The organism is Candidatus Poriferisodalis sp., from assembly GCF_965208895.1.
GTDB lineage: Bacteria > Actinomycetota > Acidimicrobiia > Acidimicrobiales > Poriferisodalaceae > Poriferisodalis.
In genome coordinates this window covers 2862025-2977367 of the sequence record NZ_OZ242363.1, presented here as the reverse complement: position 1 = coordinate 2977367, position 115343 = coordinate 2862025, and the positions used below count along the sequence as shown (strand labels likewise).

106 protein-coding genes and 4 pseudogenes (2 of these 110 only partly in view) are annotated in these 115343 nt (G+C 66.2%); 25 read left to right on the top strand and 85 right to left on the bottom strand.

Features of this window, described 5'->3' with window-relative positions; translation table 11 throughout:
- The 3 genes from ACOGJB_RS13420 to ACOGJB_RS13410 all read right to left on the bottom strand — a co-directional run.
- Window positions 1-36, bottom strand: partial view of an RDD family protein gene (locus ACOGJB_RS13420; RefSeq protein ID WP_419837606.1) — the 5' portion only. It extends 375 nt beyond the left edge of the window; the window shows 36 of its 411 coding nt (coding positions 1-36); it begins with the start codon at window positions 34-36; its stop codon lies off the left edge, out of view.
- A 70-nt stretch (window positions 37-106) separates the two neighbouring features.
- Entirely contained in the window at window positions 107-493 is a 387-nt protein-coding gene (locus ACOGJB_RS13415) for a hypothetical protein (RefSeq protein WP_419837605.1), read from the bottom strand.
- Window positions 472-603, bottom strand: coding sequence for a hypothetical protein (locus ACOGJB_RS13410; RefSeq protein WP_419837604.1), 132 nt, complete (start codon window positions 601-603; stop codon window positions 472-474). The genes ACOGJB_RS13415 and ACOGJB_RS13410 overlap by 22 nt, the downstream gene beginning before the upstream one ends.
- 456 nt (window positions 604-1059) lie before the next feature.
- On the opposite strand from ACOGJB_RS13410, the gene ACOGJB_RS13405 reads away from it, so the two are divergent.
- Window positions 1060-2352 carry an ATP-binding protein gene (locus ACOGJB_RS13405; RefSeq protein WP_419837603.1) on the top strand — a complete coding sequence of 431 codons (1293 nt, stop codon included), beginning with the start codon at window positions 1060-1062 and terminating at the stop codon, window positions 2350-2352.
- A 172-nt stretch (window positions 2353-2524) separates the two neighbouring features.
- On the opposite strand, the gene ACOGJB_RS13400 is transcribed toward ACOGJB_RS13405, so the two are convergent.
- Window positions 2525-3877 (bottom strand): hypothetical protein, encoded by a 1353-nt coding sequence (locus ACOGJB_RS13400; protein WP_419837602.1) that lies wholly within the window; start codon window positions 3875-3877, stop codon window positions 2525-2527.
- A gap of 88 nt (window positions 3878-3965) precedes the next feature.
- Between ACOGJB_RS13400 and ACOGJB_RS13395 the strand changes: the two genes are divergently transcribed.
- The 4 genes from ACOGJB_RS13395 (at window position 3966) to ACOGJB_RS13380 (ending at window position 7435) form a co-directional block, all read left to right on the top strand.
- On the top strand, window positions 3966-4217 hold the full coding sequence (locus ACOGJB_RS13395) for a type II toxin-antitoxin system Phd/YefM family antitoxin (protein WP_419837601.1): 252 nt from the start codon (window positions 3966-3968) through the stop codon (window positions 4215-4217).
- The gene (locus ACOGJB_RS13390) at window positions 4214-4480 is read left to right on the top strand and encodes a type II toxin-antitoxin system RelE family toxin (RefSeq protein WP_419837600.1); all 267 of its coding nucleotides are present in this window, start codon (window positions 4214-4216) and stop codon (window positions 4478-4480) included. Before ACOGJB_RS13395 ends, ACOGJB_RS13390 begins: the two co-directional genes overlap by 4 nt.
- Before the next feature lie 101 nt (window positions 4481-4581).
- Complete coding sequence (locus ACOGJB_RS13385) at window positions 4582-5952, top strand: ATP-binding protein (RefSeq protein WP_419837599.1); 1371 nt, start codon at window positions 4582-4584, stop codon at window positions 5950-5952.
- 199 nt (window positions 5953-6151) lie between these two features.
- Window positions 6152-7435 (top strand): ATP-binding protein, encoded by a 1284-nt coding sequence (locus ACOGJB_RS13380; protein WP_419837598.1) that lies wholly within the window; start codon window positions 6152-6154, stop codon window positions 7433-7435.
- Window positions 7436-7459: 24 nt separating this feature from the next.
- Here ACOGJB_RS13380 and guaA read toward each other — a convergent pair whose 3' ends face one another.
- From guaA to ACOGJB_RS13325, 11 genes are all read right to left on the bottom strand, one after another.
- Window positions 7460-9166 (bottom strand): glutamine-hydrolyzing GMP synthase, encoded by a 1707-nt coding sequence (guaA, locus tag ACOGJB_RS13375; protein ID WP_419837597.1) that lies wholly within the window; start codon window positions 9164-9166, stop codon window positions 7460-7462.
- Window positions 9167-9469: 303 nt separating this feature from the next.
- Window positions 9470-11119, bottom strand: a complete 1650-nt coding sequence (gene groL / locus ACOGJB_RS13370; protein ID WP_419837596.1) for a chaperonin GroEL — start codon at window positions 11117-11119, stop codon at window positions 9470-9472.
- A 46-nt stretch (window positions 11120-11165) separates the two neighbouring features.
- Window positions 11166-11456, bottom strand: coding sequence for a co-chaperone GroES (groES, locus tag ACOGJB_RS13365; protein WP_419837595.1), 291 nt, complete (start codon window positions 11454-11456; stop codon window positions 11166-11168).
- A 364-nt stretch (window positions 11457-11820) separates the two neighbouring features.
- Complete coding sequence (gene tsaD, locus ACOGJB_RS13360; protein ID WP_419837594.1) at window positions 11821-12828, bottom strand: tRNA (adenosine(37)-N6)-threonylcarbamoyltransferase complex transferase subunit TsaD; 1008 nt, start codon at window positions 12826-12828, stop codon at window positions 11821-11823.
- Window positions 12825-13472 carry a ribosomal protein S18-alanine N-acetyltransferase gene (rimI, locus tag ACOGJB_RS13355; protein ID WP_419837593.1) on the bottom strand — a complete coding sequence of 216 codons (648 nt, stop codon included), beginning with the start codon at window positions 13470-13472 and terminating at the stop codon, window positions 12825-12827. The genes tsaD and rimI overlap by 4 nt, the downstream gene beginning before the upstream one ends.
- Window positions 13469-14167 (bottom strand): tRNA (adenosine(37)-N6)-threonylcarbamoyltransferase complex dimerization subunit type 1 TsaB, encoded by a 699-nt coding sequence (gene tsaB, locus ACOGJB_RS13350; RefSeq protein WP_419837592.1) that lies wholly within the window; start codon window positions 14165-14167, stop codon window positions 13469-13471. The genes rimI and tsaB overlap by 4 nt, the downstream gene beginning before the upstream one ends.
- A 121-nt stretch (window positions 14168-14288) precedes the next feature.
- Window positions 14289-14792, bottom strand: coding sequence for a tRNA (adenosine(37)-N6)-threonylcarbamoyltransferase complex ATPase subunit type 1 TsaE (gene tsaE, locus ACOGJB_RS13345; RefSeq protein WP_419837591.1), 504 nt, complete (start codon window positions 14790-14792; stop codon window positions 14289-14291).
- A 12-nt stretch (window positions 14793-14804) separates the two neighbouring features.
- Entirely contained in the window at window positions 14805-16058 is a 1254-nt protein-coding gene (gene alr, locus ACOGJB_RS13340; RefSeq protein WP_419837590.1) for an alanine racemase, read from the bottom strand.
- Window positions 16055-17515 carry an NAD(P)H-hydrate dehydratase gene (locus tag ACOGJB_RS13335; protein WP_419837589.1) on the bottom strand — a complete coding sequence of 487 codons (1461 nt, stop codon included), beginning with the start codon at window positions 17513-17515 and terminating at the stop codon, window positions 16055-16057. Before ACOGJB_RS13335 ends, alr begins: the two co-directional genes overlap by 4 nt.
- A gap of 163 nt (window positions 17516-17678) precedes the next feature.
- Window positions 17679-18047: a holo-ACP synthase gene (locus ACOGJB_RS13330; RefSeq protein ID WP_419837588.1), complete on the bottom strand. Its 369-nt coding sequence runs from the start codon at window positions 18045-18047 to the stop codon at window positions 17679-17681.
- 12 nt (window positions 18048-18059) lie between these two features.
- Entirely contained in the window at window positions 18060-21902 is a 3843-nt protein-coding gene (locus ACOGJB_RS13325; protein WP_419837587.1) for an SIS domain-containing protein, read from the bottom strand.
- A gap of 161 nt (window positions 21903-22063) precedes the next feature.
- On the opposite strand from ACOGJB_RS13325, the gene ACOGJB_RS13320 reads away from it, so the two are divergent.
- The 5 genes from ACOGJB_RS13320 to ACOGJB_RS13300 all read left to right on the top strand — a co-directional run bounded on the left by ACOGJB_RS13320 (window position 22064) and on the right by ACOGJB_RS13300 (window position 24659).
- A complete protein-coding gene (locus ACOGJB_RS13320; protein ID WP_419837586.1) occupies window positions 22064-22420 on the top strand; it encodes a hypothetical protein in 357 nt (118 codons plus the stop codon).
- 282 nt (window positions 22421-22702) lie between these two features.
- Window positions 22703-22963, top strand: coding sequence for a hypothetical protein (locus tag ACOGJB_RS13315; protein WP_419837585.1), 261 nt, complete (start codon window positions 22703-22705; stop codon window positions 22961-22963).
- 130 nt (window positions 22964-23093) lie between these two features.
- Window positions 23094-24017 carry a catechol 2,3-dioxygenase gene (locus ACOGJB_RS13310; protein ID WP_419837584.1) on the top strand — a complete coding sequence of 308 codons (924 nt, stop codon included), beginning with the start codon at window positions 23094-23096 and terminating at the stop codon, window positions 24015-24017.
- A 79-nt stretch (window positions 24018-24096) separates the two neighbouring features.
- Complete coding sequence (locus ACOGJB_RS13305) at window positions 24097-24354, top strand: CopG family ribbon-helix-helix protein (RefSeq protein ID WP_419837583.1); 258 nt, start codon at window positions 24097-24099, stop codon at window positions 24352-24354.
- Window positions 24351-24659: a type II toxin-antitoxin system PemK/MazF family toxin gene (locus ACOGJB_RS13300; RefSeq protein ID WP_419837582.1), complete on the top strand. Its 309-nt coding sequence runs from the start codon at window positions 24351-24353 to the stop codon at window positions 24657-24659. Before ACOGJB_RS13305 ends, ACOGJB_RS13300 begins: the two co-directional genes overlap by 4 nt.
- 29 nt (window positions 24660-24688) lie before the next feature.
- On the opposite strand, the gene ACOGJB_RS13295 is transcribed toward ACOGJB_RS13300, so the two are convergent.
- From ACOGJB_RS13295 to ACOGJB_RS13280, 4 genes are all read right to left on the bottom strand, one after another.
- Window positions 24689-26242, bottom strand: coding sequence for a phosphoglucosamine mutase (locus ACOGJB_RS13295; protein ID WP_419837581.1), 1554 nt, complete (start codon window positions 26240-26242; stop codon window positions 24689-24691).
- 70 nt (window positions 26243-26312) lie between these two features.
- Window positions 26313-26705 (bottom strand): 30S ribosomal protein S9, encoded by a 393-nt coding sequence (rpsI, locus tag ACOGJB_RS13290; RefSeq protein ID WP_419837580.1) that lies wholly within the window; start codon window positions 26703-26705, stop codon window positions 26313-26315.
- Between the two features lie 60 nt (window positions 26706-26765).
- Window positions 26766-27212 carry a 50S ribosomal protein L13 gene (gene rplM / locus ACOGJB_RS13285; RefSeq protein ID WP_419837579.1) on the bottom strand — a complete coding sequence of 149 codons (447 nt, stop codon included), beginning with the start codon at window positions 27210-27212 and terminating at the stop codon, window positions 26766-26768.
- A gap of 177 nt (window positions 27213-27389) precedes the next feature.
- On the bottom strand, window positions 27390-29114 hold the full coding sequence (locus ACOGJB_RS13280) for an N-acyl-D-amino-acid deacylase family protein (RefSeq protein ID WP_419837578.1): 1725 nt from the start codon (window positions 29112-29114) through the stop codon (window positions 27390-27392).
- Window positions 29115-29204: 90 nt separating this feature from the next.
- Here ACOGJB_RS13280 and truA point away from each other — a divergent pair, with 90 nt between their 5' ends.
- From truA to ACOGJB_RS13265, 3 genes are all read left to right on the top strand, one after another.
- Window positions 29205-30050 carry a tRNA pseudouridine(38-40) synthase TruA gene (truA, locus tag ACOGJB_RS13275; RefSeq protein ID WP_419837577.1) on the top strand — a complete coding sequence of 282 codons (846 nt, stop codon included), beginning with the start codon at window positions 29205-29207 and terminating at the stop codon, window positions 30048-30050.
- A gap of 131 nt (window positions 30051-30181) precedes the next feature.
- Window positions 30182-30475, top strand: coding sequence for a type II toxin-antitoxin system Phd/YefM family antitoxin (locus tag ACOGJB_RS13270; RefSeq protein WP_419837576.1), 294 nt, complete (start codon window positions 30182-30184; stop codon window positions 30473-30475).
- 13 nt (window positions 30476-30488) lie between these two features.
- Window positions 30489-30890, top strand: coding sequence for a PIN domain-containing protein (locus tag ACOGJB_RS13265; RefSeq protein ID WP_419837575.1), 402 nt, complete (start codon window positions 30489-30491; stop codon window positions 30888-30890).
- 63 nt (window positions 30891-30953) lie between these two features.
- Here ACOGJB_RS13265 and ACOGJB_RS13260 read toward each other — a convergent pair whose 3' ends face one another.
- The gene (locus ACOGJB_RS13260) at window positions 30954-33794 is read right to left on the bottom strand and encodes a choice-of-anchor R domain-containing protein (RefSeq protein ID WP_419837574.1); all 2841 of its coding nucleotides are present in this window, start codon (window positions 33792-33794) and stop codon (window positions 30954-30956) included.
- A gap of 259 nt (window positions 33795-34053) precedes the next feature.
- Between ACOGJB_RS13260 and ACOGJB_RS13255 the strand changes: the two genes are divergently transcribed.
- Window positions 34054-34995 carry a nucleotidyltransferase domain-containing protein gene (locus tag ACOGJB_RS13255; RefSeq protein WP_419837573.1) on the top strand — a complete coding sequence of 314 codons (942 nt, stop codon included), beginning with the start codon at window positions 34054-34056 and terminating at the stop codon, window positions 34993-34995.
- 73 nt (window positions 34996-35068) lie between these two features.
- Here the strand turns inward: ACOGJB_RS13255 and ACOGJB_RS13250 are convergent, their stop codons facing one another.
- The gene (locus ACOGJB_RS13250) at window positions 35069-38122 is read right to left on the bottom strand and encodes a M16 family metallopeptidase (RefSeq protein ID WP_419837572.1); all 3054 of its coding nucleotides are present in this window, start codon (window positions 38120-38122) and stop codon (window positions 35069-35071) included.
- A gap of 182 nt (window positions 38123-38304) precedes the next feature.
- Entirely contained in the window at window positions 38305-38649 is a 345-nt protein-coding gene (locus ACOGJB_RS13245; RefSeq protein WP_419837571.1) for a hypothetical protein, read from the bottom strand.
- A gap of 175 nt (window positions 38650-38824) precedes the next feature.
- Here ACOGJB_RS13245 and ACOGJB_RS13240 point away from each other — a divergent pair, with 175 nt between their 5' ends.
- Window positions 38825-39484, top strand: coding sequence for a superoxide dismutase (locus ACOGJB_RS13240; protein ID WP_419837570.1), 660 nt, complete (start codon window positions 38825-38827; stop codon window positions 39482-39484).
- A gap of 38 nt (window positions 39485-39522) precedes the next feature.
- On the opposite strand, the gene ACOGJB_RS13235 is transcribed toward ACOGJB_RS13240, so the two are convergent.
- Window positions 39523-40827, bottom strand: coding sequence for an ATP-binding protein (locus ACOGJB_RS13235; RefSeq protein ID WP_419837569.1), 1305 nt, complete (start codon window positions 40825-40827; stop codon window positions 39523-39525).
- Window positions 40828-41232: 405 nt separating this feature from the next.
- Here ACOGJB_RS13235 and ACOGJB_RS13230 point away from each other — a divergent pair, with 405 nt between their 5' ends.
- Window positions 41233-42171, top strand: coding sequence for an acyl-ACP desaturase (locus ACOGJB_RS13230; RefSeq protein WP_419837568.1), 939 nt, complete (start codon window positions 41233-41235; stop codon window positions 42169-42171).
- 182 nt (window positions 42172-42353) lie between these two features.
- Here the strand turns inward: ACOGJB_RS13230 and ACOGJB_RS13225 are convergent, their stop codons facing one another.
- The 30 genes and pseudogenes from ACOGJB_RS13225 to ACOGJB_RS13080 all read right to left on the bottom strand — a co-directional run bounded on the left by ACOGJB_RS13225 (window position 42354) and on the right by ACOGJB_RS13080 (window position 60898).
- Window positions 42354-45509, bottom strand: coding sequence for a hypothetical protein (locus tag ACOGJB_RS13225; RefSeq protein ID WP_419837567.1), 3156 nt, complete (start codon window positions 45507-45509; stop codon window positions 42354-42356).
- Window positions 45510-45745: 236 nt separating this feature from the next.
- Window positions 45746-46096 (bottom strand): annotated as a pseudogene (gene rplQ, locus ACOGJB_RS13220) (50S ribosomal protein L17); the annotation flags it as partial.
- Between the two features lie 2 nt (window positions 46097-46098).
- Complete coding sequence (locus ACOGJB_RS13215; RefSeq protein ID WP_419837566.1) at window positions 46099-47100, bottom strand: DNA-directed RNA polymerase subunit alpha; 1002 nt, start codon at window positions 47098-47100, stop codon at window positions 46099-46101.
- A gap of 34 nt (window positions 47101-47134) precedes the next feature.
- The gene (gene rpsD, locus ACOGJB_RS13210; RefSeq protein WP_419837565.1) at window positions 47135-47752 is read right to left on the bottom strand and encodes a 30S ribosomal protein S4; all 618 of its coding nucleotides are present in this window, start codon (window positions 47750-47752) and stop codon (window positions 47135-47137) included.
- A 1-nt stretch (window position 47753) separates the two neighbouring features.
- Window positions 47754-48146 carry a 30S ribosomal protein S11 gene (gene rpsK / locus ACOGJB_RS13205; RefSeq protein ID WP_419837564.1) on the bottom strand — a complete coding sequence of 131 codons (393 nt, stop codon included), beginning with the start codon at window positions 48144-48146 and terminating at the stop codon, window positions 47754-47756.
- A 61-nt stretch (window positions 48147-48207) separates the two neighbouring features.
- A complete protein-coding gene (gene rpsM / locus ACOGJB_RS13200; protein WP_419837563.1) occupies window positions 48208-48585 on the bottom strand; it encodes a 30S ribosomal protein S13 in 378 nt (125 codons plus the stop codon).
- Between the two features lie 18 nt (window positions 48586-48603).
- Window positions 48604-48717: a 50S ribosomal protein L36 gene (rpmJ, locus tag ACOGJB_RS13195; RefSeq protein WP_419837562.1), complete on the bottom strand. Its 114-nt coding sequence runs from the start codon at window positions 48715-48717 to the stop codon at window positions 48604-48606.
- 61 nt (window positions 48718-48778) lie between these two features.
- Window positions 48779-49339 (bottom strand): adenylate kinase, encoded by a 561-nt coding sequence (locus tag ACOGJB_RS13190; protein ID WP_419837561.1) that lies wholly within the window; start codon window positions 49337-49339, stop codon window positions 48779-48781.
- Complete coding sequence (gene secY / locus ACOGJB_RS13185) at window positions 49339-50667, bottom strand: preprotein translocase subunit SecY (RefSeq protein ID WP_419837560.1); 1329 nt, start codon at window positions 50665-50667, stop codon at window positions 49339-49341. The genes ACOGJB_RS13190 and secY overlap by 1 nt, the downstream gene beginning before the upstream one ends.
- Window positions 50668-50676: 9 nt before the next feature.
- Complete coding sequence (gene rplO / locus ACOGJB_RS13180) at window positions 50677-51168, bottom strand: 50S ribosomal protein L15 (RefSeq protein ID WP_419837559.1); 492 nt, start codon at window positions 51166-51168, stop codon at window positions 50677-50679.
- Window positions 51152-51379, bottom strand: a complete 228-nt coding sequence (rpmD, locus tag ACOGJB_RS13175) for a 50S ribosomal protein L30 (RefSeq protein WP_419837558.1) — start codon at window positions 51377-51379, stop codon at window positions 51152-51154. Before rpmD ends, rplO begins: the two co-directional genes overlap by 17 nt.
- Complete coding sequence (gene rpsE, locus ACOGJB_RS13170) at window positions 51376-52074, bottom strand: 30S ribosomal protein S5 (RefSeq protein WP_419837557.1); 699 nt, start codon at window positions 52072-52074, stop codon at window positions 51376-51378. The genes rpmD and rpsE overlap by 4 nt, the downstream gene beginning before the upstream one ends.
- 10 nt (window positions 52075-52084) lie before the next feature.
- The gene (rplR, locus tag ACOGJB_RS13165) at window positions 52085-52438 is read right to left on the bottom strand and encodes a 50S ribosomal protein L18 (RefSeq protein WP_419837556.1); all 354 of its coding nucleotides are present in this window, start codon (window positions 52436-52438) and stop codon (window positions 52085-52087) included.
- Complete coding sequence (rplF, locus tag ACOGJB_RS13160; protein ID WP_419837555.1) at window positions 52435-53004, bottom strand: 50S ribosomal protein L6; 570 nt, start codon at window positions 53002-53004, stop codon at window positions 52435-52437. Before rplF ends, rplR begins: the two co-directional genes overlap by 4 nt.
- A 9-nt stretch (window positions 53005-53013) precedes the next feature.
- Window positions 53014-53415, bottom strand: a complete 402-nt coding sequence (gene rpsH / locus ACOGJB_RS13155; protein ID WP_419837554.1) for a 30S ribosomal protein S8 — start codon at window positions 53413-53415, stop codon at window positions 53014-53016.
- A 13-nt stretch (window positions 53416-53428) separates the two neighbouring features.
- A complete protein-coding gene (locus tag ACOGJB_RS13150) occupies window positions 53429-53614 on the bottom strand; it encodes a type Z 30S ribosomal protein S14 (RefSeq protein WP_419554737.1) in 186 nt (61 codons plus the stop codon).
- A gap of 28 nt (window positions 53615-53642) precedes the next feature.
- Window positions 53643-54242, bottom strand: coding sequence for a 50S ribosomal protein L5 (gene rplE, locus ACOGJB_RS13145; RefSeq protein WP_419837553.1), 600 nt, complete (start codon window positions 54240-54242; stop codon window positions 53643-53645).
- Window positions 54239-54577 carry a 50S ribosomal protein L24 gene (gene rplX / locus ACOGJB_RS13140; RefSeq protein WP_419837552.1) on the bottom strand — a complete coding sequence of 113 codons (339 nt, stop codon included), beginning with the start codon at window positions 54575-54577 and terminating at the stop codon, window positions 54239-54241. Before rplX ends, rplE begins: the two co-directional genes overlap by 4 nt.
- Before the next feature lie 13 nt (window positions 54578-54590).
- A complete protein-coding gene (gene rplN, locus ACOGJB_RS13135; RefSeq protein WP_419837551.1) occupies window positions 54591-54959 on the bottom strand; it encodes a 50S ribosomal protein L14 in 369 nt (122 codons plus the stop codon).
- 4 nt (window positions 54960-54963) lie between these two features.
- Entirely contained in the window at window positions 54964-55251 is a 288-nt protein-coding gene (gene rpsQ / locus ACOGJB_RS13130) for a 30S ribosomal protein S17 (RefSeq protein ID WP_419837550.1), read from the bottom strand.
- A 110-nt stretch (window positions 55252-55361) separates the two neighbouring features.
- Window positions 55362-55604 (bottom strand): annotated as a pseudogene (rpmC, locus tag ACOGJB_RS13125) (50S ribosomal protein L29); the annotation flags it as partial.
- Complete coding sequence (gene rplP / locus ACOGJB_RS13120; RefSeq protein ID WP_419837549.1) at window positions 55604-56020, bottom strand: 50S ribosomal protein L16; 417 nt, start codon at window positions 56018-56020, stop codon at window positions 55604-55606. The gene rplP and the pseudogene rpmC, both read right to left, overlap by 1 nt.
- Window positions 56020-56907, bottom strand: coding sequence for a 30S ribosomal protein S3 (rpsC, locus tag ACOGJB_RS13115; RefSeq protein WP_419837548.1), 888 nt, complete (start codon window positions 56905-56907; stop codon window positions 56020-56022). Before rpsC ends, rplP begins: the two co-directional genes overlap by 1 nt.
- Before the next feature lie 2 nt (window positions 56908-56909).
- The gene (rplV, locus tag ACOGJB_RS13110) at window positions 56910-57578 is read right to left on the bottom strand and encodes a 50S ribosomal protein L22 (protein WP_419837547.1); all 669 of its coding nucleotides are present in this window, start codon (window positions 57576-57578) and stop codon (window positions 56910-56912) included.
- On the bottom strand, window positions 57575-57856 hold the full coding sequence (gene rpsS, locus ACOGJB_RS13105) for a 30S ribosomal protein S19 (protein ID WP_419554743.1): 282 nt from the start codon (window positions 57854-57856) through the stop codon (window positions 57575-57577). Before rpsS ends, rplV begins: the two co-directional genes overlap by 4 nt.
- Window positions 57857-57860: 4 nt before the next feature.
- A complete protein-coding gene (gene rplB / locus ACOGJB_RS13100) occupies window positions 57861-58697 on the bottom strand; it encodes a 50S ribosomal protein L2 (RefSeq protein ID WP_419837546.1) in 837 nt (278 codons plus the stop codon).
- A 27-nt stretch (window positions 58698-58724) separates the two neighbouring features.
- On the bottom strand, window positions 58725-59015 hold the full coding sequence (gene rplW / locus ACOGJB_RS13095; protein WP_419837545.1) for a 50S ribosomal protein L23: 291 nt from the start codon (window positions 59013-59015) through the stop codon (window positions 58725-58727).
- Window positions 59012-59737, bottom strand: a complete 726-nt coding sequence (rplD, locus tag ACOGJB_RS13090; RefSeq protein WP_419837544.1) for a 50S ribosomal protein L4 — start codon at window positions 59735-59737, stop codon at window positions 59012-59014. The genes rplW and rplD overlap by 4 nt, the downstream gene beginning before the upstream one ends.
- Window positions 59738-59747: 10 nt before the next feature.
- The gene (gene rplC, locus ACOGJB_RS13085) at window positions 59748-60422 is read right to left on the bottom strand and encodes a 50S ribosomal protein L3 (RefSeq protein ID WP_419837543.1); all 675 of its coding nucleotides are present in this window, start codon (window positions 60420-60422) and stop codon (window positions 59748-59750) included.
- Window positions 60423-60649: 227 nt separating this feature from the next.
- Complete coding sequence (locus ACOGJB_RS13080; RefSeq protein ID WP_419840742.1) at window positions 60650-60898, bottom strand: DUF4143 domain-containing protein; 249 nt, start codon at window positions 60896-60898, stop codon at window positions 60650-60652.
- 267 nt (window positions 60899-61165) lie between these two features.
- Here ACOGJB_RS13080 and ACOGJB_RS13075 point away from each other — a divergent pair, with 267 nt between their 5' ends.
- Window positions 61166-62425, top strand: a complete 1260-nt coding sequence (locus tag ACOGJB_RS13075) for an ATP-binding protein (RefSeq protein ID WP_419837542.1) — start codon at window positions 61166-61168, stop codon at window positions 62423-62425.
- Window positions 62426-62858: 433 nt separating this feature from the next.
- On the opposite strand, the gene ACOGJB_RS13070 is transcribed toward ACOGJB_RS13075, so the two are convergent.
- From ACOGJB_RS13070 to ACOGJB_RS13050, 5 genes are read right to left on the bottom strand one after another with little or no spacing between them, the layout of a single operon-like run.
- Window positions 62859-63317, bottom strand: coding sequence for a hypothetical protein (locus ACOGJB_RS13070; protein ID WP_419837541.1), 459 nt, complete (start codon window positions 63315-63317; stop codon window positions 62859-62861).
- The gene (locus tag ACOGJB_RS13065) at window positions 63314-64444 is read right to left on the bottom strand and encodes a mandelate racemase/muconate lactonizing enzyme family protein (protein WP_419837540.1); all 1131 of its coding nucleotides are present in this window, start codon (window positions 64442-64444) and stop codon (window positions 63314-63316) included. Before ACOGJB_RS13065 ends, ACOGJB_RS13070 begins: the two co-directional genes overlap by 4 nt.
- A 4-nt stretch (window positions 64445-64448) precedes the next feature.
- Entirely contained in the window at window positions 64449-66143 is a 1695-nt protein-coding gene (locus ACOGJB_RS13060) for a GH3 auxin-responsive promoter family protein (protein ID WP_419837539.1), read from the bottom strand.
- Entirely contained in the window at window positions 66140-67102 is a 963-nt protein-coding gene (locus ACOGJB_RS13055) for a sterol desaturase family protein (RefSeq protein ID WP_419837538.1), read from the bottom strand. The genes ACOGJB_RS13060 and ACOGJB_RS13055 overlap by 4 nt, the downstream gene beginning before the upstream one ends.
- A 55-nt stretch (window positions 67103-67157) precedes the next feature.
- Complete coding sequence (locus ACOGJB_RS13050) at window positions 67158-67394, bottom strand: hypothetical protein (RefSeq protein WP_419837537.1); 237 nt, start codon at window positions 67392-67394, stop codon at window positions 67158-67160.
- 110 nt (window positions 67395-67504) lie between these two features.
- Between ACOGJB_RS13050 and ACOGJB_RS13045 the strand changes: the two genes are divergently transcribed.
- The 4 genes from ACOGJB_RS13045 (at window position 67505) to ACOGJB_RS13030 (ending at window position 71547) form a co-directional block, all read left to right on the top strand.
- Entirely contained in the window at window positions 67505-68383 is an 879-nt protein-coding gene (locus tag ACOGJB_RS13045) for an FAD binding domain-containing protein (RefSeq protein ID WP_419837536.1), read from the top strand.
- Window positions 68383-68862, top strand: a complete 480-nt coding sequence (locus ACOGJB_RS13040; RefSeq protein ID WP_419837535.1) for a (2Fe-2S)-binding protein — start codon at window positions 68383-68385, stop codon at window positions 68860-68862. Before ACOGJB_RS13045 ends, ACOGJB_RS13040 begins: the two co-directional genes overlap by 1 nt.
- A 51-nt stretch (window positions 68863-68913) precedes the next feature.
- Window positions 68914-71190, top strand: a complete 2277-nt coding sequence (locus ACOGJB_RS13035; RefSeq protein WP_419837534.1) for a xanthine dehydrogenase family protein molybdopterin-binding subunit — start codon at window positions 68914-68916, stop codon at window positions 71188-71190.
- Between the two features lie 108 nt (window positions 71191-71298).
- Window positions 71299-71547, top strand: a complete 249-nt coding sequence (locus ACOGJB_RS13030) for a MoaD/ThiS family protein (protein WP_419837533.1) — start codon at window positions 71299-71301, stop codon at window positions 71545-71547.
- Window positions 71548-71654: 107 nt separating this feature from the next.
- On the opposite strand, the gene ACOGJB_RS13025 is transcribed toward ACOGJB_RS13030, so the two are convergent.
- Genes ACOGJB_RS13025 through ACOGJB_RS13015 form a run of 3 tightly spaced genes read right to left on the bottom strand, consistent with a single transcriptional unit; the run spans window position 71655 to window position 76849 of the window.
- Window positions 71655-73526, bottom strand: a complete 1872-nt coding sequence (locus ACOGJB_RS13025; protein ID WP_419837532.1) for a UvrD-helicase domain-containing protein — start codon at window positions 73524-73526, stop codon at window positions 71655-71657.
- Complete coding sequence (locus ACOGJB_RS13020) at window positions 73523-75379, bottom strand: ATP-dependent nuclease (protein WP_419837531.1); 1857 nt, start codon at window positions 75377-75379, stop codon at window positions 73523-73525. Before ACOGJB_RS13020 ends, ACOGJB_RS13025 begins: the two co-directional genes overlap by 4 nt.
- A 54-nt stretch (window positions 75380-75433) precedes the next feature.
- On the bottom strand, window positions 75434-76849 hold the full coding sequence (locus ACOGJB_RS13015) for an N-6 DNA methylase (RefSeq protein WP_419840741.1): 1416 nt from the start codon (window positions 76847-76849) through the stop codon (window positions 75434-75436).
- Between the two features lie 12 nt (window positions 76850-76861).
- Between ACOGJB_RS13015 and ACOGJB_RS13010 the strand changes: the two genes are divergently transcribed.
- The 3 genes from ACOGJB_RS13010 (at window position 76862) to ACOGJB_RS13000 (ending at window position 80705) form a co-directional block, all read left to right on the top strand.
- The gene (locus ACOGJB_RS13010) at window positions 76862-77440 is read left to right on the top strand and encodes a DUF6338 family protein (RefSeq protein WP_419837530.1); all 579 of its coding nucleotides are present in this window, start codon (window positions 76862-76864) and stop codon (window positions 77438-77440) included.
- A 777-nt stretch (window positions 77441-78217) separates the two neighbouring features.
- Complete coding sequence (locus tag ACOGJB_RS13005; RefSeq protein WP_419837529.1) at window positions 78218-80269, top strand: GNAT family N-acetyltransferase; 2052 nt, start codon at window positions 78218-78220, stop codon at window positions 80267-80269.
- Window positions 80262-80705, top strand: a complete 444-nt coding sequence (locus ACOGJB_RS13000; RefSeq protein WP_419837528.1) for an ASCH domain-containing protein — start codon at window positions 80262-80264, stop codon at window positions 80703-80705. The genes ACOGJB_RS13005 and ACOGJB_RS13000 overlap by 8 nt, the downstream gene beginning before the upstream one ends.
- 482 nt (window positions 80706-81187) lie before the next feature.
- On the opposite strand, the pseudogene ACOGJB_RS12995 reads toward ACOGJB_RS13000, so the two are convergent.
- The 5 genes and pseudogenes from ACOGJB_RS12995 to ACOGJB_RS12975 form a co-directional block, all read right to left on the bottom strand.
- Window positions 81188-81658: pseudogene (locus tag ACOGJB_RS12995) on the bottom strand (transposase); the annotation flags it as partial.
- A 97-nt stretch (window positions 81659-81755) separates the two neighbouring features.
- Window positions 81756-82946: an IS110 family transposase gene (locus ACOGJB_RS12990; RefSeq protein ID WP_419837527.1), complete on the bottom strand. Its 1191-nt coding sequence runs from the start codon at window positions 82944-82946 to the stop codon at window positions 81756-81758.
- A 199-nt stretch (window positions 82947-83145) separates the two neighbouring features.
- Window positions 83146-83238 carry a transposase gene (locus ACOGJB_RS12985; RefSeq protein ID WP_419840734.1) on the bottom strand — a complete coding sequence of 31 codons (93 nt, stop codon included), beginning with the start codon at window positions 83236-83238 and terminating at the stop codon, window positions 83146-83148.
- Window positions 83239-83305: 67 nt separating this feature from the next.
- Window positions 83306-83485, bottom strand: a pseudogene (locus tag ACOGJB_RS12980) (transposase); the annotation flags it as partial.
- The gene (locus ACOGJB_RS12975; protein ID WP_419837526.1) at window positions 83406-83993 is read right to left on the bottom strand and encodes a transposase; all 588 of its coding nucleotides are present in this window, start codon (window positions 83991-83993) and stop codon (window positions 83406-83408) included. The pseudogene ACOGJB_RS12980 and the gene ACOGJB_RS12975, both read right to left, overlap by 80 nt.
- Window positions 83994-84578: 585 nt before the next feature.
- Here ACOGJB_RS12975 and ACOGJB_RS12970 point away from each other — a divergent pair.
- The gene (locus tag ACOGJB_RS12970; RefSeq protein WP_419837525.1) at window positions 84579-85547 is read left to right on the top strand and encodes a hypothetical protein; all 969 of its coding nucleotides are present in this window, start codon (window positions 84579-84581) and stop codon (window positions 85545-85547) included.
- An 803-nt stretch (window positions 85548-86350) separates the two neighbouring features.
- Here ACOGJB_RS12970 and ACOGJB_RS12965 read toward each other — a convergent pair.
- The 19 genes from ACOGJB_RS12965 to secE form a co-directional block, all read right to left on the bottom strand.
- The gene (locus ACOGJB_RS12965) at window positions 86351-86809 is read right to left on the bottom strand and encodes a hypothetical protein (RefSeq protein ID WP_419837524.1); all 459 of its coding nucleotides are present in this window, start codon (window positions 86807-86809) and stop codon (window positions 86351-86353) included.
- 222 nt (window positions 86810-87031) lie between these two features.
- Window positions 87032-87739, bottom strand: a complete 708-nt coding sequence (locus tag ACOGJB_RS12960; RefSeq protein ID WP_419837523.1) for a hypothetical protein — start codon at window positions 87737-87739, stop codon at window positions 87032-87034.
- A gap of 104 nt (window positions 87740-87843) precedes the next feature.
- Window positions 87844-88158, bottom strand: coding sequence for a 30S ribosomal protein S10 (gene rpsJ, locus ACOGJB_RS12955; protein WP_323671069.1), 315 nt, complete (start codon window positions 88156-88158; stop codon window positions 87844-87846).
- A gap of 32 nt (window positions 88159-88190) precedes the next feature.
- On the bottom strand, window positions 88191-89375 hold the full coding sequence (tuf, locus tag ACOGJB_RS12950; RefSeq protein ID WP_419837522.1) for an elongation factor Tu: 1185 nt from the start codon (window positions 89373-89375) through the stop codon (window positions 88191-88193).
- Window positions 89376-89548: 173 nt separating this feature from the next.
- On the bottom strand, window positions 89549-91633 hold the full coding sequence (fusA, locus tag ACOGJB_RS12945; protein ID WP_419837521.1) for an elongation factor G: 2085 nt from the start codon (window positions 91631-91633) through the stop codon (window positions 89549-89551).
- Window positions 91634-91684: 51 nt separating this feature from the next.
- The gene (rpsG, locus tag ACOGJB_RS12940; RefSeq protein ID WP_419837520.1) at window positions 91685-92155 is read right to left on the bottom strand and encodes a 30S ribosomal protein S7; all 471 of its coding nucleotides are present in this window, start codon (window positions 92153-92155) and stop codon (window positions 91685-91687) included.
- 1 nt (window position 92156) lies between these two features.
- Complete coding sequence (rpsL, locus tag ACOGJB_RS12935; RefSeq protein WP_419837519.1) at window positions 92157-92528, bottom strand: 30S ribosomal protein S12; 372 nt, start codon at window positions 92526-92528, stop codon at window positions 92157-92159.
- 186 nt (window positions 92529-92714) lie between these two features.
- Window positions 92715-96653, bottom strand: a complete 3939-nt coding sequence (locus ACOGJB_RS12930) for a DNA-directed RNA polymerase subunit beta' (RefSeq protein ID WP_419837518.1) — start codon at window positions 96651-96653, stop codon at window positions 92715-92717.
- A 76-nt stretch (window positions 96654-96729) separates the two neighbouring features.
- The gene (locus ACOGJB_RS12925) at window positions 96730-100389 is read right to left on the bottom strand and encodes a DNA-directed RNA polymerase subunit beta (RefSeq protein WP_419837517.1); all 3660 of its coding nucleotides are present in this window, start codon (window positions 100387-100389) and stop codon (window positions 96730-96732) included.
- A 322-nt stretch (window positions 100390-100711) separates the two neighbouring features.
- Window positions 100712-101104: a 50S ribosomal protein L7/L12 gene (gene rplL / locus ACOGJB_RS12920; RefSeq protein ID WP_419837516.1), complete on the bottom strand. Its 393-nt coding sequence runs from the start codon at window positions 101102-101104 to the stop codon at window positions 100712-100714.
- Entirely contained in the window at window positions 101101-101784 is a 684-nt protein-coding gene (gene rplJ, locus ACOGJB_RS12915) for a 50S ribosomal protein L10 (protein WP_419837515.1), read from the bottom strand. Before rplJ ends, rplL begins: the two co-directional genes overlap by 4 nt.
- A 299-nt stretch (window positions 101785-102083) precedes the next feature.
- Window positions 102084-102710, bottom strand: a complete 627-nt coding sequence (locus tag ACOGJB_RS12910; protein WP_419837514.1) for an RDD family protein — start codon at window positions 102708-102710, stop codon at window positions 102084-102086.
- Window positions 102707-103462, bottom strand: a complete 756-nt coding sequence (locus ACOGJB_RS12905; protein ID WP_419837513.1) for a hypothetical protein — start codon at window positions 103460-103462, stop codon at window positions 102707-102709. Before ACOGJB_RS12905 ends, ACOGJB_RS12910 begins: the two co-directional genes overlap by 4 nt.
- Window positions 103459-108198 carry an Ig-like domain-containing protein gene (locus ACOGJB_RS12900; RefSeq protein WP_419840740.1) on the bottom strand — a complete coding sequence of 1580 codons (4740 nt, stop codon included), beginning with the start codon at window positions 108196-108198 and terminating at the stop codon, window positions 103459-103461. Before ACOGJB_RS12900 ends, ACOGJB_RS12905 begins: the two co-directional genes overlap by 4 nt.
- A gap of 1477 nt (window positions 108199-109675) precedes the next feature.
- Complete coding sequence (locus ACOGJB_RS12895; RefSeq protein WP_419837512.1) at window positions 109676-112915, bottom strand: hypothetical protein; 3240 nt, start codon at window positions 112913-112915, stop codon at window positions 109676-109678.
- A 301-nt stretch (window positions 112916-113216) separates the two neighbouring features.
- Window positions 113217-113903: a 50S ribosomal protein L1 gene (gene rplA, locus ACOGJB_RS12890; RefSeq protein ID WP_419837511.1), complete on the bottom strand. Its 687-nt coding sequence runs from the start codon at window positions 113901-113903 to the stop codon at window positions 113217-113219.
- A gap of 123 nt (window positions 113904-114026) precedes the next feature.
- Window positions 114027-114479 (bottom strand): 50S ribosomal protein L11, encoded by a 453-nt coding sequence (gene rplK, locus ACOGJB_RS12885; protein WP_419837510.1) that lies wholly within the window; start codon window positions 114477-114479, stop codon window positions 114027-114029.
- A gap of 61 nt (window positions 114480-114540) precedes the next feature.
- Window positions 114541-115311, bottom strand: a complete 771-nt coding sequence (nusG, locus tag ACOGJB_RS12880; protein WP_419837509.1) for a transcription termination/antitermination protein NusG — start codon at window positions 115309-115311, stop codon at window positions 114541-114543.
- 21 nt (window positions 115312-115332) lie between these two features.
- A protein-coding gene (gene secE, locus ACOGJB_RS12875) for a preprotein translocase subunit SecE (protein WP_419837508.1) crosses the window boundary here: on the bottom strand, window positions 115333-115343 show its 3' end. Its footprint extends 298 nt past the window's final position; 11 of the gene's 309 nt are visible here — the last part of the coding sequence; its start codon lies off the right edge, out of view; its stop codon occupies window positions 115333-115335.

Sequence of the window (115343 nt, the reverse complement as noted above, 5' to 3'; positions counted from 1 at the left end):
ACGGCCAAGCGGCGGCCACGGCGCCGACGACGTCATGAGGATCGTCGTTCCCCGTCGTCAATCGCCGCGCGCCGGTTCACGCAGACTCGTCGGGCTGGATGCGGTCTCACCGATCGAAAAGACTCCGCTGCGCGGCCTCTTTCGCCAGTCGTCGATGGCTGCGCTTCTCCGCCATCCACCGAGACAGTGAACGCGCGTCATCCAAAGCCATCAGGCTGCTCAACACCAGCCTCAACAGGAACGCAAGCAGCGCCAACGACGTGGCGGCAAGACCCCAAGCGGTGAATCGAGGAGCGTCAGGAGACAGGAACAGCAAGACCGCGGATGCACCTGCCAAGCCTGCCAAGATGATGATCCCCCAACGGAAGGCTCGCAAGCGGCGCGCCGGGTTCTCCAGCAGGTCACGTACCTCGCGCCAGCTTGGCCCGAGCGAATTTCTTCTGCGTTCCGGCTTGGTCCACATGCTCAACCTCAACCGTTCCGGCACCACCACTTATGGCTCACCTCGACGATGCGCTCCACCACCGGTTCCGTCACGTATCCGGTCACCACCTGCGTCGGGGTGGCCGTCGGATCGGGGATGTTCGTACCAGGAATCATCACCTGCACGAGGGTATAGACAGGTCTCTTGATCAGCCTGCGGACGAATCTGACAAGTTCGAACAGTTTCCACCGAGGACTGCTGCAAAATGACGCTTCATCTGCTCGACAATACCAACGCAGTGATTCACCGCACGACCTCTATCCCCTTAGCCGCTCAGCCAGCAGCGCGCGATCACAGCGGTTGCTGACTGAATCAAAAATCAGTTTTAGTTAGCACGCCTTGCAACGGGCGGGCGCCAACGATTGGAACCAGTCCATCGGCCCGGTCGTGTGCAGATATCCAAGGAGTGCACGCGCAAATCTCCAAGTAGAGGACGTGCAAAATTCAATTTGAAGTTCGCAGTCGGCGCTGCATCGCAGCCACCTGTGGTCGCAGCCACCTGTGATGGCAAGTCTATGACATCAGAATGACTGAATATATGACATTATGGAAACTGAAATTAGTACTATAACGGTGTGGCGACAACGCTCACCCCGCATGGATACCTCGAGCGCATCGCCGACCGCGAGATCGCTGAAGCGCTGCTCAGCACCCCGATCGTGGTCATCGAGGGGCCAAAGGCGTGCGGTAAGACATGGACTGGCAGGCACCATGCACGAAGCGAAGCCTCGTTCGAGCAGGACGAGCAAGCGCGCGCTCAGGCCCGACTGCTGCCCCGGTTGTTCCTCGAAGGCACTGAACCCCGGCTGATCGACGAATGGCAAATCGTCCCTGAGATCTGGAACACCATCCGACACCTCGCCGACGAAGAGCGTCGCAACGGAAGGTTCGTACTGACCGGGACTGCCCGCCCCGGGGCCGACGGAATCCGTCATTCCGGGGCCGGACGAATCCTGCGCATTCGACTCCGCCCGATGTCGCTGACGGAATCTGGCGCTTCGACCAAGCAAGTCTCGCTGGGCGCTCTCGTGAATGGCGAACCGTGTGCTGCCGACCGTCCAGCGATCACTGTTCCGGAACTCACCGATGAGCTGTGCCGAGGCGGATGGCCAGAACATCTCGGGCTGGCGACGGGGCCGGCTCAGCGCCGCCTGCGCGCCTATCTCGATGAAATGGCTCGCGCCGACATATCCGAGCACCAAGGGCGTGGCGGCCGAAGCAGGGACTCCGAGAAGATCGGCCGCCTGCTCGTCTCCGTCGCTCGGAACACAGCGACGACGGCTTCTGTCGCCCGACTCGCAGCGGACACTGCAGGCTCGGCGGGAGGCAACGCTGCGCAAGACCAGCGGACTGCGGCGAGCTACCTCGAGACCCTTGCTTCAATGTTTGTCGTCGAGGATGTACCAGCTTGGTCGGCTGGCCTCCGCTCGCGAGCCCGGCTGCAGGGAATGCCAAAGCGGCATTTTGTGGACCCGTCACTGGCCGCCGCTGCGTTGCGTGCCGGGCCCGAACGCCTGCTGGGAGACCTGAAGACGCTGGGCTTCCTGTTTGAATCGCTGGTCGTGCGCGACCTGCGCATCTACGCACAAGCCCACGAAGCCACGGTCTGCCACTACAGGGACTCCAACGGGAACGAGATCGACGCCATCGTCGACTGGGGAGACGGCCGATGGATCGCAGTGGAGGTCAAGCTGGGTTCGATGGATGCGGTCGATGAAGCCGCAAACACGCTGCATCGGGTCTGCGCCAAGGTGGATCCTGCAACAACCGGTCCCCCAGCTCGCAAGGTTGTGATCACGGCCAGCGGCTACGCCTACGACCGTCCCGATGGCGTAGCGGTCCTGCCACTGACGGCCCTCACGACCTAGCCCGGCTCGATTCCTGACCCGAATTGGCCATATGGGCGATCAGATTCGTCGCATCCCCTCACCCTTTGGGGGTTCAGAAGAGCAAATCCCCGGCCGCATCCCACAAGGGCATTAGCGGACCCGGGGATGCATCGCTCACTCTACGATCGGCAGCAGCAGCGCGCCTAGCCGATCAGTTCGGAGGCGGCGCGGCCAATTCGGCAGGTGTCCCGCCGGGGTCGGAGTCGGCAGTCTCGTTGCTCGCAGGCGCCGCGGCCATCTTCGCCGGCGCCCGCGCAGGGCTGCGCATGTGCTGCACGACATTGCCGTAGAAATCGTCGATTGCATCGACCACCGAGTCAGCGAATCCGAGCTTGCGGACGGTTCGCCGGCCTTGGCCAGTCTCAGTGCGATGCGATACGCGAAACTTGACAGGCGGCCTGTCCCGAGACCGCAGAATCAGCGATGTGTCCTCGCGCAGATCAGCGAGCGAAGCAATCTCGGCTGCGGGGCTGTTGCGGGTGAACGCTTCGACCGTGATGCCTTCGGGAGCGTTTCGCAGCTGCCGCACGAGCCAGCCGATGCGCCCCTTGCCACCCTTGTCGACGGGTACCGGGCACTCGACAGCGACGACCGTGCGGGCAGCACGCATGTCGGCAGTCACCGTGATATCGCCGACCGCCCCCGGCACGCGCAAGCGACCTTGGAGGACTCCGCATTCGCAAAGCTGCGCAGCGAGCGATTTGCTTCGCAGGCCCGGATCGTCACGCTGCGCTTTCGGAATGACCTCACGCACATCGATCCCGAGTTCAGCGCCGAGGCGCATCGCAGTGGTGTGCATGAGTTGATCCCACCGGCGGCACACGTCGAGCACTTCAGGCCCGGGTTTGCCGAGCAGCCCGTCGCGTGCCTTGTCCCGCACGCCGACCCAGTTCTCGCCCATGTCGCTGGCCTGAGCGACGCCGCTGTTGGGATGCTCCAAGTAGCGGATGAGCTCGGCGGCGATCCATGCCTGCTCCTCGTCGTCGACTCCGTGATGGGTGACCTGCTGCACCGCTTCCGCGAGGATCCGTGTCCACGACATGTGGTGCAGCTTGACCGAGCCGGTCCGCAGCGAATCCGCTCCGGGCGTCGGATGGGCGCCGTCGAATGGGGCAACCTCGCCTGAGATGGTAATGAGGCAGTCGTAACCCTCAGCACGAGCGAGCTTCAAGTACTTCTCTATCTGGCTGAGCTCCTGCGGGCTGTCGCCAGTCTTCACTTCGATCAGCGCTGTGAAGACCTGCTTGCCGGAAGTCACCCGCACCACGCCGTCCGGTCGCAGTGTCTCGCCTCCGGTCATCTCGTACGGCACTTCAGTCCACGCCTCGACCGCGGCCCTGTCCGCCTTGCTAGCTCCGAGCGGCCCCAAGAGTCGCCGGGAGAGCGGTCGGACCATCGTGAGTACCGAGAGCAGTGCTGCTGTGGCTCGAAGCTCTGCTTCCTGCCGGCCCTTCACGCCCGCCACTGAGAACAGCCGGACTTGATAGTTGTCGTCAAGCATCATTCGTTCCTTGGCGCGCGCCGACGAGCCGGCATAGTAAGTCCTCGGGCACAGCGTCGGCTTCTGATTTTTTGAGTTGTACAATTTGTACATGACTGAATTGGCCGTGAGCGAGGCACGCAGCCGACTGGCCGAGGTGATCGACGAGGCTCGCCGATCCGGGGCGCCGGTCACGATGACGAAGTACGGCCGCCGAGTGGCCGTGATCCTGAGCATCGAGGCGTTCGACCGTCTTGTCGACATCGCCGATGACACCGACGATCGCCGCGAACTCGCGGCGGCGCGGGACGAGGACGACTACGTGCCGTGGGACGAGGTCAAAGCTGAGCTGGGAATGCAGTGAGCCGGTATCGAGTCGAGGTCGCTCGGCGAGCGGTCAAAACGATCCGGCAACTGCCGCGCAGCGACCAGCAGCGCATCCGAGCCGCCATTGATCTGCTGGCCGATGAACCGCGACCGAGCGGTTGCTTTGCACTCAGCGGCGAAGACGCCGTCTACCGGGTCCGCGTCGGCGCGTACCGGATTCTGTATGAGGTGCTCGATGATCGACTGGTTGTGCACATCATCCGCGTCGGGCATCGGCGCGAGGTGTACCGACCCCAGTAACCGTCGGCGCGGCAGCGGTCGCGTGCAAACACCCAAGTAGTGCGCGTGCAAGAGTCTCAATAGAAGGCGCGCAAGACTCCATTTGACAGCGGCCTTGATGCATGAAGACGATTGGGCTACTGCAATTCATGCGGTTTGTGCTCTGTAATTCATGTAGTTTGAAGTCTGCGAATCATGCATTCAGAGCAACCGGACATGAGGAGTGTGTTCTGGTGGCCGATGGCGGGCGCCGCTATCGCAGGATCGTCGAGCGACTCGTGCGCGACGAACTCCTGCCGACCTTCCCGGCGATTCACCTGGTAGGCGCGCGCGGCAGCGGCAAGACAACGTCTGCGACCTCGCTCGCAGACGCGGTGCTGGACCTCTCCGAGCCGGGAACACGGCGCGCCGCCGTGGAGAGTCCTGACGGACTGCTGGCTGCCTCGCGCGGCACCGTGCTCATCGACGAGTGGCAAGAAGCCCCGGAGATTCTCGGAGCGGTCAAGCGTGCTGTCGATCGTGACCTCGAAGCCAGCCCGGGCCGTTTTGTCATCGCCGGATCGGTGCGCGCCGCGCATCAGGCAGCAACGTGGCCGGGGACCGGACGGCTGATCCGCGTGCGGATGTACGGACTCACCCATGCTGAGATCGACGGAAATGATGCCTGCGACCCCGTCGCTCGGTTTTTCGCGGGAGGCACCGATGACTACGTGCGTTCGGAATGGGACCGCGCCCGCTACTGCGGCACCATCGTGCGCGGCCGATTCCCGGGTGCGATGCGGTTCGACGGCGGCGCTCGCGACCGTTGGTTCGACAGCTATGCCGAACAGCTGGCCGAACGCGATGCCGCTCAGCTGACCTCGCGTTCGCCGCATGCGCCAAAACTGCGGGCCGTACTCGAGTCGTGCGCAGCGCGAACGGGTCAGCTGCTCAACAAGCAAGCAGTGGCTCAGGACGCCGCCGTAGATGTCCGCACCGCTGACGCGCACGTTTCGCTGCTTGAGGATCTCTCCATCGTCGTGCGCATCCCGGCGTGGCACATCCAGCGTGTCAAGCGGCTGACACGCTCGCCCAAGGTGCACGTGATGGACCCGGGCCTCGCGGCCCACCTGCTCGGCGCGGATGCCCGTGCGCTGAGCCTCTCCGACCGACTCGTCGGACAACTCTTCGAGACGATGGTCGTGACTGAGATATTGCCGTACTTGCAGGCTTCATCGACGCAGACTCGGCTGTTCCACGCCCGCAGCACCGATGACAAGGAAGTCGACCTGGTGCTCGAACGGCACGGTCGCATCGTCGGCCTCGAGGTCAAGTCGTCCGAGAGCGTCGGCCGCCGCGATGCCCGGGGATTGAGGTGGCTCCGCGACATCACCGGGGATGCATTCCGAATGGGTGCCGTGCTCTACGCAGGCCAATGGCCCTTCCAACTCGACGACCGCATCTGGGCGCTGCCCATCAGCAGCCTCTGGCAACCGCCGCTCGCAAGGTCCTGAGGGGAGTCGGGCATGGCTCGGCCAGTCCGACCGCACCATCTTGCGACGGATCGCCGCTGCGCTCGATGCATAGGAGACGCAAGCCGGCGACCCAAGCTCCATGTTTCCGGCAGCGACCGTGTGCATATGTCTACGTAGTTTGCGTGCAAATCTCACAATAGATGGCGTACAAACATCTATGTATCACTAGCCTCACGGCATGGAGACTGGATCGGTCGGCCACATTGCGCGTCATCTCAGGGTTCACCTTGAGGATGCGCTCACAGGATTCCGGGTCGTCGTCCTCCACGGAGCGCGTCAATCGGGCAAGACGACGCTGGCGCGGCTCGCAGCACAACGCGCAGGCGGCACCTACCTCACGCTCGAAGACCCGCAGATCCTGCAATCGGCGCTCGACGATCCGATCGCGCTGCTGGAGGGCTGGCCGATGCCGCTGGCAGTCGATGAGATCCAAATCGCCGGCGACCGGCTGGTCAGGGCGGTCAAGCGCCTCGTCGATGCCGATCAGACACCGGGCCGCTTCTTGCTGACCGGCTCCTCTCACTTTCTCACCGTTCCGACCATCAGCGAATCACTCGCGGGACGGGCTCGCCTGCTGCGGCTCGCGCCGTTGTCGCAAGCCGAGTGCTCCGGAACCGAGACGCCGCCGCTCGATGCTTGGATGGCTCAGGCCGGCACACCTCGCATGCACATCCAACGCGACGCATCACCTCCGATGACCCGCCGTGACTTTGCCCGCTTGATCTGCACCGGTGGCTATCCCGAAGTCCTCCGACTGCCGGACCGGCTTCGATCCGGTTGGTTCGAGAGCTACATCGAGACGGTCGTCGAACGCGACATCACAACGCTCGCTGACATCCGGCGGGCCACAGCGCTGCTTCCTCTGCTTCGATGGACGGCGGCCCAGACATCGCAGGAATTGATCATCGCTGAGGCATCGAGGCGGCTCGGCATCAGCCAGCCCACCGTGGTCGCCTACCTCGAGTGGCTCCGCACGGTGTTCTTCATCCACGAACTGCCGGCGTGGTCAAGGAACCTGTCAGCACGGGCCGTCCGGCGACCCAAGCTCCATGTCTCCGACACGGGCCTTGCTGCTCACCTGCTTGGCGTCGATCCCGATGCGTTGCTCCTGCCGACTTCGCGGGCACTCGGCCCGCTGACCGAGTCATTCGTGGTCGCCGAGATCGCCCGCCAAGCCTCAAGTTCGGCGAGCCGCATCGGCCTGTGGCACTTCCGAGATGCCCGCCATGAGGTTGACCTGATTCTCGAACGACCCGACGGCTCGATCGTCGCCGTGGAAGTGAAGGCCAGCAGCTCACCCTCGCCGCGGGCCGCAGACCACCTCCGATGGCTTCGAGACCGGCTCGACGACACTGCACCGGGCACCTTCACCGGAGGCGTGCTGCTGCACATGGGCGAACACCATCTCAGTCTCGGAGACCGACTCAGCATGTGGCCGATCTCATCGCTTTGGACCACCTGAGTCGCTGTCCTTGTCGCGGTGCGGCTATTCCCATTCGATGGTGCCGGGGGGCTTGGAGGTGATGTCGTAGACGACCCGGTTCACGCCGGGGACTTCGTTGACGATCCGAGACGAGATCTGCTCGAGCAGATCGTGGGGCAGGCGGGCCCAGTCAGCGGTCATTGCGTCTTCGCTGGTGACGGCGCGCACAATGATCGGGCGGGCGTAGGTGCGCTCGTCGCCCATCACGCCCACGCTGCGGATGTCGGCCAGCACGGCGAAGCCCTGCCAGACCTCGCCGTCCAATCCCGCGTTCGCGATCTCTTCACGCACGATGACATCGGCAGCGCGCACCGTCTCGACGGCTTCGGGCGTGACTTCGCCCACTATCCGCACGCCGAGGCCAGGCCCCGGGAACGGCTGGCGCCCGATGATCTCGGGCGGCAAACCCAACTCGGCCCCCACGGCCCGCACCTCGTCCTTGAACAAGTTCCGCAGTGGCTCCACCAGCTCGAAGGTCATGTCGTCGGGCAGCCCGCCGACGTTGTGGTGGCTCTTGATCTTCGCCGCAGTCGGCGAGCCCGACTCGATCACGTCGGGATACAGGGTGCCCTGCACCAGGAAGCGGGCATCGGTGATGCCGCCGGCGGCCCGCTCGAAGATGCGCACGAACTTCTCGCCGATGATCTTGCGCTTGTCCTCGGGATCGGTCACACCGGCCAGCGCCTCGAAGAACTCGTCGGCGGCCCGCTCGTGGATCAGCTCGATGCCCTGCGTGCGCCGGAAGGTGTCGGTGACCTGCTCGCCCTCGCCGGCACGCATGAGCCCGGTGTCCACGAATACGCACGTGAGCTGGCTGCCGATCGCTCTCTGTGTCAGTGCTGCAGCTACGGCACTGTCCACCCCGCCCGAAAGCCCGCAGATGGCGCGGGCGCTGCCCACTTGAGCGCGGATGGCCTCGACGCTTTCGGTGATGACGTTGGTCATCGTCCACTCGGAGTTGATCTGGCAGATGTCGTGCAGGAACCGCTCCAGCTGGGCTTGGCCGCTGGGGGTGTGCGCTACTTCGGGGTGATACTGCACGCCGAAGAAGCGCCGCCGCGGGTCTTCGATAACGGCGGCAGGGCTGTCAGGCGTAGCAGCGGTGATCTCGAATCCCGGCGGCGGCTCGACCACGGCATCGAAGTGCGACATCCACACGGGCTCGGTCGATGAGCCAGCGTGGTCAGCCGCAACGCCCGGAGACGTTCGCATTCCCGTCGGGGCGAGGTTGATGTCGTTCGCTTGCCCCGCCTTCGCGGCCGAGACGACCCCATAGGCCGGTTGGTCTTCGGCGTCGTCCCCGGACTCAGCCGCCCTCTCCGCGAGCAGATGCGACGGCGACCCGGTACGACGCAGACTCGTGCGCCCGTATTCGCCACGGCCGCTGCGATCCACCGTGCCGCCCAGGTCGCGGGCCAGCAGCTGCGACCCGTAGCAGATGCCCAGGATCGGCACGCCGAGTTCGTAGACGCCGAGGTCGATGCCGGGTGCGCCGTCAACGTGCACCGAAGCGGGACCGCCGCTGAAGATGATGGCCGCCGGCGAGCGCTCAGCCAGCTCGGCGGCGGTCACCGAATGGGGAACGATCTCGGAGTACACCTGCGCTTCACGCACCCGCCGGGCGATCAGCTGCGCGTACTGCGCGCCGAAGTCCACCACCAAGACCGTTGGGTGAGCGACCGGGCCGGCCGCGGGCGAGTGTGGGGGCATAAGTCCGGCGCCGCAGCCGCGCCACGTTCGGGAAAACAACGAGGGTACCGCTGGACCCTCAGCACCCTGTGGGATGCGGCTCAGTTCGCCAGCTGCGTTGCCAGATACAACTAGATACAACTTCATATACATACAACTTCATAGAACGGTTCGGCGGTTCTATGTGGCGCAAAGCCTCGGATGACCGTTGCGGCTGCAGTCAAGACCACTGGAGCCAACGACGCAGGGCCGGCGATATTGCCGGCCCTGCGTGTGAGTTGTTGATAGCCGATGGGCGGCCCTGGGGGCCACCCGAAGCGGGAGCTACATCATCCCCGGCATGCCGCCCATGCCGCCGCCCATGGCAGCAGCAGCTGCGGCCGCAGCGGCGGGGTCGGCCTCTTCGGGCTTGTCGGTCACCAGCGTCTCGGTGGTGAGCAGCAGGGCCGCGATGGACGCCGCATTCTGCAGCGCCGCCCGGGTCACCTTCGCCGGATCGATGACGCCGGCCGAGACCAGGTCTTCGAACTTGCCGTTGTCGGCGTTGAAGCCCGTGTTGCCATCGGACGACTCGATCTGCTGAACGATGACGGCGCCTTCGTAGCCCGCGTTCTGGGCAATCTGGCGGCTGGGGCCTTCCAGCGCACGGTGCACCATGCGAGCCCCAGTGGCCTCGTCGCCGTTGAGGTCCAGCGCTGCCACTGCGGCACGAACCCGCAGCAGCGCGGTGCCGCCGCCGGGAACGATGCCCTCTTCGATCGCGGCGCGGGTCGCCGACACGGCGTCCTCGATGCGGTGCTTCTTTTCCTTCAGCTCGACCTCGGTGGCCGCGCCTACCTGGATAACCGCCACGCCGCCGGCCAGCTTCGCCAGCCGTTCCTGCAGCTTCTCGCGGTCCCAGTCGGAGTCGGTGTCGTCGATCTCACGCTTGATCTGGACCACTCGACCCTCGACGTCGCCGGAGTCGCCGCCGCCGTCCACGATCGTGGTCTCGTCCTTGGTGATGATCACCTTGCGGGCGGTGCCCAGCAGGTCGACCGTGGTGTTCTCCAGCTTCAGGCCCACCTCTTCAGAGATGACCTGGCCGCCGGTGAGAATCGCCATGTCGGCCAGCATTGCCTTGCGGCGCTCGCCGAAGCCGGGAGCCTTCACCGCCGCCGATGCAAACGTGCCGCGGATCTTGTTGACCACAAGCGTGGCCAGAGCCTCGCCCTCGACGTCCTCGGCGATGATCACGAGCGCCTTGCCGCCCTGCATCACCTTCTCGAGCACGGGGACCAGCTCGGTCACCGAGCCGATCTTGCCGTTCACGAACAGCAGGTAGGGATCGTCGAAGACAGCTTCCTGGCGGTCGGGATCAGTGACGAAGTAGGGCGACAGGAAGCCCTTGTCGAACTGCATGCCCTCGGTGAACTCAAGGTCTACGCCGAACGTGTTGGACTCCTCCACGGAGATGACGCCGTCTTTGCCGACCTTGTCGAAAGCCTCCGCGAGCGTCTCGCCGATGGTGGTGTCGGCCGAGGAGATGCCGGCCACGCTGGCGATCTTGCCCTTGTCGTCGGAGACATCGGTGGACATGTCGCCCATCGAATCGACGGCTGCGCTCACCGCAGCCTCGATGCCCCGCTTGAGCTCCATGGGGTTGGCACCCGCAGCAACGTTGCGCAGGCCCTCACGGACCATGGCCTGAGCCAGCACCGTCGCGGTGGTGGTGCCGTCGCCGGCGACGTCGTTGGTCTTGGTGGCAACTTCCTTGACGAGCTGAGCGCCCATGTTCTCGAACGGGTCGTCCAGCTCGATCTCGCGGGCGATGCTCACGCCGTCGTTGGTGATCGTCGGCGCCCCGAACGACTTCTCGAGCACGACGTTGCGGCCCTTGGGCCCCAAGGTCACCTTGACCGCATCGGCCAGCTTGTTCACGCCAGCCTCGAGGCCGCGGCGGGCCTCTTCGCTGAACTTCAAGATCTTCGGCATGTGGTTGGTTCTCTTTCTTGTCGATGTGTTGTCGTCGCGACGGCGGCTAGGCGACGATGGCCAGGACGTCGCGGGCGCTCAGAATGAGCAGGTCTTCGCCGGCCACGGTGATCTCGGTGCCGCCGTACTTGCTGTAGACGACGGTGTCGCCGACGCCGACGTCCATCGGGATGATCTCGCCTGACTGGTCGGAACGCTTGCCCGGGCCAACCGCGAGCACCTCGCCCTGCTGGGGCTTTTCCTTGGCGGTGTCGGGGATGACGAGCCCGCTGGCGGTGGTCTCCTCCGCGTCGCTCGTACGCACGACGATGCGGTCCTCAAGTGGCTTCAGGTTCATGGTCGGATGTGCCTCCTGTGGCGCTATGCCCTGTCAGTTGGGCCATATCTCATGGGACTGCCCGGCGGCACTTAGCACTCTCACCGGGCGAGTGCTAACGATACGAGCAGGCGAGGGCGGCGACAACCTCGCTGCGATCACACTCACAGCAGACACAATGGGAAATTATGTTGCTTATGGAAGATCGGCGGCGTAAGTCCACTTCAATGACAAATAGTTCATATTCAATGACAAATAGTTCATAACTTGGTGGTGCACGGACAGCTCGAACTTCGAGGCTCCAAGCGTGGCTCGCACTATGGTGCTGCCCGGCAGCGGATAGCAATGGCGACGCTTTGTCGCCTGGATGACAGGGACCCTGTTCTCAGTCGACGAAGGCGATGCGCAGGTTGGGATCGGCGCCGCCGTCGAGGGCGGAGGGGCCATCGCTGGCCAGCCGGTACCAGGCGGTTGCGGCGATCATGGCCGCGTTGTCGGTGCACATCGACCGGCTGGGCAGGTAGGCGTTGATGCCGTCCTCCACGCAGATGTCCAACGTTCGCTCGCGCAGTGCACTGTTGGCCGCCACGCCCCCGGCCAGGCAGATGCCCGCTGCGGAGACCTCGTGGGCCGCCTTGCGAGCCTTGTGCGTCAGCACATCGGTCACGCAGGCCTGAAACGACGCCGCAACGTCGGCAGTGGCGACCTCGGGGTGAGCTCGAACCCAGTTGATGACCGCGGTCTTGATGCCCGAGAACGAGAAGTCGTAGCCGTCGTCGCGCATGGCTCTGGTGAGCGGGACCGCGGTGGGGTCGCCCTGCGACGCCAGTCGGTCGATGGCGGGGCCGCCCGGATAGCCGAGCCCCAAGTAACGGGCCACTTTGTCGAAGGCCTCGCCGGCCGCATCGTCACGCGTCGTGCCCAGCAGGCGGTATCGGCCATGCCCCTCGAACAAGATCAGCATCGTGTGCCCGCCCGAGACCAGCAGGGTGACAAGGGGAAACTGCACCTCGGCGTCGTGCTCGTCGAGCAGGGCCGCGTACAGGTGTGCTTCGTGGTGATTGATGCCGATGTAGGGGACGTCCCACACCAGCGCCAGCGCCTTGGCTGCGGCCACCCCCACCAGCAGGCTGCCCACCAGGCCCGGGCCGCAGGTGGCCGCCACGACATCGATGTCGTCGTCGGCTGCGCCGGCTTCGACCAGCGCCTCGGCCACCACCGGGGTGATCAGCGCTTCGTGGGCCCGTCCCGCGATCTCGGGCACCACGCCGCCGTAGCGGGCATGGAGATCCACCTGGCTGCTGACGATGCTGGAGCGCACCTCGCGTCCGTCGTCCACGACCGCTGCGGCCGTCTCATCGCAGGAGGTCTCGATGCCCAGGATCGTGGTCATGGCGCTCCCAAGGCTGTGTTCGATGCGCCCTCGGTAACGCCGAGGGCCGTGTCGCATGCGCCCTCGGTAACGCCGAGGGCCGTGGCTATTCCGTCGAGCCGTTCGCCTTGCTCGTCGCCGTCGATGTCGTGGCACCACATCACCAGCGCGTCCTCCCGGCCGCGGGGTCCGTCGCGGTAGTAGTTCTTGCGCGTGCCGACCGGTGCGTAACCGAACCAGCGATACAGCCGCTGCGCCGCGTCGTTTGAGGCGCGCACCTCCAGCGTCAGCGCCTCGAGCCCATCGATGCGGCGGGCCTCGCGGTGCAGTTCCAGCATCAGCCGTGCGCCCACGCGCTGGCCTTGGCATTCAGGATGGACGGCCACCGAGGTGATGTGTCCCTCGCCGGCAACGATCATGAACCCGCCGTACCCCACGACGCCGGCCGGGCGGCCGTGCGGTCTCCGCCGGCACGCCACGCGGTACACCCGCTCGCCGCCGCGGCGCAGCTCGTCGAGATACAGCGACATCGACCAGGGCCTCGGGTACACCAGCCGGTCGATGCGCCGAATGTCGCGCAGGTGCGTGCGGGTCATCGGGCAGATGATCAACTGCCCCGCAGCGGTGCGGCCCTCAGCGGTCGAGGTGGCGTTCGGCGCGTTCACGACCGCTCCCGCTGCTGCCAGTTGATGCGGGCATCGGGAGCGCGCAGGTACATCGGCGTGATCTCTGAAGGGCTGACGAACTCCTCGCGCAGCGCCCGGGCGTGCGCCAGCTCCACCAGGGCACCGGCATTTGGGTGGCGCAGCCCTTCCCGGCCGATCTCCGCACCCCGCACGGCGCCGAGTACGTCTGCGTATCGCTGGGCACCGTCGCCGACGATCAGCGTTTCCGCACCCGTCGCCATGAGCTGCCCCGCCACGTCAGCGGGCTGATCAACGGCCGGGGCGCTCATGAGCTGGATGCCCCCGGGCGCACGCCGGTAGGTGGCATGGAAGATCTCGCCCCGGCGAGCATCCACTGTCGAGACGATGAGCCGATCACTGAAGCGCGCCGGGAAGGCGGTGAGGTCGAGGCTGGACACGCCGATCATCGGGATCCGGCAGGCGTGCGCGATGGACTTCGCTGTCGCCAAGCCCACGCGCAAACCGGTGAACAGGCCCGGGCCGACGTCGACAGCGACCAGACCGATCTGCGACAGCTTCATCTGGGCCTGGGCGCACAGGAACTGGATTGCCGGCACGAGCGTCTCGGCATGGCGCCGGTCGCGAGTGGTGTGGAACGAGGCGATGATGCCCTCGTGCCCGCCGATGGCCACGCCGACCTGCGGAGTCGCTGTCTCGATGCCGAGAATCAGCACAGCGCTGCCTCCACGCTGTCGAGAACTAACACAGCGCTGCCTCCACGCTGTCGGGCGCTAGCACGGCGTTGCCTCCGCGCTTTCGAGAACTAACACAGCGCTGCCTCCGCGCTGTCGAGCACTAGCACGGCGGCACCGGGGAGCTGTCGGCGAAGTGCCATGCATCGGCGACTGCGTCGGCGCGAGCGTGCCAGCTCGGACCGACCAAGTCAGCTTCGAAGATGCGGATGTCGGGCGACTCGTCGGGGTCGGCGAGCTTGATGCGCACTCGCAGAAAATCGCGTGGCAGCTCGCCGATGACCACCTCGCCCCACTCCACGCACACCACCGCGTCGTCGTCGAGCAGCTCGGGCAAGTCCAAGTCGAGCACCTCGCCCAGGTTCTCCAAGCGGTAGACGTCGAGGTGGTGCAATCGCATGCGGCCCTGGTAGCTCTGCGCCAGGGTGAAGGTGGGGCTGGTCACCGGCTCGGTGACGCCGAGCGCCGCCGCCAGGCCTTGGGTGAACACCGTCTTGCCTGCGCCGAGGTCGCCTGAAAGCAACAACACGTCACCGGGTTGCAGCAGCGGCGCAAGCGTCGCCGCGACTGCTCGCGTCCCCTCGGCGCTCGTGGTCCGGAACCGCATGACGGAGCTTGTCTAGCGTGCTTCGCCATCGGCGAGGCCGCATGGGGTGGATTCTCCCCGGCGGTAGACGCGCGGGACGCGCAGCGAGATCCCGGTGAGGACCTCGTACGGGCTGCGATCCGACCGGCGGGCCAGGTCGGCGATGGTGACGCACTCATCGCCCTGGGTACCCACAAGCGTGACGCGGTCGCCGTTGTAGGCGCTGGCGTCGCCGATGTTCACCATCGTTTGATCCATGCAGACATTGCCGACCACCGAGTGCAGCGCGCCGCCGATGAGCACGTTCGCCGGCTCGTGGGCCGGGTTGTGCGAAGGCCCGGTGCCAAGCGAGCGGGCGTAACCGTCGGCGTAGCCCACCGGCAAGGTGATCACCCGCGTCTGGCGGTCTGCGGTCCAGGTGCTGCCGTAGCCGACGGGCATCCCTTCGGGCACGACCTTGAAGTACACGACCTCGCTGTGCCAGCTCAGCACCGGCTCGGTCGGCAGGGCCGCAGCGATCTCGGGCTTGGGAGCGACGCCGTACAGCAAGATGCCGGGGCGGACGCGGTCGAGATGGGCTTCGGGCAATCGGGCGATGGCCGCTGATGCCGCCATGTGCCGCACGGGTGTCGGCAGCGAATGGCGTTCGTAGAAGCTCAATGCCTCGTTGAATCGGTCGAGCTGCGTGCGCGCATCGGACAGATCGGCATGGTCGGCGTTCGCGAAGTGGCTGAACACGCCCTCGATGCGGACCGAACGGCAGCGGAGCGACTCGGCGAAGAGCTGGTCGGCGTTGTAGTGGTGAACGCCGATGCGTTCCATGCCGGTGTCGATCTTGAGGTGCGCCCGGGCGGTGGTGCCCGCCGCGGTCGCTGCTTCGTCGATCTGGTGGAGCTTGTCGATCGACGGCGCGGTGAGAATCAGGTTGTGGGCGAGGAACAACGGGATCTGGCGTTCGACCGCGCCGCCGAGGACGTGGATGTCGATGGTCACCCCGGCGCTGCGCAGTGCCAGCGCTTCCTCGACATAGGCGACGGCCACGCACGACACGCCGGCCGACTGCAGTGCGAGCCCCACGTGCGCGATGCCGTGACCGTAGGCATTGGCCTTGACAACGGGCACCACTTCGGCACTGCCAACATGGCGGCGGATCGTGGCCAAGTTTCGGTCGAGTGCGTCGAGATCGATGTCGCACCAGGTAGGACGCATCTCTGATGCGTCGATTGTGGGCAGCCGCATCTCCGAGGAGTCGATTGTGGGCAGCCGCATCTCCGGTGCGTCGGTCATGCGCTGCTCGATTCTGGGCCGCAGGCGGCGAGACCTGCTCGCGCTGCCGGCAGCAGATCGACCTGGCCCATGGCCGTCAGCGGCGTCGCAACTGCCGCTGGATCGTGCCCGTCGACGGTGGCGGTTCGCCCGTGCCAGTGCGCCGCCGCAGCAACCTGCGACGCCACGCCAGCGGGGTCTGCTGGGCCCCCAGACAGCACCGCTGCGATCACACCGCAGAGCACGTCGCCCGACCCGGCGGTCGCGAGGCGCGCATTCCCGGAGGTGACGGCCAGCACGGTGAGCTGGTGTGACTCGGCATGCGGCTCGGCCCCGGCGGCCACGAGCGTCGTCGGTCCCTTCAGCAGGACAACGGCACCCAGCATGCTTGCGGCCTGTCGCACGGCATCGAACCGGTCGGCTGCAGGCGCTGCGCCGGTGAGCCGGGCGAATTCCCCGTCATGGGGTGTGAGGATCGTTGGCGCGGTCCGCTCGCGCAGGCACTCGGGATGGTCCGCCACTGCCCCCAGAGCGTCTGCATCGGCGACCAGCGGTATCGGGCATTGCGAGATGAAGCGTGCCATCTGTGCCGATGCCGCGGGGTCGGTGCCGATGCCCGGACCGATGACTGCTGCATCAAAGCGGTCAATCCCTTCGAGTGAGGGCTCTGCCCAATTGCCGGGTCGAAGATCGCGCGCAACTGTCTCGGCGGGACGTGCGACGTCGGCCGCCCGCTGTCCCGGCGAGCTGACGACCACCATGCCGGCGCCCGCTCGCTGAGCCGCCGCGCACACGAGATGTCCTGCGCCGCGCATCTGCGGCGAGCCAGCGATGACGCGCACAGCGCGACGCCACTTGTGCGCCGTCGGCTCGGCGACCGGCAACGCGGCGTTGGCGTCAGCGTCGGTGACGAGCCACGACGCTGCCGCACTGGTGTTGAGTCCGATCCGGGCGAGCTGCACCTCGCCCGCGGCTGCGGCGCCGGGATGCAGCAGCAGACCCGGCTTGAGCGCTCCGAATGTGACGGTCGCGGTCGCCGGCCAGCAGCCATGGTCGACGCCGGTCAGCGCGTCGATGCCTGAGGGGATGTCGACCGCCAGCACCGGCACAGCCGGTGCTTGGCCAGCCCCCCACGATCCGCGCAACCCGGTGCCATATGCCGCGTCGATGACCAGGTCCCACGCCGAAGAGGCGGGGGCGCCCGCATTCGGCGCGGCAACCAGTTCGAGAGCTTGAGGTGGCGTCTCGGTCCGGCAGCGAACGCCCCAGCGCTCCAGCGCTGCGGCTGCGACGCGCCCGTCTGCCCCGTTGTTCCCCTTGCCGGCGGCCACGAGCACTCGACGCCCGTAGGTGCCCCCCATCATCTGGCGGGCCGCGAGAGCAACGGCTGCACCGGCACGCGCAACCAGCACGTCGGTGCCTTCGGGCGCGGCCGCGTCGATTGCCGCCATCTGATCGGGCGTCACGATCGGGATCACGACCTCAGCCCCCAGGGGCTGAGCTGCGAGGCGAAGCCGTGGCCCGAGCGGCCCGTGAACCGGCATCGGAGAAGAACTGGGAACAGGAGCGGGAAACAGCAGGTATCGCGATCGGAAGGTTCACCCCTGCGCGCACCCTCCCATTGAGTCGAGAGGTGCTCGCTCATTGCGCCAGCACCATGGCCGCTGCCACCGAGTCGGTATGGGTGAGGGTCACCTGCCACTCAGACAAGCCTGCGGCCGTTGCCCGCTCTGCTGCGAGGCCCCGAAGCAACAGTTCGGGACGACCGCTGGAATGGCGCGCCACTTCGATGTCGCGAAAGCGGCACGCGCCCAGGCCGATTCCCAGCACCTTCATCACCGCTTCCTTCGCGGCGAACCTCGCGGCGAGGCGGGTATCGGGATTCACCGTTCCCATGGCGTAGGAGAGCTCGGCGGGGGTGAACAAGCGGGTGCGCATACCGCTGCGCCTCTCGAGCACCGCGGCGAATCGCCCGACATCCACCATGTCGAGCCCAATCGAGGTGCTCACTTGCTGACGGTCCTATTTGCCCGGCTCGCCGGAGGCGTCGGCGGCGCCCAGCCAGTGCTCGGCGAGCACGTGGACCGGTCGGGTCAGCAGATCGAAGACATCGAGCGTGCCCAGCAGGTCGTCGCGGAGCCATGGCAGCGTCTCGGTGACCGCGTCGGCGAGCGCCCCGTAGCGGCCGCGGTAGCCCATCAGCACTGACCGCATCGACGGTGCACGCAGTCGCTCGACGAAGCGGCAATGCAACAGCGTCAGCCCGGTGGTCAAGCCGTCCTTGGTCTCGGGAATGTGGAGCACCGTGCGGCCGTCGCTGCCGCGGGCCACGGTGACTTCGCGTTCGTACCCAGCACGGTGCTTGCTGCCGCGCAGCTGCGGGTTGGTCACCGTGCGCGACTCGATGCCGAGTGCCGTGCCGCCGCGGTCGGTCAGCCAGATGGTGACCTCAGGGCTGCTGGCAGACGCCACGGTGCCCTCGATGCGGTAGCGCGACCAGCCCGTGACCTCGGCCACAGCCGGGTCGAGCGCGGCCAGCGTGCGCAAGGCCGTGTACGAGAGCCGATCCCTCGGTGCGCCGGCTTCGAGCGCTGCTGCCACCAGCATGGAGTCGAGAAGCGTCTCGTCGGCGCGCGAGATGCCGACCGTAACGGTCTTGGCCTGATGCTTGATGGTGTCGACCGGCCGGGTGAGTTCGTCGATGGCGAGGTTCAGCGCATCGGTGAGGTCGTCGATGACGACCGAGGGCAGCCCCACCTTGCCTATATCGGCCTGGTACATCTCCAGTGGCGCGATGCCGACGGCGTACCGCAGCACCGCTCCGAGGCGCGCCGCAGTTCCCGCCCGCAAGTGACCGTCATAGCTGCCGGCACGCACACCGTCCCGGAAACGATTGGCCGGGGCGCGCACGCGCTCCGCCAGCACGGCGAGCAAGTCCCCGTCGCGGCCTGCGGCCGCGAGCGATGCGTCAGCGCGGCCCGCGGCCGCGAGCGATGATTCCGTGCTGTTTGCAGCCGCAAGCAGCGATTCCGTGGTGGCTCGCATCTCGCGCAGCGGATCGGCAAGTGCGTCGATCGTCAGCGCCGCCTCGTACCCGTACAGGTGACCAGCAGCGGTGGCCAGCAGGAAGTCCACCGCTGGATGCACGGCAGGAACCTCCAGCAGCTCAGCGGCAGCGTCGAAGCGCCCCGTGCCAGCAGAAGCCACCACGATCGGCGTCGCCCGGTGCGCCCGGTAGATCGCCACCTCCTTCGCAGCGTCGTCGGCGACAGAGCCCACCAGGCCCGTCGCGCACACCCAGATGAGCGGCTCGCACGAGAGGTCGATGTGCTTCTTGTCTTCGGTGCCGTCCTCGGCGACGGCGTGATAGCAGACCTCAGACAGCTTGATCCTGATCTCACGTGAAGCGATCCGGTTCGCACCATTTCCCACCACGGCCCAATGGCGGTGAGCTCCCACATGGCGCCGGGCGATCCGGGCGATCTCGTCGCGCGAGGCGAACACCGATTCGAGTGCGGCGGGCAGCTTGCCCAGCGCACCGAGCAAGTCGCTGATGGCACTGGCCGTCGCAACGTCGTCGGGACGGATGTCGGCAGCGATGGCGGCGGCGAGCAGCGCGCACGCCGCAACCTGCGCATAGAACGCCTTGGTGGACGCCACCGACATCTCCACGTCGCGGCCGTCGGAGGTGTAGAGCACGCCGTCAGCCCGGTCGGTCAGGTCGCTGCCGCGCCGGTTGACGATGGCGACCACCGCAGCGCCCCGAGCGCGAGCGAGATCGACCGTGCGATTGGTGTCGGTCGTCGTGCCGGACTGGCTGACTGCCACAACCAGCGTGTCGGACAGGTCGGCGTGCAACCCGAAACCGCTGAACTCCGTTGCCAGGGGCGCCGTCACCTCCACGCTGCGGAGTGCGCGCGATGGTGCCAGAAGGGTCTCGAAGAAGTGCGGCAGCGACGACGCTGCGGCAGCCGCGGTGCCTTGACCGATGGCAACGATGCGACGAATGGCGCCGTCCTGCAGCCGGGACCGAACATCGGCAGGCAGCGCGTCGGGCCCGAGCCGGGCGTGCCGCAACGGCCTGGCTGTGTCATTGCGGCCATCGGCGGTGGCAGTCTCGACGCGGCCACGCAAGGTGGCGGTCTCGACGCGGCCACGCAATGTGGCTTGGAGCGAGCGGGACGCCTCGCCGATCTCCTTGAGCAGGAAGTGCGGATAGTCGCCCCGATCGATGTCACGGGTGGTGACCTCGGCGGTGACGACGTCACCCGCTTCGACGGGCAATTCTGTGCCGTCGTAGGAGAAGCGTCGCAGGGCAGTGAATTCGGCCAGGGGAATGTGCAAACTGGCGAGACTTCGCATTTCGACGCCCGTTGCTTCCCGCTCTGGCTCGCTCCGCTCGTGGGCCGTTCGGGCAGCGGCTTCGCCATCCGGCTCAGCCTCCGAGGTCGACTCGCCGTCGGCTGGGGCAGTCGGCGTGCCGACCAACATGATCTGACCTCGGCTGCCCACGGGGTTCGCCGGATCGGACGGGGTCTCGCCATCGAGGCGGACGTAGTGGCGGCATTCCTCAACTAGGCCGTACGGCTCACTGGCCACGACATATGCCCCCTGCGTTGCGCCCACGTACAGCGCCTGCCCGCTCCCTCGCAGCGCCAACGCCACCACGTCGGGCATCTCCGAGACGTGCGCTGCGATTGCTACCGAGCCCTCGAAGCTGCCGACGGCATCAGCGAAGGCTTGCCGCAGCCGCTCCGACTCCTGCCTGCTTGGTGATCTAGCTGCACGGCCTCGCGTCGCGGCGAGAGCCTGGCCCACCATCGTGGGGATGACCTTTGCATCGGTGGTGATCTCCGGTGCAATCGACAGGCACCGCTGCGCGATCAGGTCAGCGTAGTTGTCCACGTCCCCGTTCAGCACAGCAGCGATGTGTGAGACATCGCCGCCACCTGACTCAGCGACATGGTTCGGGACATCAGAACCAGCCCACGCATCGAGGGGGTGCGCGTTGGGCAGCGAGACGATGCCGATGCTGGCCCAGCGAGTGTGCCCCAGCACGACCGTCTCAGCGTGCTCGGCACACAAGGCCCAGCGCAGCAGGCTGTCCTCGCGAATCTGCGACCTCAGAGCCGCCGTGTTGTCGCCGAGTTCCCCGATCTCCGAGGCGGTCTTGTAGACGAACGCCAGTCCGTTGGGAGTGTCGCGTGCCGCGCCGGCTCCGAAGAGCGGATCTGCGAACCGTCCACCCTGTGCACTGAAGGCATCGTCCCCGTCAGTGTCGAGACGCGCCCGGCGAACGAAGACCTGCAGCCCGACTGAATCCCGGCCTCGTACCTCCAGCCGGTCCAGTGCGGACAGCGCCACCTGGATCGACCAGAGTCCTCCGATCGCGGCCGGCGGCGGTGTGCCGCCCCAGAGCCCGACTACCTCGCGAGCCATCCGCAGGCGGTCCCGGCGCAATGCGAAGGCGTGGTCCTTCAGTTCGCTCAGCCATGCATTGATGCGCTCGACGCGAGCGCCCTCACCATCGGACACCACGTCGCCTGCGTCGACGGCGCCGTCGATGTCGCCGATGAGCGCATCCACCGTCGCCAAGGCAGTCTCGATGTCGAGCACGCACTTGGCATCGGACACCAGCAAGCGCACTCCCGGCATCGATCGCAGTGCCTCGTCGGCGTCTCGCAGCGCTGCGGCGGCGGCTTCGAGCCGCCCGGCCAGATAGCGACCATCGGAGGGGGTGTGCGAGCTGACCTCCGCCGCCGCAGCGAGCAGGTCCGAGGCGTCATGCAGCCGCGGAACGACTGCGGAGACATCCAGCTCAACCCGGTCGTCTCGGCGGCCGATGACGGCCACAATTCCGCACACAACAGCGAGGGTACCGAGCACCCGAGAGCCGCCTTGCAAGGGAGTCGACGTCAAGCCGCTGAACCGGCTCTTGGACTTCCGCTGGCCGGCACGCACAAGCGGGATGGCATCGACCCGGAATTCCGCCGAGACTCGGCGAGGTCAAGTGGCAGACTGGTTCCATGGAGTTGAGCGTCGAGATTCGGCAGCGCCTCGAAAGGCTCAATATTGAGCTTCAGGACGAAGCTAACTCACCAACCGTGAAGTACTTCGCGCTGCAAGCCGACTACGACTTCGACGGCGAGTGGATCGCGCTCATCACGCTGCAATTGGACGAGCCAGAGGACGGGGAGTGGCGTCCCGCTCGATTGGAGGACTACCGCGAGCGCATCTGGGACGCCGTTGGCGACATCGTGACCCCTGATTGCCTCTTCCGAACACCTGAGGAGATGCGCGAGATCGAACATCAACGGGGCGAGAATCTCTCTACCGCCCCCCCGCCGAGACCCCCGCGGCGCGCGTCGGGACTCGCCAGGTAGCTACCTCTTCATACTCAGGTCATGGCCAAGTCCGAACTCGACGGGGCTTCGCTGCTCCAAGTAGCGAGAGACCATATGCCGACGGGTCGTGGTAGACCGCGACCAGCGCAGCTTCGGCGCGTCATCTCAACCGCGTACTACGCAGGGTTCCATGCGCTCACGAACGAAGTCACGAGGCACTTCGGAACCGAGGAGGCGCAACTCGCGGCCCGGCGGTTGATTGGGCATGCCAACGTGCGCGGAGTGTGTCATGGCCTCGCACGGTCGCGCACTCTTCCATGGATGACCGGTGAACCCGCGTGCCATCACGATCTCCTGCGGTTTGCAACGAGCTTCGAGACGCTCTACTTGGCCCGCATCCGAGCCGACTATGACCATCGGTACCACTGCACCAAGCGCGACGCCGATGATGCAATTGCTGGCGCTCAGAATGTGATCAGCGCGTTGGCCGATGCAGCGACCAGTTGTCGGGAGCAGCTCGATCTGGTGGCCATCGCCATGATGGCCGATGACCGCAATCGGAAATACCTCCGCGTTTCCTAGCCGGCATAGTCGCCTTGTCTCGCAAGATGGAGACATCTGGGAACGCTGGTGCAAATCGAGCGCCGCCGGCGGCGGGGGTGGGGGATGCGTGATTAGATAGGTGAGCCTGCTCACAAAAGGGGGAATCACCATGGCCATCACTGGAGTCATGCGAGCCGGGTACGTCCAGATCCGCTGCACCGACATGGAAGCCTCCATCGTCCACTACCGCGATCGCGTCGGTCTGTCGGTTGTCGCAACCGGCGATGACGGGCGTGTCTACCTCAAGGCGTACGACGAGTTCGATCACCACAGCATCGTCCTGCGGCCCGCCGATGAGCCCGGCATGGACTTCATGGGCTTCAAGGTGCGCAACGACGACGACCTGACCGAGCTCACCGACAAGCTCTACAACCATGGCGTGCAGGTCGACCACCTCGAGCCGGGTTCACAGCCCACGCTCGGGCGAATCGTCAGCTTCACCATCCCGGCAGGTCACACCATCCATCTCTATTCCGAGATGGGGATGGCCGAGCGGACACCGCCGCTGCACAACCCTGACGTCTGGGATGAAGAGCCCCGTGGGATGCGGGCCACCCGCATGGACCACTGCCTGCTGTACGGGCCGAACATCGCGGAGACGGTCGAATTGTTCACCGAGGTGCTGGGCTTCGAGCTGGCCGAGGTGGTGATCGCGCCGGACGGCTCGTACATCGCGCCGTTCCTGTCGTGCGCCAGCAAGGCCCACGACGTGGCGTTCGTCCACAACGACGAGCCGGGCATCTTCCACCACGTCTCGTTCTATTTGGAGAGCTGGAACGACGTCGCACACGCAGGCGACGTGATGAGCCGCTACGACATCCCCGTCGACATCGGGCCAACCCGGCACGGCATCACACGCGGCCAGACGATCTATTTCTGGGATCCGTCGGGCAACCGCAACGAAGTGTTCTCGGGCGGGTACATCTACTTCCCCGACAATCCGCTGCGGACTTGGGACGCCGAGCAGCTCGGCAAGGGCGTGTTCTACGTAGACCGCCGGCTGAACGAGGCGTTCCTGAACGTCTACACCTGATCGGGCACGAGAGGAGGCAGCGCGCGGAAAGCGGGACGCAGGCGGGACCGTGCGCAATGCTTGTTGCTATGCTACTTGCATGACGCAGCTGGTGACGCGGATAGATGACGAACTGCTGTCTCGCTTGGATGCAATGGTCGAAAGCGGAGAAGTCGATTCCCGGTCTGAAGCAGTACGCACTGCCCTTGAGCAGATGCTCGAAGAACGCCAACGGCGACTGGTAGCGGAGGCCACCGTAGACGCCTACCGGCGTATGCCCCAGACCGAAGAAGAGCTGCGCTGGGCCGATGCGGGCGCGAGAGAGATGATCGCAGAAGAGCCGTGGGAGCGTTGGTGACTCCGTCACAATGCGAAATCTGGTGGGCGGAGAGCGAGGACAAGGCTCGACCAGTATTGGTGGTGACCCGCGACGAGGCAATCGGGGTGCTTGACGCAATCATGGTCGCTCCGATCACCAGAACGGTGCGCGACATCTCCACCGAAGTGTCACTGAATGCCAACGACGGGTTGGCGCAACCCTGTGCGGCAAACTTCGACAACTTGCAACTGATCCGCAAATCGCATCTCATCAACCGCGTCAGCGCCATACCTCACCGCCGTCACGAAATCTGCCTGGCCCTCGAGGCGGTGGCCGGCTGCTGAGCAAGCCGACGGCCACATGTCGGCAGCGCTCAGGTACCAGGCGGCGACGCGCTGACCATGTCGACGAGGCGGTCCGCGAGGGCTGCTGCTTCGCGCTCGGTCGGGGCCTCGACCATGACGCGGATGACTGGCTCGGTGCCGCTCGCACGCACCAGCACCCGCACGTCAGGGCCCGCCGTCGCAGCGACCTCGTCGATCTCGTGCTGTGTCCCCGTATCAAGCGACTCGGTCGCGGCCAGCACGTTGACGAGCACCTGCGGGGCGGACTGCATCGCCTGAGCCGCAAGCGCGGCACTCGTACGCCTGGCGCCGTCAGATACAGCACCGCCATCAGCGTCGTCGCACTCCACGCCATCTGATGTCGCAGGCGCCTCGGACGCGGCCCATCGAGAGACGAGATCAGCCAAGTGGACCGCGCTGCGCAGTCCGTCGCCGGTGGTGGCCTCATGCCGGAAGACCACATGACCTGACTGCTCGCCCCCCAGGCTGAGACCGCCCGCATCCAGCGCTTCGAGCACCGCACGGTCGCCCACCGTGGTCGCGACCACCTCGATGCCTGCGGCGGCCATCGCCCGGTGCAGCCCGAGGTTGGACATCACCGTCACGACGATCGCGTTGCCCGCGAGCAGTCCGCGCTCTGCCAGATCGACGGCGAACAGCGCCATCTGGCGGTCGCCGTCGATGACCTGCCCGTCACTGTCCACAGCGATCAACCGGTCGCCGTCCCCATCGAAGGCCAAGCCCATGTCCGCGTCGAGGTCGAGAACTGCAGCCCCGAGCGCTCCGGGGCTCAACGAACCACAGCCGTCGTTGATGTTGCGTCCGTCGGGCTCACAGAACAGCGCTGTGACGTGCGCGCCCAGCCGTCGGAGCACTCCTGGCGCGAGCTTGGCACTAGCGCCGTTCGCGCCATCGACCGCCACATGCAGGCCAGCGAGCGTGCGGCCCTCGATGGCGTCGCCCAGTGACTTCTCATAGGCATCCAATACTCGGGCCAGTTCGCCTCTCGGGGCTGGCGAGCCTGCAGCGACGCCGGTTGTCGCAGCGGTTGCGGGATCGACTGCGGAGTCGGTTGTCGGTCCGGCAGCCGAGGCGTTGACCGACCCGAGGGAGGCATCCACATCGCGCCGACGCGCGACCTCAGCCCGAGACGGTCGGTCGCCATGGGTCAGCCCCACATCGGCGAGGCATTGCGCAACCGCAGACTGCTCGGCATCGCTGAGCTTGGCACCGCCGACAGCGAACAGCTTGACGCCGTTGTCATGCCACGGATTGTGCGATGCCGAGACCATCGCGCCAGCGCGCCCTCCCAGCTCGGCTGCGAAGGCGACCACCGGCGTCGGAACGACGCCGAGGTCGACAACATCGGCACCAGTGGCACGCAGGCCAGCCGTCAGTGCCGCAGCGAGGGCTGGCCCAGACTCACGCGTGTCGCGGCCCACGACCCAGCGAGCGCCGTCGGCGCGTTCGATGCCGCCCGACAATGCCCGGTTCGCAGCGCGCCCCAGCGCGTGCGCGACAACCTCGTCGAACTCGTCGAATGCCCGCCCCCGAATGCCGTCTGTGCCGAAACTGAGTTCCATCACGCTTCGCTGCCGAGTCTGCACCACAGCGCTGGATTGCTGAGGCCGGCCACCAGGACCGGAGGGGTCGCTAGCGCTTGGAGTACTGGGGCGCCTTGCGGGCCTTCTTGAGGCCGTATTTCTTGGATTCCTTCTTGCGGTCGTCGCGGTGCAGCATGCCTGCCGACTTCAGCGTCGGACGCATTTCGGGATCGACGACCAACAGCGAGCGGGCGATGCCCAAGCGCAGCGCGCCGGCCTGCCCTGCCACGCCGCCGCCGTCCACGGTGGCGCTGACGTCGTAGGTCGCGGCGGCTTCGGTGAGGCGCAGCGGCTCGGTGATCTCCATGCGGTGTACCGACGAGGTGAAATATTCCTCGAACGGGCGGCCATTCACCGAGATGTTGCCGCTGCCGGGCAGAAACCTCACCCGGGCGACGGCACGCTTGCGGCGGCCAGTGGTCTGCGTCAGCGGAACGGGCACGAGATCGGGATCTTTCTGGTCGGGTGTCGCGTCGCGAATACGGCGTGGAGGCCCTCGGCCTCAGCGCGCCTGGGCGTCGGGCAGCGGCAGCGCTTGGGGCTGCTGGGCGGCATGGGGATGGTCTGGTCCGGCGTACACCTTCAGCTTGCGCAGCTGGGCCCGGCCGAGCCGGTTGCGGGGCAGCATGCCCCGGATCGTGCGCCGCACGGCGTCTGCGGGGCGGCGGGCCAGCAGGTCGCCGTAGGACTCGCTGCGCAAGCCGCCTGGGTAACCCGAATGGCGGTGCACCAGCTTCTGCGTCGCCTTGTTGCCGGTGAGCACCACCTTGTCCGCGTTCACCACGACGACGTGGTCGCCGACGTCGATATAGGGGGCGAACGTCGGTTTGTGCTTGCCGCGCAGGATCTTGGCGACCTCGGTCGCCATGCGACCCAGCACCATGCCTTCGGCATCGACAACGAACCAGTCGCGCTCGATCTCAGATGCTTTGGGGGCGTAGGTACGCACGCTGGAACTCCGCATGGTGTGGTGTCGGAATCGCCCTTGGACCGTGCATCGGCAACAAGGATCGGACCCGGCAAGGCTACCGGGCGACGGGCACCACGCTGCGGGGCATCAACGCAGCCGCGGTTGCGCGGGCGCCGCTTCGGCTGTCAGCTGGTTGCCGTCACGGCAGAGTCGCCGCTAGGCACCGGTCGCAGTGACAGGCAAGGTGTCACGGCCGGCCCGCAGCAGGGTGCCGGGGCGAGCATCGGTGAACTCGCCGCCGCTCACCGCGACGTCGCCGTTGATCAGCACCGTGTCGATGCCATCGGCCTCGCCGTAGAGCCTCCAGGCACCGCCCGGCAGGTCCTCGCGCACCTCAATCGAGCGCGGCGCGACCTCGTCGGGATCGAACACGACGACATCCGCGTGCCAGCCGGGGGCCAAGCGGCCCCGATCCCTGAGGCCGTACAGCCGGGCGGGCACATCGGTCAACTTGTGGATCGCGTTCTCCAGCTCGAGCATCTGGCGATCACGGGCTGCGGCGAGCAAGTAGGTCGAGTAGTTGAACGTCGCCAGGAAGTCAAGGTGCGCGCCGGCGTCCGACGCACCGATCACACAGCGGTCGTCATTCCACAGCTCTTGGCGCAGCGCCCAGCTGTCGTCATCGTCGCCGGCGGCACGCGGGTACAGGCCGGTCTTGAGGTCGTCGGCCACCACGAGGTCGCACAGTGCATCCCAGGGCGAGATGCCTTGGGTGTCGGCGATCTCGCCGATCGTGCGACCTTCGAACTGCGTCAGCTCGGGCTTGGTCACCTCCCCGACCGTGAGACGCTCCCAGCGGGCGACGCCGCGGAACGCACTGGGCTGCTGCGCGAGATCGTTCAGCTCGGCTCGGCGCTGCGGGTCAGCCATCAGTCGCATCTTCTCCTCAGGCGGCAGCGCCATCGGCTCGGCCCAGCCGTGCAGGGTGTCGAGCAGGAAACCGCTCTCGAAGCACAGGCGGCTGACGGCGGGCATCGGGGCCGTGAGGGCCACGACGCGCCCGCCCTGGCGAGCGGCGAAGTCGCTGGCTTCGAGCTTCTGGGCAATGACTTCGCGGTGCCGGCCGTTGGCGAAGATCACGTTCCAGTTGAGCGGGCGGTCCGCCGCCACCGACATGTCAGCGAGCAGTTGGTACACGTCGGTGTCGAATCGCTCGATGCTCGGGATGAACTCGAGCGCCACTGCCGGGCTGGTGCGCAGCACCGAGCACAGCTCGACGAGCTCGTCGGTCGAGGCGTAACGCGACGGCACCATCTCGCCGTCTGCGTCGTTGTGGGTCTTGGCCCATGACGAGCTGAAGCCCAGCCCGCCTGCCGCGATGCTGTCGGCCAGCATGCGCTTCATGGCGTCGAGTTCGTCGGGCGTGGCTTCGTGGCCCACCGATCGCTCGCCCATCACCACACGTCGCAATGCGCTGTGACCCACGAGGAATCCGGCGTTCGGCATGAGCGTGCCGTCGATGGAATCGAGGTACTCGCCGAAGCTGCGCCAGTCCCAGGGGACGCCTTGCTGCAGCGACGCGAGCGGCATGCCTTCCACCCGGGCCAGCATCCGCATCAGGTAGTCGCCGTGGTCAGGCTCCAGCGGGGCGATCGTGAATCCGCAGTTGCCGCCGATGACGGTGGTCACTCCGTGCAGTGGCGACGGCGACAGCGTGGTGTCCCAGAAGACCTGCGCATCGAAGTGCGTGTGGATGTCGACGAAGCCGGGGGAAACCACCATGCCGGAGGCATCGATGGTTCGCTTGGCAGCACCTGCCGCGCGCACCGCATCGTCGCCCACGGCCACGATGCGACCGTCGGCGATGCCGACGTCTCCGTGGGCGCGTGGCGCTCCGGTGCCGTCGATGATCGTGCCGCCCGCAATCCTCGTATCGAGCATGTGCCCCGTCCCCCCTGTGGCCTAGCCGATGCGGCCGCGCCGGCGTCTACCCGTGCCCGCACCGCTCCCAGCGAAGTTACCGTGCCAGCGGTGAGCGAGCATGAAACACACCGGAGGAATGGGCACCGAACAGTCCGGCTGGACCTTGCCTACCGGGGCACGGGCTTCCGCGGTTTCGCGGCCAACAATGGCGTTCGCACCGTCGCCGGAGAGCTGAGCGGTGCGCTGGAGCGCATCCTCGGCGAAGCACCGATGCTGACCGTGGCCGGCCGCACCGATGCGGGTGTTCACGCAACAGGTCAGGTGGTGTCATTTCGGCTCGGCCCCGCCGGGCTGCAACGCGTCACCCGAGACCGGAACAGGCACGGACTGGGCAGGCGAGAGAGCCTGGACAGGCTGGCGGCCTCGCTGAATCGCCTGTTGCAGCCCGAGATCGCGGTGACGGCGGCGTCACTCGCGCAGGACAGCTTCGACGCTCGCCGCACCGCCACCGCCCGCGCCTATGAGTACAGGGTCCGCAACGCTGTCCATCCTGATCCCCGCTGTGGCGACCTCGAATGGCATGTGGGTGCGCCTCTCGACATCGGCCAGATGAACGACGCCGCAGGTCGCTTCGTCGGCGAGCACGACTTCACCTCGTTCTGCCGCCGGCCGAAAGATCGCCCCGATGCGTCGCTGGTGCGCACCGTGTCGGTGGCGCGCTGGTCCGGCGAGGCCACCGAGATGCTGTTCGAGATCGAGGCGAACGCCTTCTGTCACCAGATGGTGCGCGCCATAGTCGGGCAGTGCGTAGCTGTCGGGCGGGGCGACCGGCGGGCCGGCGACGTGCCGAGCGTGCTCGCTGCGGGCCGCCGCGACGCAGCTGCACCGATCGCTCCGCCCCACGGGCTGACGCTCGTCGCAGTGCGCTACCCCGACGACCCGCCCAGAGGCTGAGCCGATAGGCGAAGCCGTGGCCCGAGCGGCCCGTGACCGAGGCGAACAAGAGCGAGGAACAATTGGCGGTTCGACGAGACGGCCGGACTTTAGTTGCTACTAGTCGCTACCTATTGCGTAGGCTGGTCCGCATGAGATCGGTTGGCATCAAGGTGCTGAACAGCAAACTGAGCGAATACGTGCGCCTCGCCGCCGCCGGCGAGACAGTCCTCGTCACAGATCGCGACCGCGTCGTCGCCGAGATCGGGCCGCCCGCGCCCGCACGCAGCGCAACCGTCGCCGATGCGCATCTGGCAGAACTCATGCGCACGGGCATCCTGACGCCGCCGTCGCATGTTGGCTCCGGTGCTCCGCCCAAGCCTGAGCCGACCGCGCCATTGGGCGAGATTCTCCAGCAGCTGGACCGCGATCGATGCGACCGCTGACGGTGCCGGGCTGATGATCTACCTCGACACCTCGATAGTGCTCGCGCACTTGCTGAGCGAGGATCGCCAGCCGCCCGCGGCGGTCTGGGACAACGTGCTGGTCTCCAGTCGCCTGATCGAGTACGAGACATGGACCCGGCTCAACCGCGCCGGACTCGGCGAGGCGCACATCGAAGCTGCACGGCTGTTGATGAGCCGGCTGGCGCTGGTCGAACTTTCCCCTGTCGTCCTCGCTCGAACACTCGAACCGTTTCCCGGCACTGCATCGGTACGCACGCTCGACGCGATGCACCTGGCAACCTGCGACTACCTGCACCGCCACAGCCGCAGCATCGAACTGGCCTCATATGACCATCGCATGAACGATGCCGCCGACGCGATGGGCATCCCGCTGTTCGATCTCAGCGACGCCTGAACCCCAGACGCGTACCCGTGCACCGTCCGGCGCGACGAGGCTGGCCCCTGTGGAAGCAGCCGTTTAGCCGGTGCTGGTGTCGTGGGCGGCTTTGGCCTCGATCTCGGTGACGACCTGTCCCCATACGGGGCTGCTGTATCTGTGGGTGTTCTGCTTCGCTTCGGCGAGGGTGAGCGCGCCGCCGTCCACCGCGGCGGGGTCCAGTGCGCCGATCGCGGCGAGTGCGCGCTGCCAGCGGTTCACGTGAGCGAAGCCGTGATGGGTCTGCGACGCCAGGTGCTGCACCGCCGCGACGACCTGCGGGTCCGCTGCGTACGGCACCGGCTGGGGCGGGTCGGTGTCGGGCACGACTTCGGGCACCGGCGGCGGCGGGTCCTGGGGCTGCTGCGGCTGCTGCTGCTGTTGGGCTTGGGCGGCTGCCTGGGCGGTGAGGGCTGCTTGCACTTTGGGCAGCGTGCCGATGCCGTCGGCCCAGCCGTGACGTTGTGACCGGGCGAGCCATGCCGCTATGTCTTCGTCGCTCATGGCGTCGCTGCGGCCTTCGAGCCGGTCGAGCACCGCTGTCCAGTCGCGCACCCCTGCTTGGTGACCGCGCGCCTTGAACGACGCGATGTGCGCTTCGACCTCCGCGATCAGCGCCGGGTCCACCACATAGGGCGCCGGCTGCTGGGGCTGCTGCTGCGAGTCGGCAGTCTGCTGGGGGTCAGCGGGCTGCGGTTGGTCGAGTTGGCCGGGCTGAACCTGCGGCTGTCGGTCGGGCTGCTGGTGGCCGTCGGCCACATGCTGTTGTTCTGTGTCGTCGGAATCCGCGGCGGGAACCTCGAGGTTTTCCGATGTCAGGCCGGGCCCGTAGTTGACCCGTATCGTGCGCTTCGCTGAGGGGTCGCCATAGCGGGTCAGGCTCATCGACACGTCGAAGTGGCCCGAGCCGCCGTAGCCCGACACCATCGCCAAGCCGACGGTGATCGGCTGGTTCCAGTTGTCGCTCGTGATGCGGCGGGCGAAGTAGTAGCCCTGTTCGCCGTCCACCTCGCCGATGAAAGGCGGCCGGTCGTAGGTCACCATATTGACGCAGTCCAGGTGAGCGACGTCCGCGTTCGGGTCCGCCGCGAGCAGCTTCTGGCGCTCTTTGAGACGGGGAAGCGCCCCCCACTGGCAAGACTTCTTCGTGACCTCCCTCGACGTCGCCGTCCCCACCCCCGGGCTGGTGTAGTCGATCGTCCACACCGTGCGGGTGACGTCTGTCTCCGGCTGGCCGTCAGCGCGCTGCGCTGTCGAGCCGGTCGCCCTCTGAAGCCTGATGTAGAGAGTCTCGCGGCACAGGTACGGACGATCACGGCTCGCGCAATCAAGCGGCGGCGAGTCGGGCACTATCTGAAAAGAAGCAGCGCCGCCGGAGTTGCTGTTCAGATCCAACTCGGCGACCTCCGCGCCCGGGGCGCCGGGATCCGCAGGAAAGCTGATATCGGGCTTGTCGTCGTCACCGACCCAGCCCGCCATATTGAAACGGCTCTCCTGCTCAGCCTTGGTATACACCAGCTCCCGCGCCGGGTTCCGCAACTCCTTGCTCAACCAGCCGTTGGTATCCCAGTTCTCGCTGAACACATGACGGACCACGAAATCCTCATCGTCCATGTCGGCGTCCTCAACAGCCGTGACCGTGATCGTGCGCTCCTCCAAGTAGTCGTCGACAGAAGACCACGACACCACCGGCGGATCGAACACCACCCCCGACCCCGACGCCAGCGTCGGAGTGATCGTCACCGGCGAACCAGGCGCCGGGACGTTGAAGTTCCGCACCGTGTAAGACGTCGAACCGCCCTCGCCCAACACCAAGCACTGCACATACCGGCAATCGCCGTCACTGCTGGGATCAGGATCGAACCGCGGATCCAGAGCACCCTGCCCGCGCTGCACCACCACCTTCACCGACGGCAACACCACAGACGAATCGGTTGACGACAACACCAAATCGAACACCGCATCAGGCGACGTGCCCGGCTGACCCCCCGCACCGCTGCGCAACGCCGTCACCTCCACCACCCGATAACCCTTCACAGAATCCGGCCCGTAACCCGCCCAATCCTGAGCATCGAAACTGAAATCGATCGACCCCGACGGCGCCGACTGCGTCTGCACCCGACGGCCCCCCGGCATATGCAAAGACCGCGGATGACTCACCTTGAACCGCGACACATCCGACGACGCCGCCGACACCGGCACGCTGGCCGTCACCTCCTGCGCCAAATCCAAACGCACAGACACCGTCTCGCCCTCACGCACAAACACCACCGACGGCGCCGACACCAAACCGGACGGCGCTGCTCCCACCGCCACGCCGTTCACCGCGATGCGCCACGCCCCAGAGTTGGCGACCCACGCGACGGCGCCAATGAAAGTGCGCAAAAAGCTGCCATCAGCGATGCTGAATCCGGGCGCCCCACCCGCGTCCTCGCCGCCCGAGACCTCGACCAGAATTAGGTGCCTGCCCGACAGGACGCCAGTAATATCGGTGTCGAACACCACGAAATATGTGGAGTCCGCCGCGAGGCTGATGCCCCCCGCAGGCGCCGCGAAGCGCAGCGTCTGGCTGCTGGTGAACGGCGTGAATGAGGGCCACGTCAATGCGCCGACCACCGCGCCCGGGCGGCCCGACGCCTCAGCATGCACCGACACCGTCACCTTCGAAGCCGCAGCAGCATCGGCCAACTCAGAAAACCGCACATCGACACTGCTCAGCGTGTAACCCGCCGCGTTGCCGCCCGTCGAGAACGCCTGCGCAACATCAAACAGGCCAAAGGCGAGATCGCTGCTCGCGCCGGTCTGGCCGAGATTGCTCACCAGCACCGGCTCAGTCGGCGTCTGCGCCTCAGCCGACGACAACGGCACCAGCAACGCGCCCACCACAGCAACCGCTACAAGGCTCCTAAGAAGCCCCCCCCCCCCCCGGAACGTACGTACCACAGACATCATGGGCCTCCACGGACAACGCTGAGCGATTGAAGATATCGCATCCTCAGCCTACGTCCCCCCGATTCCAAGGAAGACACTGCCGCCAGCCCCAAAGCCCACCGGACCCACGCCAGCACCGATCGCTGCGATACAGAGTCCGTCCACGTGGCGCACACTTACCAGCCTCTCGGGACGCAGGTATTCTCGGCTCATGGCCGCTCCGGATCTTCCTGCCGCCCGTCGTGCCGCTGAGGAGCTAGTGCGCGCCGGCGCAGGCCGGGTGCTGCTGTTCGGGTCGCTGGCGCGCGGCGAAGCCGGCCGACGCAGCGACATCGACCTGGTGGCGATCTACGACGACCTCGGCGACTACAGCGACCGCTCCAAGCGTCGATGCGCTCTGGAGGCGAAGGCCCGCGCGGCCACGGGATGCTCAGTCGACGTGATAGTCACCGACGCGCCCGAATGGGCGGTGCGCACGACAAAGGTGCCGTGCTCGGTGGAGGCCCGCATCGCCGGCGACGCAGTCGAGCTGGCCGATTCGGGCAGCCACGCCGGGATCGACTGGGACAAGGAGATCGGATTGCCTGCTGACCCCACCGCTGAGCTTGCCAGCCGATTCGAGGAAATGTACGACGCCGCAGGGCGGCTCGAGATTCACCTGCGTCCGACAGTCGCCGAAGCCGATGCAGTCGACGCCGACCATCGTCGCCACCAAGAGGGCCGCCGCTTCGCCTCGGCGATGGCCGAGGTCCTCCTCATCGTCGAGTCCGCGGCGAAGGCCACCTACGTGATCTCCTTGGGAGCCGCGCCGCCCAAGAAGCACAACATCGTCGGGCTGCTCGCCGACCAGCCAGACACGGTTCGCCACGCCTTCCACACACTGGCCGGCAACGCCCTCGACTTGGCCGCGCTGCACGAATGGCGCAAATCGAACTACGTCGCTGACCGGCCAGAGTTGCCCGACGAGAACCAGCTGCGCGACCAGTGCGCCGCCGCTGTAAGCATCGGCGCCATCGTTGCCGACGAGTGCCGCCGCCAAGGCATCTCCGAGCGCGACCTTGACCTGTGGGACCACCATTGCGAGCGCGTGTCTGCGGTCCTCGACGGACCCATCCGCCTCCCCGACCGGCCAGGCCGAGACATCGGCCGGTAGCCCCCGACTCGACCGGTCTTCGTTCCCGTGACCGACAACCCTCAGCCCGGTGCTCCGTGTATCGCGCGGCCGTCTATTCGGCGGTGCGGAAGACCTCGATGCGGTTGTCGAGGTCGAAGAGCAGCGCGATGAACTGCTGCACGTCGGCGGCGGTGACCTCGCCGAGCGTTGCGCGTCGGCGTGCAAGCGTGGCCACGTCGGCGTCGTCGACGTGATGACGGCTCAGCAGCGGATTGATGAGCAGCGAGTTGGACTCCAGCACGTAGTCGTCTCCGACCACGGCAATCGCCTGCGCGAAGTCTCGCTCGGCGGGGCCGTCCGCGATCAGCTCGGTCAAGATCTCGATGACCTCTGCGTGACCGGCGTCGAGACCCTCCGACGCACCTGTTGAGAAGATGCGGCCCTCCCAGGTGCCGACCGCGGCATTCGGCGCCACCGACACGCCGACGGAGTATGCGTCGCCGAGTTCCTCGCGCACCCGCACGGTGAGCAGGTCGTTGACGACCGCAGCAGCCACATCTGCAATGACCAGCGACGACGTGTCCGCCGGCGCCGTGGCGCCGAACATCACATCGAACCCCGCCGCGCCCGCATCGGCGCTGACCGGGATCGTGATGCGCTCCACTCCGGCGGGGAAGCCACGTCGGCGATTCACGAAGGTGTCCGGCGCTCCGGCTGGCAGGGTGCCGATGTAGCGGGCCGCCAGGTCGGCCACCGTGGCCTGGTCGATGTCGCCGACGACCACCACCATCAGGTCGTCGACATCGCTCAGCCGCGCTCGGTACAGGCTGAGCAGCGAATCGGGCGTGGTGGCATCGATCTGGGATCGGGTGGCGAAGAACTGATGCCACTGGCTGCCCTGGTGCAGCGCATCGAGCAATGCCAGCTCCGAGATCCACTGAGGGAAGGTCTGAGCGTTGGCCAGCCGGGTCTCCATGGCTTGAAGTTGCTCACCGGCGGCAACCTCGGTGATGCGGGGCTCGGTGATGTACAGGTGCATCAGCGTGAACAGCGCTTCGAGATCATCGGCGCCCGATGCTGCGGAGAAGCCCTCGGAGAACTCTGCGATGAACGGGCTGACTCGGGCTGTCGTGGTCGCCAGGTACTCATCGAGCTGTGTTGCCGAAGCATCTCCGACACCGCTGGCCGCGACGGCGCTCACCGCGTGGCGCACGAGCGCAGAGTCGCCGACGTCCAGCGTCGACCATCCGCCAAGGCCCTCGGCTACGACGTCCACCCGGCCGGCCGCAATGGCGGAGGGAGCGAAGACGACGCGGGCACCGTTGGGGAACTCCCACTCGTAGCCATCGGGGACCAGATTCACCGCGGTCTCGCGAGACGCAGCGACCGGGGCCGGCCGCTCCATGAGCGCCTCGATCGCCTCCTCGGCGGCTGGCGGGGCGAGCGGACGCACCGCTTCGACCGCCGCGAGCAGTTCATCGGCCGTGGGCACGACCGACGGGTCGGGTCCGATGGAAACGACGAGCGGCGGCGCCAACTCGAGCACCCAGCGCAAGTGCGCCGTGGCTTCGGCTGCGGAGTACGTGTCGAGGAGCGCGCTCAGGCGCGCCACGCGATCGTCAGTCGCCGAGATGTCGGCGCCGCTGAGGAAGTGCCCGACGTAGCCGAACGCGAACGCGTCGTCCTGGCGTGTGGCAGAGCTCTCGAGCTGGAATTGCAGCGAGGTCTTGAACGCCTCGACAGCCTGCTCGAACTCGCCGGGGGTGAAACCGAAATGGGCCGCGCCCTCCACCACCGACAGGTAGTCGGTGGTGGCCTGAACCAAGTCTTGGCCTTGGTAGTTGGTGCCGTACAGCCGCAGCCCGCGAGCGGCAGGGAAGGAGCTGATGTGCGGCTCGGTGGCCTGGGCCATGAGGCCTGCCCGGTGCGCGGCATCGAGCCGGATGTCGAGCATCTGGGCGATCAGATCCTCCATCAGCCGTAGCCGCTCGCCGCCGACGGTGCCCTGGGGCCACGCGGGCAGCTGCCAGTCGAGCGAGATGTAGATGGGGCCGTGGTCAGGATGGGTGACGACGCCGGTGACCGGCTCAGTGACGAACCTCACCGTGAACGCGCCCCGGTCCGGCTGGGCCGGCGCCGAGGGCGAGCGCGCTGCGAACTCGGCGAAGTGCTCGACCACCAGCGCTTCCATCTGCGTCACCAGCAGGTCGCCGACCACGACGACGGCCATGTTGTCGGGCCGGTACCAAGTGTCGTAGAACTCCCGCAGGTCTTCGGCGGTGACCGTCGAGTTCGATTCTTGGCTGCCGCCGATCAGCATGCCCTCATAGACGGTGCCCCGGTAGTAGATCGCATCGAGGAAGTTCGAGATCCGGCCCGACGCGGATTCGTCTCGCAACCGGTATTCGTCGAGGATGATGCCGCGTTCCTCCTCGACATCTTCGACAAGCAGCGTGGCGGCCGATGCCCATTGCGAGAGCACCGTGAACGCGGTGTCGAGCGCTTCGGGATCGTCCAGCTGGAAATCGAGGATGTAGACGGTCTCGTCGGGGCTGGTGTAGGCGTTCAGGTCGGGACCGAAGTCGGTGCCGAAGTCGCGCAGCACCTGGTCCAGCTCGTTCTTCGAGAAGCGCTCGGTGCCGTTGAACAGCATGTGCTCCAGGAAATGCGCCGTGCCTTCCTCGCCGTCGGGGTCGAGCAGCCCGCCGGCGTTCACGACCAAGTGCATGACCGCTGCTTCGCCCGGCGAGTCGTTCGAGCGCAGGTAATAGGTGAGGCCGTTCGCGAGCTGGCCGATCAGCACGTCGGGGTCGATCGGCAGCAGGGTCGTGTCGGGGTTCGTCGGGTCGTAGTCGTTGAAGGCGCCCAAATCGGCCGGGTCGCCGACCGGCGCGGGCTCACCGGCGCTCTCGCGCTCGTCGTCAGGCGCCGGTCTCTCGTCGTCGGGAGTCGCGGGCTCGTCGTCAGACGTCTGGGGCTCGTCGGCTTGATCGGCATCGCCGCGTGCTGCCGTCGTTTCAGGTGCCTCAGCGTGAGCGTCATCGATCGCTGCTGCGGCCTCGTCAGCGTCGAGGCCTGCATCCGGGCCGTCGGGCGAGCATGCCGCCGCCAGTACGGCAGACACGAGGAGTGCCGCGAAGAGCTTGCGCCAAGTAGCCGGTTTCATCGACGTCATCGCCTTTCGACTGAGCGGCTGCACAGCAGCCGGTACCGGTGAGTTCGGGCGACCCGAGAGCCCAGCAGAATCGCAGGGCTGCTGCACCAAGAGGCCGCCGTTATGCGGCTGACGACGGTACTAGCACCAGGCCCGACTGGGACATCGCGACATGACTCCATTCCGGTGACAGATCACAACGCGGCGAGGCGATCCAGCAAGCCTTCTGGGGCACCCTTGAAGGTCGCTATCTCAGCAGCCGTCAGGGCCTCTTTCCAGCCGTCGCCGTCGTGGGCGACGATGCTCGGCAGCGCCGACGCGGCCGCGATCTGCGCAGCGGTGGCTTCGTCACGGTGAACGAGCACCAATTCGACCGGCGAGGCCGCACAGGCCTGCTTCCACTGGCGCGAACCCATCGGATTCCAGCCATGGGTGATGTCGCACAGAGCGCACTTGGCACGCCCGGTCAGCTTGCCGAGGGCGTAGCGCAGCTCACCGGCCAGCGTGCCGTCTGCGTCGTAGATGCCCACCAGCTGCACGCTGCGCACCATACCGGCGGGTGGCCGGGCCGGCTTGGCTGAGGCGAGGCCCACGGTGAGGGCACCAACACAGTGCCCTTGGGGTCGCTTCGCAGAGTGCGGCCCGCCGACCGCTCGGGGAAATCACTGTGGCCGCTGGCATACTCGCCCGGGCCCGAGATCACGTGAGACTCGCATGACGATTCCACTTCCAGACCTTCCCTACGCACCCGATGCGCTGGCGCCCCATATCAGCGAGCGCACGATCAGCTTCCACTACGGCAAGCACCACGCCGCCTACGTCAAGACGGTGAACGAACTGACGGCCGACACTGCGCACGCCGATGTCTCGCTGGAAGCGCTCGTGCGCTCATTGGGCCCCGGCGGCCACAGCAGCAAGCTGTTCAACGCCGCAGCGCAGGCGTGGAATCACGACTTCTACTGGCGTTCGATGTCGCCGGGCGGCGGCAGCGAGCCAGATGGCGACCTCGCAGCCGCACTGGTGGCGAGCTTCGGCAGCGTGGACGCCTTCCGCGACGAGTTCGCGGCCGGAGCGGTGGGCAATTTCGCCTCGGGATGGGGCTGGCTGGTATTCGACACGGCTGCAGCCGGCACCGCGCCCGGCCCGCTTCGCATCGTCCAGACCGATGACGCCAGCACACCGATCGCCGGCACCAGCGCCATCCCGTCTGAACCGCAGCAGGTGCCGCTGCTGGTGATCGACGTGTGGGAGCACGCCTACTACCTCGACTACCAGAACGCCCGCGCCGGCTACGTCGACGCCTTCGTCGAGCACCTGGTCAACTGGGAGTTTGCCTCAGCCAACTACGCAGACGCCCTGCGCGCCAAGACCTAGTCGGCGAGCCAGTACCCGACGGCGCCGAGCGCAGTCCCTCATAGCGACCCCGGGGCAGTCCACAGCGCACTGAGGGGCAGTGCCCACAATCGATCGTCAATCTGGAACGGGATGCGGCCGCTGCTGAGCACGGCACCGCCGGCGAACGCATCTCCCAACCGCTCGCGCAGCCACATGAGTCCCTTGGCGTCATCTCGACCGACAACGCTGGACGACTTCACCTCGATCCCCACGATCTTGCCTCGGCTCTCGAGCACGATGTCCACCTCTTTGCCGTCGCGATCGCGCGCATGGAACATTTGCGTCTCCTCGGCCGCTGTTTCGAGGTGAGCCAGCAGTTCCGTCGCGGCGAAGGTCTCGAACATCTGCCCGATCAGCACGGGATCTCTGCCAAGCGAAACAGCGTCGGTGTTGACGAGGTGGGCGGCCATACCGGGATCGGTCATGACGATCTTGGGCGACCGTGTGAGCCGTTGCAGCCGCTTCGTGTGCCATGCAGGCAGCCGGTTGATGATGCAGAGGTCCTCGAGCAAGCCGAGGTATCCATCGGCGGTCCTGAAATCGACACCGGCATCACGGGCGGTGGCCTGCTTGTTGAGCTCTCGGCTGGTCCGCGCCGCGCACGATTCCAGCACTGATCGCAGCTTTCTTGGAGGTGGCGACCGGAGGGAGATCTGCTGCGCATCCCTGTCGATGAGCTGCTCGACGTAGGCGCGGAACCATCTGCGGCGATTCCGTGCGGTCAGATCGACCGCTACCGGAAACCGTCCTGCCACGATCGCTTCGAGATAGTCGTTGCGGTTCCACTCGGATCGCGCAAACTGCACTTGTTCGAGCCTGAAGAGGGCATCGACTGGGTTGTATCGCTCGACGCGCTCCATCTCGGCCCGAGTCAGGCCGTGCATGCGGACCCGAATGAAGCGGCCTGTGCCCGGCCAAGTGGCTGCTTGATGGGCAGCCCGGACTGAGCCGGTCACAATGAACCTGCCGCGGCGAGATGAGCGATCCACATCCACCGCTCGCTTGATCGCTCCGAGAATCTCAGGCGCCTCTTGCCATTCGTCCACAAGCAACGTGCCGCCGGCGTGGGAGAGCGCGCCATCGGGGTCTTCCCTTGCTGCCAGCCGGTTGCCCGGCTCGGAGAGGTCCAAGACAGAATCGGCGAAGCGGCTCATCGATGTGGATTTGCCACAACCGCGAGGCCCGACCACCCACAGAGCAGGAAAGGCTGGGAGCAACTCGTCTCGCACCAGCCATTCCACGGCTCTGGGGTAGAGAGCCGCACGCTCATCGGCTTGGGACTGCACACCGGCCTCGAACTGTGGCCCTGGTGATGTCGCCATACCGAAATCCTACATCTGCCGAGGATAAAATACAGTAATTGCTGGAATCAATATCCAACATCTGCCGATACTCAGATCCTGAGTTTGCCGAAACCGGCCCATTCCAGGCCGCTGCGAGTGCTGGCATACGTGAATCGGACCACGGTCAAGTTCCCGCCTGAGCTCTACGCCATCCTCCGCCACGAAGCCGTGCTGTGACGGTTCACCGACTCGACGACCCCGATCAGCTCGCTGTGCTGCTCTTGGGCATCTCGCAGCCACACCGCATGGCCACTCAGTCGGGCGGTTCGGCCGACTGAGTGCAGGCACGATCGACCGCACCGCGGACAGCAAGTTGGGGCGTCCGGCATTCACCCGGCGGCACGGTCGTTAGGATGCACCGCGAATGGTGACTGACGACACCCGATGAATGCAGAGGCTGATGCCCGGACGCTCGCCGGTCTTGAGCCGACGGTCGAGCGGCTCTTGGCGCGCCATCTGGGGCAGACCAAGGAATGGCATCCCCACACGCTCGTGCCGTGGAGCCGGGGCGAGGATTTCGGGCCCGACTACGAGTGGTCGCCCGAAGAGGCGAACCTGACCGCCGAAGCTCGCAGCGCCCTGTTCGTGAACGTGCTGACCGAGGAGAACCTGCCGTACTACTTCCGTGACAGCGACCGTCTGTTCGGCCCCGAAGGCGCATGGGGCGAGTGGGTTCGCCGCTGGACAGCCGAAGAGGGGCGCCACGGACGGGTCATCTACGACTACCTCACCGTCACGCGCGCGCTCGACCCGGTGGCGCTCGAACGCGCCCGGATGGCGCAGGTGCAGTGCGGCAAGGTGCCCAACCCGCCCAACGTGCTCGAAGGCCTCGCATATGTGACTTTGCAGGAGCTGGCCACGCGCATCGCTCACTTCAACACCGGGCGCCACATCGACGATCCCGCCGGTAAGGCGATCATGCGGCGCGTCGCCTTCGATGAGAACCTGCATTTCCTCTTCTACCGCGACGTGATGAGCGCGGCCGTCGAGATGGACCCCTCCAGCGCAGTCGTCGCCATCGCCAACCAGGTCAAAAACTTCGCCATGCCTGGGCTGGGCATCACCGACTTCGACACCCACTCGCGCATCATCGCCGAAGCCGGCATCTATGACTTGGCCATTCACCATGACCAGATCCTGCAGCCGGTGGTGCTGCGCGACTGGAACCTGCCGGGACTGACAGAACTGTCAGCGATCGCCGAGGCGGCCCGCGATCGGCTCATGAAGATGATCGATCGGATCGGCCGTGTCGGGCAGCGCCTTGCCGAGCGCTACGCCGAAGCGCGCACTTCGCTGCGCCGCGACACCGCGCTCGTGCCATAGCCCTGCCGAAGCTGCCCTCGGGCATTCACTACGGCCTGCTCGAACGCCGCCTGTTTGGACTCCTTCGGCCCTGAACCCGCCGACGGCGGTGCTCGCTTGAGGCCAGTCGGCTGAACCGAGTTGGCGGCGCTGCCCGCACCGCAGTGCCAGCAGCGCCGCCTACTGGGCAGGACCCAGAAGCGCTAGCCGATGACGGTGCCGTATGCCCAGATTCCCCACGGGTTGGTGACGCCGGTGACGTAGGCGAGGTAGATGCCTACCTCGGCGACGCTGCCGGTGGTGGGCATGGTGACGGTGGTGGTGGTGTCGCCGCTGGCGATGGTCGCTATGCCTGCGCCTTCTACGTAGAGGCTGCCGTCGTGTGTGACCGAGTAGTACACCTCCACGTCGCTGCTGTAGGCACAGTCGATGCTGATCACGAACTCGAGATCGTCGCCTCGCTGAGCGGTCACGTCAGCCACGGACACCGTCGGCTTGCCCACACACGCCGGCGCCTGATCGGTATCGGGCACCTGATCGGTGTCCGCGATGCCGTCGGTGTCGGGCACGTCCTGCACCGGCGGCGGATCGTCATCGTCCGCAACGCTGACCGTCGCCGTGGCAGTGCCCACGTCGTAATCGGCGCCGTCGGCCACCGTCACCGACACCGAGCCGTCAGCCTCGTCCACCGAATCATCGGAGGTCGCGACGTCGAACGACACTGAACCGCCGGTGGGGATGCTGATCGTCCGCGGACCCGTCACCGCGCCGTAATCGCCGGACGCGGCGACCGACACGCTCACCGAGATCGGATTCGCCGGCGGCGGGCTCGCCGTCAACGTGAACGAAGCAGCACCGCCCTCCGTGACACCGGCCCCGGCGCTGACGCTCACCACCGGCGTCGGCGGCTCGTCATCGTCAGCGACAGCGACCGTCGCCGTGGCAGTGCCCACGTCGTAATCGGCGCCGTCGGCCACTGTCACCGACACCGAGCCGTCAGCCTCGTCCACCGAATCATCAGATGTGGCCACCGACAGGACCTTGCTGGTCGTGCCCGCCGCGATCGTCACCGTCCGCGAACCGGCTGTGACGCCGTAATCACCAGACGCCGAGACCGTCACACTCACCGGCAAGTCCGCGGCCGGCGCAGCATCGGCGCTCACCGTGAACAACGCAGCACCACCCTCCGTGACACCGGCCCCGGCACTCACGCTCACCACCGGCGCGGCCACCAGCTGCGGATCGTCATCGTCGAGCACCTGCACCGACTGCGACGACAACGAACCCACCGTGTAACCGCCGACGCTGTCGCTGTTCAGCGTCAACGTCACCGAACCGTCAGGCTCGTCAACCGAGTCGTCAGAGGTCGACAACGTCAGCGTCGCAGAAGACTGCCCCGCCAGGATCGTCACCGTACGCGCACCGGTCGAAACGCCGAAGTCGCCCGAAGCTGACACTGCCACGCTCACCGCCAGATCAGCCACCGGCGGCGGAACCGCGCTCACCGTGAACGACACATCAGAACCCTCCGTGCCGCCGACAGACCCAGTGACATTCACCTCCGGCACGCTCACCGGCTGCGGCGCCGCCAAGAACGCCTTCACCTTCGGCAGCGTCGTGACGCCGTCCTGCCAGCCATGCCTGACCGACCTCTCATGCCACACCGCGATGTCCGCGTCGCTCATCCCCCCCCGGCCCTCAAGCCGATCCAAGATCAGATTCCAGTCGCGAACACCGTTCGCATGATTCCGGCTCGTGAAATCCGCGATATGCGCATTCACCTCCGCGATCAGGGCAGCTTCGTCAATCGGCGCATCGTTCGAGTCGCTGATCGGTGCATCGTCGGAGTCACTGATCGGCCCATCGTCGGAGGCGGGCCCGATGCGCGCCACGGTTGACCGCTGGTAGTGACGGTTCCACTGAGTGCTCGGCTCGGCTGCTCGGCTCCAGAACCCGGGCGGGGTGTACTCGTCGAACACCACATTGCCCGCCGCAGCGTCGGCCGCGACATGCACCCGAACCGTGTACACCCGATTGCGTTTGGAGCTGGTCTTGAAGTCCAAACGCTGGAACCACTGGGCGTCCTCAGCCCCGTTGTTCCAGACCAGCGACATCTTCACACTTTGGTGATGCGACTCCGAACGCAGCGTGAGGATGTGCGTTTGATCGGCCGGAAGGTTTCGGTTCTTCAGCCGCACGCGAAACGAATACGTCTGGCCCGGAACGAGCTCGTCAGGCAGCGCTGTATCCACTCCTCCGCCGTCGTTCATGTTTATCCAGGTTGAGCCGTTGGCGCCCGCGGAGAACTGCACGTCTTGGTCCGGGGCGTCGTCATCGGTAATGGTGATCGTCACCGGCCACTGCTCGCCGGAGGGGTCCTGGAAGAAGTGGCCCTGATGGGGATGGCCGGTAATCCTGGCCAGTATCTGGTGCCTCACCGTCCTGCGGTGGTCCGAGGTGTCAGAATCGTGGCCGGCTTGGAAGGTCACCGTCTGCCACGTTTCGAGTTCATCCCAGCTCAAAACGTTTCTCAGATGGGGACAGTAGCTCGGAGAGTCACCGCCGAACACTGCGAACGTCAAGGACCCCGAGGGGAATCGCGCGTGGTCGGCGCTGGTCACACAAGTGAGCCGGTCACGGTCAGCGTTCCCCTCGAAGAACCGCCCACCGCTGCGAGCGAGCACTTCCAACTCGTGGTATCGAGTGTCCGGCCGAGTGAACTTGTACTGATACGACTGCGCACTGCCGCCCTCGGTCAGGGTCAACGCCGGGGTCGTTGTCTCGACCCAGCCGGCGTCGCCGTCCACCGGGCACGCGTTGTTCGCGGCCGTGCACACTCGGAACATCATGCGGCCGAGATCGGAATGGTCGCTGGGCCGGATCCAGAAGTACAAAGACCGACTGCCGAGGTTCTGGCTGGGCAGGACCTTATAGACGTCACGCGGCAATTGGCCCATTTCGATGATGCCCCGTTCGAACTCCTCCCGCGCGGCGTCGTCGACGATCGTGACAGTGGCTGCGCCGGTTTGCTCGCCGTTCGCAATAGGAATGGACGACGGCATTAACAGATCGTTGGCCGACACCGTCCAGCCTGCCGACACGCCGTCTGCTGGGACATGACGGATCGGGATGTTCAGCGTGGCCCCCGTGTTGTTCGGCTTCTTCAGTCGGGCGGCGACCGTGATCTGTGTTCCCTCGGCCACCAGACCGTTGCGTTCAACGTTCATGGCCAACCCCACCCGCTGGATGTCACGCTCCGATATCTGGGCCGCGGCTGGCTGAACAGCGACCGTCGTCGCCGCCGCCGCTGTCAGCAACGCGACGAGAACGCCGCACACAGCGCGCCTTGTGGTCTTCATGCCCGCACCGATGGGGGGGGGGGGGAATCACTTCGATTCTGCATTGCCGACCACTCCTTGCCTGACGGCCAAATCGGCCTGGGTACACCTGCGCGTCACAATACAACACTGTTCGGAACCAGCCAAGACCTGAGTGCGCGGCACCCTCAGGACATGCGCGTGGACGGTCGCAGATGTCGCTTGGCCGCTGGAGACGGGGTGCGTCGGCTGCCCGACGTCGGGCAGTCAGGCACTCAGACCAATTCGATGAGCGCCATCGGGGCGTTGTCGCCACGGCGCGGGCCGAGTTTCAAGATGCGCGTGTAGCCGCCAGGGCGTCCCTCGTAGCGCGGGCCGATCTCGTCGATGAGCTTCTGGGCCATCTCCTGATCGCCGTTGAGGCTGGCGACGATCTGGCGGTGCCGTGCCAAGCCGCCCTTGCGGGCCTTGGTGATGAGCTTCTCGGCGTAGGGCCGCAGTGCCTTGGCCTTGGCTTCGGTGGTCTCGATGGCCTCAGCCGCGAACAGCGACGCCGCCAAGTTGGCCAGCATGGAGCGCTGATGACTGGCGCTTCCGCCGAGGCGACGACCCTTCGTGGGCGTGGGCATGGTCAGCTGACCGCCGCTGGGGTGGCCGGCTCAGGCTCAGCATCGGGCGAGGGGCTCATGCCACGCAATGCCAGACCTCGCTCGTCGAGCTTCTCGATGACCTCGTCCAGCGATTTCTGGCCGAAGTTCGGGACGGTCATCAGTTCGTCGACCGATTGATCGAGCAGCTCGCCGATGGTGTTGAACTGCGCACGCTTGAGGCAGTTGCGAGCACGCTCGGACAGACCCAAGTCTTCGATCGGACGTTCCAGATCGCTGGTCTGGCCTCCGACAGCCGCTACCTCAGCGATGTCGAGACCCAAGCGGTCCTGCGAGAGTTCGGCGATCATGAGCATGAGTCGGCACAGGGTGTCGCCTGCCGACGCGAGCGCCTCGCGTGGAGTCATCGCTCCATCGGTCTCGATGTCGAGCACGAGCCGGTCGAAGTCGGTGGACTGCTCGACACGGACCGGTTCGACCTCCACCGCCACACGACGCACGGGGCTGAACAGAGCGTCCATGAGGATCACGCCGATTGTGCTGCCGGTGCGCTCGCTCTCTGGCGCGGTGTAGCCCCAGCCGCGCTCGACGGTGAGGTCCATCGCCAATCGGGCGCCCTCACCGAGCGTCGCGATGTGCAGGTCTGGCGTCAGGCAGTCGACATCGATGCCCCAATCGACGTGGCCCGCCAGCACCGGACCCACGCCTCGCTCATCGAGACGCACCGCTACGGGCTCGTCGCTGTGGCTGCGAAGCACCACATCCTTGAGATTCAGGATGATGTCGGTGACGTCCTCGACGACGCCCTCGATCGTCGTGAACTCATGCAGCGCATCATCGAACCGGACCTGAGTGACTGCGGCACCGGGAATCGACGACAACAGTGTGCGGCGCAGCGAGTTGCCCAGCGTGTGCCCGAACCCGGGCTCCAGCGGGCCAATCGCGAAGCGCTGGCGATTGCCCTCGGGCTCGCCAAGGATGTCGATCGTGGGTCGGTGCATGACCAAGGTGTCGGAAACGGACACATTCACCTCTTCGTGGGCGGCGGATGTTGCAGGGTTACTTGCTGTAGAGCTCGACGATGAGCTGCTCGCGCACCGGGATCTCGATCTGGGATCGGATCGGCAGCTCGCGCACGGTGACACGCTGGCCTCCGTCGCTCGCCTCCAGCCACGCCGGCGGGGTGCGATCGAGCACGTCGAGATTCCAGCGGACGGTGACGATCTCGCGGGCTTTGGTCCGCAGTTCGACCACGTCGTCAGCACGGGCCCGGTAGCTGGGAATGTTCACCCGCCGGCCGTTGACATCGATGTGACCGTGGCCCACGAATTGGCGAGCCTGCGGGCGGGTTGCCGCCCAGCCGGCCCGGTACACGATGTTGTCGAGCCGCAGCTCGAGCAATCGCAGCAGGTTCTCACCGGTGACCCCGCGCTGGCGGGCGGCTTCTTCGTAGACGTTGCGGAATTGCCGCTCCGTCATCCCGTAGGTGAAGCGGCACTTCTGCTTCTCTTGCAGCTGCATCAAGAACTCGGAGTTCTGGCTGCGGCGCCTTCCCCGGCCGTGCTCACCAGGCGGGTACGGACGCCGGTCAAGCGCCTTCGTCTCGCCCTCGGTGCCCCAGATGTTGGTGTTGAGCCGTCGAGAGACGCGCGCTTTGGGACCCGTATAACGAGACATCTCAGACCCTCCGGCGCTTGGGAGGGCGGCAGCCGTTGTGGGGCACCGGCGTCATGTCGCGGATGCCCTTGATCTCGATGCCGGAGTTCTGGATGGAGCGGATCGCAGTCTCGCGGCCGGAACCGGGACCCTTCACCTGCACGTGCACCCGGCGCACCCCGTGCTCCATGGCACGCTCAGCGGCCTGCTCAGCGGCCTGCTGCGCGGCGAACGGCGTCGACTTGCGCGAGCCCTTGAAGCCGGCATTGCCCGCCGAGGCCCACGACACCACGTTGCCGCCCAAGTCGGTGAACGTGATGATCGTGTTGTTGAACGAACTCTTGATGTGCGCAACGCCGTCGCCGACGTTCTTGCGCTCCTTGCGCCGCCCGCGCCGGGGCTGGGGCTGATTCACTTCCGCACGCTCCCCGTGTGTCCACTCTCTCGTTGCCGACGGGCTCGCGCCGCGTACCTCGTCACTTCCGCACCTTCTTCTTGCCCGCCACTGTCTTGCGCGGACCCTTGCGGGTACGTGCGTTCGTATGTGTCCGTTGGCCTCGTACCGGAAGTCCGCGGCGGTGACGAACGCCTTGGTAGCAGCCGATCTCGATCTTCCGCTTGACGTCTTGGGCGATGTCACGCCGCAGGTCGCCCTCGACGGCTAGGTGCGCGTCGATGTGGTTGCGGATGCGGGCCACCTCGGCATCGGTCAGGTCACGCACGCGGGTTCGCTCGGCGATGTTCAGGTCTTCGCAGATCTGCTGGCTGGCCGAGCGGCCGATGCCGTAGATGTAGGTGAGCGCGATCTCCACACGCTTCTCACGCGGTATGTCGACACCGGCGATTCGGGCCATCGATTCGGGACTCCTGTCTCAGCCTTGCCGCTGCTTGTGCCGCGGATTCGGGCAAATGACCCGGATCCGCCCATGACGGCGGATGACGCGGCACTTGTCGCAGATCTTCTTGACGCTCGGACGAACTTTCATCGGGTGACCTGCGCTTTAGGCGAGCGAGCAAGTATAGGGGCCGCGATGGCGGCCACGATGCTCACGGTGCCGCCTCAATGGCAGCCACGATGCGGCCATGGACCTGTTCGGGTGTGCCGAGGCCGTTCACGGTGACCAGCACGCCCCGATCGGCGAACAGCTTGCGAAGCGGCGCCGTCTCGGCTTCGTACAACTCCAGCCGGCGGGCAATGGCTTCAGGCGTGTCATCGGCCCGGCCCCGTTCCAGCATCCTGCGGGTCACCACCTCGTCAGGCACATCGAGATCGATGGCTCGCTCAACCGTGTGCGGTGCGAGGAACCCAAACAGGCCCTCAGCCTGGGCCTCGGTGCGCGGAAACCCGTCGCACAAGAAGCCCGGCTCGGTGTCGGGCTCGGAAAGCCGCTGGGCCACGATGCCCAGGATCAACTCGTCGCTGACCAGCTCGCCCGCGTCCATCACTTCTTTCACCTGGCGCCCAAGCTCGGTACCGGCGGCCACCGCAGCTCGAAGCACGTCGCCCGTCGAGATGTGCGCCACGCCGTAGCGCTCGACGAGGAGCTCGCACTGGGTGCCCTTGCCGGCGCCCTGCTTGCCCAGAATGACCAGTCGCCGCGTTGTCATCAGGCGAGGAATCCTTCGTAGTTGCGCATCAGCAGCTGGCTGTCGACCTGCTTCATGGTCTCCAGCGCCACGCCCGAGGCGATCAGGATCGACACGCCGCCGAAGCCGATTGCGGCGCCGGCACCACCGCTGCCGAGCGCATCAAGATCGCTCGTCAGCGACAGCAGCACGCTGGGCAGCAGCGCCACGGCTGCGATGAACATTGCGCCGGGCAGCGTGATGCGATTGAGCACTCTGGCCAAGTACCGCTCGGTCTGGGGACCCGGCCGGATGCCGGGAATGAAGCCGCCCTGCTTGCGGATGTTGTCGGCTTGGCGCACCGGATCGAACGAGATGGCTGTGTAGAAGTATGCGAAACCGACAATCAGCCCGCCGAAGAACAGGATGTAGGCGATGTTGTCGGGCTGGGTGAGGTACTCATCGACTGCGGTTTGCAGCCAGCCCCAGTTCGCCACGTTCGACAGCAGCACCGGCAGGAACAGGATCGAACTGGCGAAGATGACCGGGATCACGCCAGACTGGTTGACCTTCAGCGGGATGTAGGTGTTCTGCCCGCCGTAGAGCCGACGCCCTACCTGCCGGCGGGAGAACTGCACCGGGATGCGCCGCTGGCCCTGCTCGATAAAGATGATCGCCACCATCATGCCGGTCGCCACGATGATCGCGGCCGCCAGGTACACCGTGCCCTGCACCGCCAGCAGGCGGGCCCCGTCGAAGGGGATCGTGGACACGACCGAGGCAAAGATCAGCAGCGACATGCCATTGCCGACGCCGCGCTGGCTGATCAGCTCGCCCATCCACATGAGCAGCGCCGTGCCTGCGGTCAGCGACAGGATCACCAGTGCCACCCGGTTGAAGGTGAAGTCGGGGATGACGATGACACCGGCGGTGTTTCCCAGTGCAGTGCCCTGACCCCGGCCGAAGATGAACGTGATGCCCGTGGCCTGCACGAAGGCGATGCCCAACGTGAGGTAGCGGGTGTACTGAGTCAGCTTCCGCTGCCCTACCGCGCCCTGCTGCTGGAGCTGCTCGAAGCGCGGGATCGCCACGGTGAGGATCTGGATGATGATCGAGGCCGTGATGTACGGCATGATCCCCAGCGCGAAGATCGCAAACCGGGTGAGCGCTCCACCGGAGAACAGGTTCAGCAGCGCCAGCACGCCGCCGCTCGAGCTGGCCTGCTCGCGCAGCGACACCACGGCGTCGAAATCGATGCCCGGCACCGGCACCTGGGAGCCCAGCCGGTACGCCGCAATGATGAACAGCGTGAACAAGATCTTCCGGCGCAGGTCTGCGATCAGGAAAATGTTGCGCATGTGGCCAAGCACGACGAGCCCCTAGCGATTGGTGTGCTGGTTGCCCTGGGCGGGTGGCCGCGGGCCGCCGAAGGTGGGCGACAGGATCTCGATGCTGCCACCGGCGCTCTCGATGGCGGACTGCGCCGAGACTGACACCGCGTGGGCTTTCACCGTGACCGGCCGGTTGATCTCGCCGCGCCCGAGGATCTTGACCATGGCGCCCTTGGAGACCAAGCCGCGGGCCCGCAGCTCGGCAGGTGTGATCTCGTCGAGACCGCAAGCTTCGAGGGTGTCGAGATTGATCGGCTGGTACTCGACACGGAACGGGTTCTTGAAGCCCTTGCGCTTGGGAACGCGGACCTGCAGCGGCAGCTGACCGCCCTCGTACCAGATGGGCACGGTGCCACGAGCGCGCGTTCCCTTGGTGCCGCGGCCTGCAGTCTTGCCGCCCTTGCCGCTGGTGCCGCGCGCTACGCGCTTGCGCTTGCGCTTCGATCCTGGCGGCGGGGCCAGGTCATGCAGTCTCAGCATCGCCGACCTCCTGGGCAGTGACATGTTCGACCGTGATCAGATGACTTACCTTGCGCAGCATGCCGCGGATCTCAGGTCGATCCGGCAGCGTATGACTGCGGCCGATCTTGCCGAGCCTCAGCGCGCGCAGTGCGCCGCGAGCCTTGGGCTTGGCCCCGATGGCTGACCGTACTTGAGTCACCACGATCTGGGGGGTGCCGGATGCGTTCATGACGGCGCCCCCGCTGCGTTCGCGCTCAGCTTGCGCGTGCGCTCTGTTTCCCGGTAGGCCTCCAGCAGGCCTGCGGGAATGCACTCCTCAGCTGACAGCCCGCGCAGCTTGGCCACTTCGTCGGGACGCTTGAGCGCTGCGAGACCAGCGATGGTGGCGCGAGCGACATTGATGTGATTGGACGAGCCGAGCGATTTGGCCAGCACGTCGCTGATGCCAGCCTCCTCGAGGATCGCCCTGGCCGCGCCGCCGGCGATGACTCCCGTGCCGGGCGCCGCCGGCTGCAGCAGTACCTTGCCGGCGCCCATGACTCCCAGCACCGGATGGATGATGGTGGTGCCGGCCAGCGGCACGTCGAAGAGGGTCTTGCGGGCTTCCTCGGTGCCCTTCTGTATTGCCAGTGGCACTTCCTTGGCCTTGCCGTAGCCCAAGCCGACCCGCCCGGCGCCGTCGCCGATCACCACGAGCGCGGAGAAGGAGAACCGGCGCCCGCCCTTGACCACCTTGGCCACGCGATTGATGTCGATCACCCGCGACTCGCGCAGGCCGTCGTCGCCGCTGTTGCGGGGGTTGTCGAACTGACGATCACGCGGGCGACGGCCGCCGCCGCGGTCACGCTCATTGCCGCCTCGCCCGCGCTCGTTCGCGCCGCGCTCCCGCTCAGGGGGGGGCTGCGAGGTTGGTGCATCTGTCACGAGTACTCCCTCAGAACTCCAGGCCGCCCGCGCGGGCAGCATCTGCAAGGGCCGCGACGCGGCCGTGGTATCGGTTGCCACCCCGGTCAAAGGTGACCGTGGTCATGCCCGCCGCGCTCGCCCGCTCGGCAATGAGCCGACCGATCTCGGCGGCGGCCGCGATGTTGCCGCCGCCCGCCACCGCGGCCTCGCGCGACGACGCGGCGGCCAACGTGCGACCTGTCTCGTCGTCGATGAGCTGTGCGCTGATATGCCGGTTGGACCGGAAGACCGCAAGGCGTGGGCGCTGCGCGGTGCCCGTCACCTTCTTGCGAACGCGGCGACGGCGACGATCTCGCCGGGTCGCCTTCGTGGGAGCACTCACTTTGCGGCCTTCCCTGCTTTGCGCAGCACGCGCTCGTCGAGGTAGCGAATGCCCTTGCCCTTGTAGGGCTCGGGCTTGCGCAGCGCACGGATGTTGGCCGCGACCTGCCCGACAAGCTGCTTGTCGATGCCCTTCACGATGATCGACGTCTGGCTTGGCACCTCGAAGCTGATGCCGTCGGGTGCCGAGACAGGCACTGTGTGGCTGAACCCCAACGACAGCTCCAGCGCCGATGGCCCTCTCGCTGCCGCGCGGTAACCCACGCCGACGATCTGCAATTCCTTGGAGAAGCCCTGCGACACGCCCTGAACCATGTTGGCCACGAGCGCCCGGCTCAGCCCGTGCAGCGATCGCTGCGTGCGACTGTCGTCGGTTCGCTCGACGACGGCTTCCCGGTCGCCGAGGCGGACACGGATGCCCGCGGCCAGTGCTCGCGTGAGCTCGCCTCCGGGACCGGTGACGGTCACCACATCGCCGGACACCGAGCCGGACACGTCCGCGGCGGACGCCGCCGTGACCGTTACCCCGTCGGGAATCGAGATGGGCATCTTGCCCACGCGTGACATCGTCGCCTCCTACCAGACGTAACAGAGGATCTCGCCGCCCATGCGGTTGCGGCGGGCCTCGCGATCGGTCATCAAGCCCCGGCTCGTCGACAGCACGGCAATACCGAGGCCGCCGAGTACGCGGGGAACTTTGTCGGACTTGGTGTACACCCGCAGACCCGGCTTGGAGATGCGCTGCATCCCCGAGATCGTGCGATCCCGGTCGCCGGTGTACTTCAGGCTGATGGTGAGCGTCCGGGCGGGACCGGTGGCATCGTTCACCTGATAGTCGCTCACATAACCCTCACGCTTGAGGATGGCCGCAAGGCGCTCCTTTTGGTTCGAGGACGGCATGGCCACCTCGTCCTTGAACACCATGTTTGCGTTGCGGATGCGAGTGAGCATGTCCGCTATGGGGTCGGTCATCGACATGCGCGAACCTCCCTCACCAACTGGCCTTGGTCACGCCGGGCACCTCGCCGGCGTGGACCATCTTGCGGAGGCACACTCGACACAACCCGAACTTGCGGTACACCGACCGCGGCCGACCGCACACGCGGCAGCGGGTGTAGGCGCGCACCTTGAACTTGGGAGTGCGCTGCTGTTTGTTGACGAGTGCCTTCTTGGCCATCAGTACTCCCTTGTGAAGTAGTCGGGCGCTATGCCGTTGGGGATTGGCGGAATGGGAAGCCGAGCGCAACCAGCAGGGCACGTCCGCCCTCGTCGTCGACGGCTGAGGTCACGAGCGTGACGTCCATGCCGCGTACCTGGTTGACGCTGTCGTAATCGATCTCTGGAAAGACCAGCTGTTCGGTGATGCCGAACGTGTAGTTGCCGTGTCCGTCGAAGCTGCGCGGCGACAGGCCGCGGAAGTCGCGGATGCGGGGAATGGCCAACGACACGAGACGGTCGTAGAACTCCCACATCCGATCCCGCCGCATCGTGACTCGGGCGCCGATCGCGTTGCCCTCGCGCAGCTTGAACCCCGCGATGGACTGCTTTGCCCGCGTCACCGCCGGGCGCTGGCCGCAGATGCGGCTGAGGTCGTCGATGGCGCCTTCGAGCAGCGACCGATTGGTCAGCGCAGCGCCCACGCCCATGTTCACGCTGATCTTCGTGAGCGCGGGTACCTGCATGACATTGGCGAGCTTGAGCTCGTCTCGCAGCTGCGCCCTGATGGTGTCGCGGTACAGCACCTTCATACGCGGTTCGGGCCGCATGCGGCTGGTGCCCACAGGTTGGGCCTCGGTGACGCTCATGGCAGCTCCTCCCCGGAGACCCGGTGGTAGCGCACCTTGCGACCGCCCTCGAAGCGGAAGCCGACCCGACCCGGCTGACCGGTACGCGGGCACACCACCGCCACGTTCGACACGTCGACCGGCAGGAGGTAGTCGATGATCTGGCCCTCCTGGTTCTGCTGGGAGGGTCGCTGGTGCTTGTGCCCCACGTTGACGCCTTCGACGGTGAGCCGACGCCGCGGCCGATCCACCGACACGACCTCGCCTTGCTTGCCCCTGTCGGGGCCGGACATCACGCGCACGGTGTCGCCCTTGCGGACTCGCAGCCGTGGCAGCTGGTTCTTCTGGCGTGCCATCACGTCACCCCCATCACAGAACTTCGGGTGCGAGCGACACGATGCGCATGAAGCGCTTGTCGCGCAGCTCGCGGCCGACGGGACCGAAGATGCGGGTACCACGCGGCTGGCGGTTGTCGTCGACGAGCACCGCAGCGTTCTCGTCGAATCGGATGTAGCTGCCGTCGGGGCGCCGGCGTTCCTTGCGTGTGCGCACCACCACGCAGCGCACCACGTCGCCCTTGCGTACGGCTGCGCCGGGGATGGCGTCCTTGACGGTGGCGATGAACACGTCGCCGATCGAGGCGTAGCGTCGGCCCGTGCCTCCGAGCACGCGGATGCACAGCACCTCGCGTGCACCGGAATTGTCGGCGACCTTGAGCCTGGACTCCTGCTGAATCATGGTGTCACCGCGCCCGTTCGATGATCTCCACCAAGCGCCAGCGCTTGGTCTTCGAGATCGGTCGGGTCTCCATGACGCGCACCCGGTCGCCCGGGCGGGTGTCGCCCTCGGGGTCGTGGACGTACAGCTTCTTGGTGCGCTGAACGGTCTTGAAGTAGCGGGGATGGCGCACGCGCTCGGTCACCGAGACGACCGCTGTGCGCTCCATCTTGGTGGAAGTGACGATCCCCTCACGTACCTTGCGCCGGTTGCGCTCGACGGCCTCGGCAGGCTCGGCGGTCTCGGTGCTCATGACTGATCTCCTGACGCAGCGGCGCTGTTCGCGGGCGAGTCCTGCACTGGCTCATTCGTTGAACCAGCCGGGACAGCGCGCGAGCCTGGCGAGCCGCCAACTGATGCGGCCGCTGAACCCTGCACTGAGTCATTCGACAGGCTGGCTTGCAGGTCGGCAGCGGCAATTTCTCGCTCGCGCAGCACGGTATGAATGCGGGCGATATCCCGCTTGGTGGCAGACACCTGTGCAGAGTTGTCGAGTTGCCCAGTCGCGAACGAGAAGCGAAGGTTGAACAGCTCCTTCTTTGCGCTGTCCAATTCGTCGAGCAGCTGATCATCCGACAGGGTTCGCAGCGTCAGGGCCTTCGCCATCAGATCGCCTCCTCTCGGGAGATCACCCGCGCCCGAATGGGCAGCTTCTGAATGGCGCGTTCCATAGCGTCACGAGCCAGCTCGGCGTTCACGCCGCCGAGTTCGAACATCACCCGACCGGGCTTCACCACGGCCACCCACTTCTCAGGATTGCCCTTGCCCGAGCCCATGCGGGTCTCCGCAGGCTTCGCGGTGACCGGCTTGTCGGGGAAGATGTTGATCCAAACCTTGCCGCCACGCTTGACGTGACGGGTCATGGCAATACGGGCAGCCTCGATCTGGCGGGCCGTGATCCACCCGGGCTCGAGCGCCTGGATGCCGTAGTCACCAAAGTGCACGACCGTGCCGCCCTTCGTGCGACCCTTCATGCGACCGCGATGCGCCTTGCGGTGCTTCACCTTGCGGGGCATCAGCATCAGTCGTCTCCCGGCCTGAAGTTGGGAGTCTGGGACTGATCGCGAGTCGCCCGTTCGATCTGCTCTTCCTCTTCGAGCAGGCGCTCGAATTCCGGATCGGCCTCGCGCAGCAGCGGGACGGGTTCTTCGGGCGCATCCTCGCCATCGCCTTTGCGGCCGGCCGAGGACACAACGCCTCCGGGGGGCGCGCCGTCGCCCGACGTCTGGCCCGTGGCCATGGCCGCCTCGCGGTGGATTCGATCGTCGGAGGAGACCTTGTAGGGGAGGATGTCGCCCTTGTAGAGCCACACCTTCACGCCGATGCGGCCCGCTGTCGTGCGGGCCTCACGGAAGCCATAGTCGATGTCGGCGCGCAGCGTGTGCAGCGGCACGCGACCCTCGCGGTACCACTCGGTGCGGGCCATCTCCGAACCGCCGAGACGGCCTGAGCACTGCACCCGGATGCCGAGCGCACCCGCCTTCTGGGCGTTCTGGACAGCCCGCTTCATGGCACGCCGGAAGGCGACCCGGCCAGCAAGCTGATCGGCCACTCCCTGGGCGATCAGGGCGGCCTCGAGCTCGGGCTGCTTGATCTCCTGGATGTTCAGCTGGACCTTGGGGTTCCCGGAGATCTTGCCGAGTCTCGTGCGGAGGCGGTCGGCCTCGCTCCCCCGGCGGCCGATGACAATGCCGGGCCTGGCCGTGTGCACGTCGACCCGCAGACGGTCGCGGGTTCGCTCCACCTCGATGCGGCTGATCGCGGCATGGGGCAGCTCCGTGCGCAGGAAGTCGCGGATCTTCCAATCCTCGATGAGGTAGTCCTGATATTCCTTGTCGGCGTACCAACGGGACTTCCAGTCGGTGGTGATTCCCAGGCGGAAACCGTACGGGTTGACCTTCTGACCCATGATCAGTTCCGTTCCTCTGGTTCGGCAGCGTCGGGGTCGGCAGCTTCGGGGTCTTGCGCTGCGGCGGTTGCGTCGGCTGCTTCGACTTCGTCGTCGGCAACTGCGGCGACCTCGGAGTCGACCCCCTCGTCGACCACTGCGGGGTCTGTCTCGTCCGGCGCCTCACCTGCGGCTGTTTCGTCGACATCCATCTCGTCATCGGCGCCAGTGCCGGCGCGGCTGGCGGCGACGCGAGCGGCACGGGCAGCGGCGGCAGTCTGCGAACCCGAAGCAGCCAGGCGGGCCTCGCGCATCTCGAGTTCCTCGGGGCTGAGCTGCGCCACGATCACCGTGATGTGGCAGGTCTGCTTGAAGATGCGGGTCGCACGGCCGCGTGCCCTCGGACGCCAGCGCTTGAGCACCGGGCCCTCGTCGGCCCAGCATTCGGCCACATAGAGCTCGTCGGCATCGAGCTGCTCGTTGTTGGTGGCATTGGCCACTGCGCTCTCGAGCACCTTGGACACCACCTCAGCGGCGCCCCGCTCACAAAAGCGCAGGCGGTCCCGAGCAAGAGCCAAGTCCTCGTCACGGACCAGGTTGAGCACCACCCTCGCCTTCGAGGCAGACAGGCGGGCGTAGCGGTGCGTCGCCTTCGCGCCGGCGATGACGTCGAGATCGATCAGCCCGCTCATCGTCGCCGGCCCCCTCGTTCCTGGCCGGCGTGGAACTTGAACGTTCGCGTCGGCGCGAACTCGCCCAGCTTGTGACCCACCATCGACTCGGTGACGTAGACGGGCAAGTGCTTGCGCCCGTCATGGACGGCAATGGTGTGGCCGATCATCTCGGGGATGATCGTGGAGCGCCTGCTCCATGTCTTGATGACCTTGCGCTCGCCGCTCTCATTGAGTGCGTCCACCTTGGAGAGCAGGTGGTCGTCAACGAAAGGGCCCTTCTTGAGACTGCGCGGCATCGCTCTACCTCCGAGACCCGCGCGTCCGGCGACGGCGCACGATGAGGTCGTTGGACTTGCTGTTCTTCGAGCGCGTGCGGCCTTCGGGCTTGCCCCACGGAGACACCGGGTGGCGGCCGCCCGACGACTTGCCTTCGCCGCCGCCCAAGGGGTGGTCGACAGGGTTCATGGCCACGCCGCGGGTCTGTGGGCGGACGCCCTTGTAACGGTTCCGGCCGGCCTTGCCGATCTTGACGAGGTCGGCCTCGGCGTTGCCCACCGAGCCGATGGTTGCCCGGCAGTCGATCGGCACCCGGCGCATCTCGGTCGAGGGCAGGCGCAAGGTGGCGTATGCGCCTTCCTTGGCCACGAGCTGCACACTGGAACCTGCCGAGCGAGCCAGGCGGCCACCGCCGCCAGGCTTGAGCTCCACGTTGTGCACGGTGGTGCCGACCGGCACGTACCGCAGCGGCATCGCATTGCCGACCCGTACTTCTGCTTGTGGACCGTTGGCCAGCTTGTCGCCGACCTCCAGCCCTGCGGCCGCCAAGATGTAGCGCTTCTCGCCGTCGTGATAGTGGAGCAGCGCGATGCGTGCGTTGCGGTTCGGGTCGTACTCGATGGTGGCGACCGTGGCGGGCACTCCGTCTTTGGCGCGCCGAAAGTCGACGACCCGGTATCGCTGCTTGTGACCGCCGCCGCGGTGGCGGGAGGTCTTGCGGCCGTCGTTGTTGCGGCCGCCGGTGGAGTGCTGCTTGGCAATGAGCGAGCGCTCGGGCTTGGTCGCGGTGATGTCGGCAAAATCCGAGACCGTCTGGAACCTTCGTCCCGGACTTGTCGGCTTGCGTACTCGAATGCCCATAACGCCCTGTTTCGCTTCTCTGCCTGCTCAGGAATTGAAGATCTGGATCGAGTCGCCCTCGGCGAGGGTGACGATGGCCCGCTTGGTGTCCGGCCGCTTGCCCATGGTGTTGTTGCGACGGTTCCGGCGGACCTTGCCTTTGCGGTTCAGCGTGTTGACCTTGGTGACCTTGACATCGAAGATCTCTTCGACCGCTTGGCGGATCTCCGGCTTGCTCGCAGAGGGGTGAACGCGGAACACGTAGATGCCCTCTTCGAGGAAGTCGTACGACTTCTCCGAGATGACGGGGGCGATCAGCACATCACGGGGGTCCTTCACTGGTCGTCCCCCTCGTTCGGCGGCCCTGCGGTCTCGGGCTGGGCGCTCGGCGTTGCGGCGGCTTCGGTGCCCTCACCGGCAGTCGGGCTATTGCCTGCGGGCGGATCGCTCGCGGGCAGGGTGTCGCGGGTGAACACCAGCCAGTCCGAGCGCAGGATGTCGTAGGCGTTCAGCTCCGAATAGCGCAGGGAGCGCACATCGGGCAGGTTGCGAAAACTGCGGTGGGCCGCCTGATCAGACGCACTGTCGTCGAGAACGAGAAGAACCTGTCCGGAAAGGGACAGGTTCTCCAGAACGGCAATGGCGTCCTTCGTGCGGGGCTGAGCAAAGTTCCACTCGTCGATGACCACGACGCGTTCGCTGCGAGCCCGGTCGCTGAGTGCAGAGCGAAGTGCCAGCCGCACGGTCTTGCGGTTCACCTTCTGGCGGTAGTCGCGGGGCTTGGGGCCGTGCGCCACACCACCGCCAGCCCATTGCGGCGAACGGATCGAGCCTTGACGGGCCCGACCGGTGCCTTTCTGCCGCCACGGCTTGGCGCCGCCGCCGCGTACCTCAGAGCGGGTGAGGGTGCTGTGGGAGCCGCTGCGGCGGGCAGCAAGCTGAGCGGTGACGGCCTGATGCAACGCGGCCATGTTCGGCTCGATGCCGAAGATGGCCTCGTCGAGCTCCACCGAGCCGACAGTGCTGCCGTCGGGGGTGCGGACGTCAAGCGTGAGCGTCATCGAAAGCCCCTCAGACCTCGGCCGGCGCTGTGCTTGCCGACGCGCCTGCCGGTGCTTTGATCGCGTTGCGCACGATGACCGTGCCGCCCTTGGGTCCGGGGACTGAGCCGCGCACGAGCAGCAGGCCGCGTTCAGCGTCGGCCTCGACGACCACGAGGTTCAACGTGGTGACCTTCTCGCCACCCATGCGCCCGGCCATGCGGGTGCCCTTGAACACCCGTGAAGGCGTGGCGCAGGCACCAATCGCGCCGGGCGCCCGGTGGACCCGGTGCGCACCGTGGCTGGCGCGCTGGCCTGAGAAGTTGTGCCGCTTCATCGTGCCTGCGAAGCCCTTGCCCTTGGAGGTCGCCGTCACGTCGACGAGCTCTCCAGGACTGAAAAGGTCGGCACCCAATTCGGTGCCGACCGGTACTTCACTCACATCATCGAGCCGCAGCTCTACGAGTCGTACGCCGGGATCGACCCCGGCACGCTCGTAGTGGCCGACGGTGGGCTTGTTGAGCTTGCGGGCCTCGCGGTGGCCATAGGTGACCTGGACCGCGGTGTAACCGTCTTGTTCGGTGGTGCGAACGCGGGTGACCCGACAATCATCGACGCGCAGCACCGTGACCGGGACGACCTGATTGTCGTCGTCCCAGAGCTGTGTCATGCCGACCTTGGTGGCGACAAGCGCCTTGTTCAACATGGGCGTCTCTCTCGGGCCTTCACCGGATTGATGGTCGCCCGCACAGCGGCCGACTTCGTTGCCGATCGCCCGCAGAGCGGCCGACCATGCGAACGCTCCGCACGGCACTGCCGGCGGAGCGGTTTGGAGGTTGTGCCGACTGGTTCCGCATGCCCGCCGCGTTCTGGCTTTGGGCACCCGGCCTTGCCGGACGTCGGTTCGACGCAGGGGACCCCGCGCCGCGAACGTCAGATGCTACCGATCCGCCGTGAAAGCCCCAACTGCGCGCCGACGAGGTCAGGGGGCGAGCGCAGTTGCGGAGACGGCGCCACGCCCTCAACTGCGATCCAGCGGCCGTCACTTGTTTCCGCAGCGGCGTCAGCCTCAAGCCTGTCGCCATCGCGATAGTGCGCCGCCACGGCATCGTTGGCTTGTGCATCGGTGCGCAGGTCGCGCACCACCAGCGATTCGAAAACGAAGCCGAACGGCGACCGGATCGCCGTCGTCCTGGTCGTGCTCGACTTCCTTGCTGATGTAGACGTCGATCATCGAATTGTCCGCCGATGCGAACGAGCCGATCTGCCCTGCGGATCGAACACTCTCAGACGAGTGCCCAGCCGCTTCTCCGATGATCTCTGGGTGACGATCCACTGACCCTCTCACCTGTGCGTGGTCAATTGGCCGTGGGCTGCCGATAGATTCCGAATTGGCCGCATACACATTCCGAATTAGCCAGACACACATTCCGAATCGGACGGAACTTCATGCCGAACCAGACTGCGAAGCGCGAAGCACTCATCGCCCGGCACGCCGAGGCCCGCGTCCGCTCAGCCATGGTCGACACTCGCATTGTCGCCATTGTCGGGCCGCGCCAATCGGGCAAGACAACGCTCGCTCGCCGGATCGCCGACAACGACGACCGGCAGTTCATCACCCTCGACGACGAGCAGTCGAGACGGTTCGCCCAAGATGATCCGACAGGATTCACCCGCGGCTTGAAGCGAGCGGTGATCGACGAGACCCAGCGCGCCCCAGACCTGATCCTGGCGTTGAAGCGGATCGTCGACGAGGACCCTCGCCCTGGACGATTCCTCATCACCGGTTCAGTCGAGCTGTTCACAGGGTCGCTGTCGCCGGATTCTCTCGCCGGGCGCGTCGAGACCGTCGAGCTCCTGCCGTTCTCCCAAGCTGAGATCGTCGGCATGCAGCCCCCCTCGTTCGTCGACCGTGCGTTCGCGGGCGACTTCGCGGCGCTCGAAATCGCCGGACGCACCGATGGCCTAGCCGAGCGAGTCGTGCGCGGCGGCTTCCCCGAAGCGCTGTCGCGCTCCGCTCCTGCACGGCACCGATCATGGCTGCGCAACTACGCGCGCATGATCGCCGAACACGATGTCCGAGAAATAGCGCGAGTCTCCAAACGCGGCGCATTGCCCCGCTTGATCGATCATGCGGCCGCCGCAGCCGGCGGACTGCTCAACATGTCCGGATTCGGGACACGTCTGGGCGTGGACGGCAAGACCGTGGACCGCTGGCTCGTCCTGCTGGAGCACATGTTCCTCATTCGCCGGGTGCACGCATGGCATCGCAGCGACCTGAAGCGCCTGGTGAAAGCACCCAAGCTCCAGTTCCTCGACTCCGGCCTGCTCGCTGCACTGCGAGGCGTAGACGCGGCTGGTATCGCCGACGATCGTCGACGTCTCGGTCCCCTGCTCGAATGCTTCGCCTACACAGAGCTTGTCAAGGCCTCTGCGCTCAGCAGTGACATGACGACCATCAGCCACTACCGCGACAAGAGCGGCGTCGAAGTCGACTTCGTGCTCGAACGCTCGCCGGGTGTCGTTGTCGGCATCGAAGTCAAATCGCGGGCGACGGCACACCCTCGGGACTTCAAGGGACTGAGACGTCTCAAAGATGCCGTCGGCGACAATTTCGCAAGCGGAATCCTCCTGCACGACGGCGACCGCATCCAGCAGATCGCACCCGACCTGTATGCAATGCCCGTCAAGATGCTCTGGGAGTTCTGAGCCCTGCCTCGCTGGTTCGTTTCGTGAACGAGTTCAGCGGACGTATCTGTGCGGTCCGTTGTGTCCGAACACCAGAACGCATCTCACTTGGGAACGCACGCCGATATGAGGGCATGTCCCTGCGGGCGCTGGTTCCCGCAGTTCGACTCTCGGGATGATCTCATGTTGGGCAGTTGCGGCGTCTGGGGCTTGCCCGTCGTCAGTTTGCTGCCACAGCGTTGTGAACAGTACTGAGCGTTCGTCGTCGTCGGGGCCGCCGAGGTAGCTGTCGAACGTTGTGAGCGCGTCCAAGTAGGCGGGTCTGCGGGCATCGATCGCTGCGGAGAGACGCAAATCGTTGTTCTTTGCGTCGCGACAGCCACGGGTCGAGCAGCCACCGCCGGTCCACGCGGGCTCACCATCGCGCGGCGAGAGCAATTCGGCCGAGGCAGATTCACAGACTGCTTCGCACGTGACCTCGCTGGTACGCCGCGAACAGCATCACTTCGCCTGCCAGGACCAGGTGAAACACCGTCGGCAGGTAGGCAGTGAACCACTTTCCCGCCAGGAGGGTGTTGCCGCCGAACGCTCCCGCGTCGCCGCCGATGCCGAGCACTAGGCGGGCCGCCATGACGGCGAAGTAGAGGACTCCGAACCAGGCGACCGGCCGCACCCAGCGCCGCCCGAACAGGCTCCGGCCAGCTCGCATCCGCAGTGTTGCGACCGCGATGATCGCCAAGATCACGACCTGGGCCGCGAACAATGCGGGAAACGGCAGGCTGCTGCCCTGCCAGGCGTCCTGCGACGGCAGGAAGCCGACGTCCCACCAGCGCTGGCTGGCTTGACCTGCGACCCGTGCCAAGAAGGCCAGGCCCAGCGTCAAGCTCACCGCAGCGAAACGGGCGTCACTCATGTGAGCTCCAGCGGCACCAGCACCGCTGCTGGATCGAGCCGCAGGCCCAACCCGCCACCACTGCGATCGGACACGTCGCGACCGCACAGCACGCCGCCGTGACCCCACATGATGGTTCGATCGGTGAGATCGCTCCCCAACAGGTGAGTGCCGAACGCACCTTCAGCCGCAACGACAGCACCCGGATTGCTCGCGATGACGGCGAGCGCGGCCCGGGTGAGCAGGCTTGTCTCCCCAACCTGGCATCCGACGATCACATCAACGCCCGCTCGCGCCGCAGCGTCCACGGTGTCGATCGACCTTACGATGCCGCCCATTTTCGACACCCGAACGTTGACGATCCAGCGCGATGGCTCCGGCAATGACGGCAACTGCCGGGCGAACCGCACGCTCTCGTCCGCGATGATCTTGAGCCCGCAGTCGCGCGCAACCTCGACGCACCCCTCGATGTCGCCCGCCTGCAGGGGTTCCTCGATGGCGAACGCGACGCTGCCCAGTGATTCCAAGTGCTCTGCGCACTGCTCGGGCGTTTCCCAGAGGTTGTTCGCATCGAGTCGGACTGTGCCGGGTCCTGAACCTCGCGACACGAACGGCGCAAGCTTGGCGCGGTCGCGCCGCGCCGAGCCCGAGAGCTTCACCTTGAAGTCGGTGAAACCCCGTGATCGGTAGCCGCGGAGCTGCCAGCGATACAACGGCAGCGGCATGTCACCCAAGACTGCCGAGTACTCCACGTCGGGAGGACCCGCCGCGACGCCGAGCAATCGTTCGACGTTGCAACCGTTCGTCTTGCCCAGCAGATCCAGCGCCGCCGTCTCCATGGCGCAGAAAGCGGCCGGGTTCTCGTCAATCGCGCCGCGATGAGCGTCGATCCAGGCCCGCAGGTCGTCCACGCTCCCGATGGCGGCACAGAACGTCGCGGCGTGTTGATGGACGAACGCAGCGCAGCTCGGGACCGTCTCGTCGGTCACGTATGAGCGCGGGCACCCTTCCCCGTAGCCGATGGTCCCGTCGTCGGCGTGTGCCGCCACGATGAGGTTCTCGGCCCGGCGCCGGCTGGCAGAAGCGTGTCGAAACACGCGCTTGAACGGAACGGGGAAGGTGAACGTCTTCAGGTGACGGATCGGCATGCTCTCACGCTGGGGCTGCGAAATCGTCGAAGCGAAACGAGCATTCGGCGCTGTACTGCAGCCGTAGATACTTGAACTGCACGTCGCGTTGACCGTCAGCGACGCGCTGCCTCCTGAATTCGTCACCAGTTCGGGCCGCAAGGAACTGCACGCGCAGCGGTTCCAGCCGGCCGCTGGCTCGTTTCGCGCCGTACTCGACATTGGACTGCTGCAGTGCTCGTTCGATGTTGGACGACAATTCGCCCGCGAGTGCTGCCCGCTGCTCACCGGCCGGTGGGCGCGCCAGCTCCACATACAACCTGTAGACCGCCTCGGCCTCGTCGGCCAGCATGATGAAGAACGGCGCGACCGTGCCGACTTCGGCCACTGCAGCGGTCACAGCCGACATCACTTGGAACTCGTAGAGCTTCTCGCCGGTAATGCTGGTGACGCCCTTGCCCTTCTGGATAAAGGACAGGACCGGCGTGCGGTCAACGAAGCCCGTCACCCGCACGATGTCGTTCATGTCGTAGCGATACAGACCATCGGACGTGGTCACGATGACGTAGTAATCGCGGCCGGACTCCAGGTCGGCGAGCGTGCAGGTCTGCAGGCCACGGTCGGCATCGTCGGCTGCGGCTTCCCATGCATCGCGTTCTGCGAACTCGAAGAAATTGTCCTGCAGCGTCGCAACACACGACCCTTCGATGGGATCGATGTTGACCGTGCCGCTGACCTCGCTGGCGAGGTACCCCAGTTCGAACACCGGGCAATCAGTTGTCAGCATCGGCTTGAGGCGTTCGACGGCCAAGCCGCAACTACCGCCGGTCCACGTCACTGCGGCCCGCAGATCGCTCCAGATGTCGGCATAGGCGATCTCTCCTGCAGCCTCGAGACGCCGGGCAAGCGCTGACGCACGCTCGGGGTTCGCGCGAAGCCCGAGCTGATCACTGCCCGCGCCAACGCTGCAATCCGCGGGCAATCTCCCGTCGGCTACTGCGGCCAGCACGCTCTCGGCGTGCGTATTGAGCACGTCCATCAGCCGGATGAACGTGGAAGGGTTGGCGGTCGCCATAGTGGTGACGGAGCCGTCGGCTGCACCCAGCACCGCCATGGCCAGGTAGCGGGCGTCGTAGTCGGCAATGTCGGACACCGAGGCGGGCAACACGTACCGGCGGCGAAGCAGCCTGCCCTGGCTTGCGTACAGCAGTCCCGATGCCGAGCCGAAAGGCGTGCCCGCCGGCATGGTGCCCTCGTGCGCGGCACCGCTTACCACGAACACCTTGCCGCCGAGTGCCGACGTGCGCCTCGACAACGCGTATGCCGCGAGCCGCTGCAATCGCTGGATGCGAGCCAAGCCGGCTTTGGTCAGCGGAATGTTCTTCGGAGCGGCGACAGTTCCGCTGGTCTGGTTGTAATAGACCGGCGGGGCGGCGGTCAGGCACGGATCGCCGGTGGCCTCCTGCCGCTCGATCGCCTCGCGCAGGTCCTCGTAGGTCTGCACCGGCACGGCACGCCGAAAATCCTCGAAGCCTGAGATGGAACCGAACCGGTGATCAGTGCCGAAGATTGTGTCGGCGTTGTCCGTCAAGATGCGCTGCAGGACGTCGTGCTGAGTCGCCGCCGGATCGGCGGACGCCTCAACGATTCGGCGGTGCACGCGGCCGCTGGCTGCGGCCAATCCCGCGCGCAGCAAGCGGTAGCTCAATCCGTCGGTCACGACGTCGCCGTCGCCTCGACGTCCCGCTTGTCGAGATCCCGAACCAGCGGAGTGCGCATCTGGGCAACAAAGCCTGTCGGATACTTCCGGTTCAGCAGTCCGAGGCGGCCGACGGCTGTGTCCGCGGGCAGGATCCGGGTCCCGAACGCCACGTCCCAGATGATCAGGTTGTTGCCGAAGTTGTGATCGGATTCCGCCGGCAGCTCCGAGTGATGCCACCGGTGCAGTTCGGGTCCGCTGATGAGGTAATTGAGCCAACCCAGCTTCACGTCGCAATTCGAGTGCTGGTAGAAGCCGTTCAGGGCGTAGAAGACGAAGTAGGCTGCGAGCACTTCATCCCCGACGCCGACGAGCACGAACGGCAGTGCGTCGACGCAGTACTGAACAGCCTTCTCCGCCGGGTGGAAGCGCCCGACGTTCAGCCAATACAGCCGGTGCGGCGAATGGTGCACCGCGTGCCATCGCCACATGAAGGCCGAACCGTGAAAGGCCCTGTGCAGCCAATACCGAAAGAAGTCGGCGACGGCCATCATCAGTGCCGCTTGCGCGACGACTGGCCACGAGTGCGGCCACAGACCTCCGAGCGTGAGATCTCCCTCTCGCAACCAGCCGGCGAACGCCACGGTTGCTGCCAATGACAGCAGCAACGGCAGGACTACTTGGATCGTCAGCATGAATGCTGCGTCAGCCCGCACATCGCCGGGCTGCGGGCGCCATTCGAGGCGGTAGGGCAGGACGGCCTCATGCAGCGTGATCAGTCCAGCACCGACCAGCACCGCCAGGTACGACGCGGCGACCACGGGCATGCCGAGCAGTCCAGCACCGGCATAGACAGCGATCCCCAACAGGATCACGACCGGATACGAGCCTCGTACCGCGAGCTTCGTGGCCGCCAGTGTCAGGTCTCGTGGTGTCGGCAGCGGCGCGGCGCCTTTGTGCACCCGCTCATCCGACGCCATGGGCTGAGCCTATGTGGGCCCACTCCCACGCCAAGGAGCGCGGCGGTCCGGATCGTCAGTCGCCGAGGCGGACGATGGTGGTGCCGACGGTGCGGACTGCGAGCAGGTCGACGAATGCGCCGCCCGCAGCACCGAGCCCTTCGTAGGTGATGTGACGGGGCACGAGCGCGCCGGCCTCGATCCACTCGAGCATCTGCGCACGGGCCGCGTCGTAGCGGCTGGCGACTGCCGCTTCTCCATCGCTATCGGGGAGGGTGACGATCGCTAACGCGACGAGGACGGTCCAGCGCAACTATCGTCCGCTGCCGTGAAGGCCATTGCCGCAAGGCGGCCTGTCAGACACAGCCGCCCACGGGCGGTGCTGAGACATATGCCGCAGAGACCGGATCGGGAGCTATCCGCATGAAATACGCCGCACCGACCACCATTGATGAGGCTCGGGCAATGCTCGCGGGCGATGCCGACGCCATCGTGTTCGCGGGCGCAACCGATGTCGTGCCCCAGATGCGCGGCGGACGGCCCGAGCCGTCAATGCTGATCGACCTCAAGAACATCGATCGCCTGATGTCGGTGAGCCTCGAAGGCGACACCTGGCACGTCGGTGCCGCAGCGCCCAGCTCGGCCTTGACGGCAAACGCTGACTTCGCTGCCGACTTCCCGGGAGTGACGGAGGCTGCTGGACTCATCGGGTCAGACCAGATCCAGAACCGCTCCAGCCTCGGCGGGAACCTGTGCAATGCCTCTCCCGCGGCGGATTCGGTCCCGGCTCTGGTCGTCAACAATGCTGTCGCAGTGATCGCAGGCGCCGGCGGCGAGCGACGGGTACCCGTCGCCGACGTGGTGACCGGGCCCGGGCAGACCTCGCTGGCGCACGACGAGATCGTGGTGTGCTTCGAACTGGAGCGACCGGCGGCACGCACCGCTGACGCCTACCTGCGGCTCATCCCCCGCACCGAGATGGACATCGCCGTGGTGGGCGCCGGTGTCCGGCTCACGCTGGACGGTGAAGGCGCCGTGAGCGCTGCCACCGTGGCCCTCGGTGCAGTCGCCCCCACCGTCGTGCGGGTGCCCGCGGCAGAAGTGGCACTCGTCGGCAGCCGGCTCGATGACGCGTCGCTGGCCGCAGCGGCCGCAGCGGCCAGCGACGCCTGCAACCCGATCGACGACAAGCGGGGCACGATCACCTACCGGCGCCAGGTCGCCGGCGTGCTCACCCGCCGAGCCGCCGGCATTGCCGCAGACCGCATTCGAACCACCAACGGACAGAACGGAGCCTCCTGATGAGCCGTACCCACGTGACCTGCGAGGTCAACGGCGACGCCGTTGATTTTCTGACCGAAGACGGTGAATCGCTGCTCAATGCACTGCGGGACGAGCTGGGGCTCATCGGGGCCAAGGAGGGCTGCGGCACCGGCGACTGCGGCGCCTGCTCGATCATCATGAACGGGCGCCTGCAGTGCTCGTGCCTGATCTTCGCCCCGGAGGCCGACGGCGCCGCCATCACCACCTGTGAGGGTCTCGCCAGTGCCGACGAGCTGCACCCGCTGCAACAGTGCTTCCTCGAAGGCGCTGCGCTGCAGTGCGGCATCTGCACGCCCGGGTTCCTCATCGCCGCAAAGGCACTGCTCGACGAGAACCCCGACCCCACCGAGACCGAAGTGCGCTACGCGCTCGCCGGCAACCTGTGCCGCTGCACCGGCTACGACAAGATCGTGCGCTCGGTGCTCGAGGCCGCCGTCCAGATCCGTACCCCAGCTTGATCCACATCGGCTGATCGAGACTCACCCGACATCGCAGAAGGACACCTGAACATGAGCACCACCGAAGCTCCCGCAAGCACCGGCACCAACGGCAACGGTGCATCGGGCTATCGCTGGGTCGGCACCCGTCCGGTCCGCCACGACGGCCTCGACAAGGTCGCCGGAAAGGCCCGCTACGCAGCCGACCTGAACCTGCCGGGAATGCTGCACGGGCACATCTTGCGCTCGCCGCATCCTCACGCCCGGATCATCTCGATTGACACGTCAAAAGCCGAGGCGATGCCCGGCGTGAAGGCCGTGGTCACCGGGGCCGATTTCCCCGAAGCGCCCCCCAAGGGCGCCACTCGCAACCTGATGTGCACGGTCATTGCGCGCGACAAGGTGCTGTACAGCGGCCACGCGGTGGCCGCTGTTGCAGCGTCCACCCGTCGTGAAGCCAAGGCGGCGGCGGAAGCAATCGAGGTGACCTACGAGCTGCTCCCCCACGTGCTGAACATCGCCGATGCGATGGCAGATGGGGCGCCGGTGATTCACGACACCTTGTTCACGCGCGGCGTCGACCCCCGGCCGACCGAGCCGTCGAATGTTGCGGCGCGCACCGTGTACGAGCGCGGCGACGTCGAACAAGGCTTCGGCGAAGCCGACATCGTGATCGAGCGGGAGTTCTCGACCCAGGCCGTGCACCAAGGCTACATCGAGCCGCACGCCTGCGTTGTCGACTGCGACCAGGAGGGCAAGGCCGTCATCTGGGCCTCCTCGCAGGGTCATTTCATGGTTCGATCCTCCACGGCCACGGTGCTCGGCTGGGACACCTCGCGCATCAAGGTCATCCCGGCGGAGATCGGCGGCGGCTTCGGCGGCAAGACCACCATCTACATCGAACCGGTGGCTGCGCTGCTGTCGACCAAGGCAGGCCGTCCTGTCAAGATCGTGATGAGCCGCGAGGATGTCTTCCGGGCCACCGGCCCCGCACCGGGCTCGATCATCAAGATGAAGGTCGGTGCCCGCAACGACGGCACGATCACCACGGCGAAGGCTTGGCTGGCCTACGAGAACGGGGCCTTTCAGGGCATCGCCGCCATGCTCGGCTGCATGTGCGTCGTGTCGGCGTACACCCTCGATCACCTCTACGTCGAGGGTTTCGACGTGGTGCTCAACCGTCCGGTCAACGTGGCCTACCGGGCGCCGTCGGCCCCTGCGGCGGCATTCGCCATGGACTCGGTGGTCGACGAGATCGCGGCTCGCCTCGGCATGGACCCGATCGACTTGCGGCTCCACAACTGCCCGTCGCAGGGCGACCCGACGCCCTATGGGCCCAAGTGGCCGATGATCGGGCTGCGCGACTGCCTCGAAGCGATCCGCGACAGCGACCACTACCAGACTGTGCTGCCAGACGGCCAGGGTCGTGGCGTGGCCACGGGCTTCTGGTTCAACATCGGCGAGGCGTCGAGCGCAACGGTCAACCTGAACGAGAACGGCACTGCCACGGTGATCACCGGGAGCCCTGACATCGGCGGCAGCCGGGCGTCGATGGCGCTGATGGCCGCCGAGGAACTCGGCCTCGATGTGCACCTGATCCAGCCGGTCGTGGGCGACACCGAAGTGGTCGGCTTCACCGACGTCACCGAAGGCAGCCGCGCCACGTTCGCGACGGGCATGGCAGTCGTGGAGGCCTGCCGCGATCTCAAGACGCAGCTGCGCAAGCGTGCGGCGAAGACCTGGGATTGCGATGTGGAAGAGGTCGAGTGGGTGGACGGCTCGGCCGTCCACGGCCCGGGCGAGCAGGAGCCGCTGACGCTGGCCGCCATCACCGGGAATGCGAAGCGCACCGGCGGCCCGCTGGGCGCGACGGCGTCGCTGAACGCCCGCGGCGCCGGTCCGGCCTTCTCGGTGCAGGTTGCGGACGTGTCCGTCGACTCCGAAACCGGGCGGGTCACCGTCGAGCGCTACACCACGGCTCAGGATGCCGGCACGGCAATCCACCCGAGCTACGTCGAAGGCCAGATGCAAGGCGGCGTCGTGCAGGGCATCGGCTGGGCGCTCAACGAGGAGTACATCTATTCCGACAACGGAGACCTCGAGAACCCGGGCTTCCTCGACTACCGCATCCCGGTGGCGTCGGACCTCCCGATGATCGAGACGGTGATCGTCGAGGTGCCGAACCCGTCGCACCCCTATGGCGTGCGCGGCGTCGGCGAGGTGGGCATTGTCCCGCCGCTGCCGGTGATGGCCAATGCCGTGGCCGACGCCACCGGAGTGCGCATCGGCGACTTGCCGCTGTCGCCACCGCGAGTGCTGGAGGCACTGACGGCCGCCGATCAAGGCTGACTGGGCTGATCGCAACCGACGTGAACGCCGTCATCGTCACCATGCCCCGGCCACGGAACATCGTGACGATGACGGGCGAGCGTCGGCTCCGCTGAGCCGGGCAGCAGCGTGGCCATCGTTCACTTCTCGACCGACCAGCGCCAGCACACGGGCGTCGCCGAGGTCACGCTCAACGCCGTGAATGTGCGCGATCTGGTGCGGCAGCTCTCAGAGCGCTACCCGTCGCTGAACGCACATCTCGTCGAGACATCGTCAACGGCCGTCGCCATCGACGGCGAGATCATCCCCGACCCAATGCTCGAAGAGCTCACCGCCACGTCAGAGGTGCATCTAGTCCGCCCCCTCGCGGGCGGATAGGTCAGCACGTTGCCCCCTCGCCGGCGGACGGTCTAGCACGTCGCCCCATCACAATCGGACGGCACCGCGCGCTGAAATCTCAGCGAAGGCGGCTTCGCCTGAACCCATCAGAACGGTTCGGAATCGACACGCGCCCTCTGAACCAATTGCAGAAACCGCGACGGCTCGGTAGTGCGATCTCCGTATCGCGTTGGTCGGACCCCGGCACGGGTCAACAGCAGCACACGCGACGCTCGGGTAGCGGCCACGTAGAAGGTCTGCAATTCGGCCCGCTCAGCCTCGCTTGATGTCGCCCGGAAATCGGGGAATTGCCCATCGTTCATTGCGGTGACCGCCACGGCCTTGAACTCGCGTCCCTGAGCCTTGTGCACCGTCAGTACTCGAACGCCACTGCCAAGATCACGCCCGCGCGTCTCACGATCTACGTGCAGGCCAAAAGCGGTCCACGAGCGTGCGCGCACTGGCGTGACATCCGCGAACTCGGCCCAAGTGTCACAGAGAAGCGCCCGGTCCGCAGACCAACTGGCGAGCATGTCGCTGCCTTCGCTCTTTGCCAAGCGGCACATGTCCAAGGCCTCGACGAATTCCGCCGACGAATCGACGGTCAGAAGCGGTGCCAGTGCCTCGGCACCCACCACCCCTGCTCGTCGCAGTGGCTCGTCTGCCTCCGACGGTACCGCCCCCGATTCGCCCATGAGTTCCGCTGGCAACTCGATGCCAAAGTCTCTCCGTAGCTCGCCCGAGGCCGCGAGGCGGTGGCGGTCGCTCCTGTATCGCATCAAGAGGAACGCCACCTTCCCCAGACGAGAGGACATGTAGTCGTCGGCATTGTGTGCTCTGGCGACTGCATGGCCTCTGTCGGCCAGAGCATCGGATGCCGCGCTCAATGCGGCGGCGTGCCGACCGAGCACCGCAATCTGTTCGGGCAGCACCCGTCTGGATTCGCTGGCCATGACGGCCTCGACTGGCAGACCCTCGGTGAGCAACTCGTCTGCCCATTCCGCAATGAACTCTCCCTCCGCTCCCTCGTCTTTGAACTGGTGCACTTCCAAGACGCCGGTGGCGGCCTCGCCCGCGCCGCCTCTGCGGCCGCGAACGCTTCTGCCGAGTTCGCCCGCTACCACCGCTTCCAGGCAAGACAGTCGAAGCGAAGAGCGGAAGTTCTTCAAAAGCGTGACCCGTTCTGCGCCGAAATCGGCCTTGAAACTCTCCATGTGGCTGCTGTCGCCGCCAGCGAAGCCAGTAACGAGCTGGTTCGGGTCGCCGAGCAGCGTCGTTGGTATGTGTGGTGCACGGGATTCAGGCCGCCTGCCAATGAGGGCCACAAGAAACTCGTACTGCTGTTGGGTGAGGTTCTGTGCCTCGTCGACGAGCACCAGTCCATAGACGTTACGGAGCATCTCGGCGACAGCGCCGATATGGAGCAACTCAGTCGCCTTGGCAATCATCTCGTTGAAGTCGACCGCACCCCGATACGCCAGTGCGTCGCTCCATGCGGACAGGCGAGGGTGCGCCACGCCCTTCGCCCGTGCGAGATCGAGTTCGCGAAACAGATCCAGTCCTTCACCGGGCTGCCAGGACGCGTCGTACCCGGCGAACAACTCAGCGCGGTCCTCGTCTGTCGTGATGATCCCGAAGTCCGGTGGGAGACCGACATGGCTGCCGTGAGCGCTCAGGAGCGACTGCGCGAAGCCGTGAAGGGTCTCCGCTGTGACCCGTTCCATCGCGCTGCCGAGGGGATGCCGAAGCCGGGAAGTGAATTCCTCGGCTGCGCGCGTGGTGTAGGTGACGACCAACACGCGGGCATAACCGTTCGATTGATCGCGGACGAAGCGTTCGGCCTGCCGGACAAGCACTTCGGTCTTACCGGTGCCCGCCGGGGCGGTCACCACGAGCGCTGGCTCGGTCGAGTCCACGATCGCTTGCTGTTCTTCAGTCAAGTTGACAATGTCGGCGGCACTGCTCTGAAGGGCCGTCATGCCGCCCCCGCTTCTGGGTCCGAATCGCTGCTGAGCTTCGCCCGAAGAACGTCGGTCAGCTGCCGCAGCGGTTCGGGCCACCTGCTTCCATCGACATAGGGACTGCGCTCAATGAACGCCGACGCCAAAACCCCGCCGATGCTCCCCTTGAGCCCCTTCATGACTTCGAGAAGATCTTCGTCACGTTCTACCGATGCGTTCAGCAATCGACATGCATCAAAGCACGCCTCGGGGGCTGCACTGATCATCATGCGCTCAGTTGCCGCGCCCGTCTCCGGGCTCGACAAATCTGCTTGATCGGCGCTGCTCCACACCACTTCGGATGATTCGTCAAGCGTCCCATCGGCCGCCAAGGCTCTCACCGCTTGGCGTCCTGCAGCGTCGTTGTCGGCGAATACGACGACCGGGATTTCCACATGACGGGCGAATTTGACGACGGCTTGCACGACATCGGCGTTCATGCCCGCAGAGTCGATGACCGAAACACCGTGTGCCAGCGATCCCAGGGCATCCCGCAGCACCGGTGGCAAGAAGGCTCGCTCCGTCGCGCCATCACCGATTACGACCGCGCGAGCAAACAGAAGTTCACCGAATGGACGCTCCACCAAGCGCGTCAGCTTCTCCATCTCGCTTGCATAGAGACTCGGCTGCTTCGTCCGGAGAGCACCATGGTCACGTGACTCGGCAGGGCCGAAATCGACGGCCTGGTGAAGTCCAGCCCTGTCTCGTCGGACGAGCCGCAATGATTCCGGCGCCACTGACGCCGCGAGCAACGGGGAGTGCGTGGTCGCCACGACTTGCCGTCGCTCGGCCGAGAGCAGGCCCGCAACCTCGATGATCGCGTGCGGGTGAAGATGGGACTCCGGCTCCTCGACAAGCGTTACGGGATGTGGGCGAATGTCACCGCCGTCAACGCCCAAGGTCTGGCTGTAGAAAAGATCTTGAGCAAGCAGCGACGCCAAACTGCGAACTCCCGAACCGTGGAGCCTTGATGCCAGGGAATCCGCTCCACTGCCAAAACTCACGCCCACGGCTCGTGCCAACTCCTCGAGGGTCCGCGGCACGGGGTCGACGCAAACTTCGCCGAGCGCATCGACGTAACGATCCAGCAAACTCAATGATGTTCGGAGCGTCCGGAGTGTGTCGCTGTGTTGCAGAATGTCATCACCCAACCGCGCCAGCTCTCGTTCAAGCGCATCCCGCTGAGTCGAGGACACCTGAAGATCACTCAGAATCCGGCGGATGGCAGTCCCCCGCTGACGCAACTCGGCATCGAGATCGCGGCGCGTGTCCACGAGCTCGGCGTAGAGGAGCTCTCGGGCCGATCGCGGCAGCGATGTGCTTGTTTCATCCCAGCCGCCGGTGTTCGCGTCGTGACTCAGCAGGTTGGTTCGCGCTTGGGCGCCCCTGCCATCGCTGACCGACACGATCGTGGTGCGCCACGCAAAGCGCTGACGGGCAGGGCTGCTTGACGTCAAGGCAATCCCAACGCCGAGGAGTCGTTGAAGTTGCCCTGTGAATGTCTGCCCAGCTGGCTCAGGAGCGCCGTCGTGCTTTGCCTGCTGGCCATCGTCGGCACCCGGGGCAGACGGACGCGGCGCGATCACCACATCGATCTCGGCTGCTATGTCGAGGCCAACAGTGAGATCGTCCCGCTCAGCTGGAACTCCGCCGATGGCGACATGCAACGCCCGCAATATCCGCGATTTGCCGGCATTGTTGCGACCAACCAGCAACGTCAGCCCAGGACGTAGGTCCACTGCCAAGCGTTCGATGCCCCTGAAGTTGCGCAGCACGACGCGCTCTACGTAGATGTGCGCATGAGCGCTCCCGCCACTCGTACCAGCGGCCATGCGTCAAGGCTACGTTCCGCCGTCACTCAAGCTAACGAGCGCCGGGCACGTCGCTCACTCAGGCTTGGCTGAAACGGCGAGGCTGTCGGCGAGGGCTTGGATCTCGGCGAGGGCGGTTTCGAGGTCTTCGGCGATCTCGGCGGCGAGGACATCCGGCGGCGGCAGGTTGTCGGCGTCTTCGAGGCTCTCGTCTCGGAGCCAGAACAGGTCGAGGCTGACTTTGTCGCGGGCGATCAGCTCGTCGTAGGCGTAGCGCTTGAACCGCTCGGATTCCTGGCGGTTGTGGCGCGAGTCGGCCCGGTAGCAGGCGACGAAGTCGTCCAGGTCGGCTCTCGTGAGCGGGTTCTGCTTGAGCGTGAAGTGCTTGTTGGTGCGCAGGTCGTACACCCACAGCTCGCGGGTCCACGGATCCTCGGCACCCTCGCGACGGCGGAAGAACAAGACGTTGGCTTTCACGCCTTGGGCGTAGAAGATGCCGGTCGGCAGCCGCAGCAGGGTGTGGACTTCGCAGTCGTGCAGCAGCCGGCGACGGATCGTCTCGCCCGCACCCGCCTCGAACAGCACATTGTCAGGCACCACGACAGCCGCGTCGCCGCCGATCTTCAACAGGCTCACGACATGCTGAACGAAGTTGAGCTGCTTGTTGCGGGTCGTCGCCCAGAAGTCCTCCCGCTCGTAGCTATCCGACGACGACCGGCCGAACGGCGGGTTCGTCAACACCATGTCAAAGGGTCTGCCCGGAGAGTCCCGCAGGGCGTCGTCCACGACAATCGGAGAGTCGGACTCTGGGCTCTCGATGCCGTGCAGCAGCATGTTCATCGCACACAGACGCGCCGGCAGGTCAGCGATCTCCCACCCCGTGAACGCACCCGAGCGCAAGTGAGCGACCTGGCCGGGCTCCAGGCGTGGGAACCGCTCGACGATCGACCGGTACGCACCCAAGAAAAACCCGCCGGTGCCACACGCGGGGTCGCAGATGCGATGGTCAGGCCCGGGCTGCATCACGTCGACGATGGCGTTGATGAGCGACCGCGGCGTGAAGTACTGGCCCGCTCCCCTGGCGCCCTCCTGAGCGGTCTTCTCGATCAGGCCCTCATACGCATCGCCCTTGAGGTCGGCGTCGTAGCTCATCCACTCGTGCTGGTCGATGAACTCCTTGATGAGCTGTTCCAGCTTGGCGGGCGTCTGGATGCGGTTCCGAGCCTTGTGGAACACCACCCCGAGCATGTCCTCGCTCGTGCCCAGCGCCGACAGGCACTCGCTGTAGTGGTCTTCGAGCTCCGCGCCCGACCGGCTCAGCAGCGACTGCCAGTCGTGCTCGACAGGAACGATGCGGTCGCCTCCGAGCATCACGTACTGCTCGTCGGCCATCTTCAAGAACAGCAGATACGTGAGCTGCTCGAGGTAGTCGCCGTAGGACAGGCCGTCGTCTCGCAGCACGTCGCAGAAGTCCCACAGCTTCTGCACCATCACCTTCGGATCGTGTGCGGTCACCAGATCACGCTATGGCATCTTCGTTCGGGTTCCCAAGGCCCCCAACACCACCACGAATTCAGTGAGCGCCGAACGCGACTACCGGCGAGCACTCACACCGACTTCGTCGCCCTGCGAGCTGTGCCGTGGTATGTCAACTTCATCCCGACTGGGTTCGTCGTCGTCCCGAATGCACTCGGATGGGGCATGGGTTGGCTCACCGCTCGCTCGCCGAGGCGGGTGCGCTGGCTGCTGGCTGAGAATCGAACGCCAACTGCGTGGGATCACCTGTTCGAGCAGCGAGCGATCGGACTGCTGCGGTGCAGGCTGCGATCCGGACGATGGGTGGGCGGCCTCTACATCGAGCACGAACCGGTGACGTCGTACGCGGCGACCGACGAGGATGATCGCGATCTGTACCTCGCCAGAACAATCCTGCTCGATCAGGAAACCGCCGCGCCGGTGTTGCGAGACGGAGTGCCCTTGGAAACGAGCGGCGGAATACTGCTTCAGCGCAGCGATATCGAATCACTAGAGTTCATTCCACTGGAGGAACTCGCAAGCGCAGGAGTCGATGATGAGCCGTGACAGGCGCACCGACAGGAGACTCTCCTCACGCAGGCGTACTGCCAGCCGAGACGGCTATACACCCATCGGCACTGCCGGCCCCGAAGACATACCTCAGGGGGCATTTCAACCGCCGCCTGCGCCGAGCGATTCCGATCTTCCGACACGCAGATCCGACCACAGCTAGGCCAGCACCCGAACGTGCTGGCACGCATGCCTGGCTGTTCGCCTCCGGTCCGGCGCGGATGCCGGGCGTCCTTCCCCATTGGGCATCTGCCTCCCGGGCACTGCTTCACGCCCGCACCTCAAAGAACCGCTTGAAGTCTGAGGTGTCGACAGTGCTTTCCGACGATCAACGCGCGCGATGGGCGTGCTCCATGTTCAGGAAGCCCGCTTGATGGTGCAGACTTCATTCTCATTCGAAGTTCCAGTCGATGTACTGGCCGCTGGCAACGTGCAGGATCACCCCTCCGCTCCTGATTCACCCTGGGACGTTCCTGTAGATGTCAAGTGCGGGTCTTGAGGGTGGCGAGGTCGGCTCGCAGGGGGAATCAACGAGCCCACAAACGACACCTCGCCAACCGCGTCATCCGCCGCATGCGGCGCGACGAACAAGCCCGACAACAGGCTCACCCACTCGCCGCTTGACACGGGAGCATCCGACAGTCCTGACAGCCCCGGCTTGCCTCGACAGCACGGCTCGTCGCCGGGGCGAGAAAACCCCTGCTGTCTTCGAGGTGTGAAGTGCAACAGTTTCTTGCGTCGGATGCGGCTTCGGCAGCGAACTCTAGGAGTGGTGTGACGCAGGCCTCGCGGATCGAACCGGTGGATGCGGACGGACCGCTCTACGAACAAGTCGTTGAACTCGGTGACGCCAACAGCGCAACGCTCGGGCACTTGCCGTACGCGGTTTTCGAAGAGGCAGCCGAGTCGGGCTGCCTTCTGGCCGCTGCGAGAGACGGTGAAGTAGTCGGGTACGCGTTGTTTGCGCTGCGGTCCCGGCGTCACGAAGTATCGCTGACGCATCTCTGCGTCCGAGACAGCGAGCGGGGTCAGGGCACCGCTCGCAGCCTGGTCGAGGAGATCGCCCGGAGACACGCAGCTCGCCGGGGCATTCGACTTCGATGCAGGATCGACTATCCCGCGCACCACATGTGGCCTCAACTCGGCTTCGAGCAGTGGGGCCGACGACCAGGCCGCAGCCACGCCGGGCACGAACTCGCAACTTGGTGGCGGCCGCTGGCCGATTTGTCGCTTTTCGACTCGGTCGTGCAGCTCCCCGATACGGAGACGGTCGACGATCGCTTGGTGGCGGCGCTTGACACCAACATCGTTCTTGACTTGCTGGAGGGACGAAATCGGGACGCCTCACTCGGACTCGCGGCCGATTGGATGCACGATCACGCCCAGCTCGTCGTCACAGCGCAAGTGAACAGTGAGCTTCGTTCAGGCAAGGGCAGCGCTGTGGCGGCACGGCCGAGCACCGGGCGACCTGAGTTCAACGAACTTGGCACCGACGACGATGCGGTCAACGAGTCATTCGCGACACTGCGCGCTGCTGACGAGCTGTCTGCGAACCGAGACAGCGATCTGCGGATCGTCGCCGAGACAGCTGCGGGCGGGGCGACACATCTCATCAGCCGGGACGAAGCCCTGCTGAGGTCAGCGGGGACCATCCAACGCCTCACCGGGGTAACGGTGGTGCGGCCGGCGGATTATCTGCTGGCGATGCAAGCCGATTCGTCTCCAGCGTTCGAGCCGGAGTTCATCAAGACTTCGGCATTCGCCGTGCAGCGATCCGCCAGCCTGCCGACCAGCGAAATGCTTGCCCGCTTCGCCGTCCAAGCACAGAGCGAGCGTTCTTGGGGCCTGCGTGAGCGTCTCGCTGGCACCGTTGCCCATCCGGACGGTCGCATCGAAGAAGTGACAGCGTCGGGCATCCCATGGGTGCTCGTCGCGCACCATCCCATCGGGAATTCGCTGCGCGTCAGCGTCCTGCGGTCGCTCGGTGACCACAGGGCCTACAGCTTGCTGCGCCAACTCATTCACACGCTGCGGCGACGCGCCGTCGAGGCCGGCGCAACACGCATCGAGATCATCGACGATGTCGCCCACGGAGTCAGCCGTGCGCTGCTCGACGAAGGCTTCGCCGTCCGCGACGGCATCTGGCATGCTGAGGTGGCACTGCGGGTGATCGGATGCGACGACCCGCTTCCAGCAGAGCTCGGCTCAGCCGAGGTTGCGGAAGCAACGCTGCCCATACCGCTGATCAGCCGAATGGAGCTGGAACGCTGGCCGTTCAAGCTGTTCACCGGCGCGGTACCTTGCCACATTGTGCCCATCAAGCCCAGCTACGGCGAGACCCTGCTCGGGTACCGAGATGCCCAGATGAAACTCATCGAGACGGCGCCCGAGGCCGCCACCGCACGAGAAAACGCTTACTACATGGCTCGGCGACCCGGGCTACAGGCACCGGCACGGATCGCGTGGTTGGTGACCGGAGGTGGACCGAGCGCCGGTGTGCGGGCGATGTCGTGGCTCGACGAGGTGGACACCGGAACGCCGCAACGACTGCACAGCAAGTACGCACGCCGTGGGGTTTTCGACCTTCAACAGGTACGTGAGAGCGCAACCCGCAACCCTGACGGCTCATCGACGGCCACAGTCCTGCTCTTCGGTCGAACAGATGTCTTCGACGAAACCGTCAGTGCCGGGCGTGCCCGCGAGCTGTGCCCCGACGACATCTGGGAGCAAGGGTTCGGCGTGACCACCAGAACCGTCAGCGAACGTACCGCCGAAGCGCTGTATCGGGAAGGCATGGGCCTTCCCCGCCAGACAAACAATGGCTGAACCCAGGCTTGACCCGACTCGTGCGCTGGTGCTCTCGCTGAAGCCGCGATTCGCTGAAGCAATCCTGAACGGCACCAAAACACTCGAGTTGCGCCGCGTCATGCCCCGCATCACAATCCCGACGCTCGCGCTGCTGTATGCGACAGGACCAGCACGTTCGCTTGTCGGCACCTGCATCGTCCACAGCGTCATCCGTCTCCCCGTCGACGAACTCTGGCAACGCCACGGAACCAAGACCGCACTCTCAAGACCCGAATTCGATGCCTATCTCTCAGGCCGAAGCGAAGGAGTGGCGCTCTTTCTCAAGCAGCCCAACAGACTTCCCGCGCCGATCCCGCTGCAAGCGCTCCGCCTCGCCGACAACTTCCGCCCCCCACAGAGCCTCGCCTACGTCGACCCTGGCCGACGCGAACGCCTCGTGACAGCCCTGCAATAGCCCCAAACGACGCCCGGCAGCATCGGCCCCGATTTCTGTTCCCGCCGGGGTTTCGTGGGCCGAATGGTGCAACTCGTTCGCCGCCGCCGTGTCCTCGAAGCTTGACGACGACTGGTCCCTCGCCGCACTGGAAACCACGCTCGCCGCCGGATGCCCCGAATGGCTCGGACACGACACCATTGAACGCCTCACAGAAATAGCAACGTCCAGGCCAGCCACGGCCACAACGCTCGCCCATCGAATGCTCGAAAACGCCGCCAACGAATGGGACCACGCCACTTGGGAAGACCCGATCCGCTCGCTCCTGAACGCAACGATGGACGCCCACGATGACGAGACCCGCAACTACCGCGAAGCGATCATCGATCACTACGTCACGCGCGGCTACTACGACTTCAAGAACCTCGTCCAGAAACTGATCCCATCTAGCCCTGACACGACCGGGCCTGTCATATTTTTTGTGTATCCGGCTGTGGTGGTTTTCATCGGATGTGGTCGGCGATCCGGTCGCCGTAGTGGACGGTCAGTGTGTTCAGGATGGCTTTCCAGCCGTTGGTCTTGCCGGTGAGGTTGGTTCGGTTCTTGCGTCGGGCTGTGGCGATGAGGTAGAGGACTTTCATCGCTGCTTGTTCGTTGGGGAAGTGCCCTCGATGGCGCACTGCCCGCCTGAATCTGGCGTTGAGGCTTTCTATGGCGTTTGTGGTGTACACGACTCTGCGCAGCTCGGCGGGGAACTCCAGGAACGGCACGAACTCGTCCCAGGAGTTGCGCCACGAACCGATCATCGCGGGGTAGGTGCCCTCCCAGTCGTCGGCGAACTGGGCGAACCGCGTCTGGGCGGCCTCGACGGTCGCTGAGGTGTAGATCTCGCGCATCGCTTTGGTGATGGGGCTCCAGTGCTTGGGGGACGCGTACCGCAGGCTGTTGGGGACCATGTGCACGACGCAGACTTCTGTTGTCAACCTTTTGGCGGGGACCGGGCTGTGCGGGGGCGCGCTGGCGGGGCCGGCGTTGTGTCGGCGGGAGCCGGATTGGTGTTGGGCGGCCGGTTCAGCGTGGCGTGTCGGGTCGGTGGATCGCGGGGTCGTAGAGGGTGCGATCTTGCCAGCAGCGCCACAGGACGCGCAGCCAGCTCGACGCTACGGCACGCAGGGCGGTGTGCTTGGTGGCGCCGCGTTCGCAGGCTTTGGCGTAGCGGGCTGCTGAGACGGGGTCAATGCGCTTGAGGGTGTAGGCCCAGCTGGTGGTGGCGGCTCGCAGTCGGCGGTTGCAGGCCCGCCGGACCCGCACGCGTTGGATCTTGCCTGATGACAGCGTGACCGGCGCGGCGCCTGCCTCGGCGAGCAGTGCCTGTGCTGTGGGGTAGCGGCCGCGGTCCTCGCCGATCTCTGAGATGAGCTCGGCTGCGGTGACGCGGCCCACGGCGGGGAAGCTGTCGATGATCCGATGGTCGGGGTGGTCGGCGAGTAGTGCGCCGATGCGCCGGTTGCAGGACCGGATCTGGTGGTTCAGCAGTTCGAGCTGGTCGGCCAGCGCCAGGGCTGCGTAGCTGTGCCCGGCGACGCTGCCGGGTGCTGCGCACAGCAGATTGGCGCGCAGCCGCTCGGCGAGCACACCGGCCGGGACCCGGCCCGAGTAGCCGATGCGACTGCAGAAACCGGCCATGCGGTTGTCGCCGACCCGGCCTGCGGCCTCTGGGGTCGGGTAGCCGCGCAAGAACGCGATCGTGGCGTCGCGGTCGACGCTGGAGAACAGCGCGGTCACCGCAGGGTGATAGGCGACCAAGGTCTCTCGAAGCTGCGCCTCGACAGCGATCTGGCTGTCCACGCACTGACGGCGGTGCCGCGTCACCGCCCGCAGCTCGGCTTGCAGCGCGGACTCCGCAGCCAGGGGCCGCCACTTCCAGCCGTCGGTGCGCATCAGATCAGCCAGCACGAACGCGTCGAAGCGGTCGCTCTTGCGAACCGCGGCCTGGTGGCGTTCACGAGCAGCAGCCGAAACCCTTGGACTCACCGCGAACACCGCGAAGCCCTCACTGAGGAGCCGCTCGACGAGCAGCCCCTCGCTTCGCTCGACCGCGACCCCCACGAGCCCGTCGTGATCTCCCAGCAAAGCGACGAGACCGTCGACGCCCGCCCGGTCATGGGCGAAACGCCGGTTGACCAGCTCCCGCCCCAAGTCATCGACGACTGCGGCCTGGTGATAAGCCCCGCCCCAGTCGATACCGGCAAATGCTGTCATATGTCGTCCTCCGTCGAGGTCAGCTCACCCGTCTCGACAGACCGCCACCGTCACTCGTTTCGGCGCTCGCAGCGCAACTCCTGATTGCAGTTCGAGGCCCGTCATCGACGAAAGGAACAGGTCTGCGTCCGGACCTCCTGGGTCGGTCTGCACTGGTTCTCTTCCGCCGACGCGGATGACACCCCGAACCCTTCGGGGCCTACCCATAATGAACTAACGATGTCTGAACCGTCGCTTCGGGCCAGGTCGCCCGGATCGCCGAGGGCAGGCCCTTGAGTCCGTCGCAGCACACGAACCGACGCGTCGGCGAGACCCCGGTTTCGCAGCTCGGTCAGCATCGTCGCCCACTGCTTGGCGCCCTCGCCGCCCGACGGGCCCAGCCACATGCCCAAAACGTCGCGTTCGCCTTGAAGATCCACGCCGATAGCGACATACACAGGCCTGTTGGCGACCTGGGAGTCAAGGGCCTTGACGACGATCGCGTCGAACCCAGCACCGCGTAGACCGGGTCGAGCGGTGCGGTTCTGCCACACCGCCATGTCGGCCACGATCCCCTCGGTGATCTACCGGGATCGTCTCCCGGCTCACCGAGGTGTCATAGATCTCGGCCAGATGGTCCTGGATCTCGCCGGTCGTGAGCCCCTTCGCATAGAGGCTGATCACGTTGCCCGACAGGCCGTCCAGCCGGCGGCGGTGCTTGGGCACCGTCACCGGGCAGAACGTCCCGGCACGGTCACGAGGCACCCGAAGGTCGACCTCGCCGATCTCGGTGGTGACCGTCTTGGGGGTCGACCCGTTGCGCGAGTTGCCCGACCCGCGGCCCGCAACGGCGTGACGCTCATAGCCCAGATGCTCGCTCATCTCGACCTCGAGGCCGATCCGGAGCACTTGACGCACCAGCCCCGTCAAAAGACCGCCGTCGCCGGTCAGCTCCACGCCCTCAGCGCGTGCCTGGGCCACCAAAAGCTCGGCCCAGTCGGTCATCGCCGTCTCGCCGACGGCCTCTCCCGCCGGCACAGCCGGCATATTCTGATCAGCCGCAGACATGATCCTTCCCGGCCCACAGCCCATCGCTGCGGACCCTCAGACCACGCCGTTTACACAAAATTCTTGACAGGCCCTGACGACCCGCTTGCCAGCGGATAAGCCAGCACGTCGCCCGCTCGCTAGCGGTTGCGGTCTGGCCGAGCGAGTCGTTCTCGTGTCCATGATCGTGAACATGCGCAAGCAGTACGGTTGCCCGTCATGTGGAGGAAGTTCGTCCTGGGTGCCCTGATCGCACTCGTTGGTGCCGTGAGCGGAGTCCTGGCGGTCAATGCGTGGGACAAGTGGCGGACTGGCGGCGATGCTCCTGTCCGCACTGTTGCTACTCCCGCAGTTTCCTCCGCTCCTGTGACACTTCGCCAACCAGACCCTCCCAGCGGAAGCGTCGATGGTCAAGTCACGACTACGGGCCGTCAAGAAGCGTTCACTGCCCCTGCTGACGACTCTCGCGAGGAGTCACTTCGCCGTCAACAGTCAGCGGCCTACATCGCAACGGCCTCAGACACCGTCCCTACGCTGCATCCGCAGGTTCAGGCGCAGGGCACGGCGATTGTCCAGTCCATCGTCAACAAGCACACTGACTCGTGGATGTGGTTGGGACCAGCGCTGGATGCCGCCCAGTTCAGCTTCTTTGAGGACCTCCCTGACAGCTGCGCGAACGCCCTTGGCTGTTACAACTATCGCACGGGCGAAGCGTGGCTCAGTTTGGACGCGCTACGACTTGAGCACGATTCGTATAGCCCTTATGAGGGTCCAAGTACCAGCGACATCGTTTTGCACGAACTTGCTCACGCGTACACGCGCTCCACTCCGCAAGGCAGCCACCTCCTGAGTCGTTTCGTCACCCACTACGCCGGGTGTCGCAGTGACCGCGACGGCCTCAGCACGGATCGGCTGGCGGCGGAACTACTGGCCGACACGATGGCGATCGCGGCTCACCGAGCAACTGAAAATCCGTCAGGACTGACAGTCTCATTTCTGCGCAACACGCCACCCCTGGCAGAACTCGACTACGGATACTTCCGTACAGGAGGATTCGACGGCTGCCTCGCCGACTCAAGCAGCCCTGATCCGGCACTCATCAGCGCGATCTACGCTGCCGCGTTTGACTGTGAGTCGGAACACGCGCTTGACGTCTTCGAGGCCTATCAGGGTCCCTACGTGTTGACCGGGCCATCTGACAACTCGCGCAACATTCTCAATACCTGCTACGGAGTCGAATGCGATGCTGGCAATGGTTGCGAAGGATGGTCGGAGTCTGACGCACGACAGAGGGCAGCGAGCGAGACCATTCAACATCGCACATGTGCCGACGGAATCGTCACGATGCCCGGACTCGGAGTGAGGGAGGGTTGGGAACCCTCCTGCGAGCGCTCCTACCTGTCGGCAAACGCCGAGTGCCTCGTGGATTTGAGCGGCAACGAAGTGGACTTGGACTACGAGCACACCATCTTCGCGGGCGAATTCAACGAAGCCGGCGTCTGTTTGGGACTGTGGTGCAGGGATCAGACCGAGACATTCGCCATGCTCGACGGGGCCTGTCGATCCGAGCGCTAAGGAGCCGCGCTGGTAGGTGAGCCTTCTCGTCGTACCGCCCGTTGCTGCCCGCTGTTGTTCGCTTCGCTCACGGGCCGCTCTGGCCACGGCTACGCCTACCGACTCGCCTCCTAAGAGGCCGCGCGGATAGGCGACCATCCACCAGTCGTCGGGTTGGACCCGCTGTGATGCGGGCTGCGTTCCTGTCCGACAGACCCTTTCATGTGCAAGACGCGGTAAGAAGAAGCGCCTACCAGCGAGAACGAATCACCCGCTGCCGCCCACCATCACGCCGAGCACTTGATCCACGCTCAACGGAAGTGCCATCGGCGGCAATAGGTCGCAGATAGAACACTCGTCATCGCAGCGTCCGTCACTCAGATCGGCAGGTCTGTCCAGCCCCGTCACTGGATTGATCAGCTTGGCGAGGACGGTGCAATGCGCACACCACGCCAAGCACTCTCCGTTCGCCTGCCCTTCCGCGACCGCCGTCTGGCCGCACCGGCAGCCGTGGGCGCAACAATGAACTCCGTTTGGCACAAAGCGTCCCATTGACAGCCCCATTGGCGTAGCCCACATCTCGCCCGTCGGCTGCTCAAGCCGAGGATCCGGCACCCATTCCAGTTCGGTCATGAACGCAGCATAGATTGGGGCCTACTGCAGGATGGGGAAACAGCCCCATAGGTCCCGCCGCATGGCGCGCTGGCGCAGACCTGCTCCCAACCCCTCGCGGCGGCGTTGTTCCCGAAGCGCATGTCCCCCCCATCTGGGCGCGGCGGGGGCGCGACTCGCTCACGACGCTTCGGCATGCGTTCGCAATGACCTCAGAGGATCGGAGGTGGGAGGCGGCCGCCGTGGGTGATCTCGTGGGGTCCGGCCAGCCGACGGGCCAACTCAGGGTCCGCATGAACCTCGGCGGTGGCCTTCCACGCACCCACAAGCAGAGCAACAGGCTCGAACACATCGATCGACGCTGATGCCAGAAGTTCCTTGGTCAATTCCTCTGCGAACAATTCACGTTCTTCGCGAGGCAAGTACTGCACCCACGGGTACACGTCACCCAAAGCTGTGGCGAGCGGGACAGGGCTGTGTGCCGCCAAGTTTCGCAGCAAGCGAGCGAGCGCGTTGAATGTCTCCGTTCGAGACTCGTCGCGGTCGACGCGGCACAGCCGAAGCGCCGGGGCGTTCCTTCGACGAAGCACAACATCATGCTCCGCGAGCTCCGCAACGACTTCCTTCGGGTGACGCAGGAAATCGGAGAACGAGCGCTCAACCGCCTGCATGCCGCGACTATATCTGAATTAGTTCAGATATAGTCGGCTGATTGCAGACTGCCGTCCGACTGCAGACTATGGAGGGGCTTGTCAGGCCCTCTCCCCGACGAGAGAGGCGAACTCGTCCGGCGGGCTGTAGAGGGCCAACCACTCATGGAAGCCTGGACGGACTCGCTGAGACCTCCAGGCTGCAACACGTCGCGAATCCGGAACACGGCGATGTCGATTGAGTCACGGTCGCGCCGCAAGCGCGCCCCCCGAGCTGCTGTTGACCTCAACCCACGCGCCGCAAGGCGGGCAGATCCAGTGCACCAACTCCAGCAACTGTTCTCGGTCGCACGTCAAGTCGCGCTGATGGATCGGCTCGTGATGTGCAATGCGATTGCGCAGGAAATGCAGGCGCTGCACACGATCCTCCACGCCCGCACGGACTCGGTGGGGATCGGGCGCATCGGGGTGCTCAGGAAACGCGGCTGCGACCGCAGGCACCCATAGCGAGGTCGCGAAGATCGGACGGCAGAGGTACCGCCAGAATCCAAACGTAAATTCAGCGATTACCTTCCCATGGACCGGCTCGCTCTTGCCCTTGGGAGTTCCTCGGTCGACTGCAGACGCGATGGACTCACGTGCTTTCTTGGCCTTCTGGTTCTTGAAGAGGTGCTTCTGCTGGTACCAAGGTTGGTACCAGCCCCGCGCGCTACCAAGTGCGCCAAGCGCCCGATCCACCGCGTTGCGGAAGACGACCTCAAGCCGGGCGAGATCGGCGTACATAGCGCTCGATACAGCAACGTTCCAGTCGTACAGTCTGATCGCCGCCTCAAGATCCCCGCCGACAGCTGAAACGTACGACGCGAGTCGATCATCGGTAAGTCGCGCCGCAATGACGTCGTGGTCGATGATGGCTGCTTGCGCCGCAGATTGATGCGCCCTAGAATCCATCTTGAAAGCCCCGGAAACGTCCCTGCCTCGGCAAACGTCCGGGGTTACGCCTTTTCAAGGACTCTTGCCAGCATGGCACCAACGCTTTTCGCGTCGGCGGCGCGCTAGGGCTGGACCTTGAGCTCGATCTCTACGCCGGCGGGCAGGTCGAGCCGCTGGAGCGAATCGACCGTCTTGTCGGTGGGATCGATCACGTCGATCAGGCGCTTGTGGATGCGCATCTCGAAGTGCTCGCGCGAGTCCTTGTCTTTGTGGGGGGACCGCACGACCGTGTACCGATGCTTCTCGGTCGGCAGCGGCACGGGCCCGCGAACCTTGGCATTGGTACGCAGCACCGTCTCGGTGATCTTCTGCGCCGACTGGTCCACGATCTCGTGGTCGTAGGCCTTGAGCCGCATACGGATCCGAGGTGCTGCCATCTGAGTGCCTGACTGTTCGCTTGAGAACCGGGTTACTGGACGATCTTGGTGACCCGGCCGGCGCCCACAGTACGCCCACCCTCACGGATGGCGAAGCGCAAGCCCTCGTCCATCGCGATCGGGTTGATCAGCTCGACGGTCATCTCGGTGTTGTCGCCCGGCATGCACATCTCGGTGCCGTCAGGCAGCTCGACCACGCCGGTGATATCGGTGGTGCGGAAGTAGAACTGCGGCCGGTAGTTCGAGAAGAACGGCTTGTGGCGGCCGCCCTCGTCCTTGTTCAGCACGTAGACCTGAGCCTCGAACCTGGTGTGCGGCGTGATCGCTCCCTTGCGGGTGCAGACCTGGCCACGCTCGACGTCTTCCTTGCCGGTGCCTCGCAGCAGCAGCCCGACGTTGTCGCCTGCCTGGCCTTCGTCGAGAATCTTGCGGAACATCTCGACGCCGGTCACGGTAGTGGTCTGCGTGTCGCGGATGCCGACGATCTCGATTTCCTCGCCGGTGTTGATGACGCCCTGCTCGATCTTGCCGGTCACCACGGTGCCGCGGCCGGTGATCGAGAAGACATCCTCGATCGGCATCAGGAACGGACGGTCGGTGTCGCGCACGGGCTCGGGCACGTACTCATCGACGGCGTTCATCAGCTCGACGACCTGCTCGGCGGCAGCCGCATCACCCTCGAGGGCATTCAGGGCCGAGACGCGCACCACCGGGACGTCGTCGCCGGGGAACTCGTACTCGCTGAGCAGCTCGCGTACCTCGAGCTCGACGAGCTCGAGCAGCTCCTCGTCGTCGACCATGTCGACCTTGTTCAGCGCGACCACGATGTAGGGCACGCCGACCTGGCGGGCCAGCAGCACGTGCTCACGGGTCTGTGGCATTGGGCCGTCGGCAGCGGACACGACCAAGATGGCCCCGTCCACCTGGGCGGCGCCGGTGATCATGTTCTTGATGTAGTCGGCGTGGCCGGGCATATCGACGTGTGCGTAGTGACGGTTCGCCGTCTCGTACTCGACGTGCGCGATGGAGATCGTGATGCCACGCTCACGCTCTTCGGGTGCCTTGTCGATCTCGTCGAAGGCCGTCGCCTGGCCGCCGACCTTTTCGGACAGCACGCGCGTGATGGCAGCCGTCAGTGTCGTCTTGCCGTGGTCGATGTGTCCCATCGTGCCCACGTTGACGTGAGGCTTGGTCCGCTCGAATCGCTCTTTTGCCATGTCGTACCCGCCTTTCGGGGTTCTGCTCGCCTATCGGGGGAGAGTGAGGTGCAGGGATGTAACTGCTTCTTGGTTTCTTCGCTGTTCTGAACGGTGTGAGGCTAGGGATGCCGTGGCCCCAAACCAAATGACTTGTCACCGGCGCCAGATGCGCCCGCCCCAGGCGGGCTGGGTCATTCGCCGCGGATGCGCTTGATGATCTCCTCAGCGATGGTGCGCGGCACTTGTTCGTAGTTGTCGAACTGCATGCTGTAGGTGGCTCGGCCCTGGGTGCGCGACCGCAGGTCGTTGGCGTAGCCGAACATCTCCGACAGCGGCACCTTGGCATCGATCACCTGGTTCACGCCACGCAGTTCCATCTGCCCGACTCGGCCGCGCCGTGAATTGAGGTCGCCGATGACGTCGCCCATGTAGTCCTCGGGCGTGACGACCTCCACCGACATGACCGGCTCGAGCAGAACCGGCCGTGCCAGCCTGGCCGCATCGCGCATGGCCATCGTGCCGGCGATCTTGAACGCCATCTCCGAGGAGTCGACATCGTGATGGTTGCCGTCGATCAGATCGACGGACACGTCCACCAGCGGGAAACCTGCCAGCGGGCCGTTCTCCAGCGACGACTGCAAACCCGCATCGACCGAGCTGATGTACTCGCGCGGGATCACACCGCCCCGGATGCTGTCCTCGAAGACGTATCCCTCGCCGGGCTCCGACGGGCGCACGTTGATGACCACCACGGCGTACTGGCCCGAGCCGCCGGTCTGCTTGATGTGCCGGTACTCGAACTTGTTCACCGGCGCCGTGATCGTCTCGCGGTAGGCCACCTGCGGCTTGCCGATCGAGGCGTCCACTTTGAACTCGCGCAGCATGCGGTCGACCAGCACTTCGAGGTGCAGCTCGCCCATGCCCGAGATCACGGTCTGGCCGGTCTCGTCGTCGGTTTTGACCTGGAAGGTGGGATCTTCCTCGCTGAGGGCCGTGAGCGCCCTGCCCAGCTTGTCCTGGTCGCCCTTGGACTTGGGCTCGACAGCGACGTGCACGACCGGGTCGGGGAAGTCGAGCTGTTCGAGCACGATCGACTTGGACGAATCGCACAGCGTGTCGCCGGTGCGGGTGTTCTTGAGGCCGATGCCGGCGACGATGTCGCCGGTCGCGATGTCTTCACGGTCTTCGCGGTTGTTGGCGTGCATCTGCAGGATGCGCCCGATGCGCTCGCGATTGCCCGTCGTGGTGTTGAGCACCTGGCCGCCACGCTCGAACCGGCCGCTGTACACCCGGAAGTAGGTCAGCTTGCCGACGTGAGGGTCGGTCATGATCTTGAACGCCAGCGCCGAGAACGGCTCGTCGTCGCTGGGCTTGCGCTCCAGCTCTTCCTTGCCATTGGTGGAGCTACCCGTGATCGCAGGGATGTCCACCGGCGCCGGCAGGTACATCGTCACGGCGTCGAGCAGCGGTTGCACGCCTTTGTTCTTGAAGGCGCTGCCGGTGAGCACCGGCACGATCTGGCCGTCGAGCGTGCCCCGCCTGACTGCCCGCCGGATCGTGTCGGCATCGACGTCGTCGCCTTCGAGGTAAGCCAGCATGATGTCTTCGTCGACATCGGCGAGCCGCTCGAGCAGCATGCTGCGGTACTCGGCGGCTCGGTCGGCGAGATCGGCAGGGATGTCGACGATGTCGTAGGTGGCGCCGAGATCGTCGCCCTTCCACACCACTGCGTTCATCTCGACCAGGTCGACGACACCCTCAAAATCGGCTTCGAGCCCGATTGGCAACTGCAGCACGGCAGTGTTCGGCGTCAGCCGATCCTCGATGCTCGCCAGCGAACCGAAGAAGGACGCACCGGTGCGGTCCAGCTTGTTGATGAAGCACATGCGCGGCACGCCGTACCGGTCGGCCTGCCGCCACACAGTCTCGGTCTGCGGTTCCACGCCCGCAACGCCGTCGAACACCGCGACGGCGCCATCGAGCACGCGCAGCGAACGCTCCACCTCGACGGTGAAGTCAACGTGGCCTGGCGTATCGATGATGTTGATGACGTGGTCGTTCCAGTGGCAGGTGGTGGCAGCGGAGGTAATGGTGATGCCCCGCTCCTGCTCCTGCTCCATCCAGTCCATCGTGGCGGCGCCGTCGTGGACCTCGCCGATCTTGTAGTTGACACCGGTGTAGTACAGGATCCGCTCGGTCACCGTGGTCTTGCCCGCGTCGATGTGGGCCATGATCCCGATGTTGCGGACGCGATCGAGAGGTTGCGTTCGAGCCATTTCAGCGTTGTCCCATTGATCAGATATCCCGATCAGCTCACCAGTGATCGGTTACCAGCGGTAGTGGGCGAAGGCCTTGTTGGCCTCTGCCATGCGGTGCGTGTCTTCGCGCCGCTTGGCAGCCGAGCCGGTGCCGTTGGAGGCATCCATCAGCTCGTTCGCGAGACGTTCCGACATGGTGCGCTCGCGGCGTTCGCGGGAGAAGCCCACGATCCACCGGATCGCCAACGCAGTGGCGCGGCGGGGGCGCACTTCGACGGGCACCTGGTAGGTGGCGCCGCCGACGCGGCGGCTCTTCACCTCGACTTGCGGTCGGGTGTTGTCGACCGCTCGCTTCAGGATCTCGAGCGGCTCGCCACCGGTTCGCTCTCCCACGGCGTCCATCGCCTGGTACACGATGCGCTCGGCCACCGAACGCTTGCCGCGCCGCAGCACCTTGTTGATGAACTGGGTGACCAGCGTGGAGTCGTACACCGGGTCGGGAGCGATGTCGCGGCGTGGCGCGGCGCCTCGGCGGGGCATCTCAGGACTCCCGCTTGGCGCCGTAGCGCGAGCGAGCCTGCTGGCGGGCATTCACGCCCGACGCGTCCAGCGCGCCACGGATGATCTTGTAACGGACACCGGGAAGGTCCTTGACCCGCCCGCCACGAACCAGGACGATGCTGTGCTCTTGCAGGTTGTGGCCCTCGCCCGGGATGTAGGCGGTCACCTCGACGCCGCTGGTGAGGCGCACGCGGGCAACCTTGCGCAGCGCGGAGTTCGGCTTCTTCGGCGTGTGCGTGTAGACGCGTGTGCATACCCCGCGCCGCTGGGGCGAGCCCTTCAACGCAGGCGTGCGCACCTTCGTCGGCTTGGACTTTCGGCCCTTGCGGACCAGTTGCTGGATCGTGGGCACCAGTACCTCGGGGAGTAGGGGACCCCAGTGAGTCGGGGCTGTCAGCGGGACAGATTGATGAACAGGAGTCGGCAGATCTGCGCAATGCCCCACCGGCGGCGCGCCGAAACCGGCTTTGAAGGCTAGGCAGCGCGCCCCTGCACGACAACCGTTCGCGTCGCACGAGCCGCAGGGCGCAGCGGCACCTCAGCCGGCGTCGGTGATCGGCGCCACGTTGGGGTCGAGGCCTGCGGGGTCCGCATCCGGATCACCGCCGATCGAGGCAAGCCAAGCGGCCGGGTCCTGGGAGTCTTCGGACGACCAGAACTCCATCGGCTCGTACTCGGGGGCGATCGTGTCGATGTTGCGGTACACGTCCTGGCCGGTGCCCGCAGGGATGAGCTTGCCGATGATGATGTTCTCCTTGAGGCCCTTCAAACCGTCGCGGCGCGACTCAATGGCAGCCTCGGTCAGCACGCGAGTCGTCTCCTGGAAGGAGGCAGCCGACAGCCATGACTCGGTGGCGAGCGATGCCTTGGTGATGCCCATGATGATCGGGCGGCCCTCAGCAGGCCGGCTGCTCTGCGCCACCAGCTCGCGGTTGGCTTCACGGTAGATCCGCTGGTCGACCTGTTCGCCGGGCAGGAACGGCGAATCGCCCTGATCGCCCACGAGCACTCGCCGAGTCATCTGGCGGATGATCAGCTCGATGTGCTTGTCGTGGATCGACACACCCTGCTCGCGGTACACCCTCTGGACCTCGGAGACGAGGTACTGCTGGGTCTCGCGCACGCCGCGGATCTCGATGAGCTCCTTGGGGTCGCGCGGACCGTCCACCAGCGGATCGCCGGCACGGATGTCCTGACCGTCGATGACCGCGAGCCGAGAAATGGACGGGACCGTGTAGGTGTCTTCGGAGCCGTCATCGCCGATGACGTCGATCTGGCGTCCCCGACCGTCGTCCTCGCCGATGCGCACCACTCCGGATCGCCGAGCCAGAACGGCCTTGCCGCGCGGCGTGCGCGCTTCGAACAGCTCCACAACACGCGGCAGACCGCCGGCGATGTTCTCGCCGCCGATGACACCGCCGGTGTGGAACGTCCGCATGGTCAGCTGCGTGCCGGGCTCGCCGATGGACTGAGCGGCGATGACGCCGACGGCCTCGCCGACTTCGATGAGCTTGCCGGTCGCGAGCGATCCGCCGTAAGCCATCGCCGACACGCCGAATTCGGAGTCGTCGGTGAGCGGGGACAGCACACGAACCCGCGTGACGTCAGGGTCGTCGCGCAGCGCGATCAGCTCGTCCTCGCCGACGAGCCTGCCGGCCTCGAGCACAGTGCCGTCACTGAGCGTGACCTCCGCCGCGAGGCAGCGGCTGAACAGCCTCGTATCGAGGTGGGTGCGCTTGTCTGGGCTGTCCGCGGAGACGTCCTCGATCCACAGCCCGTTCACCGGACCGGGGCGCTCAAAGGGGTTCTCGCTGTTGATGATGAGCTCCTGGGCCACATCGACGAGGCGGCGGGTCAGGTAGCCCGAGTCGGCGGTACGCAGCGCCGTGTCGACGAGGCCCTTGCGGGCGCCGGGCGTCGAGATGAAGTACTCCAGCGTCGCCAGGCCTTCGCGATACGACGACTTGATGGGGCGCGGGATGATGTCGCCGCGAGGGTTGGCGACCAGCCCGCGGATGGCGGCAATCTGGCGCACCTGCATCATGTTCCCGCGTGCGCCGGAGCCGACCATCATGCCGATCGGATTGAAGGTGGTGCGGGCCATTTCGGCTTCGAGCGAGCGACGCACCTCGTCGGTGGCGTCGGTCCAGATCTCCACTTCCTTCTGGCGCCGCTCACCGTCGGTGATGATGCCGCGCCGGAACTGAGTCTCGACTCGCTCCGCCTCGCCTTCGTGGCGTTCGAGGATCTCCGCCTTGTCGGGCGGGGTGCTCACGTCGGCAACGGAGATCGTCAGACCCGAGCGGCTGGCGTAGGCGTAGCAGAGGTCCTTGACATGGTCGAGGCTGACAGCAATGTCGCTGGCGGCGTAGTTGTCGGACAGCGCGCGCACGATGCGGCCCATGTCGCCCTTGCGCACGGGATGGTTCACATACTCGAAGTCGTCGGGCAGCGCAGCGTTGAACAGCGCCCGGCCCGGTGTCGTCCGCAGGTAACCGCCATTGCCGTCGCTGAGCTGCGGGATGCGCCATTCGATGCGCTGGTGCAGCTTGAGCTGGTCGAGATCGAGCGAGCGCTCGATCTGGTGCAGGTGCCGGAAGACGGGTACCTCAGCGTCGGGATCGGCGGAGTCGCCGTCAGAGGCGCTCGACTCGGTGAGGTAGTAGCTGCCGATCAGCATGTCCAGATTGGGCACGGTCATCGGACGGCCGTCGGCGGGGCTCAAGATGTTGTTGGCCGACAGCATCAGCACCCGTGCTTCTGCTTGGGCCTCTGAGGACAGCGGCAGGTGCACGGCCATCTGGTCGCCGTCGAAGTCGGCGTTGAAGGCGGCACACACCAGCGGGTGGATCTGAATCGCCTTGCCCTCCACGAGCAGCGGCTCGAAGGCCTGGATGCCCAGCCGGTGCAGCGTGGGCGCCCGGTTCAGCAGCACCGGGTGCTCCTTGATGACGTCTTCGAGCACGTCCCAGACATCCGCGCGTCGTCGCTCCACCATCCGCTTGGCCGACTTGATGTTCTGCGCGATCTCGGAATCGACCAGCCGCTTCATGACGAAGGGCTTGAACAGCTCAAGCGCCATCAGCTTGGGCAGCCCGCACTGGTGCAAGCGCAGCGTGGGTCCTGCGACGATGACGGAGCGACCCGAGTAGTCCACGCGCTTGCCGAGCAGGTTCTGGCGGAAGCGCCCCTGCTTGCCCTTGAGCATGTCCGACAGTGATTTCAGGGCCCGGTTGCCGGGACCTGTCACAGGACGGCCCCTTCGGCCGTTATCGAAGAGCGCATCCACCGCTTCTTGCAGCATGCGCTTCTCGTTGTTGACGATGATCTCGGGCGCCCGAAGGTCGAGCAGGCGCTTCAGGCGGTTGTTGCGGTTGATCACCCGGCGGTACAGATCGTTGAGATCCGATGTCGCGAAGCGGCCGCCGTCGAGCTGCACCATCGGCCGCAGGTCGGGCGGGATGCACGGCACGGCGTCGAGAATCATCGCCCGCGGATCGTTGATGCGGCGCCCGTGGGGGTCCCGCCGGTTGAACGCACTCAGGATCTTGAGACGCTTGATCGCCTTCTGCTTGCGCTGGGCCGACAGCGGTCGGCGCCCGTCGGACGCCTCGATGGCGGCACGCAGCTCTGCTTCCTCGACGTCGAAGTCCATGTTGGCCATGAGCTGCGCTATCGCCTCGGCGCCCATGCCGCCTTCGAAGTACTGGCCGTAGCGATCCTCCAGCTCACGCCAGAGATCTTCGTCGTCGATGATCATCCGCTCGTGCAGGTCGCGAAGCGCCGTGAAGGCACGCTCGACGAGGTCCTTCTCTTCGTTGACTTCTTCGTCGATGGCCTCGAGATCCTTGTCGGCCTCGCGCTGGGCCGACCGCAGCTCGCGCTCCTTGGCGTCCTCGGCCTCCAGCGAGGCGAGCTCTTTTTCGAGCTCGACGAATCGTTCTGCACGGCGCTCGGCGAGCTCCTCGTCGATGACGGCGAGCTCCTCGGCCTTCTCGGCCTCGAGCCGAGGCAGATCGGCGTGCAGCTTCTCGCTCTCCACCTTGGTGACGAGATTCGCGGCGAAGTAGATGACGCGTTCGAGCGCCTTGGCCTTGAGCTCCTGGCGGGGATCGAGGCCGGTCAAGAAGTACGCCAGCCACGACCGGGTGCCGCGCAGGTACCAGATGTGCACCACCGGCGCGGCCAGTTCGATGTGGCCCATGCGCTCGCGCCGCACCTTGGAGCGGGTGACCTCCACCCCGCAGCGCTCGCAGATGATGCCCTTGAACCGGACGCGCTTGTACTTGCCGCAACCGCATTCCCAGTCCTTGGTGGGACCGAAGATCTTCTCGCAGAACAAGCCGTCCTTTTCGGGCTTGAGCGTGCGGTAGTTGATGGTCTCGGGCTTGCGGACCTCGCCGTTGGACCAGGTACGGATGGCGTCCGCGGTCGCCAGGCCGATCCGGATGTCAGAGAAGTCGTTGACGTCGATCATGAGTTATGTCCGGCTCTGTGTGTGTGTCGTGGCAGTTCTTGGTGTGCTGTTGCGGCTGCTGGGCGCCATGCGCTGTTCAGATGCGCTGACGACGCAGCTCGTCTTCCTCGTCGGTGCCGCGCTCAGGGCGACTGATATCGATGCCCAGCGATTCCTCGGCACGGAAGACATCCTCGTCGAGGCCCTGGATGTCGATCTGCTGTCCTGCTGTGGACATCACCTCGACGTTCAGGCACAGCGCCTGCATCTCCTTGATGAGCACCTTGAAGCTCTCGGGGATGCCGGGCTCGGGAATGTTCTCGCCCTTGACGATCGCCTCATAGACACGGACCCGGCCCAGCACGTCGTCGGATTTGATGGTGAGCAGCTCCTGCAAGCAGTAGGCGGCCCCGTAGGCCTCGAGTGCCCACACCTCCATCTCGCCGAAGCGCTGGCCGCCGAACTGCGCCTTGCCGCCCAGCGGCTGCTGGGTGATCATCGAGTACGGCCCGGTCGAGCGAGCGTGAATCTTGTCGTCGACCAAGTGCGCCAGCTTCAAGATGTAGCTGTAGCCGACCATGATCGGCTCGTCGTAGGCCTCGCCGGTGCGCCCGTTGAAGAGCACCGTCTTGCCCGAGGGGGTCATGAGGCGGTCGCCGGTAATCGACTCGGGCCGCAGGTTCTCGAGCGTTTGCTGGATGGTGGGGTGCCGCCCAGCGGCTTCCTCCTCGTCCCAGCGCGCGCCGTCGAACACGGGCGTCGCGATGAACACCGAGGGCTCGGTGGTGGGGCGGGTCTTGCGGGCGGTGTTGCTGACCGGCTCGTTGCCGATCATCTCGGCACGGCCGTTGGGGCCGGCGGCTTTCCAGCCCCAGCGGGCCGCGTAGCCCAGATGTGCCTCGAGCACCTGGCCGACGTTCATGCGGCTCGGTATGCCCAGCGGGCTCAAGATGATGTCGACGGGCGTTCCGTCGGCGAGGTGCGGCATGTCCTCGACGGGGAGGATCTTCGAGATCACGCCCTTGTTGCCGTGGCGGCCGGCGAGCTTGTCGCCGACGCTGATCTTGCGCTTCTGGGCGACATAGACGCGCACGAGCTGGTTCACGCCAGGCGGCAGCTCGTCGTCGTTATCGCGGCTGAACACCCGAATGTCGGTGACGACGCCGTTCTCGCCGTGGGGCACCTTGAGCGACGTGTCACGCACCTCGCGGGCCTTCTCGCCGAAGATGGCACGCAGGAGCCGTTCCTCAGGGGTGAGCTCGGTCTCGCCCTTGGGGGTGACCTTGCCCACCAGCACCGCGCCCGGCTCGACCTCGGCGCCGATGCGCACGATGCCTTGCTCGTCGAGGTCGGCGAGGATGTCGTCGGCGAGGTTGGGGATGTCCTGGGTGATCTCCTCGGGCCCCAGCTTGGTATCGCGGGCGTCAATCTCGTACTCGTGGATGTGGATCGACGTGAGCACGTCGTCCTTCACCAGGCGCTCGGAGAGGATGATGGCGTCCTCGTAGTTGTAGCCCTCCCAGGCCATGTAGGCCACGAGAAGGTTCTTGCCCAGTGCCAGCTCGCCGTGATCGGTGGACGGCCCGTCAGCGATCACGGCCTGGGGCTCCACGCGATCACCGACGCGCACGAGTGCCTTCTGATTGATGCAGGTGTCCTGGTTCGAGCGTCGGAACTTGAGCAGCGGGAACTCGTGCCGCTTGCCGTCGTCTCCGGCAATGGCGACATAGTCGCCGGCGACATCGATGACCTCACCGCCGATGCCTTGACGCTCGCCCATGTCGTCTTCGACCTCGGCAAGCACCATTTCGGCAGCATCGGCCATAGCCAGGCCTTCGATGCCGGTGCCGATGTAGGGCGCCTCGGCCCGCAGCAGCGGCACCGCCTGGCGCTGCATGTTGGCACCCATGAGCGCCCGGTTGGCGTCGTCGTGCTCGAGGAAGGGGATCAGCGCGGTGGCCACCGACACGATCTGCTTCGGCGAGACGTCCATGAGCTGGACTTCGGACGCCGGCACGTAGCTGATCTCGGTGGTGGCCGCAAAGTACGTGTCGCGTTCCATCTGCAAGCGCAGATCTTCCAGGTTGGCGCCTTGGGGGCTCTTGCGCACGAGCACGCGGGGGTTGCGGAACGACCCATCGGGTTCGAGCGGCGCGTTTGCCTGCGCGACCACGAACTCCTCTTCCTCGTCCGCGGTCAGATACCGCACTTCGGTCGTGGCCTTGCTGTCACGGATGACCCGGTACGGCGACTCGATGAAGCCGAACTCGTTGACGCGGGCAAAGGTGGCCAGGGCGCCGATCAGGCCGATATTGGGACCCTCCGGCGTTTCGATGGGGCACATCCGGCCGTAGTGGCTGAAGTGGACGTCGCGCACCTCGAAGCCGGCTCGTTCCCGTGACAGACCGCCGGGACCGAGCGCGGAGAGGCGCCGGCGGTGGGTGAGGCCCGACAGCGGGTTCACCTGGTCCATGAACTGGCTGAGCTGGCTGGTGCCGAAGAACTCCTTGGTGGCTGCCACCACCGGGCGGATGTTGATCAGCGTCTGCGGCGTGATGGCCTCGACGTCCTGGGTGGTCATGCGCTCGCGCACGACCCGCTCCATGCGGCTGAGGCCGATGCGCACCTGGTTCTGGATCAGCTCGCCGACGGAGCGGATGCGGCGGTTGGCGAAGTGATCCTGGTCGTCGAGCCGGTAGCCAGGCTCGGCGTTCGCCAAGTGCAGCAGGTAGCTCGCCGTGGCTAGGACTTCGCTGCGGGTCAGCACCGTGGAGTCGGGATCGGGACGGATCAGCTCGGGATGCTCGAGTGCGGCGGGGTCATCAGGATCGACGAAGTCCAGGCCGAACAGCTCCGACACGCGGTCGAGCTCGGGTCCGAGCTTGCGGTTCAGCTTGTAGCGGCCGACCTTGGACAGCGAGTACCGGCGGTCGTCGAAGAACGCATTCTGGAAGTAGTTGTTCGCCGCGTCGGCAGTCGCCATCTCTCCGGGTCGGACCCGCTTGTACAACTCGATGACCGACTCTTCCTGGGTCGGCGCGACGTGGCGGTCTTTCTCCCACTGCGGCTCAAGGAAGTCGAAGTGCTCGACGAAACGCTCGAGCAGGCCGGGGTAGCGGTCTTCGCCGTAGCCCAGCGCACGCAGCAGCGAGAAGATGCTGAGGCGGCGCTTGCGTGCCACCCGGCTGCCAGCCGTGGGGTCTTTGCCCGGCTTGTGCTCGACGTCGAACTCGATCCACTCGCCCCGGTAGGGGTGGATCGTCGCCGTCACCAGCTGGTGCTTCGACATGTTGCGCAGCCGGTACCGCTCACCGGGCTGGAAGATGACGCCCGGCGAGCGAACGAGCTGGCTCACCACCACCCGCTCGGTGCCGTTGATGATGAAGGTGCCCTTGCGGGTCATCATCGGGAAGTCACCCATGAACACGGTCTGGGCCTTGACCTCGCCGGTATGGGCGTTCTTGAACTCGGCGCGCACGAAGATCGGCGCCGAGTAGGTCATGTCTCGTTCCTTGCACTCCTCCACGGAGAACTTGGGCGGCGGGCGCAGGTCTTCGTCGAAGGGGTCGAACGAGAAGACGAGCTGCAGATGCCCGCCGAAATCGCTGATGGGGCTGATATCGGCGAAGGTCTCAGCGAGACCCACGTCAAGGAATCGCTGGAAGGAATCCTTCTGAACAGACACGAGGTCCGGGAGTTCCAGGACTTCGTCGAGATTGCCGAACGAATAGCGTTCGCGGCCAGCACGAGACGACAACGGACTCTCCTAGCGGTTCAGTTGTGCGGGATGGGTCGCGGGCGACTGCCCACGGCAGGCAACAGGGTGGCGGATACGCGCGCAGTCGCAGGCGTCCGCAGCAACGAGGGAGCCCACCGCTGGGCTTCGATGCTGGGGACTGATGGGTGCGCGAATGGGGAGGCCACCTGTGCCACGGCCTTGTCAACGCTACCCAGCAACGCTGGACGCCACAACCGCCGCCGGGGTTCCGCGGCCTCAGACTGCGCTGCAGAGCGTGCCAAGCCGACCGATGCCGGGCGTGGTTCGGGACGCGGGACGCGGTGTCGGCTCGTCGAGCCGGTCAGGACAGCTCGACCGTGGCGCCGACGGCCTCGAGGGCCTCTTTGGCCTTGTCGGCGTCTGCCTTGGGCACACCTTCGAGGACGGCCTTCGGAGCGGCCTCCACGAGATCCTTGGCCTCCTTGAGACCCAAGCTGGTGAGCGAGCGCACTTCCTTGATGACCTGGACCTTCTTGTCGCCGATGGTTGCCAGCGTGACGGTGACTTCGTCGGCGGCCTCCTCGGCAGCCTCGCCGTCGGCATCTGCCCCACCAGCACCTGCGGCCATCATCATCGGCGCAGCCAGTGCGGCGGTGACGTCGAAGCGCTCTTCGAACGCCTTCTTCAGCTCGACCAGCTCGAGCACCGTCATGTTGCCGATGGCGTCGAGGATCTCTTCGGTGGACGTGCTCATTCGCTGTTCTCCGTGTTCGGTGGGTCGTCGGTTGATGGATGGTGATCTGCGTCGGCCGTTGCCTCTTGTGCCGGGGCAGCGGTGGCGTCAGATGCCGGCTCGGCCGTGGAAGTGTCGGCCGCGTCGTGCGGCGAGTCGGCGGACTTGTCTGCCAACGCTTGCAGCAACCCGGACATCTCGCCGATCAGGTTGTTCATCATCGAAGCCAGCTCGTTGAGCGGCGCAGCGATAGCACCCAGCATCTGCGACATCAGCTCGTCGCGTGAGGGCAGGTCGGCGAGCTCGCGCACTTCTGCTTCGCTGAGCAGCGTGCCTGTCAGCACACCGCCCTTGATGATCAGCGCGTCGTGTTCGGCAGCGAACGTGCGCAGGGCCTTGGCTGATGCCGATGGATCCTTGCCGCAGAAGGCGAGCGCTGTCGGTCCCAAGAGCAGATCGAGCGTCCCGGCCGGCGCGTCGTGCGACAGCGCGAGGCGAACCAGGGTGTTCTTGTAGATCTTGTAGCGGCAGTCGGCGTCGATGAGGCGGCCTCGCAAGTCGGCCATCTCGCCTACGTCGAGCCCTCGGTACTCGGTGAACAGCACCGCCTCGGCCTCGTTGAATCGCTCGCGGACTTCGTCCACCACGGCGACCTTGTCGGCCCGTGGCGCGCGCTCGTCAGCTGCTGCTGCTGTCGCCACTGTGGGGACCTCCTGTGTTTGGAGATGCTGCGGGAGACCGCGGCATGTGTTGCTGTCGGGCGGTGGGATCGCTCCCGGTCCCAGATTGGGCACCGGTCCGCAGATCAGACAGAACCGCACCCCGACGCTGACGCGCACAGGAAGACAGTCCGCCTCATCGGGCCCGACCCGTCTGGTTCACCCGAGGCGGGCGAACCGCTGAACGTGGTTCAGACAGGGCCGGTTTCAGGCCGAAGCCACCGGATTTCTACGGCGAGCAAGTTGTCGAGTGCCGAACGCTACAGGCCGCGCCTGGGATTTCAATGCTGCCGGACGGTGCTGACGACAACGGTGCGGGCAGCTTTGTCATGCCACCCTCGGCGGCGACCGGCATCAGCGAATGACGTGAGGTACATCGGCGCCCACGCGATGAACATCGCCCCAATGGCCACTGGGCCGGCGTCCGCGGCCGCGAGCAGCATCATCACGGCGACGCTCGGAATGACACCCGCCGCCGCCGGAACTGCCCAGCGCACGATTGCCTGGCCCAAACCGGGCGTCGCACCGTCAGCGGCGCGCACAACCCTGATGCGGCAGATCGCCTTGCCGACCGTCTGACCACGCCAAGCGATCCCCACCGGTTCATACAGCACCCACCCCACGAGCAACAAGACGCCCAAGACGACCTGGCCGCTGTCGGTCTGGTGGGTACTGCACCAGATGCAGAACGTCGCCAAGAACACCAGCAACATCCCACCAAAGGCCAGCCCCGCAAGGATCACCGCGTCAATGACCCGAGCCGCGAACCGAGCCGCGGCCGCCGCCGGCATTGCGTGCGGCTCGCGGCCTGCTGCGGTGTCGGCGTTTCGGCAGGTATCCGCACCGGGTCCGCCGTCGGGATGGTCGACGCCCTGGACGCCGTCTTGCCGCGTGTGGCGGATAGTCATGGCACCGTCTCGGTTTCCCACTGGAGCGTCACATCGGGCCGCAGCCTGGTCAAGTTCGACCCGCTGAATGCGTGAATGCGAAGTTCGTGGCCGCTCCGTAAGCGCGGGCGCACAACAAAGCTCGGCGGGTCATCGTCCAACCTCGGGTACAAGGCCCACTCAGAGTGATCTTGGGGGCGGTGGGTCGCCTGCCGATAGCGGGACCGGCCGACACCGACCGTCCAGCACACGACCGTCACGAAGTCAGTGGTCTGCCCGCACACGAACCCGCCACCAGGGACGATGGAGTCGAACTGCGCGTCCTGGGGGACGCGTGCTGTCCGGGGCTGTGTCTCGCTGCTCCATTCCCAGCACCACGGCGCTCTGTCCTCGTCGATCATGCACATGAACCCCGAACCCATCGCGATCTCAATCGAGAACGGACTCCCGGCTACGACCTTCACGTCGCCGGTGTCCCAGTGCAGCCCCCCGATCGACACCAGATCGCAGTACAGCGTGCCGCTGTAGTTGCGGCTGTTCTCGGGCCAGCAGGTGTCGCCGTCAGGGCCGCCCCGCTGCCCGAAGCTCACTCCGGCGCGTGAAGCGTCGTCGTACGGGTCGAACCCGTCGTCAAACCCGTACGGGGACAACAGCACCGCGACTCCTGCGACGTTCAGCGCCAGAATGCCCACAGCAATCAGCACCGTGCGCAGCCGAGACGCCAGCCGGGTCTCGCGCTCAAGGCGACCACGCGGCTCGTCAGACGCCGTCACTGCGGTGCTGTGGGCGGCTCGCATTCGGTTCGTGTGCTCGCGTTTTGGCAGGTGTCGGCACCGGAGCCGCCATCGAGGTGATCGGTTCCGAGGTTGCCGTCGAGAGCGTCGTCGCCCGCGCCGCCCCAGAGCCGGTCGTCGCCGTCGCCGCCGCGCAGGGTGTCAGCGCCCGGGCCGCCCCAGAGGGTGTCGTTCCCGTCAAGGCCGTCGAGGCGGTCGTTGCCGATGCCGCCATGCACCGTGTCATCGCCCGCGCCGCCGCGGATCATGTCGTCGCCGAGACCGCCCCAGATCGTGTCGCGGTCATTGCCGCCGCGCAGAGTGTCATCGCCCGCGCCGCCCCAGACGACGTCTTCGCCGCTGTTCGCTCTGATCGTGTCGTCGCCAGGGCCGCCCCAGATGCGGTCGCCGTCATCGCCACCCGTGATCATGTCGTTGCCAACGCCGCCGAGCAGACGGTCCGCGCCCGTGCTGGCCGACAGCAGGTCTGAGCCCCCGCCCCCCCACAGCCAGTCGTCGCCAGCCTCGCCGCGCAACACGTCGGCTCCCCTGCCGCCCCACACAATGTCGTCGCCGTCGCCACCGCGGACCGTGTCATGCCCGCGGCCTGCCACGATGACGTCGTCGCCGCCGAGCCCCCAGATCGTGTCGTTGCCGCCCAGCCCGCAAATCACGTCATCGCCAGGAGTTCCACGCAGCACGTCGCCCCGCGACGTGCCGAGGACCGTGCATTCCGCAGTGCCGACCATCACCGACACCTCCCCCGATGCGCACTGGCCCAACGCGTCACACACCTCATAGCCGAACGAGACGGTGCCGCCCGCGGCCGGCGCGGCGTAGCTGACGACGCGGCGTCCGCCGGAGTCCTGAGCCACCGTCGCAGCGCCCGAAGCCGGCGCGGACGTGACCCGCAGCGTGGACGGGTCGAGGTCAACGTTGGGATCGTGATCATTGCCGAGCACATCAACGTTCACGGTCTGCGACACATCGACCCACACCCAATCAGGCTCCGCGACCGGACCCGACTGCGGCGGCACCGACGCCGACAGCACCGTCTCGTGATCGTCGTCGATGATCGTGTCCTCGAAGTCCAAGCTGTACACCGAGTCCATCCCGGACCCGCCGTGAACCGTGTCCACCCCTGCGCCCGCCACTATCCGGTCGTCGCCGCCGTTGCCGTAGATGGTGTCAGCGCCATCGCCGCCATAGACCCATTCCACCCCTGCTCCGCCCAAGACGACGTCGTCGTCGCCCTTCGCGTCGATCACATGGAACGCGTGCCGGTCGTCGCGGTCCGGCACGCAGATCACATCGTCGCCGTCGGTGCCCTCGATCAGCACCACACCTGCTGTGCCCGTGACAGTGCAGCCCGCGTCCACCGTCACGGACAACGCCGCTTCGACGCCGATCCCCCACCCGTCGTACACCACATAGGTCGTATCCACCGTGCCCCAGAACCCAGCATCTGGTGTGAACGTCACCGCACCGGACGTGTCGTCGACGGCGAAAGACCCGCCCTCGGAATCGCGAACTTCGACGGAGGCCGCGTCCAAGGAACCCCCGGTCGGGGCGAGGTCATTGGCGAGCACATTAATCCGCACCGCGGTACCCAGCGTCGTGGACGCGGCGTCCCCGACGGCGCAAGGCGCGGCGCTGGGATACGCCACCAGCGGCAGACCCATCAGCGCGGTGTGGATGCCGCCGCTGGAGTTGAGGCCTGTTGCGTAGATCAGGTAGGCGCGCGGGGCGGGATCGACTGAAGCTGCAGGCGCTACAGGCACCGTCCAGGACGGCTCAACGTTCCCGTCGGCATCGGCCATGGCCGCAGCAACCTGTGGTGCGGTGAGTTGCTCTGCGCCGAGTGACGCTGCCTGCGCAGTGAAGCTCACCAGAGCGCCGGGGGCGAATCCTGCTGCTGTGAGGGTGACCTGCCCAGCCGGGGAAACGAACGGGGCCCCGCAGCCCGACCTAGCGGTCGCCGCTCGGGGCACCAGCAGCCCTGTCGAAGGCACAGCTGGCGCAGGTTCACTCTGCCCTGCAGTCGACCCGTCAGGCACTGCTGCGAAGCCATCGGCGCGCTGCTCGGTTGCTGCGGGAGGCAGCGGCAGGCCGGATTCGCTGAGATCGGCACCGGACTCGATCCGGGAGCGGATGTAGGTCTCCAAGATGCGAGCGTACGCAGCCTGTCCCGTCTCTGTCGGGTGGAAGCTGCTGCCGTCCGCGCCGCTCACATCAAGACGCAGTCCCTGTTTCGGGACGAAGCCATGCACCCACGACTCTGCCGGATTGCACGAGAAGCGACCCCGGAACCCCTGCGGCGCGTCTTCCAGCGGCACGCCGCCGACCACGTCCACGAAATGCGCGCCAGCGCGTCGTGTGGCTGAGCGGATCGTTGCGTTCAGGGCGTCGGCCGCGGCCCACATCGCCTTGGCCTCCCAATAGTCGATCTTGGTCGCTTCCGAACCCAGGACCTCCCGCAACGCCGCTCCGAGCACGTAGAACAACGAGCCGCGCAGCACCCCGGTCGCCGACAACGGGCTGCACTCTTCCACCCCCGGCCGATACATGTTCCACTGCGCCTCGCAGCCTGCTGGCAAAGCGCTGAAATCGAGTTCGACCCTATGCTGATACAAAGGAAGAATATGAACGATCCGCTCAGGATTCGCACATGGATCCACCTGCGGAGTCAGATACGGATACCCCAGCACGAACACGACCGCATTGGGGGCGACGCTCTTGAGTCGACCCAGCACCGTCACGAGCCGATTCTCGATTTCTGCCAGACGCTCCGCCGACGGGGCAGGGTCACAATGCTGCACCAGAGCACACACCATGACGCCTCGGCTGAACTCCGCATCGTTGCCGCCGATGGTGATGGTGATCATGTCTACGTCGCCCATGCTCTGCTCCCGGGCAAGGGACACCGCTTGGCGCTTCTCGTAGCCGTCGGGTTCCAGCAATACGTTCCGACCTGCATTGCCGTTCTCCACATCGAACTCAACCCCACGTCGAAGGCTCGGCGCCATATGGGAAGGCCTGTTCGTCGAAATCGACTCGTCGGACAGCCCGTCGCCATCCGGATCATCGGGATCAAAGACGTTCAGCGTGACCGCACCGCTGCAGGCGTAGGTGACGACGGCCTCAGCGGTGTCCAGCTCGCCGCGACGTAGAACTTCTTCATGAAACAGCGCGGGGTACGCGTTACTCCAGCGGCGACAGTACTGGTCGGCGGGGTAGGTGCCGCTTTGGTAGCTACCCGGCTCGGGATTGTCGCCGGCTTCCCCTGAGGAGTAGGAGTCGCCGAGGGCGACGTAGCTCACGGCTGCCTTGGCGACAGGGATTTGGACGGTGTCCGACGGCTCGCGGACGGGGTGGTTGGGGCTTGCCTCGTAAGTGCCGTTTCGGTTGCGGTCCCACCAGACGCGCAGGTCGTCCTGCTGCGAGCCCGTGGCGGCCAACGCCGGCGCCCCCACCCGATAGCGCACGGTGAAGACGCCCTCAGCGTCAGTGGAGCAGTGGCTCGAATAGCTCGGCGAGGACAGCCCAGGCACCGGCGGCACCGCACACATGAGCTCCGCTGCGCTGCTGGGTCCCGCGAATACCGACATTCCCACTACAGCGTTCGCGAGCGGCACCTGTACCGGCACCATCGTGCGCGACACGGGGTCATAGGCGCGCTCCCCGGTAGGCACCAGCGCCGCCAGGCGCAGCGTTGCCCACTGCCCCGGGCGCCACAATCGGTCAGCGCGGCCGAGGTTCACGATCTCGAGGTCCTCGGCCAGCCGGTACGGGAGGCCATAGCCACCGCCCGGCACACGGCTGGAGAAATCCGTCGCCACGATCTGTGACGGCTCGCCGACGTCGCGCGCCCCGTTGCCGTTCAGGTCGATCCACACCCGCAGCTGGTGCGCCTTGCCCACAGCACTGTCGGCAACCCGCACAATGTGCGTTGCCTCCGCGCGGGCCGACAACAGCCCCGCCCCAGCAACGGTCGCAACGCAGCCGCCCGCCGCGGTGAGCGACGCAGTCACCGGCGGCGTGCCACCACTGAGGCACCAACCGCTCGCCAGCGGCGCCGACGGTCCGAACAGGACCTCCACGCCCGTCCGGTAGCCACCAGTGCCCGCAGAGCCGCCCTCACAGGACATCTCCACATCGACAAAAACATCTGTCCACACGCTGTAGGCCGGCTGGACCACGTCGAACACATCTCCGATCGAGCCCGACACCCGGGCACCCTGACAAGTGCTCGCGGTGAACGCCGACGCACTCGGAGCGGGGTCGTCGTCGGTGATCGTCGCCGTCACGGCTGTGTCTGCTGTCGCGGCTCCTGCGAGATAGGAGATCTGCACGCTGAACGACTCGGTGCTCTCAGCAGTGCTGTCGTCAGTGAGCGGCACGCTGATCGTCGCCCGGCTGCCGTCGGCAGCGATCACCACAACGCCGGACGCGCGCTGATAGTCCGAGCCCTCCGCAGCCGTGCCCGAGCTGGTCTCCCACCGCGCCCATATCGGCGCAATCTGTGCCGCCGCTGCCGTCACACCGTCGGGCAACGCCGCCTCCAAGGTGAACACCGCTACGCCGTCGCTCTCAACCGCCGCTGCGGCGGTCACCGACACGTCCCGCTGTTGCAGGCCCTCTGGGGCGACTACCGCGGGACGGTCCACCCATGCCGACCATGTGCCGTCGTCGGTGGAGCTGTTTGCGCGTGCCCGGACGTCATAGGCGCGGCCCATGACGAGGCCTTGGATCGTGTAGCCGCGCGCCAACGGCGAGATCCTGCTCGCCGACGCAGTCTGCTCTTCGCCGCCCTCAAGCCAGCGCCACTCCACCTCGTACTCGACGACGCTGGAACGGATCCTCGCACGCTCGGCATCGCCGAAACCGCCCCAGGACACCGCCAGCGAGTCTCCCGAACGCGCCGCAGCCCCGACATCTGGCGGCGCCTGAGGCGCAGCCCCAGAACTGCGATGGAATGCGACCTCGCCCAGGAACACCCCAGGCGGCTCCTGCGCCGTCGACGGCGGCGACGGCGGCCCGCAGCGCAGCTGCACACGGCGTCCCTCGTTCCTCCTCAACAGAGTCGAGAAATGGGAAGGCGCATTCGATGTGCTGAACCCCAGATCCGGCGCCGTCAACCGAACGATCCCTGCACCGTCATCGACGAACGCCAGACCGCTCACCAACGACCATGACTCGGCACCCGCTCGGCGGTCCCACAACGTGTAGTCCTCGCCGCATCCGCTGGCCCACCACACGCTGTAGCGAGCACCCCGGATTCGCTGGAAGAGGACCCCGAGGCCGCTGTAGGTGGACATCCGACCGCCCAAGAAGCTGCCCGGTGCCGCGTAGCTCGTGACCCAACCACTCACGGTCGACTGCCCGGCGACGCTACGCACCGACCGCACTGCGACCGCGTAGGCCGTGCCGTCGGCCAGTCCCGTGATGTCCGCACGCCACCTGTCTCCGTCACGCACCGGCACCGCCACCTTGCGATCCCGCGCATCGCCCTCCGGCCAGTACTCCACCTCATAGCCCGAAGCGGACGGCACCTCGTCCCACGTCACGATCAACGCGCCGCGGGCAGGCGCCACCATCACCTTCGCGGGCGTCCACCCGCCCGCAATGCCAGAACCCGACGCCGACCAACCGGTCACATACAGCACATGGGCGGTTTCGCCGCCAGTCCACACGGCGCGCACTTGCACCTCATAGAGCGCGCCCCGGACCAGACCCCGCACCGTGAACGGTGACCCTGCGCTGGCGCGTGCCGACGACCACTCCTGCTCGCCGATCCGACGCCACTGCAACTCATAGCGGCTGCTCCCGGCCACCGTCGGCCACGACACTTGAAGGCCTCCCGACAACCCGTCAAGGCGCGACCCGACCGCCGGAAGCCCTGGTGCATCGGGCGGAACCACCGCCACACGACTGACGAAACTGCGGGCCGCGGCGCCGCTCGTAGCCTCTATGCGGCGTTCCCCTGAATCGGTGGGAACTGTGTACGACACAGCTGCTCTCTGTGAGGACAGCGCCGGCTCCGCCGAACCCAGAGTCACCACCTGCCCCGACACCGACACCAAACTAACCGGACGGGCCGAATCGCCCACGACAACACCAAAAGCGCTCACCGGTGGCACCGAGTTTGCGTCCAGCACGGCGTCATACACCAACTCCACCGACGAAGCATCGGCCAATACCACCGCCAACGGCTCATAGGCCGGCGCCCAGGACACGCTCAGCGAATAGGAGCCGACCTGCCCCGCCGAGCCGGTCGTGACCTCCGCCGTGTAGGTCCCCGCCGCCAGCAGCAGATAATCCAGCCGCGCCCGACGACGAGCCGTAACGCCCCGACGAACCCTGACCGCGGCCCACCTCCGCACCCGAGCCGTCGCTCAAGATCACGAACGAACGCGGCGAGCTCGGCCCCGCAGACACCGACACCGTCGCCGCCGCAGCCAACGAGAACGTGTGACGCCGCGCATAAAACGTCGACGTGCCGTCAGGATCACGCCGCGACGACGTGCAGCCCGCGTCCACCGCCACGATCCCCGACACCGACACACTCGGAGACTCCGCATCCAACGTGCCCAGATCGCGCACGCACGCATCCGCCGGCGCCCAGGACACGCTCAGCGAATAGGAGCCGACCTGCCCCGCCGAGCCGGTCGTGACCTCCGCCGTGTAGGTCCCCGCCGCCAGCAGCAGATAATCCAGCCGCGCCGACGACGAGCCGTAACGCCCCGACGAACCCTGACCGCGGCCCACCTCCGCACCCGAGCCGTCGCTCAAGATCACGAACGAACGCGGCGAGCTCGGCCCCGCAGACACCGACACCGTCGCCGCCGCAGCCAACGAGAACGTGTGACGCCGCGCATAAAACGTCGACGTGCCGTCAGGATCACGCCGCGACGACGTGCAGCCCGCGTCCACCGCCACGATCCCCGACACCGACACACTCGGAGACTCCGCATCCAACGTGCCCAGATCGCGCACGCACGCATCCGCCGGCGCCCAGGACACGCTCAGCGAATAGGAGCCGACCTGCCCCGCCGAGCCGGTCGTGACCTCCGCCGTGTAGGTCCCCGCCGCCAGCAGCAGATAATCCAGCCGCGCCGACGACGAGCCGTAACGCCCCGACGAACCCTGACCGCGGCCCACCTCCGCACCCGAGCCGTCGCTCAAGATCACGAACGAACGCGGCGAGCTCGGCCCCGCAGACACCGACACCGTCGCCGCCGCAGCCAACGAGAACGTGTGACGCCGCGCATAAAACGTCGACGTGCCGTCAGGATCACGCCGCGACGACGTGCAGCCCGCGTCCACCGCCACGATCCCCGACACCGACACACTCGGAGACTCCGCATCCAACGTGCCCAGATCGCGCACGCACGCATCCGCCGGCGCCCAGGACACGCTCAGCGAATAGGAGCCGACCTGCCCCGCCGAGCCGGTCGTGACCTCCGCCGTGTAGGTCCCCGCCGCCAGCAGCAGATAATCCAGCCGCGCCGACGACGAGCCGTAACGCCCCGACGAACCCTGACCGCGGCCCACCTCCGCACCCGAGCCGTCGCTCAAGATCACGAACGAACGCGGCGAGCTCGGCCCCGCAGACACCGACACCGTCGCCGCCGCAGCCAACGAGAACGTGTGACGCCGCGCATAAAACGTCGACGTGCCGTCAGGATCACGCCGCGACGACGTGCAGCCCGCGTCCACCGCCACGATCCCCGACACCGACACACTCGGAGACTCCGCATCCAACGTGCCCAGATCGCGCACGCACGCATCCGCCGGCGCCCAGGACACGCTCAGCGAATAGGAGCCGACCTGCCCCGCCGAGCCGGTCGTGACCTCCGCCGTGTAGGTCCCCGCCGCCAGCAGCAGATAATCCAGCCGCGCCGACGACGAGCCGTAACGCCCCGACGAACCCTGACCGCGGCCCACCTCCGCACCCGAGCCGTCGCTCAAGATCACGAACGAACGCGGCGAGCTCGGCCCCGCAGACACCGACACCGTCGCCGCCGCAGCCAACGAGAACGTGTGACGCCGCGCATAAAACGTCGACGTGCCGTCAGGATCACGCCGCGACGACGTGCAGCCCGCGTCCACCGCCACGATCCCCGACACCGACACACTCGGAGACTCCGCATCCAACGTGCCCAGATCGCGCACGCACGCATCCGCCGGCGCCCAGGACACGCTCAGCGAATAGGAGCCGACCTGCCCCGCCGAGCCGGTCGTGACCTCCGCCGTGTAGGTCCCCGCCGCCAGCAGCAGATAATCCAGCCGCGCCGACGACGAGCCGTAACGCCCCGACGAACCCTGACCGCGGCCCACCTCCGCACCCGAGCCGTCGCTCAAGATCACGAACGAACGCGGCGAGCTCGGCCCCGCAGACACCGACACCGTCGCCGCCGCAGCCAACGAGAACGTGTGACGCCGCGCATAAAACGTCGACGTGCCGTCAGGATCACGCCGCGACGACGTGCAGCCCGCGTCCACCGCCACGATCCCCGACACCGACACACTCGGAGACTCCGCATCCAACGTGCCCAGATCGCGCACGCACGCATCCGCCGGCGCCCAGGACACGCTCAGCGAATAGGAGCCGACCTGCCCCGCCGAGCCGGTCGTGACCTCCGCCGTGTAGGTCCCCGCCGCCAGCAGCAGATAATCCAGCCGCGCCGACGACGAGCCGTAACGCCCCGACGAACCCTGACCGCGGCCCACCTCCGCACCCGAGCCGTCGCTCAAGATCACGAACGAACGCGGCGAGCTCGGCCCCGCAGACACCGACACCGTCGCCGCCGCAGCCAACGAGAACGTGTGACGCCGCGCATAAAACGTCGACGTGCCGTCAGGATCACGCCGCGACGACGTGCAGCCCGCGTCCACCGCCACGATCCCCGACACCGACACACTCGGAGACTCCGCATCCAACGTGCCCAGATCGCGCACGCACGCATCCGCCGGCGCCCAGGACACGCTCAGCGAATAGGAGCCGACCTGCCCCGCCGAGCCGGTCGTGACCTCCGCCGTGTAGGTCCCCGCCGCCAGCAGCAGATAATCCAGCCGCGCCGACGACGAGCCGTAACGCCCCGACGAACCCTGACCGCGGCCCACCTCCGCACCCGAGCCGTCGCTCAAGATCACGAACGAACGCGGCGAGCTCGGCCCCGCAGACACCGACACCGTCGCCGCCGCAGCCAACGAGAACGTGTGACGCCGCGCATAAAACGTCGACGTGCCGTCAGGATCACGCCGCGACGACGTGCAGCCCGCGTCCACCGCCACGATCCCCGACACCGACACACTCGGAGACTCCGCATCCAACGTGCCCAGATGCCCGACACAACTGGACGACTTGGTCTGGTCGGTCGATTGCGCTGAAGACGTTGCCGACAGCAGCACCACCAAAGCCATCGCCGCGGGAGCAATCAGCCATAACACTCGGTGCGACATGGCAGCAATCGGCTAGTTCACGGCTCGCAACAGGCGCACGACGATAAGAAGCTACTCGTGGTCGCCGCGAGCAATTGTGATGCCTTCAGCGCCACCCATCGTCGCCGCCGAAGGCGGCTTGGGACAGTGCTGCACCCTCGTGCTGCCAGCCGTGCTTCAGCTTCGGACGTGCCTCCGGCCCGTACAGCCAAGCGCTCACGTCGCGCACCGTGATGGTGCGAGCACCTCGGGGGCAGGTGGCGAGACTGGCGACATCCGGGGGACCGTTCAGTTGAAGCCGGGAAACCCGTCAGTTGAAGGTGGTGGGGTCGATATGGATTCCTGGGCCCATGGTGGAGGACACCACCATCTTGCGGACGTAGCGGCCTTTGGCGCTGGCCGGCCTTGCCCGCGCCAGCTCGTCCATGACCGCTTCGAGATTGGCGCTCAAGTCCTCAGCGGAGAAGCTCACCTTGCCGATCGCCAAATGCACGTTGCCGTACCGGTCCGTGCGGTACTCGATCTTGCCGCCCTTGAATTCGCCCACGGCCTTGCTGACATCGGGCGTGACCGTGCCGGACTTCGGATTGGGCATGAGGCCACGCGGACCCAGCACCTTGCCCAGCCGGCCCACCACGCCCATCATGTCGGGCGTCGCGATCGCCACGTCGAAGTCGGTGAAGCCGCCCTCCACACGCTCGGCCAGATCGGCGCCGCCCACGACATCGGCACCTGCCTCAGAGGCTTCTGCCGCGGCGTCGCCCTGCGCGAACACCGCGACACGCACGTCTCCGCCCGTTCCCGAAGGCAACGCGACGGTACCGCGCACCATCTGGTCGGCCTTGCGCGGGTCCACGCCGAGCCGCACCGACAGGTCGACGGTCTCATCGAACTTCGCTGGTGCAAGCGTGCGCACCATGTCGATCGCCTGAGAGGGCTCGTGCATCATCTGCCGGTCGTACCGTCGGGTCGCCTCGGCGTACTTCTTGCCTGACATTTTGGGGGTCTCCTCTGCTGCGCCGCTACTCAGACCGCGGGCTCGTGCATCATCTGCCGGTCGTACCGTCTGGTCGCCTCGGCGCAACTGCTCGCTGACATCTCTCATCTCCTGCGCGGCGATTCAGCCCGCGACTTCGATGCCCATCGACCGCGCCGTGCCGATGACTTGCAACTTGGCGCTCTCGAGATCTCGAGCGTTGAGGTCCGGCATCTTGGTGGTGGCGATTTCGGCCACCTGGGCCCGTGTGATGTGAGCCACGGTCTCGCGGCCGGGATTCTCAGCCGCCTTCTCCAGCCCTGCTGCCTTTCGCAGTAACACCGACGTGGGAGGGGTCTTGGTAATGAAGGTGAAAGAGCGATCCTCGAAGATCGTGATCTCTGCGGGCACGACCGTGCCGCGCTGGCTCTCCGTCTTGGCGTTGTACTCCTTGCAGAAGTCCATGATCGCCACGCCGTGCGGGCCGAGCGCAGTTCCCACCGGCGGTGCGGGTGTTGCCTGGCCCGCGGGAATCTGGATCTTCACGACCGCGCTCACTCGCTTGCGCCTCGAAGACCGTGCTGGGCTCTCTGCCATGGGGTGCTCCTTGTCGAGTTGAATGTGCGGCAGTCCAGGCGAAGCCGGGCGCCGCTGCGGCTCAGATCTTTGCGACTTGTACGAAGTCGAGCTCGACGGGAGTTTCTCGGCCGAAGATGTTCACCAGCACCTTCACCTTCAGCTGCTCCTCGTTGATCTCGATGACCTGACCCTGGAAGTCAGAGAACGGTCCTTCCTTGATCCGCACGCCCTCGTCGATCTCGAAGATCATCGAAGGCTTGGTGCGGCGCGGCATCTCGGGTCCGTCGTCGGGCTCGGCGAGAAACGACTCCACCTCCCTGCGGCGCAGGGGCGACGGCTTGCCGCCGGGACCCGCGTACCCCGTGACCCCGGGCGTGCTGCGGATCATGTGGTGGGCCTCGTCGCTGGGACGGCAACGGATCAGCAGGTAGCCGGGGAAGACCTTCTTCTTGGCGACAACCTTGCGGCCGCCCTTGAACTCGATGACGTCCTCCATCGGGATCGCGACTTCGAGAATCTGCTCCTCCATGTCGAACGTTCCGATGCGGGCTTCGAGGTTCTGCTTGACCTTCTTCTCGTAGCCCGACTGCGTGTGCACGACGAACCAGCGCCCTGGGCGGTCGTAGGGCGAGACCCGCTTGGTCTCAGGCTCTTCTGCAGCGAGCAGCTCATCCTCGCTGAGCACGTCGACGAATCCGCCCTCGTCGGCGGCATCCGCGGCGTCAGCAGATTCGGCCGCCCCGGCACCCGGCCCCATCAGGGTGGTTGCCGTCTGAGAACTCAGCAACCGGCGCGCGGTCGCCATCGGATCCGTCTCGGGTACTGCGGGGGTTTCGGTCACGTCACTCATGTTCATCAGTTCTGAAGTTCGTCAGTTCACGT

Bases quoted from the DNA above. Each gene is read 5' to 3' on its own strand.
- ACOGJB_RS13400 (WP_419837602.1), bottom strand. From the start codon at position 3,877: ATGATGCTTGACGACAACTATCAAGTCCGGCTGTTCTCAGTGGCGGGC.
- ACOGJB_RS13395 (WP_419837601.1), top strand. From the start codon at position 3,966: ATGACTGAATTGGCCGTGAGCGAGGCACGCAGCCGACTGGCCGAGGTG.
- ACOGJB_RS13385 (WP_419837599.1), top strand. From the start codon at position 4,582: ATGAAGACGATTGGGCTACTGCAATTCATGCGGTTTGTGCTCTGTAAT.
- ACOGJB_RS13380 (WP_419837598.1), top strand. From the start codon at position 6,152: ATGGAGACTGGATCGGTCGGCCACATTGCGCGTCATCTCAGGGTTCAC.
- guaA (WP_419837597.1), bottom strand. From the start codon at position 9,166: ATGCCCCCACACTCGCCCGCGGCCGGCCCGGTCGCTCACCCAACGGTC.
- groL (WP_419837596.1), bottom strand. From the start codon at position 11,119: ATGCCGAAGATCTTGAAGTTCAGCGAAGAGGCCCGCCGCGGCCTCGAG.
- groES (WP_419837595.1), bottom strand. From the start codon at position 11,456: ATGAACCTGAAGCCACTTGAGGACCGCATCGTCGTGCGTACGAGCGAC.
- tsaD (WP_419837594.1), bottom strand. From the start codon at position 12,828: ATGACCACGATCCTGGGCATCGAGACCTCCTGCGATGAGACGGCCGCA.
- tsaE (WP_419837591.1), bottom strand. From the start codon at position 14,792: ATGCGGTTCCGGACCACGAGCGCCGAGGGGACGCGAGCAGTCGCGGCG.
- alr (WP_419837590.1), bottom strand. From the start codon at position 16,058: ATGACCGACGCACCGGAGATGCGGCTGCCCACAATCGACTCCTCGGAG.
- ACOGJB_RS13320 (WP_419837586.1), top strand. From the start codon at position 22,064: ATGGAGTTGAGCGTCGAGATTCGGCAGCGCCTCGAAAGGCTCAATATT.
- ACOGJB_RS13315 (WP_419837585.1), top strand. From the start codon at position 22,703: ATGACCGGTGAACCCGCGTGCCATCACGATCTCCTGCGGTTTGCAACG.
- ACOGJB_RS13310 (WP_419837584.1), top strand. From the start codon at position 23,094: ATGGCCATCACTGGAGTCATGCGAGCCGGGTACGTCCAGATCCGCTGC.
- ACOGJB_RS13305 (WP_419837583.1), top strand. From the start codon at position 24,097: ATGACGCAGCTGGTGACGCGGATAGATGACGAACTGCTGTCTCGCTTG.
- ACOGJB_RS13295 (WP_419837581.1), bottom strand. From the start codon at position 26,242: ATGGAACTCAGTTTCGGCACAGACGGCATTCGGGGGCGGGCATTCGAC.
- ACOGJB_RS13280 (WP_419837578.1), bottom strand. From the start codon at position 29,114: ATGCTCGATACGAGGATTGCGGGCGGCACGATCATCGACGGCACCGGA.
- ACOGJB_RS13270 (WP_419837576.1), top strand. From the start codon at position 30,182: ATGAGATCGGTTGGCATCAAGGTGCTGAACAGCAAACTGAGCGAATAC.
- ACOGJB_RS13265 (WP_419837575.1), top strand. From the start codon at position 30,489: ATGATCTACCTCGACACCTCGATAGTGCTCGCGCACTTGCTGAGCGAG.
- ACOGJB_RS13255 (WP_419837573.1), top strand. From the start codon at position 34,054: ATGGCCGCTCCGGATCTTCCTGCCGCCCGTCGTGCCGCTGAGGAGCTA.
- ACOGJB_RS13250 (WP_419837572.1), bottom strand. From the start codon at position 38,122: ATGAAACCGGCTACTTGGCGCAAGCTCTTCGCGGCACTCCTCGTGTCT.
- ACOGJB_RS13240 (WP_419837570.1), top strand. From the start codon at position 38,825: ATGACGATTCCACTTCCAGACCTTCCCTACGCACCCGATGCGCTGGCG.
- ACOGJB_RS13235 (WP_419837569.1), bottom strand. From the start codon at position 40,827: ATGGCGACATCACCAGGGCCACAGTTCGAGGCCGGTGTGCAGTCCCAA.
- ACOGJB_RS13230 (WP_419837568.1), top strand. From the start codon at position 41,233: ATGAATGCAGAGGCTGATGCCCGGACGCTCGCCGGTCTTGAGCCGACG.
- ACOGJB_RS13225 (WP_419837567.1), bottom strand. From the start codon at position 45,509: ATGAAGACCACAAGGCGCGCTGTGTGCGGCGTTCTCGTCGCGTTGCTG.
- rpsD (WP_419837565.1), bottom strand. From the start codon at position 47,752: ATGTCTCGTTATACGGGTCCCAAAGCGCGCGTCTCTCGACGGCTCAAC.
- rpsM (WP_419837563.1), bottom strand. From the start codon at position 48,585: ATGGCCCGAATCGCCGGTGTCGACATACCGCGTGAGAAGCGTGTGGAG.
- rpmJ (WP_419837562.1), bottom strand. From the start codon at position 48,717: ATGAAAGTTCGTCCGAGCGTCAAGAAGATCTGCGACAAGTGCCGCGTC.
- ACOGJB_RS13190 (WP_419837561.1), bottom strand. From the start codon at position 49,339: ATGACAACGCGGCGACTGGTCATTCTGGGCAAGCAGGGCGCCGGCAAG.
- rplO (WP_419837559.1), bottom strand. From the start codon at position 51,168: ATGCTGAGACTGCATGACCTGGCCCCGCCGCCAGGATCGAAGCGCAAG.
- rpmD (WP_419837558.1), bottom strand. From the start codon at position 51,379: ATGAACGCATCCGGCACCCCCCAGATCGTGGTGACTCAAGTACGGTCA.
- rplF (WP_419837555.1), bottom strand. From the start codon at position 53,004: ATGTCACGCGTGGGCAAGATGCCCATCTCGATTCCCGACGGGGTAACG.
- rpsH (WP_419837554.1), bottom strand. From the start codon at position 53,415: ATGTCGATGACCGACCCCATAGCGGACATGCTCACTCGCATCCGCAAC.
- ACOGJB_RS13150 (WP_419554737.1), bottom strand. From the start codon at position 53,614: ATGGCCAAGAAGGCACTCGTCAACAAACAGCAGCGCACTCCCAAGTTC.
- rplE (WP_419837553.1), bottom strand. From the start codon at position 54,242: ATGAGCGTCACCGAGGCCCAACCTGTGGGCACCAGCCGCATGCGGCCC.
- rplX (WP_419837552.1), bottom strand. From the start codon at position 54,577: ATGGCACGCCAGAAGAACCAGCTGCCACGGCTGCGAGTCCGCAAGGGC.
- rplN (WP_419837551.1), bottom strand. From the start codon at position 54,959: ATGATTCAGCAGGAGTCCAGGCTCAAGGTCGCCGACAATTCCGGTGCA.
- rpsQ (WP_419837550.1), bottom strand. From the start codon at position 55,251: ATGAGCACCGAGACCGCCGAGCCTGCCGAGGCCGTCGAGCGCAACCGG.
- rplP (WP_419837549.1), bottom strand. From the start codon at position 56,020: ATGCTGATGCCCCGCAAGGTGAAGCACCGCAAGGCGCATCGCGGTCGC.
- rpsC (WP_419837548.1), bottom strand. From the start codon at position 56,907: ATGGGTCAGAAGGTCAACCCGTACGGTTTCCGCCTGGGAATCACCACC.
- rplV (WP_419837547.1), bottom strand. From the start codon at position 57,578: ATGAGCGGGCTGATCGATCTCGACGTCATCGCCGGCGCGAAGGCGACG.
- rpsS (WP_419554743.1), bottom strand. From the start codon at position 57,856: ATGCCGCGCAGTCTCAAGAAGGGCCCTTTCGTTGACGACCACCTGCTC.
- rplB (WP_419837546.1), bottom strand. From the start codon at position 58,697: ATGGGCATTCGAGTACGCAAGCCGACAAGTCCGGGACGAAGGTTCCAG.
- rplD (WP_419837544.1), bottom strand. From the start codon at position 59,737: ATGACGCTCACGCTTGACGTCCGCACCCCCGACGGCAGCACTGTCGGC.
- rplC (WP_419837543.1), bottom strand. From the start codon at position 60,422: ATGTTGAACAAGGCGCTTGTCGCCACCAAGGTCGGCATGACACAGCTC.
- ACOGJB_RS13075 (WP_419837542.1), top strand. From the start codon at position 61,166: ATGCCGAACCAGACTGCGAAGCGCGAAGCACTCATCGCCCGGCACGCC.
- ACOGJB_RS13070 (WP_419837541.1), bottom strand. From the start codon at position 63,317: ATGAGTGACGCCCGTTTCGCTGCGGTGAGCTTGACGCTGGGCCTGGCC.
- ACOGJB_RS13065 (WP_419837540.1), bottom strand. From the start codon at position 64,444: ATGCCGATCCGTCACCTGAAGACGTTCACCTTCCCCGTTCCGTTCAAG.
- ACOGJB_RS13055 (WP_419837538.1), bottom strand. From the start codon at position 67,102: ATGGCGTCGGATGAGCGGGTGCACAAAGGCGCCGCGCCGCTGCCGACA.
- ACOGJB_RS13045 (WP_419837536.1), top strand. From the start codon at position 67,505: ATGAAATACGCCGCACCGACCACCATTGATGAGGCTCGGGCAATGCTC.
- ACOGJB_RS13040 (WP_419837535.1), top strand. From the start codon at position 68,383: ATGAGCCGTACCCACGTGACCTGCGAGGTCAACGGCGACGCCGTTGAT.
- ACOGJB_RS13035 (WP_419837534.1), top strand. From the start codon at position 68,914: ATGAGCACCACCGAAGCTCCCGCAAGCACCGGCACCAACGGCAACGGT.
- ACOGJB_RS13025 (WP_419837532.1), bottom strand. From the start codon at position 73,526: ATGACGGCCCTTCAGAGCAGTGCCGCCGACATTGTCAACTTGACTGAA.
- ACOGJB_RS13020 (WP_419837531.1), bottom strand. From the start codon at position 75,379: ATGGCCGCTGGTACGAGTGGCGGGAGCGCTCATGCGCACATCTACGTA.
- ACOGJB_RS13015 (WP_419840741.1), bottom strand. From the start codon at position 76,849: ATGGTGCAGAAGCTGTGGGACTTCTGCGACGTGCTGCGAGACGACGGC.
- ACOGJB_RS13000 (WP_419837528.1), top strand. From the start codon at position 80,262: ATGGCTGAACCCAGGCTTGACCCGACTCGTGCGCTGGTGCTCTCGCTG.
- ACOGJB_RS12990 (WP_419837527.1), bottom strand. From the start codon at position 82,946: ATGACAGCATTTGCCGGTATCGACTGGGGCGGGGCTTATCACCAGGCC.
- ACOGJB_RS12975 (WP_419837526.1), bottom strand. From the start codon at position 83,993: ATGTCTGCGGCTGATCAGAATATGCCGGCTGTGCCGGCGGGAGAGGCC.
- ACOGJB_RS12970 (WP_419837525.1), top strand. From the start codon at position 84,579: ATGTGGTTGGGACCAGCGCTGGATGCCGCCCAGTTCAGCTTCTTTGAG.
- ACOGJB_RS12965 (WP_419837524.1), bottom strand. From the start codon at position 86,809: ATGCAGGCGGTTGAGCGCTCGTTCTCCGATTTCCTGCGTCACCCGAAG.
- ACOGJB_RS12960 (WP_419837523.1), bottom strand. From the start codon at position 87,739: ATGGATTCTAGGGCGCATCAATCTGCGGCGCAAGCAGCCATCATCGAC.
- rpsJ (WP_323671069.1), bottom strand. From the start codon at position 88,158: ATGGCAGCACCTCGGATCCGTATGCGGCTCAAGGCCTACGACCACGAG.
- tuf (WP_419837522.1), bottom strand. From the start codon at position 89,375: ATGGCAAAAGAGCGATTCGAGCGGACCAAGCCTCACGTCAACGTGGGC.
- fusA (WP_419837521.1), bottom strand. From the start codon at position 91,633: ATGGCTCGAACGCAACCTCTCGATCGCGTCCGCAACATCGGGATCATG.
- rpsG (WP_419837520.1), bottom strand. From the start codon at position 92,155: ATGCCCCGCCGAGGCGCCGCGCCACGCCGCGACATCGCTCCCGACCCG.
- ACOGJB_RS12930 (WP_419837518.1), bottom strand. From the start codon at position 96,653: ATGATCGACGTCAACGACTTCTCTGACATCCGGATCGGCCTGGCGACC.
- rplL (WP_419837516.1), bottom strand. From the start codon at position 101,104: ATGAGCACGTCCACCGAAGAGATCCTCGACGCCATCGGCAACATGACG.
- ACOGJB_RS12910 (WP_419837514.1), bottom strand. From the start codon at position 102,710: ATGACTATCCGCCACACGCGGCAAGACGGCGTCCAGGGCGTCGACCAT.
- ACOGJB_RS12900 (WP_419840740.1), bottom strand. From the start codon at position 108,198: ATGGGCCGCGCCTATGACGTCCGGGCACGCGCAAACAGCTCCACCGAC.
- rplA (WP_419837511.1), bottom strand. From the start codon at position 113,903: ATGTCAGGCAAGAAGTACGCCGAGGCGACCCGACGGTACGACCGGCAG.
- rplK (WP_419837510.1), bottom strand. From the start codon at position 114,479: ATGGCAGAGAGCCCAGCACGGTCTTCGAGGCGCAAGCGAGTGAGCGCG.
- nusG (WP_419837509.1), bottom strand. From the start codon at position 115,311: ATGAGTGACGTGACCGAAACCCCCGCAGTACCCGAGACGGATCCGATG.